This is a genomic window from Pseudomonas sp. MPB23, assembly GCF_046605395.1.
Lineage (GTDB): Bacteria > Pseudomonadota > Gammaproteobacteria > Pseudomonadales > Pseudomonadaceae > Aquipseudomonas.
Genome location: NZ_CP176771.1, coordinates 5,199,878 through 5,313,250, shown reverse-complemented (window position 1 = coordinate 5,313,250; position 113,373 = coordinate 5,199,878). Strand labels below are relative to the sequence as shown.

At 59.7% G+C, this 113,373-nt stretch carries 104 protein-coding genes, 1 tRNA gene and 5 pseudogenes (2 of these 110 only partly in view); 65 read left to right on the top strand and 45 right to left on the bottom strand.

The annotated features are described in order from the left end of the window. The 10 genes from ACLH0J_RS23905 to ACLH0J_RS23860 all read left to right on the top strand — a co-directional run. Positions 1-640, top strand: the 3' portion of a protein-coding gene (locus ACLH0J_RS23905; protein WP_411389325.1) for a class I SAM-dependent methyltransferase. Its footprint begins 131 nt before the window's first position; only the last 640 of its 771 coding nucleotides appear in the window; its start codon lies beyond the left edge, outside the window; it ends in the stop codon at positions 638-640. Positions 641-650: 10 nt separating this feature from the next. Further along, positions 651-1,874: an MFS transporter gene (locus tag ACLH0J_RS23900; protein ID WP_411389324.1), complete on the top strand. Its 1,224-nt coding sequence runs from the start codon at positions 651-653 to the stop codon at positions 1,872-1,874. Next, positions 1,871-2,485 carry an adenylyl-sulfate kinase gene (gene cysC, locus ACLH0J_RS23895; RefSeq protein ID WP_411389323.1) on the top strand — a complete coding sequence of 205 codons (615 nt, stop codon included), beginning with the start codon at positions 1,871-1,873 and terminating at the stop codon, positions 2,483-2,485. The genes ACLH0J_RS23900 and cysC overlap by 4 nt, the downstream gene beginning before the upstream one ends. Before the next feature lie 96 nt (positions 2,486-2,581). Beyond that, entirely contained in the window at positions 2,582-3,232 is a 651-nt protein-coding gene (locus ACLH0J_RS23890) for a CGNR zinc finger domain-containing protein (RefSeq protein ID WP_411389322.1), read from the top strand. Positions 3,233-3,320: 88 nt separating this feature from the next. Continuing rightward, positions 3,321-3,809: a sigma-70 family RNA polymerase sigma factor gene (locus ACLH0J_RS23885; RefSeq protein ID WP_411389321.1), complete on the top strand. Its 489-nt coding sequence runs from the start codon at positions 3,321-3,323 to the stop codon at positions 3,807-3,809. A 29-nt stretch (positions 3,810-3,838) separates the two neighbouring features. Then, positions 3,839-4,792, top strand: a complete 954-nt coding sequence (locus tag ACLH0J_RS23880; protein WP_411389320.1) for a FecR family protein — start codon at positions 3,839-3,841, stop codon at positions 4,790-4,792. 97 nt (positions 4,793-4,889) lie between these two features. Continuing rightward, entirely contained in the window at positions 4,890-7,295 is a 2,406-nt protein-coding gene (locus ACLH0J_RS23875; RefSeq protein WP_411389319.1) for a TonB-dependent siderophore receptor, read from the top strand. Between the two features lie 199 nt (positions 7,296-7,494). Continuing rightward, positions 7,495-8,481: an EF-hand domain-containing protein gene (locus tag ACLH0J_RS23870; protein ID WP_411389318.1), complete on the top strand. Its 987-nt coding sequence runs from the start codon at positions 7,495-7,497 to the stop codon at positions 8,479-8,481. A 198-nt stretch (positions 8,482-8,679) separates the two neighbouring features. Beyond that, positions 8,680-8,904: a type III secretion effector protein gene (locus ACLH0J_RS23865; RefSeq protein WP_411389317.1), complete on the top strand. Its 225-nt coding sequence runs from the start codon at positions 8,680-8,682 to the stop codon at positions 8,902-8,904. 421 nt (positions 8,905-9,325) lie between these two features. Continuing rightward, positions 9,326-10,000, top strand: a complete 675-nt coding sequence (locus ACLH0J_RS23860; protein WP_411389316.1) for a type III secretion effector protein — start codon at positions 9,326-9,328, stop codon at positions 9,998-10,000. Positions 10,001-10,009: 9 nt separating this feature from the next. Here the strand turns inward: ACLH0J_RS23860 and ACLH0J_RS23855 are convergent, their stop codons facing one another. Then, positions 10,010-11,161, bottom strand: a complete 1,152-nt coding sequence (locus ACLH0J_RS23855) for an MFS transporter (protein ID WP_411389315.1) — start codon at positions 11,159-11,161, stop codon at positions 10,010-10,012. 349 nt (positions 11,162-11,510) lie between these two features. Here ACLH0J_RS23855 and ACLH0J_RS23850 point away from each other — a divergent pair, with 349 nt between their 5' ends. Continuing rightward, the gene (locus ACLH0J_RS23850) at positions 11,511-12,500 is read left to right on the top strand and encodes a diaminopimelate epimerase (RefSeq protein ID WP_411389314.1); all 990 of its coding nucleotides are present in this window, start codon (positions 11,511-11,513) and stop codon (positions 12,498-12,500) included. Between the two features lie 6 nt (positions 12,501-12,506). Here ACLH0J_RS23850 and codA read toward each other — a convergent pair whose 3' ends face one another. The 6 genes from codA to ACLH0J_RS23820 all read right to left on the bottom strand — a co-directional run bounded on the left by codA (position 12,507) and on the right by ACLH0J_RS23820 (position 18,706). Continuing rightward, on the bottom strand, positions 12,507-13,742 hold the full coding sequence (codA, locus tag ACLH0J_RS23845; RefSeq protein WP_411389313.1) for a cytosine deaminase: 1,236 nt from the start codon (positions 13,740-13,742) through the stop codon (positions 12,507-12,509). A gap of 27 nt (positions 13,743-13,769) precedes the next feature. After that, a complete protein-coding gene (locus ACLH0J_RS23840; protein WP_411389312.1) occupies positions 13,770-14,975 on the bottom strand; it encodes a PucR family transcriptional regulator in 1,206 nt (401 codons plus the stop codon). Further along, positions 14,972-16,240, bottom strand: a complete 1,269-nt coding sequence (gene codB / locus ACLH0J_RS23835) for a cytosine permease (RefSeq protein WP_411389311.1) — start codon at positions 16,238-16,240, stop codon at positions 14,972-14,974. The genes ACLH0J_RS23840 and codB overlap by 4 nt, the downstream gene beginning before the upstream one ends. A gap of 191 nt (positions 16,241-16,431) precedes the next feature. After that, entirely contained in the window at positions 16,432-17,055 is a 624-nt protein-coding gene (locus ACLH0J_RS23830) for an NUDIX hydrolase (RefSeq protein ID WP_411389310.1), read from the bottom strand. Positions 17,056-17,151: 96 nt separating this feature from the next. Continuing rightward, positions 17,152-17,508: a 6-carboxytetrahydropterin synthase QueD gene (gene queD, locus ACLH0J_RS23825; RefSeq protein WP_003237990.1), complete on the bottom strand. Its 357-nt coding sequence runs from the start codon at positions 17,506-17,508 to the stop codon at positions 17,152-17,154. 118 nt (positions 17,509-17,626) lie between these two features. Next, the gene (locus tag ACLH0J_RS23820; RefSeq protein ID WP_411389309.1) at positions 17,627-18,706 is read right to left on the bottom strand and encodes a patatin-like phospholipase family protein; all 1,080 of its coding nucleotides are present in this window, start codon (positions 18,704-18,706) and stop codon (positions 17,627-17,629) included. A gap of 159 nt (positions 18,707-18,865) precedes the next feature. Here ACLH0J_RS23820 and ACLH0J_RS23815 point away from each other — a divergent pair, with 159 nt between their 5' ends. From ACLH0J_RS23815 to ACLH0J_RS23785, 7 genes and pseudogenes are all read left to right on the top strand, one after another. Next, the gene (locus ACLH0J_RS23815; protein WP_411389308.1) at positions 18,866-19,168 is read left to right on the top strand and encodes a PepSY domain-containing protein; all 303 of its coding nucleotides are present in this window, start codon (positions 18,866-18,868) and stop codon (positions 19,166-19,168) included. Next, positions 19,168-19,479 (top strand): PepSY domain-containing protein, encoded by a 312-nt coding sequence (locus tag ACLH0J_RS23810; RefSeq protein ID WP_411389307.1) that lies wholly within the window; start codon positions 19,168-19,170, stop codon positions 19,477-19,479. Before ACLH0J_RS23815 ends, ACLH0J_RS23810 begins: the two co-directional genes overlap by 1 nt. After that, positions 19,479-20,147, top strand: coding sequence for a response regulator transcription factor (locus tag ACLH0J_RS23805; RefSeq protein WP_411389306.1), 669 nt, complete (start codon positions 19,479-19,481; stop codon positions 20,145-20,147). The genes ACLH0J_RS23810 and ACLH0J_RS23805 overlap by 1 nt, the downstream gene beginning before the upstream one ends. Then, positions 20,144-21,463 carry a sensor histidine kinase gene (locus tag ACLH0J_RS23800; protein WP_411389305.1) on the top strand — a complete coding sequence of 440 codons (1,320 nt, stop codon included), beginning with the start codon at positions 20,144-20,146 and terminating at the stop codon, positions 21,461-21,463. Before ACLH0J_RS23805 ends, ACLH0J_RS23800 begins: the two co-directional genes overlap by 4 nt. 205 nt (positions 21,464-21,668) lie before the next feature. Then, the gene (locus ACLH0J_RS23795) at positions 21,669-22,988 is read left to right on the top strand and encodes a Na+/H+ antiporter family protein (protein ID WP_411392884.1); all 1,320 of its coding nucleotides are present in this window, start codon (positions 21,669-21,671) and stop codon (positions 22,986-22,988) included. Positions 22,989-23,131: 143 nt separating this feature from the next. After that, positions 23,132-23,953, top strand: a pseudogene (locus ACLH0J_RS23790) (cache domain-containing protein); the annotation flags it as partial. 36 nt (positions 23,954-23,989) lie between these two features. Then, positions 23,990-24,811: a methyl-accepting chemotaxis protein gene (locus ACLH0J_RS23785; RefSeq protein ID WP_411392883.1), complete on the top strand. Its 822-nt coding sequence runs from the start codon at positions 23,990-23,992 to the stop codon at positions 24,809-24,811. A 5-nt stretch (positions 24,812-24,816) separates the two neighbouring features. Here the strand turns inward: ACLH0J_RS23785 and yegQ are convergent, their stop codons facing one another. Beyond that, positions 24,817-26,136: a tRNA 5-hydroxyuridine modification protein YegQ gene (gene yegQ, locus ACLH0J_RS23780; RefSeq protein WP_411389304.1), complete on the bottom strand. Its 1,320-nt coding sequence runs from the start codon at positions 26,134-26,136 to the stop codon at positions 24,817-24,819. A gap of 162 nt (positions 26,137-26,298) precedes the next feature. Here yegQ and ACLH0J_RS23775 point away from each other — a divergent pair, with 162 nt between their 5' ends. Continuing rightward, positions 26,299-27,366: an AI-2E family transporter gene (locus ACLH0J_RS23775; protein WP_411389303.1), complete on the top strand. Its 1,068-nt coding sequence runs from the start codon at positions 26,299-26,301 to the stop codon at positions 27,364-27,366. Positions 27,367-27,369: 3 nt separating this feature from the next. Here ACLH0J_RS23775 and ACLH0J_RS23770 read toward each other — a convergent pair whose 3' ends face one another. From ACLH0J_RS23770 to ACLH0J_RS23760, 3 genes are all read right to left on the bottom strand, one after another. Next, positions 27,370-27,552, bottom strand: coding sequence for a hypothetical protein (locus tag ACLH0J_RS23770; protein ID WP_411389302.1), 183 nt, complete (start codon positions 27,550-27,552; stop codon positions 27,370-27,372). 91 nt (positions 27,553-27,643) lie between these two features. Further along, complete coding sequence (locus tag ACLH0J_RS23765; RefSeq protein ID WP_411389301.1) at positions 27,644-27,838, bottom strand: hypothetical protein; 195 nt, start codon at positions 27,836-27,838, stop codon at positions 27,644-27,646. Between the two features lie 231 nt (positions 27,839-28,069). Continuing rightward, a complete protein-coding gene (locus ACLH0J_RS23760) occupies positions 28,070-28,426 on the bottom strand; it encodes a hypothetical protein (RefSeq protein ID WP_078835611.1) in 357 nt (118 codons plus the stop codon). A 156-nt stretch (positions 28,427-28,582) separates the two neighbouring features. On the opposite strand from ACLH0J_RS23760, the gene ACLH0J_RS23755 reads away from it, so the two are divergent. Further along, entirely contained in the window at positions 28,583-29,401 is an 819-nt protein-coding gene (locus ACLH0J_RS23755) for a shikimate 5-dehydrogenase (RefSeq protein WP_411389300.1), read from the top strand. 121 nt (positions 29,402-29,522) lie between these two features. On the opposite strand, the gene ACLH0J_RS23750 is transcribed toward ACLH0J_RS23755, so the two are convergent. Then, positions 29,523-30,167, bottom strand: a complete 645-nt coding sequence (locus tag ACLH0J_RS23750; protein ID WP_411389299.1) for a YceH family protein — start codon at positions 30,165-30,167, stop codon at positions 29,523-29,525. A gap of 117 nt (positions 30,168-30,284) precedes the next feature. On the opposite strand from ACLH0J_RS23750, the gene ACLH0J_RS23745 reads away from it, so the two are divergent. After that, positions 30,285-30,794, top strand: a complete 510-nt coding sequence (locus ACLH0J_RS23745; RefSeq protein ID WP_411389298.1) for a DUF1993 family protein — start codon at positions 30,285-30,287, stop codon at positions 30,792-30,794. A gap of 69 nt (positions 30,795-30,863) precedes the next feature. Here ACLH0J_RS23745 and sstT read toward each other — a convergent pair whose 3' ends face one another. Further along, positions 30,864-32,084, bottom strand: a complete 1,221-nt coding sequence (gene sstT, locus ACLH0J_RS23740; RefSeq protein WP_411389297.1) for a serine/threonine transporter SstT — start codon at positions 32,082-32,084, stop codon at positions 30,864-30,866. A gap of 242 nt (positions 32,085-32,326) precedes the next feature. Between sstT and ACLH0J_RS23735 the strand changes: the two genes are divergently transcribed. Then, positions 32,327-33,484 (top strand): MFS transporter, encoded by a 1,158-nt coding sequence (locus tag ACLH0J_RS23735; protein ID WP_411389296.1) that lies wholly within the window; start codon positions 32,327-32,329, stop codon positions 33,482-33,484. A gap of 4 nt (positions 33,485-33,488) precedes the next feature. Here the strand turns inward: ACLH0J_RS23735 and nhaR are convergent, their stop codons facing one another. After that, complete coding sequence (gene nhaR / locus ACLH0J_RS23730; RefSeq protein ID WP_411389295.1) at positions 33,489-34,391, bottom strand: transcriptional activator NhaR; 903 nt, start codon at positions 34,389-34,391, stop codon at positions 33,489-33,491. A 134-nt stretch (positions 34,392-34,525) separates the two neighbouring features. On the opposite strand from nhaR, the gene ACLH0J_RS23725 reads away from it, so the two are divergent. The 4 genes from ACLH0J_RS23725 to mnmH all read left to right on the top strand — a co-directional run bounded on the left by ACLH0J_RS23725 (position 34,526) and on the right by mnmH (position 37,787). Continuing rightward, the gene (locus ACLH0J_RS23725; RefSeq protein WP_411389294.1) at positions 34,526-34,777 is read left to right on the top strand and encodes a hypothetical protein; all 252 of its coding nucleotides are present in this window, start codon (positions 34,526-34,528) and stop codon (positions 34,775-34,777) included. 28 nt (positions 34,778-34,805) lie between these two features. Then, a complete protein-coding gene (locus ACLH0J_RS23720) occupies positions 34,806-35,555 on the top strand; it encodes a TerC family protein (RefSeq protein WP_411389293.1) in 750 nt (249 codons plus the stop codon). A gap of 94 nt (positions 35,556-35,649) precedes the next feature. Then, complete coding sequence (gene selD, locus ACLH0J_RS23715; protein WP_411389292.1) at positions 35,650-36,684, top strand: selenide, water dikinase SelD; 1,035 nt, start codon at positions 35,650-35,652, stop codon at positions 36,682-36,684. Further along, the gene (mnmH, locus tag ACLH0J_RS23710; RefSeq protein WP_411389291.1) at positions 36,684-37,787 is read left to right on the top strand and encodes a tRNA 2-selenouridine(34) synthase MnmH; all 1,104 of its coding nucleotides are present in this window, start codon (positions 36,684-36,686) and stop codon (positions 37,785-37,787) included. The genes selD and mnmH overlap by 1 nt, the downstream gene beginning before the upstream one ends. On the opposite strand, the gene ACLH0J_RS23705 is transcribed toward mnmH, so the two are convergent. Both ACLH0J_RS23705 and ACLH0J_RS23700 read right to left on the bottom strand, forming a co-directional pair. Further along, positions 37,777-38,832 carry a permease gene (locus ACLH0J_RS23705; RefSeq protein WP_411389290.1) on the bottom strand — a complete coding sequence of 352 codons (1,056 nt, stop codon included), beginning with the start codon at positions 38,830-38,832 and terminating at the stop codon, positions 37,777-37,779. The two genes, mnmH and ACLH0J_RS23705, sit on opposite strands and share 11 nt — an antisense overlap. 44 nt (positions 38,833-38,876) lie before the next feature. After that, positions 38,877-39,578, bottom strand: coding sequence for a histidine phosphatase family protein (locus tag ACLH0J_RS23700; protein ID WP_411389289.1), 702 nt, complete (start codon positions 39,576-39,578; stop codon positions 38,877-38,879). Positions 39,579-39,828: 250 nt separating this feature from the next. Between ACLH0J_RS23700 and ACLH0J_RS23695 the strand changes: the two genes are divergently transcribed. From ACLH0J_RS23695 to hemB, 3 genes are all read left to right on the top strand, one after another. Next, on the top strand, positions 39,829-40,527 hold the full coding sequence (locus tag ACLH0J_RS23695; RefSeq protein ID WP_411389288.1) for a glutathione S-transferase N-terminal domain-containing protein: 699 nt from the start codon (positions 39,829-39,831) through the stop codon (positions 40,525-40,527). Positions 40,528-40,530: 3 nt separating this feature from the next. Then, the gene (locus ACLH0J_RS23690; RefSeq protein ID WP_411389287.1) at positions 40,531-41,373 is read left to right on the top strand and encodes a PhzF family phenazine biosynthesis protein; all 843 of its coding nucleotides are present in this window, start codon (positions 40,531-40,533) and stop codon (positions 41,371-41,373) included. A 116-nt stretch (positions 41,374-41,489) separates the two neighbouring features. Next, positions 41,490-42,464 (top strand): porphobilinogen synthase, encoded by a 975-nt coding sequence (hemB, locus tag ACLH0J_RS23685; RefSeq protein ID WP_411389286.1) that lies wholly within the window; start codon positions 41,490-41,492, stop codon positions 42,462-42,464. A gap of 55 nt (positions 42,465-42,519) precedes the next feature. Here the strand turns inward: hemB and ACLH0J_RS23680 are convergent. Next, a pseudogene (locus ACLH0J_RS23680) lies at positions 42,520-42,864 on the bottom strand (LysE family translocator); the annotation flags it as partial. 68 nt (positions 42,865-42,932) lie between these two features. Here ACLH0J_RS23680 and ACLH0J_RS23675 point away from each other — a divergent pair. Further along, on the top strand, positions 42,933-44,018 hold the full coding sequence (locus tag ACLH0J_RS23675; protein WP_411389285.1) for a DUF1615 domain-containing protein: 1,086 nt from the start codon (positions 42,933-42,935) through the stop codon (positions 44,016-44,018). Between the two features lie 229 nt (positions 44,019-44,247). On the opposite strand, the gene ACLH0J_RS23670 is transcribed toward ACLH0J_RS23675, so the two are convergent. Genes ACLH0J_RS23670 through ACLH0J_RS23660 form a run of 3 tightly spaced genes read right to left on the bottom strand, consistent with a single transcriptional unit; the run spans position 44,248 to position 46,835 of the window. Next, positions 44,248-45,429, bottom strand: coding sequence for an acetyl-CoA C-acetyltransferase (locus tag ACLH0J_RS23670; RefSeq protein ID WP_411389284.1), 1,182 nt, complete (start codon positions 45,427-45,429; stop codon positions 44,248-44,250). Between the two features lie 11 nt (positions 45,430-45,440). Further along, the gene (locus ACLH0J_RS23665) at positions 45,441-46,100 is read right to left on the bottom strand and encodes a CoA transferase subunit B (RefSeq protein ID WP_411389283.1); all 660 of its coding nucleotides are present in this window, start codon (positions 46,098-46,100) and stop codon (positions 45,441-45,443) included. 36 nt (positions 46,101-46,136) lie between these two features. Further along, positions 46,137-46,835, bottom strand: coding sequence for a CoA transferase subunit A (locus ACLH0J_RS23660; protein ID WP_010566044.1), 699 nt, complete (start codon positions 46,833-46,835; stop codon positions 46,137-46,139). Positions 46,836-46,968: 133 nt separating this feature from the next. On the opposite strand from ACLH0J_RS23660, the gene ACLH0J_RS23655 reads away from it, so the two are divergent. Next, a complete protein-coding gene (locus ACLH0J_RS23655) occupies positions 46,969-47,871 on the top strand; it encodes a LysR substrate-binding domain-containing protein (RefSeq protein ID WP_411389282.1) in 903 nt (300 codons plus the stop codon). A 61-nt stretch (positions 47,872-47,932) separates the two neighbouring features. On the opposite strand, the gene ACLH0J_RS23650 is transcribed toward ACLH0J_RS23655, so the two are convergent. From ACLH0J_RS23650 to ACLH0J_RS23625, 6 genes are all read right to left on the bottom strand, one after another. Then, the gene (locus ACLH0J_RS23650; protein WP_010566042.1) at positions 47,933-48,262 is read right to left on the bottom strand and encodes a hypothetical protein; all 330 of its coding nucleotides are present in this window, start codon (positions 48,260-48,262) and stop codon (positions 47,933-47,935) included. Between the two features lie 469 nt (positions 48,263-48,731). Continuing rightward, complete coding sequence (locus ACLH0J_RS23645; RefSeq protein WP_411389281.1) at positions 48,732-49,577, bottom strand: NAD-dependent protein deacetylase; 846 nt, start codon at positions 49,575-49,577, stop codon at positions 48,732-48,734. Between the two features lie 8 nt (positions 49,578-49,585). After that, complete coding sequence (locus ACLH0J_RS23640) at positions 49,586-50,026, bottom strand: CBS domain-containing protein (RefSeq protein WP_411389280.1); 441 nt, start codon at positions 50,024-50,026, stop codon at positions 49,586-49,588. A gap of 130 nt (positions 50,027-50,156) precedes the next feature. Then, positions 50,157-52,106, bottom strand: a complete 1,950-nt coding sequence (locus ACLH0J_RS23635; protein WP_411389279.1) for a DNA topoisomerase III — start codon at positions 52,104-52,106, stop codon at positions 50,157-50,159. A gap of 222 nt (positions 52,107-52,328) precedes the next feature. Continuing rightward, positions 52,329-53,951: an MFS transporter gene (locus ACLH0J_RS23630; protein WP_411389278.1), complete on the bottom strand. Its 1,623-nt coding sequence runs from the start codon at positions 53,949-53,951 to the stop codon at positions 52,329-52,331. A 75-nt stretch (positions 53,952-54,026) separates the two neighbouring features. Next, on the bottom strand, positions 54,027-55,661 hold the full coding sequence (locus ACLH0J_RS23625; protein WP_411389277.1) for a GMC family oxidoreductase: 1,635 nt from the start codon (positions 55,659-55,661) through the stop codon (positions 54,027-54,029). 129 nt (positions 55,662-55,790) lie between these two features. On the opposite strand from ACLH0J_RS23625, the gene ACLH0J_RS23620 reads away from it, so the two are divergent. Beyond that, on the top strand, positions 55,791-56,684 hold the full coding sequence (locus tag ACLH0J_RS23620; protein WP_078835422.1) for a LysR family transcriptional regulator: 894 nt from the start codon (positions 55,791-55,793) through the stop codon (positions 56,682-56,684). Positions 56,685-56,722: 38 nt separating this feature from the next. On the opposite strand, the gene ACLH0J_RS23615 is transcribed toward ACLH0J_RS23620, so the two are convergent. Genes ACLH0J_RS23615 through ACLH0J_RS23605 form a run of 3 tightly spaced genes read right to left on the bottom strand, consistent with a single transcriptional unit; the run spans position 56,723 to position 59,753 of the window. Beyond that, the gene (locus tag ACLH0J_RS23615; protein ID WP_411389276.1) at positions 56,723-57,820 is read right to left on the bottom strand and encodes a DNA alkylation repair protein; all 1,098 of its coding nucleotides are present in this window, start codon (positions 57,818-57,820) and stop codon (positions 56,723-56,725) included. A 16-nt stretch (positions 57,821-57,836) separates the two neighbouring features. Next, positions 57,837-59,183 (bottom strand): glutamine synthetase family protein, encoded by a 1,347-nt coding sequence (locus ACLH0J_RS23610; protein ID WP_411389275.1) that lies wholly within the window; start codon positions 59,181-59,183, stop codon positions 57,837-57,839. 12 nt (positions 59,184-59,195) lie between these two features. Beyond that, positions 59,196-59,753 (bottom strand): helix-turn-helix domain-containing protein, encoded by a 558-nt coding sequence (locus tag ACLH0J_RS23605; protein ID WP_411389274.1) that lies wholly within the window; start codon positions 59,751-59,753, stop codon positions 59,196-59,198. A 165-nt stretch (positions 59,754-59,918) separates the two neighbouring features. On the opposite strand from ACLH0J_RS23605, the gene ACLH0J_RS23600 reads away from it, so the two are divergent. Together ACLH0J_RS23600 and ACLH0J_RS23595 are read left to right on the top strand one after the other, a co-directional pair. Further along, positions 59,919-60,227 (top strand): RcnB family protein, encoded by a 309-nt coding sequence (locus ACLH0J_RS23600; protein WP_411389273.1) that lies wholly within the window; start codon positions 59,919-59,921, stop codon positions 60,225-60,227. A gap of 75 nt (positions 60,228-60,302) precedes the next feature. Then, the gene (locus ACLH0J_RS23595) at positions 60,303-61,496 is read left to right on the top strand and encodes an MFS transporter (RefSeq protein WP_411389272.1); all 1,194 of its coding nucleotides are present in this window, start codon (positions 60,303-60,305) and stop codon (positions 61,494-61,496) included. Here ACLH0J_RS23595 and ACLH0J_RS23590 read toward each other — a convergent pair. Both ACLH0J_RS23590 and ACLH0J_RS23585 read right to left on the bottom strand, forming a co-directional pair. Then, the gene (locus ACLH0J_RS23590) at positions 61,459-61,731 is read right to left on the bottom strand and encodes a DUF1652 domain-containing protein (RefSeq protein ID WP_411389271.1); all 273 of its coding nucleotides are present in this window, start codon (positions 61,729-61,731) and stop codon (positions 61,459-61,461) included. The genes ACLH0J_RS23595 and ACLH0J_RS23590 overlap by 38 nt on opposite strands. A 131-nt stretch (positions 61,732-61,862) precedes the next feature. Beyond that, a complete protein-coding gene (locus ACLH0J_RS23585; protein WP_411389270.1) occupies positions 61,863-63,359 on the bottom strand; it encodes a PAS domain S-box protein in 1,497 nt (498 codons plus the stop codon). Positions 63,360-63,559: 200 nt separating this feature from the next. On the opposite strand from ACLH0J_RS23585, the gene ACLH0J_RS23580 reads away from it, so the two are divergent. After that, positions 63,560-63,811: a hypothetical protein gene (locus tag ACLH0J_RS23580; RefSeq protein ID WP_411389269.1), complete on the top strand. Its 252-nt coding sequence runs from the start codon at positions 63,560-63,562 to the stop codon at positions 63,809-63,811. 113 nt (positions 63,812-63,924) lie between these two features. On the opposite strand, the gene ACLH0J_RS23575 is transcribed toward ACLH0J_RS23580, so the two are convergent. From ACLH0J_RS23575 to ACLH0J_RS23565, 3 genes are all read right to left on the bottom strand, one after another. After that, a complete protein-coding gene (locus ACLH0J_RS23575) occupies positions 63,925-65,091 on the bottom strand; it encodes a hypothetical protein (protein WP_411389268.1) in 1,167 nt (388 codons plus the stop codon). Between the two features lie 13 nt (positions 65,092-65,104). Further along, on the bottom strand, positions 65,105-65,992 hold the full coding sequence (locus ACLH0J_RS23570) for a nitrilase family protein (protein WP_078835416.1): 888 nt from the start codon (positions 65,990-65,992) through the stop codon (positions 65,105-65,107). Between the two features lie 120 nt (positions 65,993-66,112). Further along, a complete protein-coding gene (locus ACLH0J_RS23565; RefSeq protein ID WP_411389267.1) occupies positions 66,113-68,062 on the bottom strand; it encodes a flavin monoamine oxidase family protein in 1,950 nt (649 codons plus the stop codon). A 215-nt stretch (positions 68,063-68,277) separates the two neighbouring features. Here ACLH0J_RS23565 and ACLH0J_RS23560 point away from each other — a divergent pair. The 6 genes and pseudogenes from ACLH0J_RS23560 to ACLH0J_RS23535 all read left to right on the top strand — a co-directional run. Next, positions 68,278-68,469 (top strand): annotated as a pseudogene (locus ACLH0J_RS23560) (FKBP-type peptidyl-prolyl cis-trans isomerase); the annotation flags it as partial. A 718-nt stretch (positions 68,470-69,187) separates the two neighbouring features. Further along, positions 69,188-69,730 (top strand): hypothetical protein, encoded by a 543-nt coding sequence (locus ACLH0J_RS23555; RefSeq protein ID WP_411389266.1) that lies wholly within the window; start codon positions 69,188-69,190, stop codon positions 69,728-69,730. 330 nt (positions 69,731-70,060) lie between these two features. Beyond that, a complete protein-coding gene (locus tag ACLH0J_RS23550; RefSeq protein WP_411389265.1) occupies positions 70,061-70,471 on the top strand; it encodes a hypothetical protein in 411 nt (136 codons plus the stop codon). Then, positions 70,468-72,711, top strand: coding sequence for a tape measure protein (locus ACLH0J_RS23545; RefSeq protein WP_411389264.1), 2,244 nt, complete (start codon positions 70,468-70,470; stop codon positions 72,709-72,711). Before ACLH0J_RS23550 ends, ACLH0J_RS23545 begins: the two co-directional genes overlap by 4 nt. A gap of 57 nt (positions 72,712-72,768) precedes the next feature. After that, positions 72,769-73,092, top strand: coding sequence for a hypothetical protein (locus ACLH0J_RS23540; RefSeq protein WP_411389263.1), 324 nt, complete (start codon positions 72,769-72,771; stop codon positions 73,090-73,092). Between the two features lie 380 nt (positions 73,093-73,472). Next, complete coding sequence (locus ACLH0J_RS23535; RefSeq protein WP_411389262.1) at positions 73,473-74,027, top strand: hypothetical protein; 555 nt, start codon at positions 73,473-73,475, stop codon at positions 74,025-74,027. Positions 74,028-74,508: 481 nt separating this feature from the next. Here the strand turns inward: ACLH0J_RS23535 and ACLH0J_RS23530 are convergent, their stop codons facing one another. Continuing rightward, positions 74,509-75,381, bottom strand: coding sequence for an AbiJ-NTD4 domain-containing protein (locus ACLH0J_RS23530; RefSeq protein ID WP_411389261.1), 873 nt, complete (start codon positions 75,379-75,381; stop codon positions 74,509-74,511). An 813-nt stretch (positions 75,382-76,194) separates the two neighbouring features. On the opposite strand from ACLH0J_RS23530, the gene ACLH0J_RS23525 reads away from it, so the two are divergent. Next, positions 76,195-76,764: a recombinase family protein gene (locus ACLH0J_RS23525; protein ID WP_411389260.1), complete on the top strand. Its 570-nt coding sequence runs from the start codon at positions 76,195-76,197 to the stop codon at positions 76,762-76,764. Positions 76,765-77,148: 384 nt separating this feature from the next. Continuing rightward, a complete protein-coding gene (locus ACLH0J_RS23520) occupies positions 77,149-78,162 on the top strand; it encodes a RelA/SpoT domain-containing protein (RefSeq protein ID WP_411392882.1) in 1,014 nt (337 codons plus the stop codon). Positions 78,163-78,373: 211 nt separating this feature from the next. Here the strand turns inward: ACLH0J_RS23520 and ACLH0J_RS23515 are convergent, their stop codons facing one another. Then, positions 78,374-79,972 (bottom strand): recombinase family protein, encoded by a 1,599-nt coding sequence (locus tag ACLH0J_RS23515; protein WP_411389259.1) that lies wholly within the window; start codon positions 79,970-79,972, stop codon positions 78,374-78,376. 54 nt (positions 79,973-80,026) lie between these two features. On the opposite strand from ACLH0J_RS23515, the pseudogene ACLH0J_RS23510 reads away from it, so the two are divergent. From ACLH0J_RS23510 to ACLH0J_RS23485, 6 genes and pseudogenes are all read left to right on the top strand, one after another. Continuing rightward, positions 80,027-80,194: pseudogene (locus ACLH0J_RS23510) on the top strand (FKBP-type peptidyl-prolyl cis-trans isomerase); the annotation flags it as partial. Positions 80,195-80,660: 466 nt separating this feature from the next. Then, on the top strand, positions 80,661-83,366 hold the full coding sequence (gene mgtA, locus ACLH0J_RS23505) for a magnesium-translocating P-type ATPase (RefSeq protein ID WP_411389258.1): 2,706 nt from the start codon (positions 80,661-80,663) through the stop codon (positions 83,364-83,366). Between the two features lie 43 nt (positions 83,367-83,409). Then, on the top strand, positions 83,410-84,126 hold the full coding sequence (locus ACLH0J_RS23500) for an MgtC/SapB family protein (protein ID WP_411389257.1): 717 nt from the start codon (positions 83,410-83,412) through the stop codon (positions 84,124-84,126). Between the two features lie 305 nt (positions 84,127-84,431). Next, complete coding sequence (locus ACLH0J_RS23495; RefSeq protein WP_010566023.1) at positions 84,432-85,058, top strand: response regulator transcription factor; 627 nt, start codon at positions 84,432-84,434, stop codon at positions 85,056-85,058. A gap of 1 nt (position 85,059) precedes the next feature. Beyond that, a complete protein-coding gene (locus ACLH0J_RS23490; RefSeq protein WP_411389256.1) occupies positions 85,060-88,671 on the top strand; it encodes a transporter substrate-binding domain-containing protein in 3,612 nt (1,203 codons plus the stop codon). Between the two features lie 134 nt (positions 88,672-88,805). Further along, the gene (locus ACLH0J_RS23485) at positions 88,806-89,249 is read left to right on the top strand and encodes a chemotaxis protein CheY (protein ID WP_411389255.1); all 444 of its coding nucleotides are present in this window, start codon (positions 88,806-88,808) and stop codon (positions 89,247-89,249) included. Between the two features lie 4 nt (positions 89,250-89,253). Here ACLH0J_RS23485 and ACLH0J_RS23480 read toward each other — a convergent pair whose 3' ends face one another. Then, positions 89,254-90,324, bottom strand: a complete 1,071-nt coding sequence (locus ACLH0J_RS23480) for a 3-deoxy-7-phosphoheptulonate synthase (protein ID WP_411389254.1) — start codon at positions 90,322-90,324, stop codon at positions 89,254-89,256. Positions 90,325-90,941: 617 nt separating this feature from the next. On the opposite strand from ACLH0J_RS23480, the pseudogene ACLH0J_RS23475 reads away from it, so the two are divergent. Next, positions 90,942-91,052 (top strand): annotated as a pseudogene (locus ACLH0J_RS23475) (carbon-nitrogen hydrolase family protein); the annotation flags it as partial. Positions 91,053-91,082: 30 nt separating this feature from the next. Further along, positions 91,083-91,529 (top strand): GNAT family N-acetyltransferase, encoded by a 447-nt coding sequence (locus ACLH0J_RS23470; RefSeq protein WP_411389253.1) that lies wholly within the window; start codon positions 91,083-91,085, stop codon positions 91,527-91,529. Positions 91,530-91,577: 48 nt separating this feature from the next. Here the strand turns inward: ACLH0J_RS23470 and ACLH0J_RS23465 are convergent, their stop codons facing one another. Beyond that, positions 91,578-91,805, bottom strand: a complete 228-nt coding sequence (locus tag ACLH0J_RS23465) for a DNA-binding protein (RefSeq protein WP_411389252.1) — start codon at positions 91,803-91,805, stop codon at positions 91,578-91,580. Between the two features lie 84 nt (positions 91,806-91,889). Between ACLH0J_RS23465 and ACLH0J_RS23460 the strand changes: the two genes are divergently transcribed. From ACLH0J_RS23460 to ACLH0J_RS23440, 5 genes are all read left to right on the top strand, one after another. Next, the gene (locus tag ACLH0J_RS23460; RefSeq protein WP_411389251.1) at positions 91,890-92,255 is read left to right on the top strand and encodes a helix-turn-helix domain-containing protein; all 366 of its coding nucleotides are present in this window, start codon (positions 91,890-91,892) and stop codon (positions 92,253-92,255) included. A gap of 151 nt (positions 92,256-92,406) precedes the next feature. Next, on the top strand, positions 92,407-93,048 hold the full coding sequence (uvrY, locus tag ACLH0J_RS23455) for a UvrY/SirA/GacA family response regulator transcription factor (protein WP_010566015.1): 642 nt from the start codon (positions 92,407-92,409) through the stop codon (positions 93,046-93,048). Position 93,049: 1 nt separating this feature from the next. Then, positions 93,050-94,873 (top strand): excinuclease ABC subunit UvrC, encoded by a 1,824-nt coding sequence (gene uvrC, locus ACLH0J_RS23450; RefSeq protein ID WP_411389250.1) that lies wholly within the window; start codon positions 93,050-93,052, stop codon positions 94,871-94,873. A 32-nt stretch (positions 94,874-94,905) separates the two neighbouring features. Continuing rightward, on the top strand, positions 94,906-95,466 hold the full coding sequence (gene pgsA / locus ACLH0J_RS23445) for a CDP-diacylglycerol--glycerol-3-phosphate 3-phosphatidyltransferase (protein ID WP_010566013.1): 561 nt from the start codon (positions 94,906-94,908) through the stop codon (positions 95,464-95,466). A 63-nt stretch (positions 95,467-95,529) separates the two neighbouring features. Continuing rightward, positions 95,530-95,605: transfer RNA gene (locus tag ACLH0J_RS23440), tRNA-Gly, on the top strand. 379 nt (positions 95,606-95,984) lie between these two features. On the opposite strand, the gene ACLH0J_RS23435 is transcribed toward ACLH0J_RS23440, so the two are convergent. Genes ACLH0J_RS23435 through vasI form a run of 7 tightly spaced genes read right to left on the bottom strand, consistent with a single transcriptional unit; the run spans position 95,985 to position 103,908 of the window. Then, complete coding sequence (locus ACLH0J_RS23435; RefSeq protein ID WP_411389249.1) at positions 95,985-96,965, bottom strand: hypothetical protein; 981 nt, start codon at positions 96,963-96,965, stop codon at positions 95,985-95,987. 12 nt (positions 96,966-96,977) lie between these two features. Then, entirely contained in the window at positions 96,978-98,147 is a 1,170-nt protein-coding gene (locus ACLH0J_RS23430) for a hypothetical protein (RefSeq protein ID WP_411389248.1), read from the bottom strand. A 3-nt stretch (positions 98,148-98,150) separates the two neighbouring features. Further along, positions 98,151-98,507: a DUF4150 domain-containing protein gene (locus tag ACLH0J_RS23425; RefSeq protein WP_411389247.1), complete on the bottom strand. Its 357-nt coding sequence runs from the start codon at positions 98,505-98,507 to the stop codon at positions 98,151-98,153. A 1-nt stretch (position 98,508) separates the two neighbouring features. Beyond that, positions 98,509-99,855, bottom strand: coding sequence for a DUF2169 domain-containing protein (locus tag ACLH0J_RS23420; RefSeq protein ID WP_411389246.1), 1,347 nt, complete (start codon positions 99,853-99,855; stop codon positions 98,509-98,511). Positions 99,856-99,863: 8 nt separating this feature from the next. Next, positions 99,864-101,876 (bottom strand): type VI secretion system Vgr family protein, encoded by a 2,013-nt coding sequence (locus ACLH0J_RS23415; RefSeq protein WP_411389245.1) that lies wholly within the window; start codon positions 101,874-101,876, stop codon positions 99,864-99,866. Positions 101,877-101,881: 5 nt separating this feature from the next. Continuing rightward, complete coding sequence (gene tssA / locus ACLH0J_RS23410) at positions 101,882-103,300, bottom strand: type VI secretion system protein TssA (RefSeq protein ID WP_411389244.1); 1,419 nt, start codon at positions 103,298-103,300, stop codon at positions 101,882-101,884. Further along, positions 103,288-103,908: a type VI secretion system-associated protein VasI gene (vasI, locus tag ACLH0J_RS23405; RefSeq protein ID WP_411389243.1), complete on the bottom strand. Its 621-nt coding sequence runs from the start codon at positions 103,906-103,908 to the stop codon at positions 103,288-103,290. The genes tssA and vasI overlap by 13 nt, the downstream gene beginning before the upstream one ends. Positions 103,909-104,285: 377 nt before the next feature. Here vasI and tssB point away from each other — a divergent pair, with 377 nt between their 5' ends. The 9 genes from tssB to ACLH0J_RS23360 form a co-directional block, all read left to right on the top strand. Next, on the top strand, positions 104,286-104,789 hold the full coding sequence (tssB, locus tag ACLH0J_RS23400; RefSeq protein WP_411389242.1) for a type VI secretion system contractile sheath small subunit: 504 nt from the start codon (positions 104,286-104,288) through the stop codon (positions 104,787-104,789). 37 nt (positions 104,790-104,826) lie between these two features. Next, positions 104,827-106,299 carry a type VI secretion system contractile sheath large subunit gene (gene tssC / locus ACLH0J_RS23395; RefSeq protein WP_411392881.1) on the top strand — a complete coding sequence of 491 codons (1,473 nt, stop codon included), beginning with the start codon at positions 104,827-104,829 and terminating at the stop codon, positions 106,297-106,299. Beyond that, positions 106,300-106,713 (top strand): type VI secretion system baseplate subunit TssE, encoded by a 414-nt coding sequence (gene tssE, locus ACLH0J_RS23390; RefSeq protein WP_411389241.1) that lies wholly within the window; start codon positions 106,300-106,302, stop codon positions 106,711-106,713. It begins immediately after the preceding gene. Between the two features lie 7 nt (positions 106,714-106,720). Then, entirely contained in the window at positions 106,721-108,487 is a 1,767-nt protein-coding gene (tssF, locus tag ACLH0J_RS23385) for a type VI secretion system baseplate subunit TssF (protein WP_411389240.1), read from the top strand. Next, the gene (gene tssG, locus ACLH0J_RS23380; RefSeq protein ID WP_411389239.1) at positions 108,451-109,473 is read left to right on the top strand and encodes a type VI secretion system baseplate subunit TssG; all 1,023 of its coding nucleotides are present in this window, start codon (positions 108,451-108,453) and stop codon (positions 109,471-109,473) included. Before tssF ends, tssG begins: the two co-directional genes overlap by 37 nt. After that, complete coding sequence (gene tssJ / locus ACLH0J_RS23375; protein ID WP_411389238.1) at positions 109,470-110,819, top strand: type VI secretion system lipoprotein TssJ; 1,350 nt, start codon at positions 109,470-109,472, stop codon at positions 110,817-110,819. The genes tssG and tssJ overlap by 4 nt, the downstream gene beginning before the upstream one ends. 37 nt (positions 110,820-110,856) lie before the next feature. Beyond that, positions 110,857-112,203, top strand: a complete 1,347-nt coding sequence (tssK, locus tag ACLH0J_RS23370; protein ID WP_411389237.1) for a type VI secretion system baseplate subunit TssK — start codon at positions 110,857-110,859, stop codon at positions 112,201-112,203. Next, positions 112,196-113,005 carry a type IVB secretion system protein IcmH/DotU gene (icmH, locus tag ACLH0J_RS23365; protein ID WP_411389236.1) on the top strand — a complete coding sequence of 270 codons (810 nt, stop codon included), beginning with the start codon at positions 112,196-112,198 and terminating at the stop codon, positions 113,003-113,005. Before tssK ends, icmH begins: the two co-directional genes overlap by 8 nt. A gap of 105 nt (positions 113,006-113,110) precedes the next feature. Then, on the top strand, positions 113,111-113,373 hold the 5' portion of the coding sequence (locus tag ACLH0J_RS23360) for an Hcp family type VI secretion system effector (protein ID WP_411389235.1). It continues 259 nt past the right edge of the window; the window shows 263 of its 522 coding nt (coding positions 1-263); it begins with the start codon at positions 113,111-113,113; the stop codon falls past the right edge of the window.

Genomic DNA, 113,373 nt, shown 5'->3' with positions numbered 1-113,373 from the left:
TGAACAGCTGTTGCGCGCCCATGGCGTGCAATCGGTCATCGATGTGTCGACGGGCAGTGGCTTCCATGCGGTCCAGTTCAAGGAGGCCGGGTTCGATGTTGTCGCCTCGGACGGCAGCAGCACGATGCTGACCAAGGCGCGGGCGAACTTTCGGCAACGTGGCTTGGAGATCGAGTCGCACTATATGGATTGGCTGGAACTCGATCCGACCGTGCTCGGAACATTCGACGCGGTGGTGTGCCTGGGCAGTTCGCTGTGCCATGTATTCGAAGCCCATGAGCGATTGACGGTGCTGGACAAGTTCAGGGCATTGCTCAAACCGGGCGGGTTGCTGATCGTCGATCAACGTAATTTTTTTGCCATTCGCGCCGGTAAATTCAAGTCCAGCGGCAATTATTACTATTGCGGGACGAACGCCTCCGTCAGTCTGGGGCAGGTCGATGAAGACCTGTGCGAGTTCATTTACTCCTTTGATAACGCGGAGCAATACCGGTTGAAGGTGTACCCGCTACTGCCTGGAGAATTGACCGAAGAGATACTCGCGTCCGGGTTTTCACGGCATGAGAGCTATGGTGATTTCCAGTGTGACTACGACAGGCTGAATTGCGATTTCATCATCCACACCGCACGCGCTGTGTGAGGAGCAGACGATGAGCACACTCGTACAGAGCAATACCCGCACGTTGGACAGTGTGGTCCTGGCGGTGGTGTTGACCGGCTTCGTGGCCAGCACCTACGGCTTCGGCGTTTACCTGTTCGCCAACCTGGTGGTGGACATGCGCCGCGACATCGGTTTTGGCTACACCACGGTGGGTGTGATCACCGGCGGCGCGCAGATCGGCTTCCTGTTGTTTTCATCGGTGACCAGCTATATCAGTCGCTTTTTCGAGGGCTGGAAAATCAGCCTGGTGTCCACCGTGATGACGTCCCTGGCGCTGTTGGGGTTGAGCATCAGTGACAGCATCTGGTTGTCCGGGGCGCTCCTGATTTTGCTCGGCGGGTGTTCTGCGTCGGTGTATATCCCATTGGCGGAGATCGTCACCAAAGGCTTCAGCCCCGGCAATCGTTCGCGGGTCATGGGCCTGATTTCCAGCGGCACCAGCTATGGCGTGTTTATCAACGGCCTGCTGGTCTCGTTTCTCACCTTGCACGGCGGCTGGCGCTCGATCTGGCTTTCTGCCGGTCTGATATCCGTGGTGTTGTGTGTGGCGGCCTGGTTTTTGTTGCGCAACCTGGACGCGGGCCGGGACACCGGTTTTGCCGGCGAACGTTCGACGTCATTCGACAGCCACGTCCCGTGGCGCAGCCGTGCGCTGTACCTGACCTGGGCGATCGCCTTTCTGAACGGGATGGCGTTGCTGCCGTTCCAGACTTACCTCGCGCCCTTCCTTCGGGATGAGTTGGGGGTGTCGGTGCAGGACACCGGGTTTATCTGGACCACGATCGGCGCCGTGGGCATGGCCTCGGGCTTCCTGGTGGGGTGGATCGCCGACAAGATCGGGGTCAGGGCGTCGCTGGCGATGTGCTTTCTCAGTGCCGGGCTGGCCGCCGGGTTGGTGTTCAGTTTCAACAGCGTGCCGCTGTTCTACCTGGCGGCGTTTTTGTTTGCGTTGGCGTTTTACCCCATCTTTGGCCTCGTCCCCAGTTACATCGGGCAAATCGTGCCGGTCAGCCGACTGACCCAGGCATTTGGTATCGCCAATGTATTGATCGGCCTGGGTGGGGTGTGCGGCAACTTCCTGGGCGGCTTTTCCAAGGACCTGACCGGGTCGTTCTCGACGGTTTATTGGGTGGTCGCGCTGTTGCTGTTCGCGCAATGCGTGATGGTGCTCATGTTGGGTAAACCGGCGGTCACGGAGGGTCAGCGACCATGAGTTATTTTCCAGACCGTCCAGAACAGCCTCTGCATGCGTTTGCGTTCAGCCATTTACGCGGCGGTCACGCGCGCCTGCAGCAAACGCCCCTGGTCATCTGGTTGACGGGCATTTCCGCTGCCGGCAAGTCGACCATCGCCGATGCGCTGGACAGAGCTCTGCAGGCACAGGGACGGTTTACCAGCATCATTGACGGCGACTCGGTGCGTGGCGGGCTGTGTCGGGACCTGGGTTTTACCGACAGCGACCGCGATGAGAATATCCGGCGGGTTGCGGAAGTGGCGCGCCTGATGGTGGAGGCGGGGTTGATTGTGATCGTGGCGCTGATCTCGCCTTCGTCGGCCAGCCGGCACTGTGCGCGTTCCATTATCGGCAACGAGTATTTTGTCGAAGTGCATGTGGATGCCCCGTTGGAAACCGCCGAACAACGCGATCCCAAAGGCTTGTATAAAAAAGCCCGCGCCGGGCTTATCCCGCACTTCACCGGGATTGACTCGAATTATGACGTGCCGGTTTTTCCGGAAGTGCATGTCAATACTCAGGCGTTGACAGTCGAACAGTCCGTGGACGCTATCCTGGATTGGGTGACCCGCCACGACGATCACACTTAGCCGTTGGTCTTTGCACCGGGATGAGCCTGTTTGCACCTTCAGAAAACGCGGTAATCTGCGCCATCGTCGCATTACCGAGTTCTCTGAGGAGCAGGCATGACGCACTTTACGGGTACTGCAAAATCGATCCGGCTGATTGGCGGGGCCCCAGTATTGGACTTTATCAATACCACCAATGGCCGGCGCCCCGGTACCGCACTCAAGGCGGTAGAAGAACGGCTCACCAGTTTTCAGTTCTTCTTTGAATGGGCGTTACATGCCTCGCTGATCTCGGCCCAAGAGTTCGATGCCTACAAGCCCATGGTGTTTGAGTCGCCTATTTCCTATCGACCCGACCTGGACGCCATTCTTGCGTTCAGGGAGTGCCTGTACGCGGTGTTTTACCCGCTGTCATTGCACCAGGCTGCGCCGGATGAGGCATTGCAGCAGATCAACCACAGGTTCCAGCAGGGCGTTACCTGGCGGGTGTTGCGTTCGATTGACGGCAAGCCGACCTGGGCGTGGAAACCCTGCACCAGTGCGCAGGAACTGACCGCCATGTTGATGGGGCGTCTGGCCATCGAGGCCACGCAATTGTTGGTATCCGATGCCCTTTCGGGCTTGCGATGCTGCAGTTCCACCGATTGCGATTGGGTGTTTCTGGATATCTCCAAGAACAAACTGCGCAAATGGTGCCAGATGAGCGTGTGCGGCAGCCGCGAGAAGCTCAGTCGTCTCAAGCAGGTGGCCGGCCAGCCTCGGGTTTGAACCATGGGCCAGGCGCGACGGGTAGCAATTGCTCTGCTTAATAGGAAGCATTACTATTCACGCCCCCCGTCTGCGCAGTGCACCCGCGATGTCCCCTCAGCCGCCCCGCAGAACAGGCTTTTTCCAGCACTACGAAGAGTTGATCGGGACCTGGACGCGCCGCCTGAGAAACCGTCAGCAGGCCGAAGACCTGGCCCATGACACCTTTGTGCGGGTGCTTGAGTCCAAAGCCGACGCTGTCTCGCAACCGCGCGCCTATCTGCATCAGACCGCGCGCAATATTGCGGTGGACGCCTACCGGCGCGAAGCCCTCGCGTTGCAAGCTTTCGATCAGCGTTCGCCCCACAGCGGCGACCCGGAGCATTTCATGCACGCGGTCCAGTTGGCGGATTCCATCGAACGGGCCTTGGCCGAGTTGCCGCTCAACTGCCGCAGGATTTTCATCTGGCAGAAAATCGAGGGCCTGACCCAGCAGGAAATCGCCGAGCGCCTGGGCTTGTCTAAAAACATGGTGGAAAAGTATATGATCCGCACCCTGCGGCATCTGCGTGACCGCCTGGACGCAATGGCGCCATGACCCATGCCCGCTTTGAAACAGGACCTTCCATGATGGATAGCCGTATTCGCGACGAAGCCGCGCAATGGTTTGTACGCCTGCAAGCGGCTGACGTGAGCCATGAAGAGCGTCAGCGTTTCGACGCATGGCGTACTGAACGTCCCGAGCACCAATACGAGTTCGACGTGCTGCAAGGCCTGTGGAGCGCCACGGAATGGCTGCCCAAGGCCCGGCTGCAGGCATTGTGTGAGGCGCCCGCCGAGCAGCCCGGGCGGCGTGGGGTGTTGCGTTACGCGGTGGCGGCCAGTGTGGTTGCGGTTGCCCTGGGGTTGGGCCTCTTCAGCGGGCTGGATCATCCCAAGCCCTACAACGCCGAGTTCAGCACCCGCCTGGGGGAACATCGCCAGGTCGCGTTGCCCGATGGTTCGGTGATGGACCTCAACAGCCGCAGCGTCGTCGCGGTGCATTATGAAAACGGCCGGCGCGCTGTCGAGCTCAAGCAGGGCGAGGCGATGTTCAGCGTCGAGCATGACACCCGCCGGCCCTTTGTGGTCGCCGCCGGGGCAGGGCAGGTGACGGTGACCGGTACACGTTTTGACGTGCGCCGCGATGACGACCAGACCCTTGTGGTGGTCGAGGCTGGAACGGTCAAGGTGCAAGGGCGCTTGCCGGACAAGAGCGTGACGCTCACCGCGGGCCTGGGCACACACATTGATACACAGGGCCACGTGGTGGCCGCCTATGCGGTCAAGCCCGAAGAACTGACCGCCTGGCGCACCGGCAAGCTGGTGTTCAACAACGCCACCCTGGGTGAAGTAGCGCGGGAAGTCTCACGCTATCGCGAGCAACCGTTGCGGGTCAGCGCGGCGGCCGTGAGCAATCTGCGCTTGACCAGTGTGTTCAAATCCAACGACACCGAGGCCTTGCTCAAGGCCCTGCCACACATCCTGCCGGTCGCCGTACGCACCTTGCCGGACGGCAGCCAGGAAATTATTTCGCGCTGACATTCAGGTTTTTTTCGCGTTCTTCGTCTTCTTCTGCAACTGCAACTGGTTTGCATTAACAGCCGCGTACTCTTGCGATGACAGGACTAGGTTCGACGTGAAAAAACTCGCCGTGAACAACAAAAAAAATTCTCGCTGGGTGCCGCTGGCCCTGGCGCTCGCCGTCAGTGCCGCGCTGCCTTTGGCTGACGCTGCCGAGGGCATTCATATCCAGGCCCAGCCTTTGGGCGCAGCGTTGAGCCAACTGGGCCAGCAGACGTCCCTGCAAGTGTTCTTCAACTCCGATATGGTCGCGGGCAAGCTGGCACCGGCGGTAGACGGCAACCTTTCCCCCGAGCAGGCCCTGCATCAACTGCTACAGGGCAGCGGCCTGGACTACCAGCTCGATGCCGGTTCCGTGACGCTGCGCCCGCTGAACAACGGCAGCGCAGAGGTCGGCTCGCCGCTGGAACTGGACGCCACCCATATCAAGGTGGTGGGTGACTGGCTCGGCGAGGCCAACGCCGAAGTGGTACAGAACCACCCGGGCGCGCGTACGGTGATTCGGCGCGAAGCCATGGTGGAGCAGGGCGCGATGAATGTGGGGGACGTGCTGCGCCGCGTGCCCGGCGTGCAGGTGCAGGAAGCCAACGGCACCGGCGGCAGCGATATTTCCCTTAATGTCGGCGTGCGTGGCCTGACGTCGCGCCTGTCGCCACGTTCCACCGTGCTGATCGACGGCGTGCCGGCGGCATTCGCGCCGTATGGCCAGCCACAATTGTCGATGGCGCCGATTTCCGCGGGCAACCTGGACAGCATCGACGTGGTGCGCGGCGCCGGTTCCGTGCGTTATGGGCCGCAGAACGTTGGTGGCGTAATCAACTTCGTGACCCGTGCAATCCCCGAGACGTTCTCCGGCGAAGTCGGCAGCACCCTGCAAACCTCTGCCCATGGCGGCTGGAAGCACATCGACACTGCCTTTATCGGCGGCACCGCCGACAACGGCATCGGCGCCGCTTTGCTGTACTCCGGGGTCAATGGCAATGGCTATCGCAGCAGCAACAATTCCAACGATATAGACGATGTGATCTTCAAGACCCACTGGGCGCCGACCGACGAGGACGACTTCTCGTTGAACATCCACTACTACGATGCCAGCGCCGACATGCCCGGCGGCCTGACCCAGAAGCAGTTCGACGCCAACCCATACCAGTCGGTGCGCGATTGGGACAACTTCAGTGGCCGCCGCAAGGACGTGTCCTTCAAGTACATCCGCCAGATTGATGAGCGGACCCAGGCCGAAGTGCTGACCTACTATTCCGACAGTTTCCGCGGCAGCAACATCGCCAACCGCGACCTGAAGACCCTCGGCTCCTATCCGCGCACCTACTACACCTTCGGCATCGAGCCACGGGTCTCCCATGTGTTCGACGTGGGCCCCAGCACCCAGGAGGTCAGCGTCGGTTATCGCTACCTCAAGGAAGGCATGCATGAGCAAGCCACCAGCCTGAGCCTGGTCAATAACGTACCGACACCGGTTGGCCAGAGTGACGGCCATGTCTATCAGGATCGTACCGGTGGCACTGAAGCCAATGCCTTCTATATCGACAACAAAATCGATATCGGTAAGTGGACCGTTACCCCGGGCATCCGTTTTGAAGATATCCGCACCGAATGGCACGACCGTCCGGTGATTGCGTTGAACGGCACCCTTACCCAGGAAAAACGCCGCGAGATCCACAACAACGAACCGCTGCCGGCCCTGAGCGTGATGTACCACGTGTCCGACGCCTGGAAACTGTTCGCCAACTACGAGACCTCGTTCGGCAGCCTGCAGTATTTCCAACTGGGCCAGGGCGGCAATGGCGACCAGACTGCCAACGGCCTGAACCCGGAAAAGGCCAAGACCTACGAGATCGGTACCCGCTACAACGACCGCGTGTGGGGTGGCGAGCTAACGTTCTTCTACATCGACTTCTCCGATGAACTGCAATACGTCAGTAACGATGTGGGCTGGACCAACCTCGGCGCCACTCGGCACACCGGTATTGAAGCCTCGGCACACTACGACCTGTCGAACCTGGACCCACGCCTTGATGGCCTGACCGCCAATGCCGGTTTCACCTACACCAAGGCCACCTCCGAGGGTGACGTCCCCTTCAAGGGCCGCGACCTGCCGCTGTACTCCCGTGAAGTGGCGACCCTGGGCCTGCGTTACGCCATCAACCACTGGACCCACAACCTGGATGTGTACGCCCAGTCCGGCCAGCGCGCACCGGGCACCACCAGCACCTATGTCACCCAAGGCACGGCGGACGGTCAGTTCGGCGATATCCCCGGGTATGTCTCGGTCAACGTGCGCAGCGGCTATGACTTCGGCGAACAGTTGTCGAACCTGAAGCTGGGGGTGGGCGTTAAAAACGTCTTCGACCAGCAGCACTACACCCGCTCCAGCGATAACAATGCCGGGTTGTACCTGGGCGAGCCGCGTACGTTCTTCGTGCAGGCCAGCGTCGGGTTTTAAGCCCCACACGCTCGGAAAAAATCGCAGCTTTACCAGGGCTGCGATTTTTTTTGCCTGTTTCCTACACCTTAGTAGCGTGGATTGCTGAAGGATCAGGAACCGCTTCCGACAAATACGCCACACAGGGGATAGCGGCTGGGCTTCGACGCTACGTTGGAGCGACACGCTGAACATCGCGTCTACTGTAATGGAGAAACTTATGTCGGTATCGACGCTCGATACACCTGTAAATACCTCATCGAATCCCAATCTGTCGCGGGCCAGCACCGGGCCTGAAGCCAAAGCCAAGGGGCCGGCGCCTGCCGCACCTTCGTTCAAGGGGCACAACGCGACCCATGTGAATTTCCAGGCGCGGGATAACCACCGTGGGCCGGTATTCGGCAATCATCAACCGGCACCGGCCCATCAGCGTCACGCCAATCACTCTGGTCATCACTACGGCACGCCTGCGATGCCGGCCTTCCTGGATCAATTCAAACAGTGGCTGGGCCACTGTTTTGGCGGGCACCGGCCAAGCCTGCGTCCAGGCTGCAGCAACCCACCGCCAAGGCCGATGCCCGGCGTAAGCAACCCACCGCCACGGCCTTTTCCGACCATTGGCAGACCGTATCCGAGCCCGCCAGGCCGGCCTGATCCGCAGTATTCTCTGAAAAACAACGAAGATTTGGCCAAGCAGTTGCGTGACAATTTCAACGCCTTCATCGATCCCCGAAACCCGGGGGCTGTGACCATCGACAGCATCCATGCCATGGCAGGAAAAAGCTGGTCCTGGAACCCGGCCATGAATGAAAACATCCGCTTGGCCAACGAACTGCTACGGCGTCCTGATCTCCTGAATGCCCTGGATCGGCACAGCACCACCGGCGCACTGGACGGCCTGATCGACCGGCAAAACGTGAACCTGGTCATCAGCGGAGAAAACTACTTCAAATACAAGACGGACAAGGAGTTGGCCGCGGAGATGTACGAGCACTTCAATGACTTGAAGGGCGCGCCCTGGAAGCGAGAGCTGAACATCAGCGACCTGAAAAAGTTGGCCCGCCAACCCCTGACCGGTGATTCTCCCAAGGATCACCTGATCCAGTTGGCCCAGGAAGTCCTCAAGCGCAGTGATGCGTTGAAACGCATGGACCAAAACAACGACGGCCGTATCGGCCGGGATACGCTGTACTGGCTTTCCCGCTGACTGCCGCCCGGACGCCGAGATTGGCTCGCGGCGTCCGGGTCACGCAGGTCGACCTCGCCGGCTTTGATCAAACCGCTCGTTTTTCAGACTCCGAGTCAGGGCTTATCAATGACTTCAACCTCTTTCCAATCCCCTCACTCTGCCTGTCACGGTGCCTTTCGCAAGGTACATGAGGGCGACTCGCCAGCCGGGAGCGGCATGGCGTTGCAGGCCCCTCTGGTCCCGTCGGATGTGCACCAGGCCGAAGCTCGTCGAATGAAGGCCTTCGCTGATCAGCGTCAATTCCAGGCACCGGTCGCGGATGATTTTTCGCGGGGCATGCTCGCCGACGGGCATGCCCCGGGTGACGGCGGCAATTCGCTGAAACATAACGGGCTGCTCGACAGCCTGATGGCCTGGTGGCATCGCAAAGGGTGGGGTTGACCCTGGTGGGTGGTGGTGTTTTTACATGCTGTCATGGGTATTCGTCGATCACCCGGAACTGGCGGTTTTATCCAACCACATAGGGGTGCTTGCCCGAGTGAAGTCGATTCAATGAGTTCGGCCATCGTGCCGGCGATGACTCGCTGGGCTTGTACCTGAAAAGCCTTGGAGAAAAACCATGACAATCGAGGGTCTACTACCTCACCGTCGGCCCCAGGTCCTGGACGGACCGCCCGAACGATCAACGGCGCCATCCCCGGCGGCCCATCCTGACCTACGGGATGAGCAGCGCACGGGTCCCCCGGACGATTCACCCCGCCGGCCCTTGCTGTTGCGCGGAACATTATCCGTGCTGCATCACCGGACGTTGCAGAACCCAAACGTCGCGCGCACGAACCCTTCCGTGCCCGGTGCAACGTCGATGGACAGCCACCTGGCGACGGCCCTGGAGAAGTCCTTCGGCCTGCTGCACCCCTTCCTGCACGAAGGACGCCTGACCTGGTCGTCATTGCAACGGGTGGCCGCAGAGCCCATGGGGCAAAGCGAGGAGTTGGACCGCGCGATCCTGGTGGTCAGGGAAATGCTCAAGCGCCCGCGCTTGAGTGACGCGATCCTGAGCCGCGATGGCGATATCACCCGCGACAGCCTCAACGCGGCGGCCTCGGCATTGCCGGGCAACAGCTCGCCGAGCGTGTTCAGCCAGGACCCGTTCCATGCCCAGGGCAACGCCCAGGTGGTTCAGGCGCTGCAAGGTCAGTTCGAGCACTTGCGGGACAAGGCCCAGGATCGGACGTTTCTCTTCGAGCAGCACCAATATCTGGAGATCGCCAAGCTCAAGAGCGTCATGCAGGACCCGTACGACGTCGATCGCCAGGGCGCCCCCGTACTTGATCCCGCGACCGGCATGCCCCGGCCCAAATACAGTGAACTGTGTGTCTATACGGCGAAGAACATCCTGGAACGCCCGGGGTTGCTGCCGTCATTGGAGCGCGCGAACGGCACGCGACTGTTCGGTCCACCCCACAAGCAAGGCTGGCTCAGCAACAAAAGCCTCGACCGCTGGCTGGAACAGGACGAGGCACGCAAGGCGCGCTGAACGCCTTGCCTAGACCTTCAGCACTTTGCCGCTGACGGCCACCGCCGCCAGCAATACCGCGATCAGCACAAAGGCGGTGCTCAGGCTGCTGCCGTGGGCGATAAAACCGATCACGGCAGGGCCGGCAAGAATGCCGGCGTACCCCAAGGTGGTGATGGCCGGCACGGCAATATGTTCCGGCATGACCTGTTGCTTGCCGACGGCGGAATACAGCACCGGCACGATATTCGAACAACCGGCGCCCACCAGCGCATACCCCAGCAGCGCGGTTTCCCAGGCCGGGAGCAGGGTCGCCAGCAACATGCCGGCGGTGGCCAGCGCGCCGCCGATCACAATCACGCGGGTCGCGCCCAGGCGCCGGACGATGGCATCACCGGTCAGGCGCCCGGCGGTCATGGTCAGGGCGAACGCGGCATAGCCGAGGCCGGCATAGGCTTCGTTCAGGCCGCGTTCGGCGCTGAGGAACACCGCGCTCCAGTCGAGCACCGCGCCTTCGGCCAGGAACACGACAAAACACAGGCAACCGATAAACAGCACCACGCCATGGGGGATCGCAAAGGCCGGCCCTGAACTTTCACTGCCGTACGGCAGCAGATGGGGGCCAGCCTTGAGCAGCGCCGCCAGGGTCACGGCGATCACCACCAGGATCGCCAGCAGCGGCGACAGGCCCAGCCCCAGCAGCGCGGAAACGCCCGCCGCGCCGACGATCCCTCCCAGGCTGAACAACCCATGAAAGCCGGACATCAGGGTCTTGCCGCTGGCCCGCTCGACGATCACCGCCTGCAAGTTGACCGTGGAATCCACCGTGCCCAGGCCGGCCCCGAAGAGGAACAATCCTGCTATCAGCCAGGGCACCGAACTGACCGTGGCCAGCATCGGCAGGGCCAGGCAGATCAGGATCGTCCCGACGCTCAGCACACGCCGGCAGCCATAGCGCGAGGCCAACGCCCCGGCCACCGGCATGGCAATGATCGACCCCACCCCCAAGCACAACAGCAGCAGTCCCAGGGTGCCTTCGCTCAGTTGCGCACGGGCCTTGGCGTAGGGCACCAGAGGCGCCCACGCGGCAATGCTGAAACCGGCGATGAAAAACGCGACACGGGTCGACATTTGCTCCAGTCGCCCGGGAACCACGGGCGCAGAAGTGGGGATGGCAGTCATGAAAAATCCTTGGTCTGGCGTTCAACGAACGATGTCCGGCGCGACATCCTTGCACATCAGGCCGGGGTGAGCGAGCAGGGTTCCCCTGGGGATCGCCGGGTCTGAAGTTTATTTTTACAAACGCGGAACGCCAGCGACGTTGCCAGCCACACAGGGGTTATCGTTTCCGTAGGAGACGGTCTGGAAGGTGCGTAATCCCTGTGGGAACTGATGAACCCCAGGCTTCTTGCGGTGGATTACCACCTTCCAGGCCGCCTCCCACCGCCGGTGTGTTCTGTAATACATTGCTGAGCTTGTAGGCAGGCAACCAGACGGACGAACCGATGAATATGTACAGGCAGGTGGCGGCATGACCCTGTTCTACGACGCGCGGGGCAATATCTACGGGGTGGTCAGCCCGGCGTTTTTACGCACGCGCGGCATCGACGTGCCCGACCGTGCTGCCGACGCGGCGCGTGCACGCACGGCGTGGGCCGCGTCGGCCATCGCCAGCGAATGCGAATGGGGCTCGGCACCGCGCCCGGCGCAGGCCAAGGCTCACCGCTGCGATGGCCTGCTGGTCGGACCGTTCCAGGCTGAACAACCACCGTTTGACCTGTTGATCGTCAACACCGACGGCTCCCTGGCCGAGCGCAGTGGCAACGGCCTGACGATTTTTGCCCAGGCGCTCACCGACCAGGGCTTGATGCACGAGGCCTGTGAGTTGCGGGTGCATCACGACAAAGCGGATGCGCTGTCGCCGGTGGCGACGCGGGTCGAGCCTGCCGTCCATGAACACGTCGCGGGATTCTGGCTGGCGCTGGGGCTGCCCGCGTTCGGGCCGTCGGCGGTGGGCGCGCAGGACGTTGGTCGAACTTCGCTGGATGGCACTGAATTCAGCCACGTGCGCGAACTGGCGGCGATCGACCCGCAATGGGCACGCAGTCAGTTCGTGCGAATAGGCAATCCCCATTGTGTGACCCTGGTCGAGCAGGTGTCGGCGTTGCCGGACAACCTGCCGATGCAGCAGCCGACGCTGTTCGAGGCACTCAAGGCGATTGCCTTTGCGCCCCCGGCGGGAGACGGTCGCCCCTGCACGGCCGGGGTCAATCTGCAATGGGCGGCGCGGCAGGCTGGCAATCGCGTGATCGCACGGGTATTCGAGCGGGGCGAGGGGCCCACCGCGTCCTCTGGCACCAGCGCCAGCGCCGTGGCTTGTGCGGCGTGGCGTGCGGGCTGGGTCCAGGGCGGCGATGTCGCGGTGGTGATGCCCGGTGGCACCGCGCCGGTACGTTTGCAGGTTCAGGCCGAGACGCTGCTGAGTGTCAGCCTGTTCGGCACGGCCCGGCGGCAAACGTAGGGTGTTTCACACAAACTCCACCCGCGCCGGCTGACGTTTCATCAGCACCTTGCCGTGGCGAATCGAGTACAGCGGCAGGCCCTGGCTGCGAATCACCTCGTAGTCGCTGTCCGCCGAGAGGATCAACAGGTTCGCCGGCCGTCCGGGCTCCAGACCGTAGCGGTCGCCCAGGGCCATGGCCTTGGCGCTGTTGTCGGTGACCAGGTCGAGGGCGCTTTGCAGGTTGCGGTAGCCGAGCATATGGCAGATGTGCAGACCGGCTTCCAGTACCCGCAGGATGTTGCCATTGCCCAGGGGATACCAGGGGTCGACGATGGAGTCCTGGCCGAAGCACACGTTCATGCCGGCTTCCAGCAGTTCGTTGACACGGGTGACGCCACGGCGTTTCGGGAACGAGTCGAAGCGGCCTTGCAGGTGAATGCTTTCGGTCGGGCAAGAGACGAAACTGATCCCGGAGTGCCCGAGCAGGCGAAAGAGTTTGGCGCAGTAGGCGTTGTCGTAGGACCCCATGGCCGTGGTGTGGCTGGCGGTGACGCGGGCGCCCATGTCGCGGCTGCGGGCTTCTTCGGCCAGCACTTCGAGAAAGCGCGAGTGCGGGTCGTCGGTTTCGTCGCAATGCACATCCACCAGGCAGCCGGTGCGCTCGGCCAGGTCCATCAGGAATTTCACCGAACTCACGCCCTGGTCGCGGGTGTATTCGAAGTGGGGGATGCCGCCGACCACATCGGCGCCCAGGCGAATGGCTTCTTCCATCAACTGGCGGCCATTGCGATAGGACTCGATGCCTTCCTGGGGAAACGCGACGATTTGCAGGTCAATCAGGTGCGTGCTTTCTGCGCGCACTTCGAGCATGGCCTTGAGCGCGGTGAGGTCCGGATCGGTCACGTCCACGTGGGTGCGCACATGCTGGATGCCGTGGGCGGCGAGGGCCTGGATGGTCTGTTTGGCGCGGGTCTTGGTGTCTTCCTGGGTGATGGTGGCTTTGCGTTCGCCCCAGCACTCGATGCCTTCGAACAGCGTACCGCTCATGTTCCAGCGCGGCTCGCCGGCGGTGAGGGTGGCGTCGAGGTGGATGTGCGGTTCGACAAACGGGGGGATGACCAGGTTGCCGGCGGCGTCGAGGTCGTCGGCCCCCAGTACCGGCGTTACGGCGTGGGGCGTGATGCTGGCGATCCGGCCGTGTTCCAGGTGCAGATCATGCAGGCCTTCACGGTTGCGCAGGCGGGCGTTGATGATGTGCATGGGCAAGTTCCTCTTGGCTAAAGACAGTCAGGCAGACAGCCGCCAGATCATCAGGGCGATGCCGATGTCCAGGCGGTCATAAGCGTTATCCAGCGTCAGGCCGCACAGGGCTTCGATGCGCTGGACGCGGTGGGTCAGGGTATTGCGGTGTACGGCCAGGCGTTGGGCGGCGGCCACAAGGTTACCATTCTCGTGAAACCAGGCTTCCAGCGTCGGCATCAGGCTTGGGCCATGGTGCAGGTCGTGGCGCAGCAGCGGGCCCAGGCGTTCATGGAGAAACTGGTCGAGCAGGGCGCGATCGCGTACGCCGCTGAGCAGCTTGAGCACGCCCAGTTCGTCATACACGCACAGCCCGGCGCGTTCGCTGAAGCGTCGCGCCGCGGTCAACGCCTGGCGGGCCTCATCCTGCGCCTGGGCCAAGCGCCCGGGCGGATGCGCGGCGGCACTCAAGCCGATAAACAATTTAAGCGGCGCCAGGCGCAGGTTGAGCGGGTTCAACCAACTGGCCAGTTGCTGACGGTTGGCCAGGGCCGTGACGGCATCCGGGGCCGGCAGCAGCAGGGTCCATTGCCCAGCCCGCCCGAGCACCGGCAACACACTCGACAGCTGGCGCAGGCGCCGACTGATGTTGTCGTGTTGTCGGGCCAACTGGGCTTCCACCTGCGCCGCGTCGTCTTGGGCAAACAGCAACTCACTGCCTTCCAATTGCAGTTGGGCGACCTGCCAATGCCCGGTCAGCGCCAGGCCCAATTGCGCGGCGCGGTGCAGCAGCACGTCCAGGGACTGGTAGTCGCCGGTGAGCAACCGCTCCAGCACATCGTGCCGCGAGCGTCCCAGTTGCTCGGACTGGATCAAGGCCGAACCGATCGCCTGGGTCACCAGCACCATTTTCAGCGAGTAGGGCTGTTCGATCAGCGGCATGCCGGCGGCTTCGGCGGCATCCAGCAGGCGTGGGGGAATCGCCTGGATATACGCCGGCCCCGTCAGAATCACCAGGCCGGCGACCTGACGCTGGCAGGCTTCGTCCAGCAGTTGCAGGAGGTTGGCCTCATCCCGCGGGTGGTTGATGCCGGTGACGAACACCAGTTCACCCCCCAGCACCCATTCGGCGATGCCGCTGTTTTCCGCCACGTACGGCCAGCGCACTGGGTTATCCAGGCCCGCCGCGCCAGCGCGCAGGCGCATGGATTCGAGGCCCGGCAAGGCCAGTACGTCGGCGAGGGTCAGGCTCATGCCTGGGCGTCAGCCAGTGGCGCGCGGATGCGCAGGGCTGCGGTCAGCGCGATGTAGGTCAACGATGCGGCAGCGATCCCCACCAACGGCGCGACCCACGGCGAATTGAACGCCAGCACGGTGCCCACCCCATACGCCACCAGCCCCGGCCAGTTGAACGCCGGCAGGCGCGCATCGGCCAGGCGCGGGTACTGGCCGCGATAGCGGTAGAAGAAGTCCGCCATGATCACCCCGCCAATCGGCGGAATCACCGTGCCCAGCAGGATCAGGTACGGCACCAGCATGTCGTACATGCCCAGCAAGGCCAACAGGGTGCCGATCACCGCGCCGCCCAGGGTCACGGTCTTGCGGCGTTTGGTGCGCAGCAGGTTGCAGCCGGCCACGGCGAAGTTGTAGATGGTGTTGTCCTGGGTGCTCCAGATGTTGAGCAGCAACATGGCCATGGCCGCCATGGCGAAGCCTTGCAGCAGCAACACTTCCACCACGTCGGGCTGCTGATAGACGATGGCGCCATAGGCCCCGATCAGCACCATCAGGCCATTGCCGACAAAGAAGCCGATCAGGCTGGCCAGCACCGCAACCTTGGCCGAGCGGGAAAACCGCGTCCAGTTGGTCGCCTGCGTCGCGCCGCTTACAAAGGTGCCGAACACCAGGGTAATCGCCGTGGACAAGTCCAGCGCACCGCTCGGCACCACCGCCAGCAGCCCTTGCAGCCCACCGATCTTGACCGTGGCCACCCACATCGACAGAACCAACAGCAAGCCCATGGCCGGCACCGCGATGTAGGACAGAATCTCCAGCCCGCGATAACCCACGTAGGCCGTGGCGCAAAACAACAGGCCGAACAGCACCATCAACGCCAGCACGCTGCCCTGGCTCAGCTCGAAATATTTGCCCAGCACCACGGCGGCGGTGGCGGTGCCCCAGGCGTACCAGCCGATCTGGGTGAAGCCGAGGATCAAATCACTGAGCTTGCTGCCCACTTCGCCAAAACAGAAGCGCCCCATCAGCACCGAATTCAAGCCGCTCTTGAACGCGATGTAGCCCAGGCCCGCCGCGTAGATACCCAGCAACAGGTTGCCCAACGCCACCACGCCAAGCATGTCGATGAAACTGAACGCGACCCCCAGCTTGCCGCCGGCAAACATGGTGGCGGTAAAAAAGGTAAAGCCCAGCAGCACCATGGCGGTGGACGCCAGGCCTTTGCGCGCGTGCATGGGGACTTCGCTTAAGGGGTAGTCGTTGCCCGGATCTTGCTGCGTCATGTGCCTTGCTCCCTGAATGAGTGACGCAGGCCTATTGCACCGCGCGTGCCAAATCGGCGGCTGTGACGTGCGCACGGTCGGCGTTGTGCACGGTGCACAGTATTTATAGCCAAACAGGGGGAAAATGCCGGCGCAGGTGGTCGGGGTGCCCAATCGGGCACGAAAGCGGTGCAGTGGTGATACAAATTGGATCAGTCGAACAGCGTGCGGGTGATTTCGCCGCGATGAAAGGCAAAGGCCGCTTCCAGATCACTTTCGATGGTGCGCCCACGGGACAATGGCGGCAGGTCATTCAGCGTGAAAAAACCGACCTCGGTGGTCTCGGACCCGGCCATGGGCGCCGCGTGGTCCGTTCGCTCACAGAGGAAATACAACTTGTAGAAGTCCCGCACATCCGGCCGGTACAAGCCTTTGGCTTTGTGGGTCACGCTGTAGAGCGCACGCGCGGTCACGGTCAGCCCGGCTTCCTCACGAATCTCCTTGACGATGTTTTCCGCCGCCGACAGACCGATATCGGCATAACCTCCCGGCAACGCCCAACAGCCATCAGTGGCTTCGCGCACCAGCAGAATCCGCTCGCCTTCGATAACCGCGCCGCGCACATCGAGCATAGGCGTCGAATAGCGCGTCGCGAAATCCGACACCAGCCCGGTGATGCGTTCCAGCGGCACGTTGCCCAATTGCGCCAGCATGCTGTGGGCAATCTCGGCAATTTCTTCCAGGCGCTCACGCTCGAAATCATCGGTGCAAAAGTGCAGCCCCGTGGAGGCCAGCGCTTGCAAGCGCTTGGCCTGGGCCAGCCAGGTGTTTTCCATGGGAACCTCTTGGATGGGCGAGTGGTGTGCTGAGCGAAGGGTGCAATGGCGCCCACAAAAAAACCACCGCGCGGGTGGTTTTTTCAGATTGCTGGCTTACTCGCCGCGATAGATGCAACCGCTGGTGCAGGTCTCATGGATGCGGATCGCACTGAGTTCCGGCAGCAGGGGTTTGAGTTCAGTCCAGATCCACTTGGCCAGCACTTCGCTGGTGGGGTTTTCCAGGCCTGGGATGTCATTGAGGTAGTTGTGGTCGAGGCGTTCATAGAGCGGCTTGAAAATCGCCTTGATCTCCGAGAAGTCGCGAATCCAGCCGGTATGGGGGTCCAGGTCGCCGCTCAAGTGGATCGCCACTTTGAACGAATGCCCATGCAGGCGCCCGCATTTGTGGCCTTCCGGTACGTGGGGCAGGCGGTGGGCGGACTCGAAGGTAAACTCTTTGAAGATTTCCACAGTATTTTTCAGCTCGGTCAGGTATCTGGCAGGCGGCGAGTTTAACAGCTTGATCCTTTGCCGCGCATACCGTCCCTCGCAGGAGCGAGTTCGCTCCTACAAGTAAAGCGGCGTTGGGTTAGAGGGCCTGTAGGCGTTCGCCCAGTCCGCCGTTATCGGCCAGTTGCAGAAACTCATCGCCCAATCGCCGGCTTTCGCTCATCGCGGTCTGCCAGTACTTGTTGCGGCTCGGGTCATCGCCCATGAAGCGCTTGAAGTCGCTGCGGTCCGGCAGTTTGCCGTGGGGCAGGCGGGCCAGGTAGTCCCTGGACGGCGCCAGCAGCAACACATCCTGCAAGCCTTGGGGATGGCTGCGCCGCCATGGCAGGCCCTTGTCGAACCAGCCGGGGATGACCCGGTCGGTGAAGTGCGGGTACAGCACGATGTCGTCGCCGTGGTAGGGCAGGTCGAGGTGATAGTCCAGCAGGCCGCCGTCGCGGTAGGTGCCCGCACCCGCGCCAGGCAGGTCACGCACGCCCTGCATCACCATGGGGATCGAGCCCGAGGCCAGCAGCGCCTGGCGCAGGTTGTCCAGTTCCAGATTGACGAAGCGCGACGGAAAGTCCCGCAGCGCATGCACCGGTGGCGCCTGGCGCGGGTCGTGGATGATCAACCGCTCGAAGTGCCGCGCCAGTCGAGCGCGGCCACGCAGGTTGTCGGCGATCACCGACGACAGGCCCAGCCCCAGGCGCCCGCGATGGTCATCGGCGAGCAGGCCGTGACTCTTGACCACCATGATGTTGAGCCGATAGTCGGGGTTGTCCAGCACCCGCGCATCGCGGCCGGCCAGCAGGTCGTCGAGCATGCGCTGGCAACTGCGGCTGACCTCGGCCATGGTCACGCCTTTGGCAAAGCGCTGTTCGTTGTACAGGCGACCGAGGTCCAGCAGGCCTTGCACCGGGTCGGGCAGGCACGCGCTGGCAAACCGCCAGGAGCCGATGGACGCGCCGATCAGTGCGCGCTCGCGGGGCGCGCGCGGCAGCCAGTCGCCGAACAGCGCCAGGTCCAGGCCCTGGATTCCCAGCGCCTTGGGGCCGCCGGCCGCCCCTGGAAGGATGCCCACATCCGCAGGCGCAAGGCCCTGCTCACGAATGCGCGCAAACGCGCGTCTGCCGGCCTTGAGGGTCAGGGCGGGGAATTTGATGTGGATGGCTGTCATACCGGTCTCTGTGAGCGCGAGCGGGGCATTATAGAAAATCTCGTACGATGTGGGAAAAGGGGCGGGCCTTGCATTGTCAGGGTGGCAATTCAGTTTCAGTTAAGTTGCCGCCGCTACCGTGCCAGACGTAGGAAAAACATTGTGTAACGGAGACTTGTCATGAAACGCCTCACAGCTCTGGTTACCGCCGTTATCATCGCCTCCACCGCGATCCAGGCCCGGGCTGTGGGCCCCGATAAGCCACTGACCGTGCCGGCCACTGTTACTATTGTCGCCTTCGATCGCCTGGAAGCGGCGGCCATGGCCCTGCATCCGGGCTCGACATTGCTCGATACCGACCTGGACGAGGCTTACGGCAAATATGTCTATGAAGTCGAGTTGGAAGATGCCGACGGCATTGAATGGGAGATTGAATTGGACGCGCTCACCGGGCAGGTTCTCAAGAATCATCAGGATACGTAATGAAGGTAAATCTATGCGCCGGCGCTCGGGTAGCGTTGCTGCTCATGGCGTTCAGCTCAAGCCTGGCGGCCCGTGATCTCAATCAGGATGAAGCCTTGGCGTTGCGCCAGCAGGGCGTGATCCTGCCGCTGGAGCAACTGTTGCAACAAGCCATGGCGCGCCATCCCGGTTCCCGCCTGCTGGAAGCCGAGCTTGAGAAAAAACATGGCCAATATGCCTATGAAGTCGAGCTGGTGACCATTGACGGCGTGGTGCGCGAGATCAAACTGGATGCGAGCACCGGTGTGCTGATCAAAGACGAGGAAGACTGATGCGCCTGCTTCTGGTGGAAGACAACGTACCCCTGGCCGATGAGCTGTTGGCCGGCCTGCAGCGCCAGGGGTATGCCATCGATTGGCTGGCCGATGGGCGCGACGCCGCGTACCAGGGCCGCAGCGAGCCCTATGACCTGATCATCCTCGACCTCGGCCTGCCTGGCTTGCCCGGGCTCGAGGTGCTGGCGCAATGGCGTGCCGCCGCGTTGACCACCCCGGTGCTGGTGCTCACCGCCCGCGATTCCTGGGCCGAGCGCATCGAAGGGCTCAAGGCCGGAGCCGACGACTACCTGAGCAAGCCGTTCCACCCGGAAGAGCTGCACCTGCGCATCCAGGCGCTGTTGCGGCGTTCCCATGGGCATGCCAACCAGCCCACCCTGCAAGCCGCCGGCCTGCACCTGGATGAAGGTCGCCAGTGCGTGCTGCGCGAGGGCGAGGAGATCCAACTGACCGCTGCCGAATTCCGCCTGTTGCGCTATTTCATGCTGAACCCCGAACAAATCCTCTCCAAAAGCCATCTGGCCGAGCACCTGTACGACGGTGAGACCGAGCGCGATTCCAACGTGCTGGAAGTCCACGTCAACCACCTGCGCCGCAAATTGGGCCGCAGCGTGATCGAGACCCGTCGCGGCCAGGGTTACCGGTTTGGCGCCAGCCCTGCATGAAGTCGATTCAGCGCCGCCTGAGCCTGGGCCTGATCAGTGTGATGGTGATCGTCGGCGTGGTGCTGGCGCAGACCAGCCTGTGGTTGTTCGAGGCCGGTTTGCAGCGCTACCTGGAGGCCGGTCTGCGCAACGATGCCGAGAACCTGCTGGTGGCGCTGGTGCGTGGGCCCAACGGTGTGCAGTTGGATGAGCAACGCTTGTCGCCGGCCTACCAGCGACCGTTTTCCGGGCATTATTTCCGTATTGATTTCGCCGACACCCATTGGCGCTCCCGTTCGCTGTGGGACCAGGAACTGCCCCGGCTGGCCGAAGCCGGGCTCAAGGGCAACCTGCAACTGGGCCCAGAAGGCCAGCAATTGCTGGTACTGCGCGCCGACTACAAGCGCTTCGGCCAGTCTATTTCCATCAGTGTGGCCCAGGACTACACCCCTGTGCGGGACAGCTTTCACCTGATGCGTCAGATCGGTCTGGTGCTGGGGCTGGCGGCGCTGTTGCTGGTGTTGATCCTGCAACGGGTCACCGTGCGCCGCGCCTTGCGCCCGCTGGAGACCGCACGCAACCAGATCGCCCAACTGCAACAGGGGCGGCGCTCGCAACTCGACACCCAGGTGCCGCTGGAACTGGAACCGCTGGTGGCCCAGATCAATCACCTGCTGGCCCACACCGAAGACAGCCTCAAGCGTTCGCGCAACGCATTGGGCAACCTTGGCCACGCCCTGAAGACGCCGCTGGCAGTGCTGTTGAGTGCGGCCTCCAGCGTGGCACTCAAGGATCACCCCGAACTGAGCAAGCTGCTGCGCGTCCAGTTGGAACAGGTGCAGCAACGCCTCAACCGCGAACTCAACCGCGCGCGCCTGGCCGGCGAAACCCTGCCCGGTGCCTTGTTCGACTGCGAAAAAGAACTGCCCGGACTGCTGGCCACTTTGAGCATGATTCACGGCGATCACCTGGACCTGAGCGACCACGTCACCCCAGGACTGCAACTGCCCTGGGATCGCGAAGACCTGCTGGAGCTGCTCGGCAACCTGCTGGACAACGCCTGCAAATGGGCGGATGCCGAAGTGCGCCTGACGGTCAGTGAAACCGAAAAAAGCTATCTGCTGACTGTGGAAGACGACGGCCCCGGCATCCCGGAAACCCAGCGCGACCAGGTGTTCAGCCGTGGCGCGCGCCTGGATGAGCAGATCGACGGCCATGGCCTGGGGCTGGGGATTGTGCGGGATATCGTCGAGGTGTGGGGCGGGGTGCTGCAGTTGCAGGAAAGCGCGTTGGGCGGGCTGAAAGCCGTGGTCGAATTGCCCAAACGCCACGGCTGACCCGCGCCGATTCATTAGCCTGTTCCGACAGTGGCTCGGTCATGTCGCGCGTGGTCACCACAGCTTTTTTGACAGGCGGCCGCGCCTGCTGCAAAGTGCGCGCCCTCTAACAAGACCTCCTTCACGCCTGCACGCTGGCGGCCGTTTCCCATGGCTGCACGTGCGGGCATGCCTGTTTTTTATGTTTCTGCTTGAGGTAACCATGATTAACGCAGTTATCGCCGCGGTCGGCACCATGCTGGTGCTCAGCCTGTCCCGCGTGCATGTGGTCATCGCCATCATTGTCGGCGCCGTGGTGGGCGGGCTGACGGGTGGCCTGGGCATCGAGGCGACGCTCAATGCCTTCAACGGTGGCCTGGGTGGCGGTGCCACGGTGGCGTTGTCCTACGCGTTGCTCGGCGCGTTCGCGGTGGCAATCGCCAAATCCGGCCTGGCCCACGCCCTGGCGGACAAGGCGCTGCTGCTGGTGGACCGCCAGGACGCCAGCGGTGGCAGCCACGTCAAATGGCTGCTGATCGGCCTGTTATGGACGGTGGCGATTGCCTCGCAGAACATCCTGCCGATCCACATCGCGTTTATCCCGTTGCTGGTGCCGCCACTGCTGTATGTGCTGACCAAGTTGCAACTGGACCGCCGCTTGATCGCCTGCGTGATGACCTTCGGCCTGATCACGCCGTATATGTTCCTGCCGGTGGGCTTCGGCAATATCTTCCTCAACCAGATCCTGCTGGCGAACGTGGCCAAGAGCGGCGTGGACGTCAGCCAGGTCAACGTCACCCACGCCATGGGCCTGCCCGCGCTGGGCATGGTGGTCGGCCTGCTGGTGGCGGTGTTTGTCAGCTATCGCAAGAAGCGCGTGTACGACCTGGAAAAAATCGAGCGGGTCGAGCAAGTGGCGGTGCAGTACAACCCGCTGACGCTGTTGGTGGCCGGCGTGGCGATCGCCGCGGCGTTCGTCATTCAGCTGTGGCTGGACTCGATGATCATCGGCGCCCTGGCCGGGTTCCTGATCTTCTCGGTCTCGGGCATCGTGCGCTGGCGCGACACCGACGACCTATTCACCGAAGGCATGAAGATGATGGCGATGATCGGTTTCATCATGATTGCCGCCTCGGGCTTCGCCGAAGTGCTCAAGGCCACCGGCGATGTGCGTTCGCTGGTGCAAGCCTCGGCGGCGTTCATCGGCCATAGCCGTGGCATGGGTGCGTTATTGATGTTGCTGGTGGGGCTGCTGGTGACCATGGGCATCGGCTCGTCGTTTTCCACGGTGCCGATCCTGGCGGCGATCTTCGTGCCATTGTGCGTGCAACTGGGGTTCAGCCCGCTGGCCATCGTGTGCATCGTCGGTACAGCCGGGGCGTTGGGCGATGCGGGGTCGCCGGCGTCGGATTCCACCCTGGGCCCGACCTCCGGCCTGAACATCGACGGCCAGCACCACCATATCTGGGACACGGTGGTGCCGACGTTCCTGCACTACAACATTCCGTTGCTGGCATTCGGCTGGCTGGCTGCTATGACCCTCTGATGACTCCACTCGCGTCAACGATAACGTGGGGCGCCAGATACCCAGCGGCGCTCTCGGGTTTTTCGCGAGCAAGCTCGCGCCTACAGGTTTGATGTGATTGGCCGATAACCTCTTAAAGTCGCTATCAATAAGAGAGAAAAGCCATGCGTCTGAGTCTGAAGGCTAAAGTGCTGTCCCTCGCGGTCGTGCCGGTGTTGCTGTTTGCACTGGTGATCAGCCTGACGACCGTGTGGATTCTCCAGGGGCAAGCGCGCAACGAGGTGGATGAAACCCGCCAGCGCCTGCTCAGCGATGCCAAGGCCACCCTGCAAAGTTATGTGGAAGTGGCCATGAGCACCATCAAGCCGCTCTACGACGCCGCTGCGCCGGGTGATACCGCCGCGCGGGCCGAGGTGGTCAAGCTGTTGTCCAACACGGGCTACGGCAAGGACGGTTACTTCTTCGGCTACGACTCCGAAACCATCCGGCTGTTCAAGGGCAACAGCCCCGACGGCGTAGGCAAGAGCTTCAAGGACAACCGTGACCCCAACGGGGTCTACGTCAACCGCGACCTGGTCAAGGTCGGCAAGGACGGCACCCATTACCTGCAATACAGTTCGACCCAGCCGGGGCAGACCGAACTGGTGCCGAAGATGGGCTACACCGAATACCTGCCGAAGTGGGACATGGTCATCGGCACGTCCGTGAACCTGGACGGTATCGAAGCCCAGGTGGCGGTGGTCGAGGCCAAGGTCGAGAAGCGTATGGAAGGCGTGCTGTTGAGCATTTTCGGCGTGGCCGTGGTGGTGGTGCTGGTGCTTGCCGCCGTGGGCATGCTGCTGGCCAACACCTTCCTGCGTCCGTTGCACCTGATGAAAGCCAACCTTGACGATATCGCCGCCGGCGAAGGCGATTTGACCCGCCGCCTGGCCATCACCAGCCAGGACGAGCTGGGCGACCTGGCGGGCGCGTTCAACCGTTTCGTCGACAAGATCCACGGCCTGGTGCGGCAGATCACCGAAATGACCGGCCAACTCACCGGTCTGGTTGGCCAGGTATCCGACCAGGCGCAGCGTTCGGAACACGCCATGGAGCGCCAGCGCCACGAGACCGACCAGGTGGCCACCGCGATCAACCAGATGTCGTCCGCTGCCCAGGAAGTGGCACGCAGCGCCCAGGGCGCTTCAGTGGCCGCCCAGCAGACCGATGTGGAAGGCCAGGCGGCCAAGCGCGTGGTGGACGCCAGCATCGCGCAGATCCATGCGCTGGTGAACGACATCCGCAGCAGCGGCGTGTCCCTCGACAGCCTGCAACAGGACGTGTCGTCGATTGTCAGCGTGCTCGGTGTGATCCGTTCGATCGCCGAACAGACCAACCTGCTGGCGCTCAACGCCGCGATCGAAGCCGCGCGGGCCGGGGAGGCCGGACGTGGGTTTGCGGTGGTCGCCGACGAGGTGCGCGCCCTGGCCAGCCGCACCCAGACCAGCACCCAGGAAATCCAGGGCATGATCGACCGCCTGCAAAAAGGTACCGTAGCCGCCGTGGAGGCCATGCGCCGTTCCAGCGATGCCGGCGACGGCACCTCGGCCCAGGCCAACGAAGCCGGTGCTTCGCTCGACACCATGGCGCAACTGATCGGCACCATCAATTCGATGAATGCGCAGATCGCCAGCGCCGCCGAAGAGCAGACGGCCGTGGCCGAAGAGATCAACCGCAGCGTGCATCAGATTGCCGTGGCGGTGGACAGCGTTGCCGATGAAACCCAGTTGGGCGCCCAGACGTCCCGCAGCCTGGCAGACCTGGGCCAGCGCCTGGGCCAACTGGTGGGTCAGTTCAGGATCTAGGCCGTTCAGACATCGCGCATCAACAGACCGAAGCGCAGATCCATCTCCGCCGGCAAAGGCACATACACCGTGTGCCCGTCTCCCGGCGCTACCTCGATGGCTTCACCCTTGGCGTTGTGCAGGGTGGCCAGGTCGAAGTGGAAGTTGCCGGCGGGGGTCATCAATTCCAGGTGATTGCCCACCGCAAAGCGGTTCTTCACCTTGACCTCGGCGAGCTCGCCGCGACGCTCACCGGTCAATTCGCCGACAAACTGCTGACGCTCCGAGACTGAACTGCCGTTCTGGTAGTTCTGGTATTCGTCATGCACATGCCGGCGCAGGAAGCCTTCGGTGTAGCCACGCTGGGCCAGGGATTCCAGGTCGGTCATCAGATTGCGGTCAAATTCGCGACCGGCCACCGCGTCGTCGATTGCCTGGCGGTACACCTGAGTGGTGCGCGCGCAGTAGAAGTGGGATTTGGTGCGGCCTTCGATCTTCAGCGAATGCACGCCCATGTGGGTCAGGCGCTCCACGTGCTGCACGGCGCGCAGGTCCTTGGCATTCATGATGTAGGTGCCGTGCTCGTCTTCGAACGCGGGCATTTGTTCGTCGGGGCGGTTGGCTTCTTGCAGCAGGAACACTTGGTCGGTGGGCGCGCCGATGCCCAGGGTCGGCTCCGGCTGGCATTGCTGGACGATATCGCCGGTGGCGTTTTCCACCGCGGGGGTGGCCTGGTACTTCCAGCGGCAGGCATTGGTGCAGGTGCCCTGGTTGGCGTCGCGTTTGTTCATGTAGCCCGAGAGCAGACAGCGCCCGGAATAAGCCATGCACAAGGCGCCGTGCACAAACACTTCCAGCTCCATGGCCGGTACTTGCTGGCGGATTTCGCCGATCTCTTCCAGGGACAATTCCCGCGACAGAATCACTCGGCAGATCCCTTGCTGCTGCCAGAACTCTACGCTGGCCCAGTTCACCGTGTTGGCCTGCACCGACAGGTGGATCGGCATCAAGGGGAAGTGCCGGCGCACCAGCATGATCAGGCCAGGGTCGGACATGATCAGCGCATCCGGGCCCATGGCGATGACAGGCGCGAGGTCCTTGAGGAAGGTCTTGAGCTTGGCGTTGTGCGGGGCAATGTTCACCACCACGTAGAAGCGCTTGCCCTGGGCGTGGGCTTCCTGGATGCCGAGCGCCAGGTTGGCGTGGTCGAACTCGTTGTTGCGCACGCGCAGGCTGTAGCGCGGCTGGCCAGCGTAGACCGCATCGGCGCCGTAGGCGAAGGCGTAGCGCATGTTTTTCAGGGTGCCGGCGGGGGCGAGCAGTTCGGGAGCGAGAATAGGAGGCATGGTCGGCACTTGGGGCAAAAGTGCGGCAGCGTAGGGCAAGTCGACGCGGGCTTTATTGATCTGGGTCTACCCTTGTCACAAAAGATGGCACTTCACAGGGTTCGCGGCGGACTAAGCACCAGGGTGCGCACATGCACCTTGCTCTTCTGACATGGACCGGACATGAATCAAACCAACCTGCAATTCAAAACCCTGCTGTTACTGCTGGTGCTGGTGACCATCGCCTTTATCTGGATATTGCTGCCGTTCTATGGCGCGGTGTTTTGGGCGGTGATCCTCGGCATCATCTTTGCCCCGATGCAACGCCGCCTGCAGACGAAATTCGGCTGGAACCGCAACCTCACCTCCCTGACCACCTTGATGGTGTGCCTGGTCATCGCGATTCTGCCGGTGATCATTACCAGCGCCTTGCTGGTGCAAGAGGGGGCCACGCTCTACAAGAACGTCGAAAGCGGCAAGCTTGACGTCGCCGGTTATATCGAGCAGTTCAAGAACTTCCTGCCGCCGTACTTCCAGCACCTGCTGGACCGCTTCGGCATGGGCAACCTGGAAGGGCTGCGGGAAAAGATCGTCAAGAGCGCCATGCAGGGCAGTCAGTTCTTTGCCACGCAGGCGTTCAGCTTCGGCCAGGGCACGTTTGATTTTTTGGTGAGCTTTTTCATCATGCTGTATCTGCTGTTCTTCCTGTTGCGCGATGGCCCGGAACTGGTGCGCAAGGTGCGTACGGCGGTGCCGCTGGCCGAGCCGCAGAAGCGCCGGTTGCAGCTCAAGTTCAATCGGGTGGTGCGCGCGACGGTCAAGGGCAACGTGCTGGTGGCCGTGACCCAGGGCGCGCTGGGCGGTTTGATCTTCTGGTTCCTGGACATTCCCAGTGCGTTGCTCTGGGCGGTACTGATGGCGTTTCTGTCGCTGCTGCCGGCGGTGGGCGCAGGCATTGTCTGGGGCCCGGTGGCCGCCTATTTCCTGTTGAGTGGTTCAACCTGGCAGGGCGTGGTGCTGGCCTTGTTCGGTGTCTTCGTGATCGGCCTGGTGGACAACGTGCTGCGCCCGGTGCTGGTGGGCAAGGACACGAAGATGCCGGACTACCTGATCCTGATCTCGACCTTGGGCGGGCTGTCGGTGTTCGGCCTCAATGGGTTCGTGATCGGGCCGCTGGTGGCGGCGTTATTCATCTCGAGCTGGGCGCTGTTTGTCGAAAGCAAGCCGCGGGTCAAACTGCCATTACCATGAGCTTCAAGCGTGGAGCCTGAACCTCGAGGCGTGTTGCAGCTGTTTTTCGGCGGCGCAAAGGGATGTGAGCGGGCCGCTGATGGTCTCGCCATCGCTCACCAGGTACCAGCAGGCGAGCAACCCCAGCGCCCGTAGAGGGGCGGGGACGGCGCTGCCGATGACAGACATGATCTGGACAGTGGGCATAAGGACCTCCAATTGCGATGGAGGTCACCTTACGGGGGGCCGGCGCGTAGGAAAAATCACCTGCCTTGATAGTCGACATCGACGCCAGGCGTCATTCCACCACATGATCGAGCATGTTCACGACTTCGTGCTCGCTGAGCAGGCCTTTGAGCACCAGGTTTTCCGTCAGCAGCGCAAGGAATTTGGCACTGCGATGGCCTTCCAGGTGCTTGAGTTCGGTGAGGGCACTGTAGACCTTGCTGGACGTACAGAGTCCAGCGGTGCGGTGCGGGTTTTGTGTGGGCATGGTCAGTCGTCCTTATTGTTTGGGGCGGACAGGCTCGAGAATGGGCGTGTGTCGTGACGCAAACATGACAGCGCGAGTCCCGATCAGGCAAGTAGACATTGGTGTCAATAATGTGGGATTGAACCCGGAGCATTGTCCTCATAGCGACCTTGGCGCGATAAATCCGGACTTTGCGCGCAAAAAAAGGCCTCGCGCGAAGGCGAGGCCTGTTTCATGCAGGACGATGGCCGGTTACCAGCCACGACCGTAGTAGCCGTGGGGAGGGCCGTAGTAACCACGCGGTGGGCCGTAATAGACCGGCGCCGGGCGGTAATACACCTGCTGTTGCACATACACCGGTGGTGGTGGGGCGTAATACACCGGCGGCGGCGCGGCATAGACTGGCTGCGGCTGCACATACACCGGCTGCTGCACATAGACTTCCCGGGGCTGGCTGGCCACCACGGAGCCTACAACGGCGGCACCGACCAACGCACCCAGAACGGCCGGGCCACCCCATCCGCCACCACCGTGGGCGGAAGCTTGGCCTGCCATAGCGAGTGCACCGATAAGCAAGGCGATCTTGGGGATTTTACGAATCATGGTCATTCCTCGGTTAGCCCCTGCGCTTGTGGTCTGCAATCAATAGACTCAAGTAATGTCGCGGGGATACTTTTAAGACAACGTATTTCTGAAAAACAGCACGGGCGATAGGTAAAGGTTGTGTAAGGTCTGTACCGATTTGCTTACTCAAAGGAGTTATCCATGCAGATGCATCCCAACAAGGACACTCAACTGTGCATGTCACTGTCGGCGCGCCCCGGAAATTTCGGCCTGCGTTTTCATAATCATCTGTACGAACAACTAGGGCTGAATTTTTACTATAAAGCCTTCAGCAGCCAGGACTTGCCTGGTGCGATAGGTGGTATCCGCGCGCTGGGCGTGCGGGGTTGCGGGGTTTCCATGCCTTTCAAGGAAGCTGCCATTGCCTTAGTGGACGAACTCGACGATTCAGTTCAAGCCATCGACTCGCTGAACACCATCGTCAATACCGACGGCCATCTCAAGGCCTACAACACGGACTACATCGCTGTTGAACAATTGCTCAAAAGGCACGCTGTGCCCAAGGCATCGACGTTCGCCTTGCGTGGCAGCGGCGGCATGGCCAAAGCCGTGGCCAGTGCGTTGCGCGATGGCGGTTATGCCAACGGCGTGATCGTCGCGCGCAACGAAGCGGCGGGCCGCGCACTGGCGCAGAACCTGGGGTACGAGTGGCAGGCGGACCTGGCTGACTTGCGCCCGCAGATGCTGATCAACGTGACGCCCATCGGCATGACCGGCGGGGCTGAGGCGGATGCCCTGGCGTTCGAGGCGGATGCTGTGGACGCAGCGGAGACTCTCTTCGATGTGGTGGCGATTCCCGCCGAAACGCCGCTGATCGTGCGGGGAAGGGCACAAGGCAAGCGGGTGATTACCGGGCTGGAAGTCATCGCGATTCAGGCATTGGAGCAATTTGTGCTCTATACCGGCGTGCGCCCGACCCAGGAACAGTTCGAAAAAGCCGTGGTCTTCGCCCGTGCGTAAACGCGCTTTTCTGTAATAGGAGCGAGCTTGCTCGCGAAAATCGTCAACCTTACCCCGTTAAACCTGGCCCCTCCACGGCACTCTCAGGTCCAACGCGAACAGGTTCGCTCCTGCAGAGCCTCTATTCCAGGCGTGCCAGCCGCTCTTCCAGGGCGGCAATCCGGGCTTCCAGCTCTTCAATGCGTTCAACTGAAACCCCGCCAGCCCCACGCTCCACCGGACTGCCCCGCGCCGCCATAATCGCCTCGATCTCCGCCGGGTCCCCCAGCGCATGGGTATAACGATCTTCCCGTTGCCCCGCCTGGCGTGGCACCAACAGCGCCAGCCCTCGTGCAATCAGGCGCTCCAACTGATGCACCACCTGCTCGGCATCTTCAAAGTCATGCATGCGCCCGCTGCGGGTCAGCAATTCATTGACCGTCTGCGGTCCGCGCAAGAACAGCAGGCCGGTCAGGATCACTTGGGCCGGCACCAGTTCCAGCGCCTTGTCCACGCGATGTTCCCAACGGTCGGCGCGGCTGCCCATCACCAGGCGGGTGAAGCCTTGGCCTTCCAGCACACGCAGGCTTTGGCCGACCTGGCCCTGGCTCAAGTTCATCACCGGCTCGCGACTGGTTTTCTGGTTGCAGGCCAGCACCAGGGCATTGAGGGTCAGGGGGTAGGTTTCCGGGTTGGTCGCCTGTTTTTCGATCAGGCAGCCCAGGATGCGGATTTCCGTGCTGTTCAGGCGCGGCTCAGGGGTCTCGGTGTCGTGCTCGGCGGTCATCGCGCTTTCCCTATGCAGTGAAGGCCACTAGCCTAATCCTGAAAAAATAAAAGACAAGCAGCGGGCATGGCTATAATCGCCGTTGCTTCCAACCCTGCCACTACCCACGAGACTGCCATGACTATTTCCCTGTATGCCGCCTCCATTCCAGTCTTCAAGCAGATGCTCACCGCCCTGAGCGGTGTGTTGAGCAAGGCCGAGGCCCACGCCACCGCCAAGAACATCGAACCCAACGCCCTGCTGCAAGCGCGCCTGTTCCCGGACATGTTCCAACTGGTACGCCAGGTGCAGATCGCCGTCGACTTCGCCAAGGGCGTTTCCGCGCGCCTGGCCGAGATTGAAGCGCCGAAATACGACGATACCGAAGTGACCTTCGCCGACCTGCAAGCGCTGATCGCCAAGGTCCTGGCATTCATCGACACCATCAAGCCCGAGCAAGTCGACGGCAAGGAAGGCATCGAGATCATCACCCGCCCAGGCACCCCGAAAGAGAAGCGCTTCAGCGGCCAGTCCTACCTGCTGACCTACGGCCTGCCGCAATTCTTCTTCCACGTCACCACCGCGTACGCTTTGCTGCGCCATAACGGTGTGGAAGTGGGCAAGCGTGACTACATGGGCGCGTTCTAAGCACCCAGTTACAAAAAAGCCCGCGGCCGTTCTGCAACGAACGCCCCCGGGCTTTTTTTCGCCTGGTGTTTAAGCCAACTGCTCTTCCTTGCCCAAGCACGCGGCCGCGGTAAACAACACGTCGGTGGACGAGTTGAGCGCCGTCTCCGCCGAATCCTGCAGCACACCGATGATGAAACCGACGGCCACCACTTGCATGGCGATTTCGCTGGGAATGCCGAACAGGCTGCACGCCAGGGGGATCAGCAGCAGCGAGCCGCCGGCCACACCCGACGCGCCGCACGCACAGATGGCCGCGACCACGCTGAGCAGCACGGCAGTGGGCAGGTCGATGACGATGCCCAGGGTGTGTACCGCTGCCAGGGTCAGCACGGTGATGGTGATCGCAGCACCGGCCATATTGATAGTGGCGCCCAGCGGGATCGACACCGAATAGGTGTCTTCATGTAGGCCCAGGCGTTTGCTCAATGCCAGGTTCACCGGGATGTTCGCCGCCGAGCTGCGGGTAAAGAAGGCAGTGATGCCACTTTCGCGCAGGCACATCAGCACCAGCGGGTAAGGGTTGCGTCGCAGTTTCCAGAACACGATGGCCGGGTTGATCACCAGCGCCACGAACAGCATGCAACCGATCAGCACCACCAGCAGGTGCGCATAGCCGAGCAGGGCGCCGAACCCGGAGGTGGCCAGGGTCGAGGCCACCAGGCCGAAAATGCCCAGGGGCGCGAAGCGGATTACCACGCGCACAATCAGGGTCACGCCGTTGGACAGGTCGTCGAGCACGGTGCGAGTGGTTTCGCCAGCGTGGCGAATGGCTATGCCCATGCCGATGGCCCAGGCCAGGATGCCGATGAAATTGGCATTCATCAGGGCGCTTACCGGGTTGTCCACCACGCTGAGCAGCAGGCTTTGCAACACTTCGCCGATGCCGCCAGGGGCGCTGACAGTCGCGTCATGGGTGGCGAGTACCAGTGCTGAGGGAAACAGCGTGCTGGCGATCACTGCGACCACCGCTGCGGCGAAGGTGCCGAGCACATACAGGAACAGGATCGGGCGGATATGGGTTTCCTGGCCGTGCTTATGGTTGGCGATCGACGCCATGACCAGCACAAACACGAGGATCGGCGCCACGGCCTTGAGCGCCGTGACGAACACCTTGCCGATAAATCCGGTGGCCCTGGCCGCCTCGGGCAGCAGCAGGGCCAGCAGGATACCGGCGACCAGGCCGATGACGATTTGCGTGACCAGGCTGACGCGCGCCAGTCGTTGCAGGAGGGAAGGGGCAGCAGTCATAAACGTTGTCTCGAATTTTTTTAATAGGGCGAAGCGGTGCATGAAGAGCAGGGGGGTAGCGTGCAGGGCGCGGAGTCTAACATGCTGTAGGACGGGTCCCGATTGCTGCGGCATTCCGTCACCCGCGTGCGTGGGCTTTCGCCAAGGGCGGACATGTTCTGTTAAGATTCTCGCCTCTCATCTTTCCTATCCGTCAGCGGGCCCTTCGGGCTGTCGCTGATGTCTTTGTTTCTGGAGTTTTCATGTTGTTTCCGATCCTGCTGCTGTCGGCCGCCGGCTTTACCGTGCTGACCACGGAATTCATCATCGTCGGTCTGCTGCCGTCCATTGCTCGGGACTTGAACGTCAGCGTGTCCCAGGCCGGGCTGCTGGTGACCCTGTTCGCGTTTACCGTGGCAGCCTTCGGGCCGTTTCTGACGGCGTACTTCGCCCGTTTCCCACGCAAACGCCTGTTTATCAGCATCCTGATCCTGTTTGGCGTGGCCAATACCGTGGCGGCGCTGGCGCTGAATATCTGGGTGATGGCCCTGGCGCGGTTGATCCCGGCCTTGGGCTTGCCGGTGTTCTGGGCCCTGGCCAGTGAGACGGCGGTGGATATCGTCGGCCCCGAATACGCCGGGCGCGCCATTGAGAAGATCGGCTTCGGCATCGTTTGTGCGACGGTGTTCGGTATTCCGGTGGGCACGCTGATTTCCGATATGTTCGGCTGGCGCACCGCGTTTGCCCTCCTCGCGGCGGTGGCGCTGGTCAAGGCCTTGCTGCTGTTCATCTACCTGCCGGTGACCACGCCGAAGAATGATCAGGTGACGTTGCGCTCGCAGTTCAAGATCCTGCGCAACCCGCTGATGCAGGGGCATATCCTGCTGTCGATCCTGGTGTTCAGCGGCATGTTCACCGCCTACACCTACCTGGCGGACATCCTTGAGCGCCTGGCCGGCTTCGACGGCACCCTGGTTGGCTGGTGCCTGATGGGCTTCGGAGCGGTAGGGCTGATCGGCAACTCTTTGGGGGGGCGCGCGGTGGATCGTCACCCGCTGATCGCCTCCATGGTGTTCTGCGGTTTCATGATCGCGGGCATGGTCGCGCTGGTGCCGGCGATTCACTCCACTGTCGGCCTGGCGGCGGCGATGGCCGTGTGGGGCGTGACCCAGGCGGCGATGTTCCTGGTCAGCCATGTGCGCTTGATGAAGGCCGCGCCGCATGCGCCGGCATTTGCCGCGTCGCTGAATATTGCCGGGGGGAACCTCGGTATTGGTCTGGGGGCTTTGGTCGGTGGGCATGTGATCGACACCCTGGGCCTGGAAAGCCTGGGGTTTGCGGCCTCGGGGTTCATCCTGGTGTCGATCCTGCTGGCGCTATGGCTGATGACCGCCAAGCAAGCGGTCGCCTCCAATGCCTGAGCCGTCAGGGCAGGTCTGTAAACAACTCGCGACGCGCCCCTTCGGTGATCGCCACGATGCCGGGGTGCTTGACCTTGCGCTCCACCGAGATCGCATAGAACGACTCGGTTACGGCAAGGGTCTGGCCAATCAGCACCACGCCATACTGGCGCACCACCTCGTCGGCGATCACGCTGGGGGCGATGAAAATGCCGCTGCCGGATTGGCCAAATGCCTGCATCAAGGCGCTGTCGTCGAACTCGCCGATGATCTTCGGTCGGATCTGCTGCTCGGCGAACCAGCGCTGCAAGCGGCTGCGCACCACGGTTTCCGCGCCAGGGATCAACAGTGGTGCGCTATGCAGGCATTGTGGGAAATCACCGGCATACCTGTCAGCCAATGCCGGGGTGGCGAAAAAGCTGATGCCGCATTCCCCCAGCTTCTGGCTGTAGCCTTTGATGTCCAGATGGCTGGGCATCGGGCTGTCGGAAATCACCAGGTCCAGGCGCTGGATCGCCAGGTCGGCCAATAAGCGTTCGAGTTTGTCTTCACGGCAGGTGATGCGGATCGGCTCGCTCAGTTCCATGGTCGGCGCGATCAGCCGGTAGACGATGGACTTGGGCACCACATCCGCCACCCCGACCCGGAACAGGATCTGCTGCTCGTTGGGCTGCGCGCGTAGCATCGCCTCCAGTTCGTTGCCGGTCTGGAACATTTGTTCGGCATAGGGCAGGGCCTGGCGCCCGGCCTCGGTGAGTTCAAGCTGCCGGCCGACCCGTTGAAACAGCGCAATACCGTAGGTCTGCTCCAGCAGGCTGATCTGCCCGCTGATGGTCTGGGGCGTGAGGTTCAATTGCTCACAGGCGCGCACGATGCTGCCGGTCTTGGCCACCACCCAGAAGTAATGCAGTTGCCGGTAATTGAGCATGAGGGTCAACACTTCGTAAAAATCGAAGTATACGCGAGAAAAATACGAATTTTTCTGAACTGTTCGCCTGCATAGAATGCCTCGCTATCGCGGGGCCACTATTTGGACCCAATGGTTCTAACGAGGAAAACATCATGAAACTCAATTCCCTGGGCGCGGCATCGCTGCTTGCGCTTTCATTAGTGGTGATCAGTGGTTGCGACCAGGTCGAAAAAAGCGCGCAGCAGGTGTTGGGCAAGGCCACCGAGTCGGCCAGGCAAGTGATCGATGACACCCACAAAGCCGCCGAGCAGGCGTTGAGTGAAGCGACACAAGGCCTGATCAGTCCACAGAAAAAGGATGATCAGGAACAAAACGAGTCTGAATCGAACAGCAAAGAAGCCTAATTCCCCAGCACAACGTCAGGACTGACCTATGGACTACCTCTTACAACTGGCCGCCAGCCCCACCGCCTGGGTTGCACTGGCCACCTTGATCGTCATGGAAATCGTGCTGGGCATCGATAACCTGATCTTTATCTCGATCCTCACCAACAAATTGCCCGAGCAGCATCGGGCCAAGGCACGGCGCATCGGTATCAGCATGGCGTTGGTGTTGCGCCTGGGTCTGTTGAGCACCATCGCGTTCATCGTGCAATTGACCACGCCGGTGTTCGAAATCTTCGGCCAGGCGTTTTCATGGAAGGACATGATCCTGATCGCCGGCGGCCTGTTCCTGGTGTGGAAGGCCACCACCGAGATCCATCACAGCATGGACCCGGAGCCAGAAGAGAAGGCCAGCACCAGCAATGTCGTGACGATCGGCTTTGCCGCGGCCATCGGGCAGATCCTGATGCTCGACCTGGTGTTCTCCATCGACAGCATCATTACCGCCGTGGGCATGACCGAGCATTTGCCGATCATGATCATCGCCGTGGTGACCTCGGTCATCGTGATGCTGGTGGCGGCTGAACCGCTGGCCAAGTTCATCAACGATAACCCGACCGTAGTGATGCTGGCCCTGGGCTTCCTGATCATGATCGGTATGACCCTGATCGCCGAAGGCTTCGGCGCCCATGTGCCAAAAGGCTACGTGTATGCGGCCATGGCGTTCTCGGCGGCGATCGAGTGCCTGAACATCGCCCGGCGTAACCGGCATAAGCGTTTGCTGGCCGCTCGTCAGTAATCGCTGAACCCCAAAAGCCGGCTGTGCTCGCGAGAGTCCAGCCGGCTTTTTGCTGTCTGTTAGAATCCCTGCACTTGATAGCTTGAGGTCCACCATGAACGAGCCGATTCGCCTTACCCAGTACAGCCACGGCGCGGGGTGCGGCTGCAAGATTTCGCCCCAGGTCCTGGAAGTGATCCTCGCCGGCAGCGGCGCGCAAAACCTCGACCCCAACCTGTGGGTGGGCAACGCCTCCCGGGACGACGCGGCGGTCTACGCCATCGATGACGAGCGCGGCGTGGTCTCCACCACTGACTTTTTCATGCCGATTGTCGATGACCCCTTCGACTTCGGCCGCATCGCCGCCACCAACGCGATCAGCGACATCTACGCCATGGGTGGCGACCCGCTGATGGCCATCGCCATTCTTGGCTGGCCGGTAAATGTACTGGCGCCGGAGGTTGCCCGCGAAGTGATCCGTGGTGGCCGCTCGGTGTGTGACGAAGCCGGGATTCCCCTGGCGGGCGGTCATTCCATCGACGCCCCCGAACCTATCTTCGGCCTCGCCGTGACCGGCATCGTGCAAAAGCGCCATATGAAGCGCAACGACACCGCCACCGTCGGCTGCCGCCTCTACCTGACCAAGCCCCTGGGTATCGGCATCCTCACCACCGCCGAAAAGAAGGGCAAGCTGCGCGAGGCGGATATCGGCCTGGCCCGTGACTGGATGTGCACCCTCAACAAGCCAGGCAGCCGTTTCGGCAAATTGACCGGTGTGACGGCAATGACCGACGTCACCGGTTTCGGCCTGTTGGGCCATCTGGTGGAAATGGCTGACGGCAGCGGCGTGACAGCACGCATCGAGTACACCAAAGTCCCACGTCTGCCTGGGATCGAGGACTACTTGGACCAGGGCTGCATGCCCGGCGGCACCCTGCGCAACTTCGACAGCTATTCGAGCAAAATCGGGCGCCTGCAGGAATTGCACAAGCGCGTACTGTGCGACCCGCAGACCAGCGGCGGCCTGCTGATCGCCGTAACCCCCGAAGGCGACGCCGAATTTCACGCTGTGGCCCGTGAACTGGGCCTGAACCTCGAGCCCATCGGCGCGCTGGTTGAGCGACAGACCCACGCGGTAGAGGTGTTTTGATGGCAACTGACATCACCGATTACCGCGACATCTTTCTCAACGACCGACCAATGATGGATACCCGCGCGCCGGTCGAGTTCACCAAGGGCGCCTTTCCGGGCGTGATCAACCTGCCGCTGATGACCGATGACGAGCGTCAGCGGGTCGGCACCTGCTACAAGCAGCAGGGCCAGCAAGCCGCCATCGTGCTGGGCCATGAACTGGTGTCCGGGACGATCAAGGCCGAGCGCATCGAGCAATGGGCGCGGTTTGCCCTGGCCCATCCCGACGGTTACCTGTATTGCTTTCGCGGCGGGCTGCGCTCGCAGATCGTGCAGCAATGGCTGAAAACCGAAGCTGGCATCGAATACCCCCGGGTGGGCGGCGGCTACAAAGCCATGCGCACCTTTTTGTTGGACACCGTGGAGCACGCCACTGCGCAATGCGACTTCGTGCTGCTGGGCGGCATGACCGGCACCGGCAAGACCGAAGTGCTCGGCCAACTGCGCAACGCCCTCGACCTGGAAGGTCATGCCAACCACCGGGGTTCCAGCTTCGGCAAGCGGGCCACGGCGCAACCGTCCACCATCGACTTTGAAAACCGTCTGGCCGTGGACCTGCTGAAAAAGCGCGCGGCGGGCATCGAGCAGTTTGTGGTCGAGGATGAAAGCCGCATGATCGGCAGCTGTGCACTGCCATTGCCCTTGCACAAGGGCATGCAGACCTTTCCCATGGTGTGGTTGGAAGACAGTCTCGAAGGTCGCGTCGAGCGCATCCTGCGCGATTATGTCGTCGACCTGTGCGCGGAGTTCATCGCCGTGTTTGGCGAGCAGGGCCAGGCGTTGTTTGCCGAGCGCTTGACCCAGAGCCTGGCCAATATCCACAAGCGCCTGGGCGGTGAACGCTTTCAGCGCTTGCAGGCGATTCTGCAGCAGGCCCTGGCGGAACAGGCGCGCAGCGGCGCGGTGGACGTGCATCGCGGCTGGATTGAAGGGCTTTTGCGCGAATACTACGACCCGATGTACGCCTTCCAACGGGAAAGCAAAGGCGCACGGATCGAGTTTGCGGGAGAGCAGGGCGCCGTGATGGCGTATCTGCGCGAGCGCGCCCTGATCAGAGGATAAACGCCCCGATCAACCCGCAAACCACGCCCATCAGCATGGTCAACCCGGCCACCGTCACCAGCACCCGCGCGTCGAAATCCTTACGCAGCATCAGCAGCGACGGCAGGCTGACGCTGGGCAGGGTCATCAGCAGGGCCACGGCCGGGCCGGTGCCCATGCCCAGCGTCATCATGGTTTGTACGATGGGAATCTCTGCCGCTGTCGGAATCACAAACAGCGTGCCGACAATCGCCAGCGGCACCAGCCATATCAGGTTGTCGGCCATCGCCCCATCCACATGGGGAAACAGCCAGACCCGTGCCGCGCCGAGGATCAGCACCGCCAGGATGTAGATCGGGATGGTGCTCCAGAACAGTTGCCACAGGGTGCGCAACCAGCGGCTGAAAAACGGTTGCGATTCGACGGTACTGGCCTCGGCCACCGCGTCCAATGCTGCTTCCGGTACTTGTTCAGGCCGGGCAATGCGTTGTGCCACCAGGGACACGCCCACCACCAGCACAATCCCCGCCACCAGCCGCAGCGCGGTAAAGCCCCAGCCCAGCACGAACCCCATGAACACCAGGGTCGCCGGGTTCAATACCGGGTTGGCGATCCAGAACGCCAGCGCCGCGCCCACCGACACGTGCTGGCGACGCATGCCCGCCGCCACCGGCGCCGCACAGCAACTGCACATCATCCCCGGCAAGGCGAACAGCCCGCCGCGCAGGGTCGAGCCCAGTCCGGCGCGGCCGAACAGGCGCAGCAACCAGTCGCGGGGGATCAGCACTTGCAGCAGCGAGCCGAGGATCACCGCCAGCACCGCAGCTTTCCAGATCGCCAGGAAATACACTTGGGCATAGGCCAGCGCCGCGGCCAGTGGCGAGCTTTGTTGATCGTTGAGGATCGACGCGCCGATGCTGTGGTTATCGGCCGCCACAAACGCCTTGAAGTAGTACGGCGACCATTTCACGTAGTAGAGGCCGACGCAGGCGACTATCAGGAACAACGCTGGTTTCCACCAGAACGACCAGCCCCGGACGGGCTGGGTGGAAGTGAGGTTGGGCATGATGTGGGTCCGCAGATGAGTCAGTAGCGGCGCATCATACGCTGTCAGCCCTCGGCACTCACCTGAGTTGGTTCAGGGCAGGTTTCGTCGCCATCGTTCAAGCCCTGCTTGTAGTTGCGGCTCAGCAACGAGGCCTTGCCGTTGTGCCAGGTCAGCGTCAGCACATACAGGGTGTCGTAGTCGCTGCCGGACCAGTCGTCGGTGATGGTGTGCTTTTCGCCCGACGCCTCGCTGGCGACCTTGTTGATCAGCTCCGGCAGATAGCCGTGGGACCAGGCGGTGTAGATGGTGGCGTTGTGGTACTTGTCCTCGACCAGTTCGTCGGCGAGGGCACTGGTGTCATTCGCGGAGAACTTGATGTTCACCGGCAGGCCCAACTTGATGGCGCTGGGGCTGATCGTCATCAGGGGACGAATGTAGCTGTAGGAATTGTCCAGCTCGCCTTCCTCGACATTGCGCGTCGGGTTGGCGGCGAACACGAAGTTGGCCTTGCCGAATTTTTCCGGCAATACCGTGGCCAGGTTCATCGCCCGGTTGAGGCCCTGGCAATTGAGCTGGCCCAGGCCGCCGGCGGGTTTTTCACCGTGGCGCAGGAACACCAGGGTTTGCACGCCGTCCGCCGGTTCGGCGCTGCTGGAGCGTGACTCCAGGGTCAGGCCGATGGCGCCACCAACCAGCAATAGCGGCAGAATGATGTAGGAATAGCGTTTGAGGCACAGCGCAAGGCACAGAGGCTTGATTGTCATTAGTGTGGCGTCTTCAGTGCTTCGAGTGAGGGGGGACAAGCCCGGCCCCAGTCACGCCAAGGGCGTTCTGCGGGGTTCCCTGTCGATAGAGCAAGGTGCCTCCATTCACCGTCAGTGCGCACTTAAGAGTGCACACGGGCTGGTTGGTTCGCCCATGCGGGATATTAGCCGGCCGATGTTGCGCATTGATGACCCATGCAGGGCTCAGGACAGATGGCTATCATGGGGCTTTACGCCAAGGGACATCCCGATGAACCCAATCGCCGCCTTCCCGATCAACAGCAAATGGCCCGCCCAGCATCCGGAGCGCCTGCAACTGTACTCGCTGCCTACGCCCAACGGGGTAAAAGTCTCGATCATGCTCGAAGAGTTGGGCCTGCCTTACGAGGCACACAAGGTCAGTTTCGAGACCCAGGACCAGTTGTCTCCCGAGTTTCTGTCCCTGAACCCCAACAATAAAATTCCCGCGATCATCGACCCCGATGGCCCCGGCGGCCAGCCGTTGGCGCTGTTCGAGTCCGGCGCGATCCTGATCTACCTGGCGGAAAAAACCAGCCAGTTGCTCTCCGAAGATCCGGCGACACGTTATGAAACGATTCAATGGCTGATGTTCCAGATGGCGGGCATTGGCCCGATGTTCGGCCAGTTGGGCTTCTTCAATAAATTCGCCGGCAAGGCCTACGAAGACAAGCGCCCCCGCGACCGCTATGCCGCCGAATCCCGGCGCTTGCTCGGGGTGCTGGAAAAACGCCTGCTGGGCCGTACCTGGATCATGGGCGACGAGTACAGCATCGCCGACATCGCCACCTTCCCCTGGATTCGCAACCTGATCGGCTTCTACGAGTCGGGCGACCTGGTGGGCATCGCTGACTTCCCCAATGTACTGCGCGCGCTGGATGGCTTTGTCGCCCGGCCGGCAGTGATCCGTGGTCTGAATATTCCGAGCTGACGCATGCCGACTTTCAATTTCAAACAACTGGATGTATTCAGCAACGTACCGCTCAAGGGCAACCCGCTGGCGGTGGTACTGGGGGCAGACAGCCTCAGTGATCAGCAGATGGCTGACTTTGCCAAGTGGACCAACCTCAGCGAAACCACGTTCTTGCTGACGCCCCGCGACCCGCGGGCGGACTACCGGGTAAGAATTTTCACCACCTTGAAGGAGCTGCCTTTCGCCGGGCACCCGACGCTGGGCAGTTGTCATGCATGGCTGCAGGCCGGGGGCGTGGCGAAGGGCGCGCAGATCATCCAGGAATGCGAAATCGGCCTGGTGCGTGTCCGTCGCCAAGGCGATGAGCTGGCGTTTATTGCGCCGCCGTTGTTGCGTTCAGGCGCGGTGGAAGCGCCGTTGCTGGAGCGTGTGCGCTTGGGGCTGGGCCTGGCGCCTGGGGCGATTGTGCGCAGCCAGTGGGTCGATAACGGTGCCGATTGGTTGGCGGTGATGTTGGCTGATCGCAATCAAGTGCTGGCCTTACAGCCGGACTATTCGCAGTTGATGGGGCTGGCCGTCGGCGTGATCGCCCCCTGTGACCCCGCCCGCGACGATGTCGACGCGCAATTCGAGGTGCGTGCCTTTGTCGCAGGCGATGGCGCCCAGGAAGACCCGGCCACCGGCAGCTTGAACGCGGGCGTTGCACAATGGTTACTGAGCCAGGGGCTGGCGCCCGAGCGCTATGTGGTCAGCCAGGGCACGGCCATGGGCCGCGCGGGGCGTATCCGTATCGAGCGCCAGGGCGATGAAATCTGGGTCGGCGGGGCGGTCGCGGCGTGCATCGAAGGGCGTCTACAGCTTTAGATCAATGAATTATTCCGGGCCTCGCAATACACTGTTGGTCTCCCGGCATTTGTGCTGCCGGGGCCAAGGGGCATAAGCTTTTGCCCCACAGTTTTCAGTCTTTAGCCAGGAAATCCATGACCAGCCAGTTCCCCCAAGCCCGCCCACGCCGCCTGCGCCGCTCCCCGGAGTTGCGTGGCTTGTTCCAGGAAACCGAGTTCACCCTCAATGATCTGGTGCTGCCGATTTTCGTCGAAGAAGAAATCGACGACTTTTTACCAATCACCAGCATGCCCGGTGTGAAGCGTATCCCTGAGAAAAAGCTGGCCGGCGAGATCGAGCGCTATGCCCGCGCCGGGATCAAGTCGGTGATGACGTTTGGCGTGTCCCACCACCTGGACGCCAGCGGCAGCGATACCTGGAAGGAGCGTGGCCTGGTGTCGCGCATGTCCTCGATCATCAAGGACGCCGTGCCGGAAATGGTCGTGATGTCCGACACTTGCTTCTGTGAATACACCGATCACGGCCACTGCGGCGTGATGCACGGTGCCCATGTCGACAACGATGCGACCCTGGTCAACCTCGGCAAGCAAGCCGTGGCCGCCGCCCGCGCCGGTGCCGACGTGATCGCGCCGTCGGCGGCGATGGACGGTCAGGTCCAGGCGATTCGCCGCGCCCTGGATGACGCCGGTTTCACCCATATCCCGATCATGGCCTACTCCACCAAATTCGCCTCGGCCCTTTACGGCCCGTTCCGCGAAGCTGGTGGCAGTGCGCTCAAGGGCGACCGCAAAAGCTACCAGATGAACCCGATGAACCGCCGCGAAGCCGTGCGTGAGTCGCTGCTGGACGAACAGGAAGGCGCGGATGCGCTGATGGTCAAGCCGGCCGGTGCCTACCTCGACATCATCCGCGACATCCGCGAAGCCTCGCGCCTGCCGGTGGCGGCGTATCAGGTCAGCGGCGAATACGCGATGATCAAGTTCGGCGCCCAGGCTGGAGCGATCGACGAGGACCGCGTGGTGCGTGAAACCCTGGGTTCGATCAAGCGAGCCGGTGCGGACCTGATCTTCACTTACTTCGCCATGGACCTGGCGCTGGCAGGGATCTGAAGCGCCCAACCTGTGGGGCGGGCAAGCCCGTCCCCGCAGTGGATTGCAGCATTTGTCAGCGCTGTGCGAGCGCCAGGTTCAACCCCAACCCCGCAAAGGCCGCCGCAAAACTGCGCCGCAGCCAGTTCTGTACCCGCGGTGACTCGATCACCGCGCGGCGAAACACATTGGCCAGCAGGCCATACACCACAAACACCGCGAACGTCATCGCCATGAACACGCCGCTCAGCACCAGCATCTGCAGGGCCGGCGCCGTACCGCCGGGCATGACGAACTGAGGCAGGAAGGCCAGGAAGAAAATGGTCAGCTTGGGGTTGAGAATATTCAGCAGAAAACCGCGGATCATCAGGCTATGCGCGGTGGCTAGCGTCGGCGCGTCGTTCATGGCGAAGGCCGCCCGGCGAACCCTGGTTAGACTTACCTGTCAATATCGGCAATGCCTGGCCCGTCGTTATCCAAGGAAGCCTCATGTACCCAAGCCGCCTGATCCTATGCCTCACGACTTTGCTGGTGTTGGCCGGCTGTTCCACTACCCGCAACCCGCAGCAACCGGAGCGCAGCGAAGCCGAGGTGAAAGCGCAGATCGTGCGGCTGCTGCCGACGACGGTGGCGGACCGCAATGGTTGGGCTCAGGACATCTACACCGCCTTCGACACCCAGAAGATCTACCCCAGCACCGAGAATATCTGCGCCGTGCTGGCGGTCACCGAGCAAGAATCCACCTATCAAGTCGACCCCCCCGTACCCAACATGGGCAAGATCGCCCAGGACGAAATCCTGCGCCGTGCCGGCAAGGTCCATGTGCCGGCCTTTGTGGTGCGCAGCGCCTTGCAGCTACGCTCGCCCACCGGCAAGTCCTACGCTGATCGCTTGAGTGCTGCACGCACGGAGAAGGACCTCAGCGGAATTTTCGATGACTTCATCAGCATGGTGCCTTTGGGGAACACGCTGTTTGGCGGCTTCAACCCGGTGCACACCGCCGGTCCCATGCAGGTGAGCATCGACTTTGCGCAGAAACAGGCGCGGGGGTATCCCTACACGGTCGATGGCACGATTCGTCGTGAAGTCTTCACTCGGCGCGGCGGCCTGTACTTCGGCATCGCCCATCTGCTCGGTTACCCGGTGAACTACGACCAGCCGCTGTACCGCTTTGCCGACTTCAATGCCGGTTGGTACGCCAGCCGAAACGCGGCATTCCAGGCGGCCGTCAGCCGCGTCTCGGGCACCGACCTGGCGCTGGATGGGGATTTGATTCGCTATGGTTCACTGCTGCCCGGCACCACCGAATTGGCGGTGCGCTCATTGGGCGCGAAGCTGGATATGCGCAACCCCAGCATCCGCAGCCAGTTGGAGCAGGGTGAACAGTTGGATTTTGAGGACACCCCTCTCTACACGCGCGTGTTCGCCCTGGCCGACAAAGCCGCCGGCAAGCCAATGCCCCGGGCGATCCTGCCGGGCATTGTGCTCAAGAGCCCGAAGATCACCCGCAACCTCACCACGGCGTGGTTCGCCAAACGCGTGGATGAGCGCTATCAACGCTGTATGAAACGCTAGCTGGGGATTGGTGCTGCAGAGACCGGTGGTAGCGCGGGCAAGTGCGGTGTTTGCAGTGCCGCAGGGGCGGGAGTGAGGGGAGAGAAAAGGCCAGGCTTTTCGTGGAGCCGGGCCTTTTCTGTATGACGCGCTACCGCTTTTTTGTAGGCGCGAGCTTGCTCGCGAAGAACCGACAGACGCCGCGCACTACCAGGCAAGCGGCGTTATCAGCAAGCGCGCGCCTGCATAATCAGTTGCGCTCGAGGGCGAGGGCGACGCCTTGGCCGCCACCGATGCACAACGTCGCCAGGCCTTTCTTGGCGTCGCGCTTGATCATTTCATGCAGCAAGGTCACCAGTATGCGGCAGCCTGACGCGCCGATCGGGTGGCCAATGGCAATTGCGCCGCCGTTGACGTTGACCTTGTCGGTGTCCCATTCCAGCTCCTTGGCCACCGCGAGGGATTGCGCGGCAAAGGCTTCGTTGGCTTCGACCAGGTCCAGGTCGCCCACGCTCCAACCGGCTTTGTCCAGGCAGCGACGGGTGGCCGAGACCGGGCCGATGCCCATGATGGCCGGGTCGACGCCAGCATTGGCGTAGCTGGCGATACGCGCCAGCACGGGCAGGCCGAGGGCCTTGGCCTTGTCGGCACTCATCAGCAGCACAGCGGCGGCGCCGTCGTTGAGGCTGGACGCGTTGCCGGCGGTGACGCTGCCGTCTTTCTTGAACGCGGGTTTGAGTTTGGCCAACGACTCGGCGGTGGTGCCGGCACGTGGCTGTTCATCCACGGCGAAGGCCACCGGGTCACCTTTGCGCTGCGGGATCAGGATCGGTGTGATTTCATCCGCAAAGCGCCCGGCTTCGATGGCAGCGATGGCTTTTTGCTGGGACGCGGCGGCGAAGGCGTCCTGGGCTTCACGGCTGATGCCGTACTTGTCCACCAGGTTTTCGGCAGTGATGCCCATGTGGTAGTCGTTGAAGGCATCCCACAGACCGTCGGTGATCATGCTGTCGATCATCTTGGCGTGGCCCATGCGCAAGCCGGTACGCGCGCCAGGCAATACGTAGGGAGCCAGGCTCATGTTCTCCATCCCGCCGGCGATGACCACGTCGGCATCGCCACAGCGGATGGCCTGGGCGCCCAGATGCAGGGCCTTGAGGCCCGAGCCGCAGACCTTGTTCAACGTCATCGCGGGTACGGCATGGGGCAGGCCGGCGAGGATCGTTGCCTGGCGCGCCGGGTTCTGGCCCGAGCCTGCGGTGAGTACCTGGCCGAGGATCACTTCATCTACCTGGGCCGGGTCGAGGCCGGTCTGCTCCAGTAGGCGACGGATCACGGCAGCGCCCAACTCCGGTGCCGGGATGCTGGCCAGCGATCCTTGAAAGCTGCCTACGGCGGTACGGGTGGCAGCAACAATCACAACGTCTTGCATGGAATGTGTCCTCACTGGAAGTGCATTTCTGGAACATGGTCGGGGACGATCAGTTTACCGGCTGTCTTGCTGACAATCTCTTCAATACTGACCCCAGGGGCACGCTCCTTTAGGATAAAGGCGCCGTTGTCGATTTCCAGGTAGGCCAGGTCCGTCAGTACCCGTTTGATGCAGTGGGCACCGGTCAGCGGCAGGGTGCATTGGCTGAGCAACTTGGACTCACCGTCCTTGGACGCGTGGGTCATGATCACGATGATATTTTCCGCACCGGCCACCAGGTCCATGGCGCCGCCCATGCCTTTGACCAATTTGCCGGGGATCATCCAAGACGCGATGTTGCCCTGTACGTCCACTTCAAACGCGCCGAGCACGGTGAGGTCGACATGGCCGCCGCGAATCATTGCGAAGGACTCGGCGGAGGAGAAGATCGAGGCACCGATGCGCGCGGTCACCGTTTGTTTGCCGGCGTTGATCATGTCGGCATCGATGGTGTCTTCGGTAGGAAACGGCCCCATGCCCAGCAGGCCGTTTTCCGATTGCAGCATCACTTCCATGCCTTCGGGGATGTAATTGGCCACCAGGGTCGGAATGCCGATGCCGAGGTTGACGTAGAAACCGTCCTGCATTTCGCGGGCGACGCGTTGAGCCATTTGTTCGCGGGTGAGAGCCATTGTGCTGTTCCTCTTATTCTCTTCGGGCTGGAGGGATTATTTGCGGACGGTGCGCTGTTCGATGCGCTTCTCGAAGGTGCCGCAGATGATCCGGTCGACGTAGATGCCAGGGGTGTGGATCTGCGACGGTTCCAGCTCGCCCGGTTCGACGATTTCCTCGACTTCGACCACGGTGATCTTGCCGGCGGTGGCGGCCAGCGGGTTGAAGTTCTGGGCGGTGTGGCGGTAGATGACATTGCCGAAGTGGTCGGCTTTCCAGCCTTTGACGATGGCGAAGTCGCCGGTGATGGATTCTTCCATCAGGTACGGACGACCGTTGAACTCGCGGGTTTCCTTGCCTTCGGCGACCGGGGTGCCGACGCCGGTGGCGGTGAAGAAGGCCGGGATACCGGCGCCGCCGGCGCGCATTTTTTCCGCCAGGGTGCCTTGGGGGGTGAGCACCACTTCGATTTCGCCGCTGAGCAGTTGCTTCTCGAACAGGGCGTTTTCGCCCACATAGGACGCGATCACTTTGCGGATCTGCTTTTCTTCCAGCAGCACGCCCAGGCCAAAACCGTCGACGCCGCAGTTATTGGAAACCACTGTCAGGTCGCGGGTGCCTTTGCGCTTGATCTCGGCGATGAGGTTTTCCGGGATGCCGCACAGGCCAAAGCCGCCAGCGAGTACGGTCATGCCATCTTCCAGGCCTGCAAGGGCTTCTTCATAGGACGCCACGCGTTTATCGAAACCTGCCATATGCACCTCTTTTATTGTATGTGGGTCAGCCAATGCCCGGAGTGTTGCGCCGACGGATTGATTTGTTAAGTTGTTTTTTAAGGTCGATTGATTTAAAAAACAGCATAGTCAACCGCGCTTCTGGAGCAGCCTCATGACAGTCAAACAGATGCGTGCCTTTCTGGCCGTGGCCCAGAGCCTGAGTTTTGCTGCCGCCTGCGAGCGTCTGCACCTCTCCCAATCGGCACTGAGCCTGACCATCAAGGGCCTGGAAGAAGGGTTGGGCGGGCGTTTGTTCAGCCGCAATACACGCAATGTCGCCTTGACCCCTGAAGGTGAGTCCCTGTTGCCGCTGGCGCGTCGGTTGATTGCCGACTGGGACAACGCCGAGGATGAACTGCGCCAGCGCTTCACCTTGCAGCGCGGGCGGGTAACGGTCGCCGCGATGCCGTCGTTCGCGGGTAACCTGTTGCCGCCGATCCTGAAGATATTCCGCGCGCGTTACCCCCAGGTGAATGTGACCGTGCATGACCTGATCAATGAGCAGGTGTTGGAGATGGTGCGCGACCGTCAGGTGGAGTTGGGGGTGGCGTTCGAGCCGGCCGAAGGATCATCGCTGGCGTTTACCCCGTTGTACCTGGACCGTTTCATTGCCGTGGTGCCGGGCGACTCGCCGTTGGCCACATGTGCCGAGATCGACTGGAAAACCTTGCTGGAGCACCCGTTCATCACGTTGCAGCGGCCCTCTACGGTGCGGGTGATGCTGGAAGAACACTTGGGCGCCTTGCAGATGAAGTTGCCCGTAGCGTTGGAAAGCCATCAGTTGGCTACAGTGGGCAAGATGGTCGCCAGCGGGTTGGGCGTCAGCGCCGTACCTGCATTGTGTGCGCGGCAGATGGAAGAGGCGGGAGCTCATTGCATCACCTTGACTCGTCCGGTGATCGAGCGACCGATTGGCGTCTTGACCAAACCAGGCCATGAACTGTCGGCGGCGGCGCAGGTGTTGTTTGATATTTTTCGGGAGGAGGCGGGGAAGGGCAGGTTTCCAACTTTCTGAACAGGCTACAAACAAGTAGGGGAGTTGGCGATATGCCAACTCCCCTAGGTGTTGTACTTACTTAGTAGTAGCGGTCGATGACTTTAACTTGCGAGTTATCTTTGAAAGATTCCCAAGCATGGTTAAGTGTATCGAACACTTGCTGGATAAAGTTGCGATCGGCCGCAGCCTTCTTCCCGACATAACCCTGACCACGGCGGTACACCTTCAGGCGTGCGGCCAGTTCACGGTTGTTGCGGTCGAACTCGGCTTCTTCGGTGTGGGGCGCCAGGCAGTCAATTTGGACTTTGCCCGATTTGCCAATCCACAGGATATGGTCGTCGAGTGTGTCTTTCTGCGCTGCGAACATCTCAGCCAATTGTTCGATAGTTGGTTGGTTGTTCAGATTCATGTGTAAGCCCCTTGACCAGTTGGCGATCTATCAGTTGATTCCGTTAAAACTGCTTAGTTGTCTCCGGTTACGAAAACCGGGCGTCAGTGACGGTCTGCCGAATACGGGCAGGGTCTTGAACCTGATGCATGTAGTTTTGCTGATGAACTGCTACGCAATGGTTTCATAACGAAGACAAGCAGCATTTGAGCTTCTTGTACCGGGCCTTTCGGCTCGGTCAGCTTCATCAATCTGCCTTGTGGGCAGTGCACATCCGGAAAAAACAGCTCGGCGGTCAGACGAGCTCTTTCAAAACGCTTGTTACCAACGCTCCCGATCCGGGAGACGTCTAGATCATGCAAGGACAAAAGGGTTACGTCAACGCTTATGTAGTGATTTTTTTAGATCACTACATAATTTGTTGTGGGGGCGGGAGAATGGGCGTGAACGTGACTCGGGCGTCACCTTTGGCGTTGATGGTGCGCACGGTCTATTGCAGCCGTTCGACCAGCAAGGGTAACAACCGCTCGCACGAGGCTTCGATCTTGGTCTGCAGCAGCTCATCTCCCCGGGTCTTGCCCAGGTTGATGGCAATGACCGGCTTGCCCTGTTCCACCATCGCTTTGCACAGGCGAAACGCCGAATAAGCCATCAGCGACGACCCCACCACCAGCAATCCTTGGGCATGCTCCACGGCAGCCATCGCCCTGGCCGCGGTTGCCGGCGCCACGTTCTCGCCAAAAAACACCACGTCGGGTTTCAGCCGCTCGCCGTTGCAGTGGGGGCAGCAGGGGACCTGGAAGTGCTCTTCAAACGCGGTGTCGAGCAAGGTGTCGCCATCAGGCGCCTGCACCGCATGGACGTGCGCCATGTGCGGGTTGTCGATTTCCATCTGCCGCTGGATTACGTCCCGCGCGCTGTGCAGGTGGCAATCCAGGCACAGCACCCGGTGCAGGCTGCCGTGCAATTCGATCACTCCATGGCTGCCGGCCTGATCATGCAGTGTGTCGACGTTTTGGGTAATCAGGCCGGTGATGCGCTGGCGTTGTTGCAAGGTCGCCAGCGCCCGGTGTGCGTTGTTGGGTTGGGCGATATGTACACGCGGCCACCCCAGCATTGCCCTAGCCCAATAACGGCGCCGTGCCTGCGCGGTGGCGAGGAACTCCTGGTACATCATCGGCGCCTTGCCCCGGCGGACGCCTTCGCTGTCGCGATAGTCGGGAATGCCCGAGGACGTGCTGATACCTGCACCGGTCAACACCAGAAAGCGCCGTTCGGCCATGGCGTGGTGCAGAGTATCGAGGTGATCCTGTTGATGTTCCTGGGTGTCGAGCATGGAGGCCCCTATTCGCCGCGGATGTATTGCTCCAGTTGCTTGATCAAGTTCGCCTGTTCGGCAATGGCTTCCTTGACCAGGTCACCGATGGAGAGCAGGCCCAGCAGTTTTCCGTCGACGACCACCGGCAAGTGGCGCAGGTGGCTGTCGGTCATGATGTTCATGCAGGCTTCGACCGTCTTGTGGGCATCGACCGTTATGACTGGAGAGCTCATGACCTCGTGGACTTTGGTGGTAACGGAAGAAAGGCCTTTGAGTATCAGCTTGCGTGCGTAATCACGCTCGCTGATGATGCCAACCACCTCACCCTGCTTGACGACCGGCAGGGCCCCGACGTTTTTCGATGACATCACCACCAGTGCTTCGAATACGGTGTGATCCCATTCAATGGTATGGACTTCCTGGTTTTTCAGGTCCTTGGCTTTGAGAACTTCTGCAACGGTTTTCATGTCGGCCACTCCGGTGTTGTTGTTAGGAAGTCAGCAAGCCCCTACAGAATCCTAGACAGCCGACGCCGTAGCAAGGTCCAAAGCGGCGTTAACCCCGTCAAAAAACGTCATTCACCGTTTTTTTTGCCTTTCACCCGGCTTTTGGCGACTTTTTTGCCTGTTTGGGAATCGCTGCTGTCTTGCGGGGTGCGGCCTTGCGTTTCTTTTTCCACGGTGCGGCACCAACACCCGTCGGGCTGGCCGGACCGGTGATGGTCATGCGCATGCCGTTGCAGCGCGCCACCTGCTTGCTCATCCAGGCTGCTTGTTTGGCGACAAATTCTTCCAGGCTCATCTCACCGCTTTGCACCATGTCCAGCGCCTGTTCCCAGATCGCGGTGGTGCCGGGGTCGGCGATGGCCCGGGGCACCGCGTCGATCAGGCTGAATGCCGCCGGTGTGGCCGCCAGTGCCTTGCCGTGTTTGACCAGGTAACCGCGGTCCAGCAGCCCCTGGATAATCCCGGCGCGGGTGGCTTCGGTACCGATGCCGGTGGTGTCCTTGAGCTTCTGCTTGAGCAGCGGGTCTTCCACCAGCTTGGCGACGTTTTTCATCGCTTTGATCAGGTCGCCTTCGGTAAAGGGCTTGGGCGGCTGGGTCCACAGGTCCTTGAGGTGGACCTTGGCCACCGCATAATCCTGGCCCTGCGCCAGTGCCGGCAAGGCTTGTGGTGCCGGTGCTTCACGGCCTTTGGCCGGCGCCAGGGCTTCGGGCAAGGCGCGTTTCCAGCCCGGTTCGATCACCACTTTGCCCACCGCGCGCAATGCAAAGCCCGCGCAGTCTAAATCCGCCTGGGTGCGATCGTATTCATGATTGGGCAGAAATTGCGCCAGGTAACGCGCGCGAATCAGCGTGTACACCGCTCGGTGCTTGCCGGTGAGTTGCGCCAGGTCCTTGCCGGCTCCGGTGGGAATGATGCCGTGGTGAGCGCTGACTTTGGCGTCGTTCCAGGCCCGCGAGCGGCGCTGGGGGTCGATATGCGGCATCAGCTCGTTCACCGCCGCGTCCGCACGGGCCAGGGCGGCGAGGATTTTTGGCGCCTCGCTGTGCTGGCTCAGTGGCAAGTAGCCGCAGTCGCTGCGTGGGTAGGTGATGACCTTGTGGGTTTCATAGAGGGATTGGGCGATATCCAGGGTTTCCTGGGCGCCCAGGCCGAGCTTCTTGGAGCAGATTTCCTGCAGGGTACCGAGGTCGAACGGCAGCGGCGCCACCTCGCGCATGCGTTCGGTGCGCAGCTTGACCAGCCTCGCGCTGGCGGCGTTGCCCATGGCCTCGGCCGCCTCCCGTGCCAGTTGCGGGTTGAGGCAGCGGCCTTGATCGTCACAGGCGTCTTCGGCCGCGCGCCATTGGGCGGTGAAGGTCATGCGTTCGTGGCGCAGGTCGACATCGATGGCCCAGTACGCCACCGGCACGAAGTCGGCGATGCTGCGGTCGCGGTCCACCACCAGGCGCAAGGTCGGCGTTTGCACCCGGCCCACGGGCAAGACGCCCTGGTAGCCGGATTGACGCCCCAGCAGGGTAAACAGGCGGCTCATGTTCATGCCGATCAGCCAGTCGGCGCGGGAGCGGCCCAGGGCCGAGTGGTACAGGCTGAAGGTGTCGGCACCCGGCTTGAGCGCCGCCAGGGCCTTGCGAATGGAGGCATCGTCCAGCGCCGACAGCCATAAACGCTGGATCGGCCCGCGATAGCGGCAATGCTCCACCAACTCGCGGGCAATCATCTCGCCCTCACGGTCGGCGTCGGTGGCGATCACCAGCTCCTGGGCTTCCCCCAGCAGACGCTTGACCGCCTTGAATTGGCTGGCGGTCTTGGGTTTGACGCGCATCTTCCAGGTGTCCGGGACGATCGGCAGGTCGGCCAGCACCCAGCGTTTGTACTTGGCATCGTAGGCATCGGGCGGGGCGGTTTCCAGCAGGTGGCCGATGCACCAGGTGACGGTGACCCCATTGCCGAGCCAGCACCCGTCGCCGCGGCGATTGGCGCCGAGTACGGCCGCGATATCCTTGGCTTGGGAGGGTTTTTCACAGAGGTACAGCCGCATGCTCAGCCCATTCGTTACACCATTGAATGGGAAGCAGCATGGGCAAAAGAGGGGAATTGATCAACCTTTATATGGATGGATATACAGCAATTTGTGTGAGTAACGCAGGATGGCTGATGCGAGCTTGCTGGCGAAAAACCTGAGAACAACGCGTTTGACCTGGAAGTGCGCGTTATCGTTGACGTTTTTCGCGAGCGAGCTCGCTTTTACAGGGTGCAGGCCTCAGTTATTGTCGATATCCACGTGTCGCGTTTCCTTGAGGCAGAACAACCCGACGATCAAGCTCACGCCGGTCACCACCACCGGGTACCACAAGCCATAGAAGATATCGCCGGTGTACACCACCAGGGCAAACGACACGGTCGGCAGGAACCCGCCGAACCAGCCGTTGCCGATGTGGTAGGGCAGGGACATCGAGGTGTAGCGGATACGCGTCGGGAACAGTTCTACCATCAACGCCGCCAGCGGCCCGTAGCACATCGCTGCAATCAGGATCAGCACGACGATCAGCACCACCACCATCACCTTGTTGACCTGCGCCACATCCGCCGAAGACGGGTAGCCGGCCAGGGTCACGGCGGCGCGCAGGGCCGACTCATCGAAGCCATCGATGCGCACATCACCCACGCTCACCTGCACCGGGCTGCCGGCAGGGGCGGCGGCGCTGCTGTAGGGCAGGCCTTGCTTGACCAGGAAGGTCTTGACCTTGTCGCAGGGGCTGTCAAACCGCGCCTTGCCCACCGGGTCGAACTGGAAGGTGCAGGTGGCCGGGTCGGCCAGCACGGTGATTGGCGCCTGGTGACTGGCCTGGTCCATTGCCGGGTTGGTGTAGTGCGCCAGGCCCTTGAAGATCGGGAAGTACAGCACGGTGGCCAGCAACAGGCCGAGCATCAGCACCGGTTTACGCCCGACCTTGTCCGACAGCCAGCCAAAGAAAACAAAGAACGGTGCGCCGATCACCACGCTGATGATCAGCAGCATATTGGCCAGGGCCGGGTCCATTTTCAGGAACTGCGTGAGGAAGAACAGCACATAGAACTGCGCCGCGTAGAAGGTCACTGCTTGCCCGCCGTTGATGCTGAACAGCGCGATCAGCACCACCTTGAGGTTTTCCCATTTGCCGAACGACTCACGGATCGGCGCCTTGCTGGCCTTGCCTTCCTCTTTCATTTTGAGGAACGCCGGCGACTCATGCAGGCTCATGCGAATCCAGGTGGAAATCCCCAACAGCACGATGGAAAACAGGAACGGAATGCGCCAGCCCCAGACTTCGAACTGATCGCCGGTGAAGTAACGGCAGGCCAGCACCACCAGCAGCGACAGCAGCAGGCCGAGGGTGGCGGTGGATTGAATCCAGCTGGTGTTCAAGCCGCGTTTGCCCGGTGGCGCATGCTCGGCCACATAGGTGGCTGCGCCGCCGTACTCACCGCCCAGCGCCAGGCCTTGCAGCATGCGCAGCACGATCAGGATGATCGGCGCGGCGATGCCGATGCTGGCGTAGGTGGGCAGCAGGCCGACGCAGAAGGTCGCCACGCCCATCAGGATGATGGTCACCAGAAAGGTGTACTTACGCCCGATCATGTCGCCCAGGCGGCCGAACACCAGCGCACCGAACGGGCGCACCACAAAGCCGGCGGCAAAGGCCATCAAGGCAAAGATGAACGCCGTGGTGTCGTTGACCCCGGCAAAGAACTGCTTGCTGATCACCGCCGCCAGGGCGCCGTAGAGGAAGAAGTCATACCACTCGAAGACCGTCCCCAGGGACGAGGCGAAGATGACTTTTCTCGATTCGCTAGCGGTGCTCGCGCTGACCGGCGAGCCCAGGGTTTGAGCATGTTCTGACATCGGGTATCCCTCACAGTGATTATTTATTGTTGTTCCACTGTCGGCGCCAACCTCGGCGCCGCTATTTCTCAATTCCTATGTAGGCGCGAGCTTGCTCGCTCCTACGGTGTTCGGTGAAAGGATCAGTCGCGCGGCTTTCTCCGCGATCATCAGCGTCGGTGAGCAGGTATTGCCGGAGGTGATGCGCGGCATGATCGACGCGTCGGCAACGCGCAGGCCCGGTACGCCGTGGACCCGCAGTTGGGCATCGACCACCGCGTCCTTATCGCTGCCCATGCGGCAGGTGCCGACCGGATGGAAGATCGTCGTGCCGATGCGCGCAGCGGCTTCGTGCAATTGCTCCTCGGTTTGCAGCGCGTCGCCGGGCAGGTATTCCACTGGTTTGAACGGGCTCAGGGCCGGTGCGGCGACGATGCGGCGGGTCAGGCGAATCGCGTCGGCGGCGACCCGCAAGTCTTGCGGATGGCTGAGGTAGTTGGGGCGGATCAGCGGCGCGTCCGTCGGGTTGGCCGAGCGAATATCCACACGCCCGCGGCTTTGCGGGCGCAGGTCGCAGACCGACGCGGTAAACGCCGGGAACGCGTGCAACGGCTCGCCAAAGCGCTCCAGAGACAGCGGCTGCACGTGGTATTCAAGATTGGCCGAGGTCTGTTCCGGGCCGGAGCGGGCAAATGCGCCGAGCTGGCTGGGTGCCATCGACAGTGGGCCGCTGCGGTCATACAGGTAGCGCAGGCCCATGCCCATCTTGCCCCACATGCTGCCTGCGATCTGGTTCAGGGTGCGCGCGTTTTCCAGCTTGTAGATCAGCCGCAGTTGCAGGTGGTCCTGCAGGTTACCGCCGACGCCCGGCAGTTCGTGCCGCACCTCGATACCGAGCGGCTTGAGCACGCTGGACGGGCCGATCCCCGAGCGTTGCAGAATACCCGGCGACCCCACGGAGCCGGCGCACAATACGATTTCCTTGCGTGCTTTCCAGCTCACCGCCTGGCCGTGTTGACGTGCGAGCACCTGGGAGGCGCGGCTATTTTCCAGCAGTACACGGTCGACCTCGACGTCGGTCAGCACGGTGAGGTTGGGCCGCTGGCGGATCGGCTTGAGAAACGCCTTGGCCGCATTCCAGCGCACCCCGGCCTTCTGGTTGACCTGGAAGTAGCCGCAGCCCTCGTTATCGCCCTGGTTGAAGTCGCTGATATTGGCGATGCCGCTTTGCGCTGCGGCCTCGCGGAACGCATCCAGAATCGGCCACGACAAGCGCTGTTGTTCAACCCGCCATTCGCCGCCATCACTGTGGAATTCCGAGCCGCCGGCAAAATGGTTTTCGCTCTGCTTGAACAGCGGCAGCACGTCGTTCCAGGCCCAACCCGCGTTGCCTGCCGCCGCCCAGCCGTCGTAATCCTGGGCCTGGCCGCGCATGTAGATCATGCCGTTGATGGACGAGCAACCGCCGAGCACCTTGCCCCGCGGATAACTCAGCGCACGGCCTTGCAGGCCTTCCTGGGCTTCGGTCTTGAAGCACCAGTCGGTGCGCGGGTTGCCGATGCAGAACAGGTAACCGACGGGGATATGAATCCAGGGGTAATTATCGCGGCCACCGGCTTCGAGCAGCAGCACGCGGTGGGCCGGGTTGGCGGAGAGTCGATTGGCCAGCAGGCAGCCTGCGGGGCCGGCGCCTACTACCACGTAATCGTATTCAGCAGCTGCAATGGGCATCTGAGGTCTCGCTTGTTTTTCTTATTGGCCCCATCCTAGTTGTTAGTTTTCGTCTTAAAAATGTTAGTTTTTGCCCAGCTGCTGTGCGTTTTTAAACAGCGCGGTTCGAGCTCAAGCAATGGAGGCGCAATGTTCGACTGGAATGACCTGCGGTATTTTCTCGAGTTGCAGCGCAGCGGCCGTCTGCTCACCGCCGCGCAGCGCCTGAAAACCACCCACGCCACCGTGGCGCGGCATATTGATGCGATCGAGAAAAGCCTCGGCACCGCGCTGTTCGTGCAGCATGCCCAAGGCTATGAATTGACCCCCGCCGGCGAAGCCCTGCTCAAGCATGCCGAGGCCATGGAAAACGTCGCACTGCTGGCCGAAGACGAGCTCACCCATAGCGCCGCGCCCCTGGGCAAGATCCGCCTCGGCGTGGCTGAAGGGCTGGGGGTGATGTTCCTTGCCAGCCGCATGGGCGGGCTGTTCGAGCGCTATCCCGGATTGGAAGTGGAGTTGGTCGCCGTGCCGCGCTTCGTCAGCATCCTCAACCGCGAGGCGGAAATCAGCATCCACCTCGAACGTCCCAGCGTCGATCAACTGGTCACGCGTAAACTCACCGATTACCGCCTGGCCCTCTATGCCAGCCGCGCCTATCTGGACCGCCATCCGCCGATCGAAAAGCGCGAAGACCTTGCCGCTCACGCCTGGATTGATTACGTCGATGACCTGCTGTTCAGCCAGGAACTGAAGTTCCTCAGCAGTTTCTGCCGCAACCCCAAGGTGGTGTTCCACAGCACCAGCGTCATCGCCCAGCACCAGGCGGCGCGTTCCGGGCTGGGGGTCGCGGTGTTGCCGTGCTTCATGGCCGCCGGCGACCCGCAACTGGTGCCGTTGCTGCCGGCGGAGAACATCCAGCGCAGCTACTGGATCAGTTCGCGCAGGGAGCTGCACAAGTCAGTGCGGTTACGGGTGTTGTGGGATTACGTGGTGGAGTTGTGCGCGCGCGAGCAGCCACTGTTGCTTGGCGAGTCCATTTGAAGGAACTGGATCAAAAATGTGGTGTTGCTTGAACTGAGTCAATCGCGCAAGACGAATTCAGCGCTGCCCAGTCGTTCCCCATTCACCAGCACATGCACCGTGTGTGTGCCGGGGTAGTGCTTGCGCGTGGTCAGTTGGCGGATGTGCTGCTCGCGGCTGATGCGGTGGTGTTCCCCTGCATTCAGGGTAAACGCCTTGAGCTTGAACACCTTGGCCGCGCTATGGCCGGCGCTTTTGACGTAGTCGATGGCATAGTCCACCACCAGTTTTTGCGCGGTGGCGGCGGTCGATTCCAGGCTGAACGACAGGTTGATGCGTTCGCCCAGCCTGATTACCGCCGGCGTAACGCTCAGGTGATGCAGGTTCACCTCGGCCTTGGCGCCGGCACCCATGATCGTCAGTGCGCGGGTGTTGCCCTGCTTGATCAGGCTGCGCAGGGCATGGCGGGCGATCCAGGCGGTGTGGGGGGGGGCCAGGTTCCAGCCTTCGATGAGGTCGAGTACCCAGTCCGGGTGATCCTTGGTGATGTCGTTGAGATGGTTGGCCACGGACTTGCGCACATACAGGCTGCTGTCGGCCTTGAGGTTGTCGAGGATCGACGCGCACAACTCAGGATTGGCCTGCACGTCGGCCAGGCGAAACGACCACGGCAGTCGCGGTCGCGAGCCTTCGCTGGCCAGGCGGCGCACGTGTTCGTTGGCGTCCAGCGACCACGCCTGCATCACTGCCAGGGTGCGTTGCAAGTCGTGCAGCAGGAAGTGGCGGATGGCGAACTCGGCCGAGCCAAAGGTGGTGAAGTATTTGAGCGCGGCCATGGAACGCGTGAAGTCGTCGCGCCCGTAACTGGCCACATAGTGCGGCAGGAACAGGCTGACAAACCCGCTGTTGAGGCGCGGGGCGAGGGCGTAAAGCCGCGTGAGCGTCTGCGGATAATCCAGCGGGATCACCGCATGCAGGCTCTCGCTGACCCGCGCCATGCGCTGCATCACCGACAACTCGGCCAGCCCCGCCTTGGCATGCTTGAGAAAACCCTTGGCGTCGAACGCCGGGTACACCGCCGTCATCTCGGTGGCGATGTGTTGCAGGCGTTCGACGTTGAAGATTTCCTTGAGGGCCGGGGCGCTTTGATCGGTCATCGGTGCTTCCATCGGGTTAGAGAAACCAGCGGTATTCCCGCGCGTTGATTTCCTGTTGAAACGCCAAGTGATCCTGGCGCTTGTTTTCGCAGTACACGTCGACAAATTCCGCGCCCAGCTTATCGCGCACGACCGCCTGATGTTGCATGGCGCGCACTGCATCGAGCATATCCAGGGGGAAGTCGGCGCCGCTGGTACGGTCGTCGTTGAGCGGGGCGATGGGCTCGCGCTTGGCGTCAAGGCCATGTTCCAGCCCTGCCAGAATCGCGGCCAGTACCAGGTAGGGGTTGGCGTCGGCGCTGGCCAGGCGATGCTCGATACGCAGGTTGCGCGGGTCGGATTCAGGGATGCGCACGCAGGCGTCGCGGTCCTCGAAGCCCCAACTGGCGCGGGTGGCCGCGTTGACCGTGCCGCCCAGGCGGCGGAAGGCGTTGTGGTTGGGCGAGAAGATCGGCATGCAGTGCGGCAGCAACTCCAGGCAGCCGGCCACGGCGTGGCGCAGCGGTTGCTGCTGATGGGCCGCCAGCAGGTTATTGCCCGCGCCGTCATACAGACTCACGTGCACATGCATGCCGCTGCCGGGAAATTGCAGGTAGGGCTTGGCCATGAAGCTGGCGCGGTAGCCATGCTTGAGCGCCACGCCGCGGGTGCTGCGGCAGAACAGGGCAGCCCAGTCGGCGGCGCGCAGGCCGTCGTCGAGATGGCCGAAATTGATTTCAAACTGGCCGGGGCCGAGTTCGGCGGTGATCACCGTGATGTCGATGCCCTGGTCCTTGGCGGTCTGTGCCATATCGTCGAGCACGTCACTGAAACGCGACAGCCGTTCGATATGCAGGTTGGGCTGGTCGTCGGTGTCATCGCTCAATGGGTCGCGGGCGAATTGCGGCAGGCCGTTGTCGAGTTTCTTGTCGAACAGGTAGAACTCCAGCTCGAACGCCACCACCGGGTGGATGCCCTTGTGGTGCAGGCGTTCGAGCACCTTGGCCAGCACTTCCCGTGGTTCGAATTCGATCGGCGCGTCGGTGCCGTCCGAGGTGATCAGCATCTGGCCCAGGGGCTGGGACTCCCAGTTCACCGGCTTGAGCGTGCCCGGCACCAGGCGGCGGTTGGCATCCGGGTCGCCGTCGTGGAAGCAATAATCGCCGATCTTGAACAACCCGCCCTGAACCCCCAGCAGCACGGCGTTCTGGGGCAATTTCAAGGGGCTGCCGGCGGCGACTTTTTCCAGCATCTCGATCGGGTAGCGCTTGCCGTAGAAATGCCCCGGAATGTCCAGGGCGATCAGGTCGACGTAACGCACGTCGGGATGGTTCTGGCGAAAGGTCCGTACTTCGGCCAGCAACGTGGACGGTTGGCTATTCACGGGGGGGTGCTCCTAGTTGTAAACCCACAATACGCGGGCGGGCAGGTCGGTCAGGTTGGCGTAGCGGCAGTGGGCGAAACTGGCCAGGTGGAAGCTGTCGCCGGGGCCGAGGGTCACCGAATCGGCCTCGCCCTCCACCCACAGCGTCAGTTCGCCTTCAAGGACAAAACCGGCCTGTTCGGCGCGGTCGCTCATGGTTTGCTCGCCACTGTTGGCGCCGGGGGCCAGCAGGCTGTCGAGCATCGAGAAGGCGCCGTTCATGCTCGGGGAGACGAGGATGTCGGTGATGCCATTGGCGTAATACACCGTGCGCCGCTCATTGGGACGGGTCACCCAGTCGACCGCCTTGGGTTTGGGCAGGCTGTAGAAGTAAGTGGTGGGCACGTCGAGGGCATGGCTGATGGCGGTCAGGTCCGCCACGGTCGGGCGCGACAGACCGCGCTCCACCTGGGACAGAAACCCCACCGAGCGTTCGATCTTGTGCGCCAGTTGGGCGAGGGTGAGCTTCTTGTGCTTGCGCAGGTCGTGGATCAGGGCTGCGAGGGTGGCGAGTTCTTCTTGTTGGGTCATGAAATTTATATCGAATAATTTCATGAAAAATTACAGGATTAATTTCATGGTGGCAATGGGGAAGATCGGCGGCGGTGAATTTCCTGTGCCAGGGGATCTCGGATGAATGATTGCCTGCGCCTGCGGTCGGAGCCTGGGTACGCGCCATTCATTCAAGGAGCACCCATGAAGTCCAAAACCCTAGCCGCCTGCGTTCTGGTCGCCGCCAGCCTGTCCACTGCCAGCCTTGTCGTGCAGGCCGGTGATACCCCCCAGGAAACCGTGAAGCCTTCGAGCATCAATACCCGTGATCTGAAAGAGGGCGACCGCGCGCCGGATATCCTGATGCGCAAGGAGTCAGCCGTCAGCGACTGGAAAAAGCGCGGCCTCAAGCAGCCTGAAGCAGACAGCCAATGGTCCCGTGTCGGGGACAGGTTCGTATTGCTCAAGACCACCAACGGCACCATTCTTGAAATTACTCCGGTCAAGAAGTAACCCGGTTTTTTGCCTGGCTCTTGCGTTAAGGTAACCGGCCTACAGACCGCGTTACCTAGGAAGAATGAGAGCTGGATGCTTGCCACAATAAGAAACTACCCCCGCACCGTGAACCTGTTGCTGTGCGCCACGTTGCTGCTGACGTTGGCCAAGGCCATCACGTTTCCGTACCTGGTGATCTACCTCACCGACCACTTTGCCCTGGACATTGCCCAGGTTGGCCTGGTGATCGGCAGCTCGTTGATCGTCGGCTCGCTGCTCAGTGTCTACGGTGGTTTTCTCGTCGACCGCATCAACAGTTATCGGCTGTTGCTCGGCTTGAGTGCGCTGTTTGTGCTGGGCTTTATCGGTACGCTGCTCGCGCAGGATATCTGGACGTTCTACAGTTGCCTGATCCTGATCAACCTGGCCTACGCGGTCATCGATATTGCCGTGAAAGCCGGCTTCGCCAGCCTGTTGCCCGAGCAGGCGCGCAGCGAAGTGTTTTCCATCAAGTACACCCTGACCAACATCGGTTACGCCGTGGGTCCGTTCCTGGGGGCGATGGTGGCCAAGCTGGACATCAGCGTGCCGTTTTTCCTTTCGGCGCTACTGGGGCTGGGGTTTTTCCTGCTGTACTGGCGCTGGGGCGATCGTACCCTGGCCAGCGTCGACGTCGCGCAAAAGCCGGTGTCGTTCCTGGCCGTCGGCCGCGTGCTGCTGCGTGACCGGCGCCTGGTGTGCTTCACCGTTGGCGGCCTGCTCAGTGCCGTGGTGTTCGGCCAGTTCACGGCCTACCTGTCGCAGTACCTGGTGACCACCACCACCGCCGAATACACCTATACCGTCATCAGCGCCGTGCTCACCACCAACGCGGTGCTGGTGATTGCCTTGCAGTACGTGATTGGCCGACGCATCTCCCACCGTTACCTCAGCCAGTGGCTGATCTTCGGCCTGAGCATGTTCATGTTGGGTGTGATCGGCTTCGCGCTGTCCACCAGCGTGCTGGCGTGGGTGTTGGCGATGGCGGTGTTCACCGTGGGCGAGATCGTCGTATTTCCGGCCGAGTACATGTTCATCGACCGGATTGCCCCGGACCATTTGCGCGGCATGTACTACGGGGCGCAGAACCTGTCCAATCTCGGCGCGGCTCTGGGGCCGGTGTTGTGCGGGCTGGTGTTGGCCAGCCTGCCGGCCCATTACATGTTCTACATGCTGGGGGCGTTTATCGTGGGGGGCGGGGTGTTCTATTTCATGGGGTCGTCGTTGAAGGCCAGTCATCCAGCGTGAGTTTGCCCATGTTGTTGCTCCGCAGCTCGTAGCGCAGCTCTTCGACCATTTTTTCCACTTCTTGCGGGGTCTGCAGGCGGTTGGTGCTGATCCCGGTGACCACCAGGTCCACGCGGCCGGTGTCGGCGTCGAAGACCTTGAGGGTCAACGACGCATCCCGACACAGGGTGAATTCACACGTCAGCGGCGCCAGGCCTTCTTCGATGCAATTTCGCAGTTGAGAGAGGGTAAACATGAGGGTTCCTTCAGGGTGTCGTTTCGCGATGGCACAGGCGCAAAAGCCCTGTACTCACGCCCTGAAGGTTAAGGATTACCCCGTTGCGCCATAAGGCGAATTCGCACTAGCCCTACTAGTGCAATTGCACTTTATTTTTTACCTTTGACCCGTAATTCGCCGGCAAACAGCCCACGTTCACGGGCCCAGACGATCGCCGCACTGCGGCTATGCACCCCCAGCTTGGAATACACCGTGGCCACATGGTTGCGCACGGTGTTGGGCGCCAGTTTCAGGCGCGAGGCGATCTCTTTGTCGGCCAGGCCTTCACAGATCAAGCCCAGCACATCGCGCTCGCGGGCGGTCAGGTCGGTGAAGCTCACATTCGGCCGGTGGGGGCTGTTGACGCTCTTGGCGTTGGCCAGTTTCTCGATCAGGGTCTGGCTGAACCAGGACGCGTCCTGCATCACTTCCTCGATGGCCGCCACCAGTTCCAGCTCCGAGCGTTTGCGTTCGGTGATGTTCATCATCACCAGCAAGTAGCACGGTACGTCCTGGAGGGTCACCGTGTCGGCGGAGACCACGCAGTCGATCACCTCGTTGCCTTTCTTGCGCACCTTGAGGTCCTGGCCGTCGAGGTTGCCGGCTTTCTCCAGGGTGACGAACAACTGGGCGGCGGCCTGCTGGCTGTCGATGAAGTCGATGTCTTCGACGGATTTACCGATCAGTTCCTCGCTGGTGTAACCGGTAATCGTCATGAAGGCTTCGTTGATGTCCAGCACCTGCCGGTTCGCGGCGTTGCACACCAGGGTCGGCACCGGCGTCAGGCGGAACGACTTGGCGAAGCGCTCTTCACTCTGGCGCAGGGCGATTTCGGCCTTGCGGCGCGGCTCCAGGTCGGTGAAGGAAAACAGCATGCAGTCTTCCTCGTTCATGTCCAGCGGCTGGCCGGCGACGATCACCAGTTTGCTGCCGCCTTCGGGCAGGCGCAGTTCGGCCTGCATCTGCGGGATGGTCGCGCCGTCGGCCAGGCGCTGGATGGCCAGGTCTCTGCGCTCGGCGTGTTCCAGCACATCCAGCTCATATACCGAGCGGCCGATGACCTGGTCGCGGTTGTAGCCGGTCATCTCCAGGAAACCCTGGTTGACCTTGATGTAGCGCAGGTCGCTGAGGCGACAGATCACCGCCGGTGCCGGGTTGGCGCTGAAGGTCTTTTCAAAGCGTTGTTCGGCGCTGGCCCATTCGGTGGCGTCGGCGAGGATCAGCACCAGCCATTCCGGTTCACCGCGGGCGTCTCTGATCACCAGGCTGCGCAAGCGATGCACCCAGGTTTTCTCCGGGGCGGCGGTGGGCGTGACGTCCACCACCACATCGCTGAATTCCTCACCCGCCGCTGCGCGCGCGAGGGGGTAATTCTCCGCCGGCAAGGGATGGTTATTGCGATAGCGCAGGGCGAAACGCTCAGCGTATTCCAGGGTATTGGCGCCCAGTGCCGCGACGTCATCCACTCCGTGCATCGTCAGTGCGGCGTCGTTGGCCCAGAGGATTGTCTGGTCGACTTCGGCGAGGATGATCCCATCGGACAGCCCGGAGATGATCTGCTGTAACTGGCGGCGGTTGGTTTCTTTGGCAAGAACATCCTGGGACATGGTTTCTCCTGGGGTTGGGCACATGGGACTACGACCTCCAGGCTTCAGGATAGTGCTGCGCCATTAGCCCGATGAAGGCGGGTCACCCGTTGGCGGACGCCGCTTGGCTTGAGTACCTGTTAACTTTGACAGTAGGCACGACCGGTCAATATTCGTAGGCTGGGCTTAATCACCGTGGAATATCGTAGAAGGAGCCAGCCATGACTAAGTCCGAATTTCTCGTTTACCTGGACACGGAAATTTCAGCGTCCCAGGCACGCATCTCAACGAAAAACACCAAGTCCGACAGGGTTGATACGGGCAGGGTGGAGTTCTTGACTGTGATTAAAAACATGCTCACCAAGAACGCCACGCCCGAGGACGTGGGGCGACTGGGGGCGTTCAACGATGTTGCGCAGAAACTGGGTGTGCTGACGAGTTCGGAAACCTTGTTGTCCGGGCTTGAAGGTTGAGTTTGGGGGCATGGGGGGCGGGGAGCGCTCACCCCAACATGCGCCGCGTGCTCAGCGCGGCTGCATGCGTCCCCGCCCTGCATGATGCGTGCAGTGGCAGGGCGGGTTTACGTTCAGGCTAACCAGCCCACCAATGGGACAATCAACAGCGTACTCAACGCCATTGAAATCACATTGCCAATGTATGGATGAATGTGAGCAGGCAGTCTCGCCGCGATTGCACAAGCCAACGGCGGTGCGATCAATGCGCCAAGCGTCGTACTCAAGGTAATCACGATCCAACTGTCGCCATGGGCCAATATGGCCGCGGGTACCACCGATACCAGAGGAACATAAGTCGGATACCAACCGCGTTTTATCCATTGCGATCGCCAGATCACGACACCCAATGCCGATGTCAGTGCTTGTGCCCCAACAATGGACAAAAGCAGACCAGAGCCATACGCCGGGCCAGTGGGATTGAGGGCGTAAGCGAGCAGCACGCCTGCCAATAACCCAAGGCTGGCGAGCTCATTTCCAAAAAACGGTGCTTCTGAAAAGTCCGCCAACACTCGACGCAGACTCCAGATCAGTCCGTAGCTGGGTGGTTTGGTAGGCATTGGCCTGGCTGGGGCAATGTGGTCCGAGCGCACCAGAGAAGGAACCCAGCGACACAGTGCAAATGCGACAACGCTGCCGGCCGCCATCCCGAGTACATTGCCGATCACCGCTGGCAAACCCAAGGGGGTGCACACCAGATTGACGATTAACAAGCACATCGGGGTAACCAGCAATGCCCCCAGTACTGCACCGTTGAGGGTGATCTTCCAACCGCCGCCAAACATGAGCACCATCGCGGCCGGCAATGAAACAAAGGCCGCAAAGGTCGGCTGCCAGGTTTCGGCGGTTACGCTCCAACCCCACATCAGGTTGCTCAGCAGAAGCCCGGTCAATGAACTGGTCACCAGCCAAGGCCATAATCCGGTGCCATAGCAAATAGAAAAGCCTTGCCAGACCTTACCGTGCTTGCTCGCCCACCAGGCTACATAAGCTCCGCTTAACAGGCCCAGTGAGGCGAGTTCGTGCTTATAGAAGGCAACCTCGCTGATATCGCCCAGTATCCATCGTAACCAGGCGACCGGTTGGGGCAGGCCGATAACCATCTCACTGTATCCCGGCCAGGATCCCTGGTGACTGAAGATAACCCAGAGCACCAGCAAGGCCGCGATTAGCCCCAGGGCAGTGATGGTGATATCAGCCCGTGAATAAGGTAGAGATTTCTTTATAAATAAGTTTTCCATGGCAGCCCTCTGCTCAGCGAGCCAGGGCGGGGTGTTGGGTGTACCCGAGCATCTGATCGTAGAGATCATTGCGCCGGTCACGCTGCAGATCATTGAGGTTGTTCCAGATCGGTGCGCTGCGGGCACTGGTGATGTCGATGTCTGCGAATAGAATCTCCTGACGATTAGCTGACGCCACTGCCCCAATCGGCCAGCCGTTGGTGCCGGCAATCAAGGAGCATCCGAGGTAGCGGGCATCCCGTTCCTCACCGATGCGGCTGGCAGCCGCAATAAACACGTTATTCACATGCGCCGCAGTCATGGTCAGGTACGACGCCATGCACTTTCCCGCTTCATCGAACAACGGTGGTGGCGTCCAGACCCAGTTGTTCAGGCTGCAAATGATATCGGCGCCTTGCTGGCTGAGAATTCGCGGTACCTCAGGGAACCAGATGTCCCAGCAGATCAGTAGGCCAATGCGACCGATCGGCGTTTCAAACACTGGAAAACCAGTATCGCCAGGGGTGAACCAAAGCTTTTCCAGATTCCATAGATGGGCCTTTCGGTACTTGCCTATAAAACCGTCGGGGCCCAGCAAGACCGCAGTGTTGAAAAGCTGCATGCCGTCTATTTCGCTCAGGCCGGCTACCAGGTACACCCGGTGCTTGCAGGCAAAATCAATCCACTCCCGCATACTTGGACCGTTTGGTACTTCCTCTGCATGCTCAAACGCGTCTTGGCGATTGCTGAAGAAATACCCGCAATTGGAGAGCTCCGGCAGCACGATCAGATTGGCGCCACCGTTTGCCGCTTCAGTCGCCAGCAAAAGGCTTTGACGCAGGTTATCTCTTCTATTGGCGGTGCCGACCTGGGGATTGAACTGAATGACAGCGACGCGGGCGGGACTTGTTGGCTCACTCATGGGTTGACCTCTTATTGTTATGCAACCGGGGTTGGTTGGATGTTTATAAGAGGCGATGATGCGTTTAAAGAAAAGTCAGATGATTCCTCTTGCGCTGTAGCCTATTTCTCGTATTTTGATTTAACTCTCCGTTTTATACTCTGGGTAGTCACGCATGTTAAATCCACCATTGAAGCGTGCTTGAGTGTTGCTGCAAATATTGATCACTGTGTCGATCGCGCCCCTGAAGCATGGTTCTGTCCAGCCGGCATCTACAGAAAACAATTCGTCGCACAGGTAGAGTCCGGACTTATGGGAGAAGTCTCTATTATATTTCATCAGGCCGACAGCAGCGTAGTAAGTGCCCGGACGATAGAGTTTTGCGCAGCCAAGAGAGTGCTTGTCATTCATCCAGCGTTGAACGATTGCCTGATCACGCGCTATGTAGGGAGAAATGCGCTCTTTGATGTTTGTTGAGTTTAAAAGAATTCTATCCAGTTCTTCAATGCATTTATCGACGAGTTCTCTGTCGCTAAAAAGTGAGAGTTTTGTTGCATCGTCTTCCCGTGTGTAACTTAAAAGTATGCAGTCGTAGGCGCCATTGTCGTTGTAGCGGTAGGTATAGACATCATGTATGAAACTGTCAGTTACGATGGCTTGAGGGATACGTCTGTTTCGTGAAAGAAAAGTTTTCTTGAGCGGTGCATAGACTTTGCAGCTAGTTTCCCAATGGGCTGTTTTATAGGCGGTGATGGTTTCAAAAGGGAGCATTTCTTGAGTGAAGTTCTCAAGTGCGATTTGAGTTTCTATCAGCCATGAGGGAAGTGTCATTATGACCCAGTCAGCGTCAATGAACTTTTTTTCTGTTTTCTCCGGTTGTGCAGTGTTCCAGTCGTAGTGGACTCTTGTTTTTCCACTTTTTAGTTTTTTCAGTTTTGTCACGGCGGTACTGGTAAGTATGCCGGTGGGGCTTTTAATTAAATGTTCATAAAGTGATTCGCGGGTCTCGCGAGGCTTTATGAAAAGTAATGACTCCGCCAGCGCTCCGAGACCAATATAATTTGGCTTGTTGAAGTAAAGACCTGCCGAATCGATGACTCCGGTAGCGTTCAGATAGGGCGATGGCACTGGCGTGCCCTCTAAGTCTACCCGGCCGTGGATCAACTGTAGATGGCTACTGAATCCAAATATAGCCGTCCGTATTGGGTAAATGCAGCAGACATCATAAAATGCTCCCCAACTACCGTCACCAATGCCAATAGAGTAAAAAATAGCGGACTCCTGCGCGGTCATGCCCATACCGCCAAAATCGCCGGGGTCACGTTCACTCCATTGATCTATGATTGGCATTTTTACCAAGTCACGGAACGAAATGCTTTCGTATTTTTTTACTATGGAATCCCACATGGCCTCCCAGTGTTCGGAGCCATAGTGTTCGGATACGTGTCGCGTCATGCGTTCGGAAAAGGCTTTCCACTTTGCGAATACTGCACCCAACGCTTCACCTGGGGGGGCTGTCTTTCCGTCGGCATTTTTCCATATAAGCATGGTTGGATTACTGTCGCTCTCTAAACTGCCTTCTCTCAGATAGATTCCAGTCGAACGAACTGCGGGGCTGCCTGGGTTTGGAAAGTCAGAATGGACTAACTCAAATTCGTTGGCGTAATAGGCCATGAGTGAGCGACCGTCTTTGGGGGATTCGTGGGACTTGTTGAAGAATGGCATTCTCATTGCGCCCATCTCGAAAGGGGGGCGTCCGAGAGTACGAATGTTGTTACTCCCCAGCGCTGTCAGGTGCCGACCTCCGATTCGCTTGGCTTTTTCAATCAGTGTGATGTTTGTGAAGCCGCACCTGTGTAATTCTCGCGCCGTTGTCAAACCTGTAATGCCCGCACCGATAATGCAAATTTTTTGACCGGTATTATTTGCTTTGGCGATGCCGTTTTCTTGCTCCACCCACGTACGATAGTCAAAACACAGGTCGGGTGGATTAGGAAATGTCGCTCTCCATTTGTTATTAATGGCGCGCTTTTTTTTGCTGCATCGCTGAGCGATGTCTGCCGGATAATTGAAATTGGAACCAATGGTCATTCTGATATTCCTTCTTGGGGTAAATTCTCCATTCATAGGTTGAGCATCGGTTCCGAGAGTGAAAATAAGCACGGGGTGATTTTTGGCTAAGGTATGTCGTGGTTTCTCGTAGGGGAAAGGAAAGGGAGAGGTCATAAGTCCGGGTGTATGTGAACTTGCAAATCCCCCCCGATTCTGGGAAAACCCCACCCTTTGCGCCTCCAACGAGACTTCCCATGAGCAACGACACACTCCAGATCACTGACGTGCGCATTGGCACCGGAAAAACCGTGGTCAAAGGCGCGCTGATCACCACCCAATACACCGGCACCCTGGAAGACGGCACGGTGTTCGATTCGTCCTGGACACGGGGGAAGCCGTTCCAGTGCGTGATCGGCACCGGGCGGGTGATCAAGGGCTGGGAGCAAGTATTTCGTATGTGAGTACAAACAATCTTACCGTCCGTCGCAACCAATAGAAAATATTTGCTTTTATCATGCAGATATGCTTGACATATGGCATATGTCATGATAGTCTATTAGTGAGATAGGGGATTTTTCTCAGTCCTTCTTCATCCCCCTCCTGCAACACTCCGATTTCTCCTGAGGCTTTCACGAGCTTCAACCCGGCCCGGTATCCATGCCGTCCGAACGCCAGCAGTCGTCGAGCCACAACTGTTAGACAGGCTGGTTACTTGTCGCATCGCAGCCCCTCGATCTAGTGGAATGGGGCAACAACTTCGTAACACCACAACGAGCATCGGCTACATCTTAAAGGCGAGAACCTTAAACCTCTCGCCTTTTTCTTTGCTTTCGATTCAACAACGAAACTTCCGAAACAACTTCACCATTCAACAGGAGGGCCACCCATTGGCCGTAATCCAAAGACCCTGCCGCCATTGCGGCAAGTTATTCCCAGCAAGAACAAGTCGAGCAATGTTCTGCTCTGACAGTTGCCGAACATTACACGGGCGAGCAAAGCGCGCCAGCACGAAGACAGTACGTATTGGGATTCTATCTGTAGAGTTTCAAAACGTCGCTGATAAATCACTCGAAGAGCTTCAAGCTCTTGTAGAAAACGAACTAACCCCGGAAATGTTAGCCATCGTTCGCCCAGAACATCCAGCCCAAACAGGAGAAATACAACATGCTTAAACAGCCAGATTCAGTAGAGCTTCAAGCTCGCATCGAAAGTGCCCAGACGGGCTACAGAGACCGCAAGGCAGGTCTTGATATGAACGCTGGAACCGACCCAGTAAGTGGACGGGCAGTACCCAAACAAGTTGACGGCGGTACAGTGGTATTCTTCTGTCCTCATCCTTTAGACATCCTGCCAACTTATCTTGAGCAGGTGCAGAAGGGTTACCAGCCTCACCCGCTCTCAGTTGTGCAGATTGATCATGCGCGATTCGACGTGTACTTCTTCAAGCCAGAACCAGTTATCAAAGCAGCGCTTGAGCAAATCGCTCAAGCTGTGACAGCTCAGTATCACGAAGAAATCGCAGTTCATAACGAACAGTTCATCCAACAGCAAGTTGACGCCCAGTTGCGAGTTGATCTCGCCAGAGAAGAGCGCGAGCGTGCAGTAAAAGAGGCTGAGCGTAGAGCGGCAGTTGAAAAACAGATTCGTGAAACATTCCAGCCAGCCGAAACTGCCGAAGCTCCAGCACCAATTAAAGGCCGTAAATGATGGATGGATTAACCAAGTTGCTCCTTCGCAGGTACGCTCCTAATGACCCGCGTCTAACAGAGCCCTCAGGGGCTCTTGCAGCAGTTGCAAAGTCTACAGCCTCGCTACCTAATGCCTCTGGCATTAAAGTGTCTCCAGAGGCGTTAGAGAAGGCTACAGGCATGACAGTTATCCTAAGCTCGGAGAAGTATAGTGAGAGTGTCATTTTTGAAGCCGTCACTAAGTTCAATCGTGAGCATCCAGAGTACATGTCTAATTCATTCGTATTGCCTACGGCTACTAACGGTATTCCTGCTGGTAGCTGGGTACTAACCAGCATCGAGGATCTTGATGGAAAGATTTGAAACACCCGCTCCACTGGTGACACGTATTGCCAGACTTGCAGAACCCGCTCCACGTCGCGTTATCTTCAAACTAAGCTCCGATACAGTCCTTGATATCAAACGTATCCTTGGAAACTTCAAGGATGTGGTTCAGCGCGTTTACGGCAGACAGAATTACAGTGTTCTGTGGTTTCGATGCAAAGACGGAAGTATCATCGTTGCAATCTCTGGCACTCGTCCTGTAGTTGCACATGTCGAGCTGTTTCTAGCCCATGGTCGCATGTCTGGATTGTTTGAATCTGGAAAAATACTATATGAGGGTATGGGCGCCGGATCTTTCGAGGTGCATATAGAGCGACAGTTACGTCACTACACCGCCACTTCCGTAGCACACAGCTTCGGAGGTAGCCACCCATGAGCCTGAATGAAGAAATTGCACGCCTAACGGGCTTGTTGGTTTTCAAAACCGACTCTACGGGCCTACAGCGTTTTATGGGCTTGCTCAAGTCTGCTGAAGTTGCAATGGAAAAGGTTGGCAAGCAAGCTGACGCTCTCTCTGCAAGGATGAACAAGTCTCTTGGGCTTAGAGTTGATACTGCCGCTCAGGCCAAGCTGGACAAACAACTGCGCTCTTCTTTGGATCGTGAACTCCGTGGGGAAGTTCTTCTCCAGAAGGCAAAGCGAGCCACTTTCCAGGCTGAGTTGCAAGGTCAGAAATTGCAGTTTGCCGGGCAGAAAGAACTGGCTTTCCTGAGTACAGCGGCCATCCGAGACAAGCAAGCCTTGGCAGTCCTTGAAGCGAAGACACAAGCAGCCCAGGCAGCAAAGCTCAAGGTACAGGGACTGGCTATCAAGAATGAGGACGCCCTGGCTCAAGCCAAGGCCCGCCAAGTGCGAGCCGAATCCATTCTTGCCACCCAGCAGGCCCGCACCGTCGCTCTCCAGGCTCAGCAGCAACGCACCATGAGCGCCACTCAGCGTATTGAACAAGCAATGCTCGAGGGTAGAGCCCGTGGGCAGCGTGCCGCGATTAGATTTGCTGAGACGCAGGCAGCGCAAAAGGTGAGGGCACAGCGTCAGGACGTAGCCTTTCAGCAGCGAGCCGAACGGCATGCAGCGTTTCAACAAAGACAGGTCCAATGGGAGGCCAATCGCAACAAGCCAGTACCCTCTACGGGCTTTCTGGGGCTTGGTACAGGCGCTTTAGCCGTAGGTGGTGCAGCCGCTGGAGTAGCTGCAATCGTGGGCGCTATCAGTGCCTTGGGCGCCCGTATGGAGGCTGTGCAAGGCCGCGTCAGCGAGAGTCAGCAACTTGAAAACGTGCTCACCCAAGCCGGGGGCAAGAACCCTGCAAATGCTGAATTTGCTAAGACTGAATGGCTACGGATCAATGCAAAATACGGCACCGAAGCCAGCCTTGAGTCTGCGAAGGCATACCGTACGTTCCTGATGGCCGAGGTGGCACGTGGTCGTAGCTTGAGTCAGGCCACTGGCACCTACGAGACCCGCCAAGCGGCATTCCGTGGTGCTGGGATGACTGCCGAGGAACAGCGCCGGGCCAACTTGCAGCTCCAGCAAATTGCCAGCAAATCACAGAGCGACCGTGAAGACCTGAACACATTTTCAGAGGCAGCACCTTTGCTGGTAGAGCCAATTCGCAGGGCGTGGGCAGCACGTAACAAGCACGCCTTGGACGGCAACTTGGAAAAAGACTTTCGTGCAAGCACCACAGCTGGGAATCTCAAGGCCGAGGACTTCACGAAGGGTATCGAGCTGTTTGTAAAAGAGAACGCCGACGCTATCGCCCGACAGAGCGCTAGCATCGACGCCAACGCCACAAGGCTGTCCAACGCCCAGTTCTTGCAGCAACAAGGCTTGGACCAGAACCCGGAATTGATTGGGGCCATCAACGAGCGTTTGAAGTCTGAAATGGACCTCAACGAGGCAATGAAGCCTCTCAAAGAGACCGCCGTTCAACTGGATATCGCGCTGAACAAGTTGGTCACTTCTGCATTGCGTATGGCAGTTGGTAAAACTGCCGACGGTGAGGCAATGACACCCGAAGAACGAGCCCGTCAGATTGGCAATGCTGGTGTAGACGGAGTTCTAACTTTGCCCGGTGGCAGCAGCGACACCCTTACAACTCAGCAAAGGCTTGACGCAGACACCCGAGACCCTATTTCCAAGCTTTGGAGGTTGCTGGGTGTAGGTAAAGACTTACAGAAAGTTGCTGACGATAACCGTGAACGATGGGGTGGTGTCGGTTTTAGTGACCACGCTCCTTGGGATATTCGCCCAGAGCCACTTGATCTAAGCAGCCTGAATACAGGCGGGCTTCCAAACTACGGCAAACGCTTAGAAGACTTACTCAGTCAGAGTGATCCAAATGCCGCTGTAGCTAAGTTTGCCACAGCAGCCGCTGCTAATGCATCGCGTGCAACCTCAGGTAGTCGTGGTGAGTGGGTTTCTGATGAGCGAGCTGTTAAGTCGGAACCTGTGACTAACAATGTTACAAACAATACACCTATTACTGTTGAAGTTAATATCACGACCAAGACAGATGCAAGCGCTGCTGAAATCGGCGCTACCGTATCTGGACAAGTTCGAGAAGAAATTCAGAAGGTGTTCCAGTCTTATCAACCTAAAGAAGTTCATTAAGCCTATCGCGAGATAGGCTTCACCCTTTCATATAACTAGCAAGATCAAGGAGGCTCCGTGCCTGAACTAAAGATTATAAAGCGATTGCTTGCAACAACGATAGCTATAATTCTGCTGAATATCGGTGTTACCTCATACGGAATCATTCGTAACGAAAGGACATACGCCCAGACAGCGGAACAACTAACAGATTACGCAATTCGGCGAGAAAGCGAACTATCCAGCCAGCTACGAGACTACGTTGAGCATCAGGCAACTAGCCTAAGAAACAACTGGTACGACTGGCAACAGGAAGACCTTGCCCGCTCAAGAAGGTTTGCAGAGCTTGAAGTGGCGCGACAGTTACATGGATATACACGTCAATCTTTTGGAGAACAATAATGAACCAGATTTACCATGATGCAAATGCGGCAATGCATGCCGCGTATGCACTTTCAAAGATGCTCCGCAGGCCAGTATGGCGCCATACAGGCGTTGATAGTCGTGGGGCTATTGTGTGGGTGGTTAGTCTTGAGAGTGACGCTGCAATCGCTCTACAAGAGCTTTCGACCTAACCCATTACAGTAACTTGTATAACCTCAAGCATCTTGACAAAATAGGGTCGTCTGGCGTATAGTCGCCAACTTTCCAGCAAGCCAACACCGAGCGTTCTCGACTTGCCCTAGTGCAACGTCAGGCGGCGGTTTCGTGCTGCCTGGAATTTGACCTATCTAACTACCAGAGGCAAATGCCTATGAAATGAAAATTACAGGAGCACAACTATGGCGGCACCATTTGTTTTAAATCTTATTGACTACACAGAGTCAATCCAACCGGCACCGACGAAGCGTGGGCGAAAGCCACGCAGCACGGCCAATCCCATTGCTCACATCATTGCCGAGCTATCATTCCCTGAGGCTCGCCCTCAGTGGTTTGACGACATTGTTTTTGGTAGTTGCCTCAACAGCGCAGGTCAGTCTGGGAACGTTTGCAACGTATCCATGGACGAGGTTACCGGGGCGCTTCACTTGCGTACATTCGTAGTTCAGCCCCTTCTCGATGCTGGAATGGCAAGGCGGAAAGCCCAGCGAGTGGTAGCAGCTGCACGCCACGCTGCCCACGGGTTATTCACCTATCTGATTCGACGACCAGAGCTGCTTGAACGTTACGAGGAGGACGCGCGTATTGAGGCCAAGCTGGCCTACTCCCATGTTGCGCTTGTGCCGTATACACCGCTAAGACAGGTTCCGCGCCACATCGAAGAGTTACGAGAAGCTGGAGATTACTTAGCATACGGCGAGGCACTCCGAGAGTTCCGCCTTCAAGGAACTCATTAACGTCGGAAAGAAGAAAGACCGTAGGTCTGAGCAGATTAAAGCAATTAACGTCGGAAAGAAAAGAAGCCAGTGCGAAGCACTAAAGTTGAATCGCCCATAGAGTGACGTTAGTCGTATCGTCCCGATTTTGGATCAGCCCACCAGTAAATACATCCAGCATCACCACAACCCAAAATGCTCTTGCTCTTGATCTGTTGCACCGAAGGTGATGGCAATAGCTGTCAGCGAACGCTGACGATGAACTGCTGAATGCGAACGCATTCGTTTATGCACGAAAATCTAAGATCAAGATCAAAGGCAGAAGCGGTTCTGTGGTGATTTCTTTATGTATGGCTTCGGTTGGACTGGAAGTCCTGTGGCGATACGTCCACCGGGAGGTGGAGACATTGGAGTGAATCAACTTACAGCTCACGCTGTTACCACCTTTTGACTAGATGGGACCATACGGCGACGTATGATGCTGACTCACTCCATTGGCGGACTAACTCTTCGTGCTATCGATGGCAAAGTTAATGAACGCCGAGCAAGTGATCAACATAAAGCGAGCGTCTGCTTGAGTAAGATCTGATTCGTTATCCATTAGGGAATGACGAATGCCGCTAGCATCGTTGGTATACCCGTAGAGTGCGGAGAAGGCAGTCTTGAGACTTGAGTGAAGGCTGTGATGCTTTTCTAACACTTTCAGAGCTTGGCCTAGAGTAGCTTTGTCATCGCCAACAAGTTTCTTTGCTAGAGACTCAACAGCGCTAATGCTCTCTTTGATGGAGTTTCGATAGTCTGGGTTGAGCTTGTCCGTCAGAAACCCAAGTGCCGTTTGTATATGAGTTCTGACACCCGTATATTGATCGGATATTGTAATCGCTCGCTCGACTTCTTCTATTTCATCTTGCGATGTAATTGGTGTGATCTTGCCTGCGACGAAGCGATAGGCTGAGTTTTCCCTCTCTAGTATCTGGTTACAGGTTTTTATAAAGAAATCAGCCCTTGCTGTTTGTCCCTGTTTGTACTCGGGAGCATGCTGTGGTGTAAATTCTATAAATGCGTAAACTCTATCCCAAGTGCAACTGAAAAAGCTTTCACGAACCTTGGCAAGGAATTTATTCCAATGGGTGTCAATAGTGTCGATGGATTTTTTATAATGAAGAGAGTATAGCTTTCTTGAGTAGCTACCGAAGTTTGATCCCTTTACGTAGTCGTACATTCGGTTTGCTGAGGTATATTGGCTCCAGTACGTTTCGATTAGGGCGTTCCATAACGAAATGCGTAAATCCATATCCATATCATCTACTTGAATTACTTTGGATTCTGGTATCAACCCCATTCGCTGTGAGAAATCCATTACCACCTCGCTCATGCCCTATTCAAGAATGCTCCGTTGAACGCATCCTTTCTCACGCCATTATCCATGGTGGCGATGTGGCGGCATACCCCCACCGGAAACCCCTCCTGAAACCTCAAATAACCCCCTGAAAACCTCCCCAAGGTTGTCAATATAGTCCTTGGCTATTGGTTATTACTTATTGATAGTTGCGGTTGGTATCCTCTACAGCCCAGTGTTTCCGTAGGACATGTCACAAGCGGACAAGCTCGCCTCTGTGAGAAACATCGCCAAACTGGTTTCGAACATTCAGAACGAACAAAACGCGTCCAAATGGCGAAATTCAGCAAGACGACAACACCCAGCCCAGGCAGTGGAGCTACCAAGCCCGCATTGCTGCAACGAACTCAGCAGTCCCACTACCAACAGCGGATGAGCTTACGGTTTAGCAGGCTTATGCACTGGGAGCGTCTTATGTTTGTCTTTGTTTTCCGGGTTTACGTGGTGCCTTCTGTCGTCCTTGCCATCGTCTCGTGCTGGTTTGGGGCCGGGCTTGATGTTGGTAAACATGTGCTGTCCTTTTCGTTGGCGGTGCTCACTGTTCAATGGGCAGCTGTTAACCATCCCCTTGACCACGCGGATGAGAAATCCCACCCGCCTGACATAAGTAGCGGCAATCTGCCATATGTCAAGAAGGGTGACGGCGGGGTATGTGGACAGGATCATCAAACGACCGTTAAACGATACCTTCCAGGCAGACGGTATCCGGCATCATCAAAATAGGCTTTCATATTTAATGATACCTTGGTAGTGTGATCCTACGTTAAATGATCCCAAGGAGCTACCACCATGTCCCGCACCTTCCTGTATTGCCGTGTCAGCACCTCGACTCAGTTCACTGAGAACCAAGTGCAGGAAATTAAAGCCGCTGGCTTTGAGGTGCAGGCGAGTCGGGTAGTCGAGGAAACTATCTCAGGCAGCATCGCTGCCAATGAGCGTCCCGGCTTTGCCAAGCTGCTGGAACGCATGGAAGGTGGAGACGTGCTGATCGTAACCAAGCTGGACCGCCTGGGGCGTAACGCGATGGACGTACGTCAGACCGTTGAGAATCTAGCTACTGCGGGTATCCGTGTTCACTGCCTCGCCCTGGGTGGGGTGGACCTAACATCACCAGCGGGCAAGATGACCATGCAGGTGCTGGGGGCTGTGGCAGAGTTTGAGCGTGATTTGCTGATCGAGCGGACCCAACAAGGGCTTATGCGTGCAAAGGCTGAGGGCAAGAAGTTGGGCAGGCCTGAGGCCACCAGCACTACAGCAGCAGTGCAACGTCTCAAGGCGAAGGACATGACACAGGCTCAGGTAGCAGCCGAACTGGGTATGGGGATTGCCACCATCAAGAGACACTGGAATAAGGATTGAATCCACCTGTAACGTCCCACAGAGCCCGCTATGAGTGGGCTTCGTTGTATCTGCTGAACCCACAGCACCACGCTCTACGCCCTCCAGAAGCAGGCTCAGCGGCACCCAGGCCAAGGTTATTTTTGATTTGGTCAGGGTTACCTGACTTGTCGGGATGGCGCGTTAAGCAGCTCAGATAGGTATCCATCCCTCCAGCTTATTTTCAGCCAGGAGAACCCAACCGACTGTCGAATCGCACTAGAAATTTTGGCGGGCAGGGGCTTGCTTGGAAAAGGCTCCCGTTTCGGTAGTGCCAAGGGGTGGCTTTTTCCTTTCACCTCTCATACCCTCCAACAAGAATCCATCGCGCAGTGCTGGTAGCAAGGACGAAATCAAGTGAATGATATGGTCGTAGGTTTTCCGGGAGGCTCGAAGTCGCGCGTCAATGCTGCTGGTTATAGCATCCGTGACCAGCGTGCGAGCGTTGAAGATATGCACGTAATTGATGAGTGGCGAGCAGCCCACCGTATCGTCTTGAATACTTTCCAAGCGAGCTTGCGAAGTCGCACTCGAGGTAAGCAAATCGTTGTTGCTCAAAGGCACAAACGCAAGAACACGATCTTCCATAAGCTGATGCGACTTCCAAAGATGGAATTGTCCCGCATGGATGATGTAGCGGGATGTCGCCTCATATTTCGCTCACTTGAAGAGCTTTATGAATTTCGAGAGAACTTTCATAAAGCACGATTCAATCACAAGCGCAAAAATGAAACCGATAAATACGACTATATCAAGCGCCCGAAACAAACAGGCTACAGAGGCATTCACGATGTCTACTCATATGATGTGCGGTCTAAAAACGGCGATCAGTACCGTGGGCTGCTACTCGAAATCCAGTATAGAACCCTAGTTCAACATGCGTGGGCAACGGCAGTTGAGGTTATTGGCTTCATCACTGAAAGCCAGCCAAAGTTCCAGCAGGGCGACAAAAGATATGAAAACTGCATGGCTCTCGCCAGCGAAATTCTCAGTAGAGCCCACGAAGGAAAAACTGGCCCATTTCCTGAGTATAGCGATGGGGAACTACTACAGAGATTTGAAGCTGTTGATAAAGAGATCCATATCATCAGAACTCTTACAGGGTTGAATTCTTCGGAGACGGTGTATACAGACAGTCGAAACTCCATTCTAATTTTCAAAGAAGATGGCAGTCTCGAGGTAAGGAGTTTTAAAGAAGCTCCAGACGCATTAAGGGAGCTATTTCGATTGGAGAGGGATTATCCCACCCTTGATGTTGTTCTCGTAAAGGCGGACACGAATGAAGAGATTCGCATGGCGTTTAAGAACTACTTCTCTGATGCAAAGGATTTCATAAAGCTACTGACGGATGGACAGCAACTCCTCGAGTTGACTCTCTGAGTTGACGAAAGTTTAGAGCCCGCCTTTGAGCGGGCTTTTCTTTTTACTCACTTCTTAAAGACCGGTAGACCATTCGCACAGCAATAGTCGCTCATATTCGGCCCCACGCTGGGCATAAATATCGACAGGCTCAACAGAAGTGGGCATTTGGTGTAATCGGCCTGATCCTTGGTTACTGGTTTGAGAAGTAACGCTCGTGTGTGGCAGGGCGCTATCTGTGTTGGCGTTGTAGGTCGGCGTAGTCTTCTTCCAGCCACACCGATCCAGCCATGTCCTCTGCATCGAAGGGCTCCCAATAAGGGTGCTCCGTCGCTTTCTTTTCGATCAGGATCAACTTGTCTCCGTTCAAGAGTTTGTACATGTCAGCCTTACGGTCCACGCCCGTGTAGCGAAATGTCTCATTGGCATGGGTGGAGGTGATTCGTCCGTCAGCGTGGACAGTGATCGAGTACCCAACTGTTCGTAGCATGGCGGCAAGCCGCTGGGGGTCTTCCTTCTCCAAGGTCCAAATTTCCCCCTGTGTTCTCCATCCCTGGGTAGCCGGTACTACCACAGTCGCACGCAATAGGGTCACGGCTCTTTCGGCTGCATCGCGGTCTGATTGTGCCTGACGGAGAGCTGCGATCAGTTCGGGCATTGGCCCTACCTGGGTAACCGTCTTGGCAAGGTTTTCCACCGTCTTGGAAACTGCACTCAGCTCAGCTTCATGGCTGAGAATTTCTTTCTCGTTAATACCAAGCTCTTGCTGCGCTATCGCCTCCTGAGCCGCCCTAGGGGATGTGTAGGCGTAAACCCGATCCATCACTGGCTTGGGTACGGTGTGTGAATTCTCGCAGCCCTTGAGGTTCTGCCTCGTACGGCAGCGCATGGAGTGGGGCACACCGTCCTTGTTCTGCATGATGTAGTTCTTGCCGCATGATCCACATCGCACCAATCCCACAAGGAAGTTGCTGGCTGTTTTAACCGGACGTTGAGTCCGTACTCTATCGGCGTGAATTTGTGCCCGATAGAACAGGCTTGCTTCAATGACCGCCGGGTATACGTCATCGATAATTTGATGTTCCGGCGTACCCTCAAGTGTTTCCCATTTGCCAATCACTGCCTTGTTTCGTAGCCAGCCTTCAACGGTAGGGCCACTGCATTTGGCGAGAAGCTCTACACCCGAATCACGCATACGCTTTGCAATGGTGGCCTTGCCCAGTCCAGATATATACAGCTCGAAAGCTGTCTTGATCCAGGGGGCGACATCTTCACGAATGGAGCCGTCACTGTTGAGCCAAACGGGTGTCATACGCTTGGGCGTAACTCCCTTTTTCGCTTCTTTACGGCGAGTCGCATATGACGCGGCTACTCGCCGGGACAGAGTTTTCGAGTATTCGTGTGCGGCTTGGATTTTCGCCAGGAGCAGAAATACTTGAGTACCGCCTACAGAGGCTTCCGTGTATTCCTGCTGATCGTCCAATGTGACGATGGACACGCCTGCCTTGAGGATTGGACCAATGACCAGTGTGAGCATATCTAATGGGGCGAGGCGTCCAGCGCGGTCCATGGCTTCCACAAGTACAACGTCACCTGATCGGATGGCACCTTCTGTGATGGCGACAAGGAGTTCTCCGAAGCCGCCCCCAGCTTCAATGTGTTCACCGTGGAATCCGCTTTTGCCAAGGTCTTTAAACTTCAAGTCACAGAGGTCGTAATCCGGATGATTGCGCAGCCAGTCGGCAATCATGGATTCTTGACGTTCTACACTTGACCCGGACTTTTGTCGGCTATCCGAAAACCGGACGTACGAAATGGCCTTTCTCTTCATTGCTGAGCCCCTGGCTGATGCTGGTAAAATAGCAGGTATCAGGGTTACATGTGAAAGGGCTGGGACCAGGGCTTGATGGGCATGCAGGTAGGCGGCGTGCGCACGTTGTTCGTGCCGGCGCACCTGGCCTATGGCGAGCGGTCGATGGGCGCGCATATCACGCCCAACAGCAATCTGCGTTTTGAGATCGAGTTGTTGGAAGTGCTGACACGGGACGATTGACGCCGACCTGGCATCGGTTGCGCGGTACCGTCCGAAAACGCCTTCCTGAACTCTCCCTGAAGAATCTTCTTATTCGTCCTGCGAAGACTTTCCTACGGTTTACTCTCCTGAAATCGGGGCGTAAGCTTCGCGCGTTTTCATCAATAGCGGAGACCCTCAGTGGGTACTTGTTCGAGTGACAGTCGTCGGCCGGTTTCGGTAACCGGCACAGACTTGGCAAGGTAACGCGCATTCTTTCGATGCCGTTGTCTCGCCACAAAAGCGAGAAGCGGCATCCCGGCAGCGGCCAGTCCCGGCACCTGCCCGATCCTCTCTCATCGACGCTGACCAGCACCTGACTTACCTCGGGATGCTACGGACGCGCCTGCCTTTCACGGCCGGCGAGCCAATCTGACTGTGCCCATGAACCGGGCGCGGTGCAGACGGCCGTACCTGCACGACGGTTTCCCCGCGCAGGAGTAACACCATGAACCTCACTCTGTTGAAAGAGTTCTTCGCCGGTTTCCTGCGGACCCGGCATATCGCCCGGCACTTCCGCCGTCTGGCGATGCTCGAAACTATGACCGACGCCAGCGTCAGCCGCGAAGTCCCACCCACCCTGGCGCAAACCCTGGTGGTCGCGGCCAACAGCAGTGCTGTGCAATTGCTCGGCACCCTGGGCAGTCACTGCGAGGGCTTGAACACCCAGGAAGCCGACGCGCTGCGCGTGCAATACGGCCTCAATGAAGTCGAGCACGAACAGCCGCTGCCGTGGTGGGTGCACGTATGGCACTGCTACAAGAACCCGTTCAATCTGCTGCTGACCTTGCTGGCCGTGATCTCCTGGCTGACCGAAGACATGAAGGCCGCCACGGTGATTTTCTCCATGGTGGTGCTCTCGACGCTGCTGCGTTTCTGGCAGGAGGCCAAGTCGAACAAGGCCGCCGATGCGTTGAAAGCCATGGTCAGCAACACCGCCACGGTACTGCGCCGTGACGGAGGCAAGCGCATCGAATTGCCGATCAAGCAACTGGTGCCGGGCGACCTGATCGTGCTGTCGGCCGGCGACATGATCCCCGCCGACTGCCGCGTGCTCAGCGCCAAGGACTTGTTTGTCAGCCAGGCGGCGATGACCGGCGAATCGATGCCGGTGGAGAAGTTCGCCCATCAACGGGACGCCAAGACGCGCAACCCGCTGGACCTGGAAAACATCCTGTTCATGGGCACCAATGTGGTCTCCGGCGCGGCGACGGCGGTGATCTTGACCACCGGCAACAGCACCTATTTCGGGGCGCTGGCGCAACGCGTGACCGCTACCGACCGCGCGACCACCGCGTTCCAGCATGGCGTCAACAAAGTCAGCTGGTTGTTGATCCGTTTCATGTTCGTGATGGCGCCGCTGGTGTTGTTCATCAACGGGTTCACCAAGGGTGACTGGACCGAAGCGCTGCTGTTCGCGCTGTCGATTGCCGTGGGCCTGACCCCGGAAATGCTGCCGATGATCGTCACCTCGACGTTGGCCAAGGGCGCGGTGTTCCTGTCGCGCAAGAAGGTCATCGTCAAGCGCCTTGACGCGATCCAGAACTTCGGCGCCATGGACGTACTGTGCACGGACAAGACCGGCACGCTGACTCAGGACAAGATCTTCCTGGCCCGCCATGTGGACGTATGGGGCGAAGAGTCCGACGACGTGCTGGAAATGGCCTACCTCAACAGTTACTACCAGACCGGCCTGAAAAACCTGCTGGATGTGGCGGTGCTGGAGCATGTGGAGGTCCATCGCGAACTGAAGGTTGGCACCGCCTTCCAGAAGGTCGATGAGATCCCGTTCGACTTCAACCGTCGGCGTATGTCGGTGGTGGTGGCCGAGGAGGGGCGGCCGCACCTGTTGATCTGCAAGGGCGCGGTGGAAGAGATTCTGTCGGTGTGCAATCGGGTGCGTCACGGCGACACCAATGAAGCGCTGACCGATGAGTTGCTGGCGCGCATCCGCCAAGTGACCGCAGCATTCAACGAAGAAGGCTTGCGGGTGGTCGCGGTCGCCGCGCAGCCGATGCCAGCGGGGCGCGATACCTACAGCCTGACGGACGAAAACGAGCTGACGCTGATCGGTTACGTGGCCTTCCTTGATCCGCCCAAGGAGAGCACCGCGCCGGCCCTCAAGGCCCTCAAAGCCCACGGTGTGGCGGTCAAAGTGCTGACCGGCGACAACGAACTGGTCACCGCCAAGATCTGCCGCGAAGTGGGCCTGGAACAACAGGGCCTGCTGATGGGCAACGACATCGAAGACATGACCGACGCCGAACTGGCCAAGGCCGTGGAAACCACCAACGTGTTCGCCCGGCTGACGCCGAGCCACAAGGAACGCATCGTGCGGCTGCTCAAGGCCAACGGGCATGTGGTGGGTTTCATGGGCGACGGCATCAATGACGCACCGGCGCTGCGCACGGCCGATATCGGTATTTCAGTGGACAGCGCGGTGGATATCGCCAAGGAGGCGGCGGACATCATCCTGTTGGAAAAGAGCCTGATGATCCTCGAGGAAGGCGTGCTCGAAGGCCGGCGCACCTTCGCCAATATGCTCAAGTACATCAAGATGACCGCCAGCTCCAACTTCGGCAACGTGTTCTCGGTGCTGGTGGCCAGTGCGTTCATTCCGTTCCTGCCGATGCTGCCCATGCATCTGCTGGTGCAAAACCTGCTGTACGACATTTCGCAGATCGCGATTCCATTCGATCACGTCGATGAGGAGATGCTCGCCAGGCCGCAACGCTGGCAGCCGGGAGATGTCGGCCGGTTCATGCTGTTTTTCGGGCCGATCAGTTCGATCTTTGACATCACCACGTTCGCACTCATGTGGTACGTGTTCGATGCCAACACCCCGGATCACCAGACCCTGTTCCAGTCCGGCTGGTTCGTGGTGGGGCTGCTGACCCAGACGCTGATCGTGCACATGATCCGCACCCCGAAAATCCCGTTCCTGCAAAGCCGTGCGGCGATGCCATTGATGGTGATGACGGGGGTGATCATGGCCGTGGGGATTTTCCTGCCGATGGGGCCGCTGGCGCACTACTTCAAACTGCAGGCGTTGCCGTCGCTGTACTTTGTGTTCCTGCCGGTGATCCTGTTGGGGTACATGGCGTTGACCCAGGCGGTGAAGGGCTACTACATCCGTAAATTCGGCTGGCAATAAACCGAGCCTCCACCTACGCGCCTACCTGTCATGGAGACTGTTTATGCAAGCACTCAACAACATCAACCTCAACTCCCTGATCGATACCTTGGTCAGCCTCACGGCGGCGTTTATGCTCGGCGGGCTGATCGGCTTCGAACGTCAATATCGCCAACGCACGGCGGGCTTGCGAACCAACGTGCTGGTGGCGGTGGGCGCGGCGATTTTCGTCGACATGGCCAACCGCCTGGGCGGCGCGGAAGGTGCGGTGCGGGTGGTGGCCTACGTGGTTTCGGGCATCGGCTTTCTCGGTGCCGGTGTGATCATGCGCGAAGAAGGCAATGTGCGCGGGCTCAACACCGCCGCCACGCTGTGGGCGTCGGCGGCGGTGGGGGCCTGTGCCGGCGCCGACCTGATCCTCGAAGCGCTGCTGGGCACCCTGTTCGTGCTGGCGGCCAATACCCTGCTGCGACCGATCGTCAACAACATCAACCGCCAGCCGTTGGATGTGGTCTCGGCAGAGGTGACCAACATCCTCTATGTCATTGCCCGACGTCATCAGCAACAGGCCGTGATGGTGTTGCTGGAAGCCGAGCTGGCGCGCTGCAACTACCCGGCCAGCGATGTCGACGTGCGGCCATTCGGCAGTGAAGAAGTGGAAATCGAAGCCACCCTGGTCGCGACCTCGGTAGACGGCGATGAACTCGATGCTCTGGTCGCACGGCTCTCGTCCTCGACCCTGGTGGTACAGGCTTTTTGGAGTCCGAGTACCACCGACTGATGCCCTTGCTCTACGCCTGGCCAATCCCAGGATTGGCTATGCTTTGGTGAGGAAAAGTCCTACATGCAGTCAGGACTATCCCTTCAGTTGCCACATCACTCCATTGCTAAGGTTGCGCCTTTGCGGCTGGCCTGCGGCAAAAGTTACAGCTTTATGTGTTGGTGGTGTTTTCAATCGAAGGGACCAGGCAACGCCTGGCCAGCGCCCTGGAGGTGTGCAGCGCCGCTCGTCGGAACTGTCATTTCTCACAGGTACCTGGGTCCCGTTTGATGTGTCAGGGTACTTTGTCCTCCCAGGGGTCTTTTATGAGCAAAGCGTTAATAGTGGATGATCATCCGTTTATCCGCGCCACAGTGCGGTATCTGTTGAGGAAAGAAGGTTTCAAGCACATCGAAGAAGCCGGAAACGGTGCCGACGCGGTGCAGAAGGCCAGAGAGGGGCGCCCGGATCTGGTGATCCTTGACTTGGCGATGCCCAAGCTGGGAGGGCTGGAGGTGATCGCCCGGATCAAGGCGCTCGGCTTGCCGTGCAAGATCCTCGTACTGACGTCCTACCTGGCGGTGTTTTTTTCCACCCGCTGCATGCGTGCCGGTGCCATGGGGTTTGTGGCCAAGACCGGCGAGCTGGACGAACTGCAAAAGGCGATCAAGGCGGTGATGTCCAACTACAGTTGCTTTCCCAGCCTGCCGACCAGTTCAGTGCGCCGCGACGATTTGCAATCCAGCGAGATTGAACTGGTCGAAGCACTGTCGGACCGCGAGTTGACGGTATTGCAGAAACTGGCCCTGGGCCTGGGTAACAAGGAGATTGCCGAGGACATGTTGCTGAGCCACAAGACCATCAGCACCTACAAGACACGACTCAAGGAGAAGCTGCACATGTCGTCGGTGGTGCACCTGTCCAAGTTTGCTCAGCGCAATCATCTGATCTGAAATGAACACCCGCCGGCTGATCACCTTCACGGCCATTGTGCTGATCGGGCTGTTGCCCTCGGCAGTGATGGCCCTGGACGAGCCACACAGCCTGCGGCTGCTGGGCCACTCCACCCTTGAAGACGTTACCGTGAGCCTGGATGAGGCCGATTGGCGCTGGCTGCGGGAGCGTCGTACGTTGTCGATGGGGGTGTCGGCGCCCGATTACGCGCCCTTCGACCTGAGCAACAACCAGAACGAACTCGAAGGCATCACCGCCGATTACGCGGCGCTGATTGCCCAGTTGCTGAATGTGGTGATTGAGGTGCGGCGCTACGACACCCGCGACGAGGTGATCGAAGCCCTCAAGACCGGCGCGGTGGATTTTGTCGGTTCGGCCAACGGTTATGAGGCCGTCGACCCGCAGTTGGTGTTGTCGCGTTCCTACGCCAACGATCAACCTGCGCTGGTGACGCGCGCGGGTGACAGCCACGCGCTGAGTGCCGACCTGGCGGGCAAGCGCGTGGCGATGCTTTACCACTATATGCAGCCCGACGCTGTCCAGGCTTTTTACCCCGACGCGCAGTTGCTGTTGTTCGCCTCGACCTTCGAAGCAATCGGTGCCGTGGCGTTCGGCCAGGCGGATGTGTACCTGGGCGACGCCATCAGCGCCCGCTACCTGATCAACAAAAACCACCTCAATAACGTGCGCATGGCGGACTTTTCCGCCCTGGAGGTCAACCCGTTCGGGTTTGCTTTCGTCAAGGGTAACGTGCGCCTGCTGAACATCATCAATGCCGCGCTGGCGGCCATTCCGGTCAACCAGCAGATGGACATCCTGCGACGCTGGAGTGCCGGCGGCAGTGGCTTCCTGGAGGCCGATCGGTTACGCCTGAGTGACAGCGAGCAGCGCTGGCTGGAGAAGCATCCGCGGGTGAAAGTGGCGGCGGTCGACAAATTCGTACCGTTGTCGTTTTCCAACGAAAAGGGCCAGTTCGAAGGGTTGAGCGCCGAGGTGCTGTCACGGATCAGCCTGCGCACGGGCCTGAAATTCGATGTGCAGCAGGGCAGCTCACTGCCGCGTCAAATCGACGAAGTCAGTAGCGGGCGAGTGGACATGCTCGCGTCAGTGATCCCGAGCATCGAGCGTTCCGAGAAGATCCGCTTTACCCGGCCTTACCTGTCCAACCCCTATGTGTTGGTGGTTGCCGCCGACAACGATCGGCTGATCACCCTGGAAGATATGCCCGGTAAGCGCCTGGCGCTCATCAACGGCAACAACCTCATCATGGAAATAGCCCGGGATTACCCCGGCATCGGGTTCGTCGATGTCGAGAACCCCGAGCAGGCCATGGACCTGGTGGCCAAGGGCAGCGTCGATGCGACCGTGGTGCCATTGATCAGCGCGCGCTACATGATCGCGCGCCATTACCGTGAACGCCTGCACATCACCAGCACCGTCGGCAGGGAGCCTGCGCGCATTACCTTTGGCGTCAACCGTAGCCAACTGGAGTTGTATTCGATCCTCGAAAAGGCGCTGTTGAGCATCACCCCCGAAGAGATGGACGAGCTGACCAACCATTGGCGCAGCGAGATCATCATCGAAGACAGTTACTGGGCGCGTCACCGCAATGTGATTATCCAAGGGTTCGGCTTGGCCGCGTTGTTGTTGCTGGTCACCCTGGGCTGGGTGTTTTACCTGCGCAACCTGATTCGCAAGCGGGCCCAGGCCGAGCGGGCGTTGAGCGACCAGATGCGGTTCATGAGCGTGCTGATTGATGGCACGCCGCATCCTATCTATGTGCGTGATCGCCAAGGCCGCTTGATGGCGTGCAATAACGCCTACCTGGATGTATTCGGTTTCAAGCTGGAGGATGTGATCGGCAAGACCGTGGTGGAGACGGACACCGGCAACCCGCCCCAGGCCCAATCGTTCCATGCCGATTACTTGCGCTTGATGGAGGAGGGCGAACCGCAGATCCACGACCGCGTGCTCAAGGTGCCCGGCGGCGGTGTAATGACCATCTACCAGTGGATGCTGCCGTACCGCGATAGCAACGGCAAGGTGGTGGGCATGATTGCCGGTTGGGTGGATGTCAGCGAGCGCCAGCGCCTGCTGGGCCAGTTGCAGGAGGCCAAGGAGGACGCCGACGCCGCCAACCGCGCCAAGACCACGTTCCTGGCGACCATGAGCCACGAGATACGCACGCCCATGAACGCCGTGATCGGCATGATCGAGCTGGCGTTGAAAAACGCCGAGCAGGGCCAGGTCGACCGCGATGCACTGGAGGTGGCGTCGGTGGCCTCGCGAAGCATGCTGGAGTTGATCGGCGATATTCTCGACATTGCGCGGATCGAATCCGGGCACCTGTCCCTCAGTCTGGAGCCGGCCAACCCGCACGAATTGCTGGCTTCGGTGGGACGGGTATTCGAGGGGTTGGCGCGGGACAAGGGCCTGGCGCTGCAAGTGGAACTCGACCCGCAGATCGATCGGGTGGTGTTGATCGACCCGCTGCGCTTCAAGCAGGTGGTGTCCAATCTGCTGGGCAACGCGATCAAATTCACCGCCACCGGCCAGGTTCGCCTGGGAGCCGAAGGGGCGCTGGCCGGCGACCAGTTGAGCCTGCGCCTGTGGGTGGAGGACACGGGCATTGGCATCAGCGCCGACGATCAACAGCGCTTGTTCAACCCCTTCATCCAGGGCAGCAATAACGAGCAACCGGCGCGCAGTGGTTCGGGCCTGGGGCTGGTGATCAGCCGCAGCCTGTGCGAAATGATGGACGGGCGTTTGCACTTGAGCAGTGTGCTGGGCAAAGGCACGCGGGTGGATGTGACGTTGACCCTGGCGACCAGCACCGCGACGCCGGTGACCTCGGCGGTCCCGCACATTCCGCCGGCCAGGGCGTTAAACATTCTGGTGGTGGATGATTACCCGGCCAACCGCCTCCTATTGGCGCGACAACTGGGTTTTCTGGGGCACCGCATCACCACGGCCGAGGACGGCGCCCAAGGGTTTGCACTGTGGCAGGCCGGGCATTTCGACGGTGTGATCACCGACTGCAATATGCCCCTCAAGGACGGTTACACGCTGGCCCGTGATATTCGTGCACAAGAGCGCCTGCACGGACTCGTGCCTTGCCTGTTGCTTGGCTTCACCGCCAACGCCCAGCCCCAGGAGACCGAACGCTGCCGACAAGCCGGCATGGACGGTTGCCTGTTCAAGCCGACCGGGCTTGATGATCTGCGCGCGGCCTTGGCGCCGCGCACGGCTAACAGCACAACGGATGACGCCGAACCGCTGTTTGATGTGAGCTCGCTGATCATGCTGACGGACGGCGACAAGGCCGCACTCAACGAGTTGTTGCTGCCCTTGCTCAATAGCCTGAAAGAAGACCGCGCGCAGTTGAGGGTTCAGCAGGCCCAAGTGGATTTCGCCAGGCTGCATGACCTGGCCCATCGCGTCAAAGGGGGCGCGCGCATGGTCAAGGCCGTGACGGTGATCATCGGCAGCGAAACCTTGGAGGGCGTATGCGAACGACACGACAGCACTGCAGTGGGCGCGACGGTGGAAGCGTTGGGGGTGGCTATTGAGCGTCTGTATGAATGTCTGGAGCGCTATTGCCATCAGGATTGATTGCGATAGGTAGCCGTTCAGTGGATTTGGGAGAACTCCTACACGAAGGGGGAACTTGCCTGATTTTGTCGTCGGAATATGTCTGGAGAATGGGCGCCGCTCACTGACGAGCGCTGCCTGCCCAGGGGTTCGCCATGCCAAACAAAGCACTGACCATCCTGATTGCCGATGAACAACACCTGCAACGGTTGTACATCGAAAAAATGCTCAATCGGTTGGGGTACCACCGGATCGTGCCGGTGCAAACTTTTGACGAAGTCCAGATACTCACGGCCATCCCGACCGAACCCTTCGATGTGCTGATCATCAATGCGGGGCTGACGGCCCATAGCGACGGACCGCCACTTCAGGTGCGTCATGTACTGGTCTACGATCACCTGGCCCTGGGCACACCGACCGGCGCAACGCCGACGGTGCTGGTACGGCTGCCCGGTGTGCCGGACAACGTCAACCTCGAACACTTCATGGACATCATCGACCCACCCGAGGCCGCCACCGGCCTGCGGGTATTGCCGTGGCTGCGCGAGTTATCACGCACACCCGCGGCCAGGGTTCAGTCCCACATCAGCACGTCCTGATTGGTCAGGCCTGAGCGCGCAGACGTTCGGCGGCACTGCGCAGCAGCCGCTCGGTGCCATCCCAGCCCAGGCAGCCGTCGGTCACCGACACACCGTATTTCATCGATGCGCTCAACGGCTGGCAACCGTCAAACAGCTGGCTTTCAAGCATCATGCCGATCAGCGATATGTCGCCCTGCAAGCGCTGCTCCAGCACATCATTGAACACCGCCGGTTGACGCAATGGGTCCTTGCCGCTGTTGGCATGGCTGCAATCGACCATGATGCACGCCGCCACCTTGGACTTGGCCAGGTCGTGCTTCACCTGCGCCACGCTCTGTGCATCGTAGTTCGGCCCGCGATGACCGCCGCGCAGCACCAGGTGCGTGTCCGGGTTACCCGGGGTCTGGATGATCGCCGGGTGGCCCTGGCTGTCGACGCCGAAGTGGCGGTGCGGGTGGGAGGCCGAGCGCATTGCGTCACTGGCAATCGCGACGCCGCCGTCGGTACCGTTCTTGAAGCCTACGGGCATGCCCAGGCCGCTGGCCATTTCGCGGTGGATCTGCGATTCGGTGGTGCGCGCGCCAATCGCCACCCAACTGAGCAGGTCATCGAAGTAGCCGGCGGCCATGGGTTGCAGCAGCTCGGTGGCGACCGGTAGGCCCAGGCGCAGCATTTCGCGCATCAGTTCGCGCGAGAGCGTCAGGCCGGCAGCCATGTCATCGCTGCCGTCCAGGTGCGGGTCGTAGGCCAGGCCTTTCCAGCCGACGGTGGTGCGCGGTTTTTCGACGTAGGCGCGGATTACCAGCAGCATCTGGTCGCTGACGTCCAGGGCCAGCTTCTTCAGGTTGCGCGCGTATTCCATGGCCGATTCGGGGTCGTGGATCGAGCACGGGCCGACAATCACCAGCAAACGTGAATCCTGGCCATTGAGGATGGCGCGCACGGCTTGGCGATGGGCGTGGACTTGTTCGTTGAGGAACGGGCTGAGGGGTAACTGTTGCTTGAGCTCCAGGGCGCTGGGCAGGCGCTGGGTCAAGGCTTCATTGGCGCAGGTCAGGGTGGAAACGGGCAGAGCGGCAACGGAGGAGTTCATATTCAAGGCTTCCTGGGCAGCGGCGGGTTATTCCCGCGCACTCGGCCCTACTGGGGTGTTCGACAATTGGCCGTAGTGGCGACGTGTGTTGGCTTGCCACCGATGGGTGACCGATCGGAGGCGGCAGGCTGTCCCGAGCGGAGCTTGCTAAATCGCCATGCAGTGCACGTGTCGTAGCGGTAATAGGTGGCGTAGTTCATGTCGTGATTCCTTTAAATGTGCTTGATCAAACAAAGTGTTCAGGGCTGAAAAAACAAAACCCCCGATCGGGGAGCCGACCGGGGGTTAGATTTCTCTGGTAGGCGACCCCTTGAGCAGTGGGCGCCGATTTCAGGTATCAGGCGCGCCAGTGGCTAAACCAATACCCAAAATAAAAGCTTACAGGTGCGCTCGAACCATGCACACAGGTAGCCGATACCGGGCGCGAGGCGCTGGCAGCAGGACAAGCCTGAATGTGGGTGAGTTGCAACATGGCGTGTCTCCAGATGATGGACGGAGCTTACTAGAGGCGCCCGGGAGGATTCAATCAGTAATTTCTATTGTGTGGAGGTACTCACCGCTATGGGGCGAGTACCGATATGCTTACCGGACATTATTAACGATTGCTCGGACGCAACATGACTGCCTTGACCCTTGCTGCTGCTCAATCCATCTCCATCGCCGGCGATGTGCCGGCCAACATCGAACGGCACCTGGCATTCATGCGGGCGGCTGCCAGGTATGGTGTGCATTGGGCTGGCCAAGGGGTGGGGGTCTAAATGGCGTTTTACCTGCGCGCCGCAACAGACCAGGACCTGCCATTCGCGCGGACGCTGACCCACGACGCCATGAGCCGCTATTACGTGCAGTACGGCTTGTTGTGGTCCAACGATGGTTTCGATATCGCCTGGGCTGGTCGCGAGAACTGGTTGATTTGCAACGACGATGCCGTGATGGGCTTTATCAGCCTGAGTCGCGACAGCAAGGCCTTGTATATCCGCGAGTTGCACATGCTCGAAAACTTCCGCAGGCAGGGCGCGGGTAGTTGGGGACTGGAGCAGATGGCACTCAAGGCGCGCCTGCAGGGTCTGGGGCTTTTACGGTTGACCGTGTTCAAGACCAATCCGGCGCGAAGGCTGTACCAGCGCCAGGGGCTGACTATCGTCGGGGAAGAAGATTGCTTTTGGCGTATGGAGCGTGAGTGTCGGGCGGCGCCCACGGAGTAAAACAGGCACGCCCCATGAATAAGCGCATACTGCTTAGAGAAAGCAACTTCATTTGTCGCTGTGCTGGACTTCAGGCTCGTCCAGAATAATCCCTTCCTTCATGCCCAACAGGACCGCCACCTTGTGGGCCTCTCCACGACGTCCCTTTTTACGCCCAGCGAGCACTTGATACGTGGTTGCCGGGTCCACGCCGTGTTCCCGGGCGAACGCTTGAACCGACTTTCCTTGGTGTTCGAGCCAAGCCTTGGCTTGTGCAGCAGTGCGGATTCCGGGCATGGTTCAAAACCGTTCAAGTTTGTTTAATTGAAGAGATGAGTGTGTCACCTCTTGGGGTGTGCAAATTTAGGATCATACATCCAAATGAGTGGAATCGGTTCGCGTTTACGGCAGGAAAGAGAGCGACTCGGCCTGTCGCAAAAGATTTTTGGCGAAATAGGAGGTGTTGAAGCCAACGCACAAGGCAAATATGAAAATGGAGGGCGCGCGCCAAAGGCTGACTATCTGTCCCGCGTCGCCGAAAGAGGCGTGGATGTCCTGTATGTATTGACCGGCACCCCTACGCCGATGCAAATGGATAATCTGAGTCACCTTGAAGAGAAGGTACTGGGTAATTATCGAGCGATGTTCAAGGAAGATCAGGAGGCAATCCGCCGCTTGACCACCACCTTGGCCGAGCATTCGTTAACGTTGAACGGAAAAGCCAAGCCGCAGCTTGAGGATTCTTGACCTTTAACCCAGGAAATAGCGCCGTTGGTCATTCGACGAACAGGTGCAGCGCGCTGAAACTCTATATATATGACACTTGCAACTAGGTCTGCGCCTTGGTTTTTTGCTAAGGTGTTCAGCAACCTATAAGACCATATCGCGAGGTGTCTGCTTGATTAGGGTGCTAGTAGTCGATGACCATGATCTCGTTCGTACAGGCATTACACGAATGCTGGCTGACATCGATGGCCTGCAAGTGGTCGGCCAGGCTGAATCAGGGGAGGAGTCCCTGATCAAAGCTCGGGAGTTGAAACCCGATGTGGTACTGATGGACGTCAAGATGCCGGGTATCGGCGGCCTTGGCGCCACCACCAAGCTGTTGCGCAGCCATCCCGACATCAAGGTCGTGGTGGTGACGGTTTGCGAGGAAGACCCTTTTCCCACTCGTCTGTTGCAGGCGGGTGCGGCAGGCTACCTGACCAAGGGCGCGGGCCTGGCGGAGATGGTGCAAGCCATTCGCCTGGTGTTTGCCGGCCAGCGTTATATCAGCCCACAGATTGCCCAGCAGTTAGCAATCAAATCCTTCCAGCCCACCAGCGATTCGCCATTCGACGCGCTGTCGGAGCGGGAAATCCAGATCGCCTTGATGATCGTCGGGTGCCAGAAGGTACAAGCGATCTCCGATAAGCTTTGCCTGTCACCCAAGACCGTCAACACCTACCGCTATCGCATTTTCGAGAAGCTCGCCATCAGCAGTGATGTTGAATTGACCCTGCTCGCAGTGCGCCACGGCATGGTGGACGCCAGCGCCTGACATGACCACACCGTTTGATCCAAGTGCCTTTCTCTCGACCTGCAGTGGCCGCCCCGGTGTGTACCGCATGTTCGACAGCGAGGCGCGCCTGCTTTATGTCGGCAAAGCCAAGAACCTGAAAAGCCGCCTGGCAAGCTACTTCCGCAAGACCGGCCTGACAACTAAGACCGCCGCGTTGGTGACGCGTATCGCTCAGGTTGAAACCACCATCACCGCCAATGAAACCGAGGCGCTGCTGTTGGAACAGACGCTGATCAAGGAATGGCGGCCGCCCTACAACATCCTGCTGCGTGACGATAAATCCTACCCTTACGTGTTTTTATCCGACGGCAATTTCCCACGCCTGAGCATTCACCGGGGTGCGAAAAAGCAGAAGGGCAAGTATTTCGGTCCGTATCCCAGCGCCGGTGCGATTCGTGAAAGCTTGAGCCTGCTGCAAAAGACCTTTTTTGTGCGCCAGTGCGAAGATAGCTTCTTCAAGAACCGCACCCGGCCCTGCCTGCAATACCAGATCAAACGCTGCAAGGCGCCTTGTGTGGGTTTGGTCGAGCCGGCGGAGTACGCCGAGGATGTGCGCCATTCGGTGATGTTCCTCGAAGGACGCAGCAATGCGCTCACCGATGAGCTGTCCGGTGCGATGGAGCAGGCGGCGAGCACCCTGGATTTTGAGCGAGCCGCCGAGCTCCGTGACCAGATCTCCCTGCTGCGTCGCGTCCAGGACCAGCAAAGCATGGAGGGCGGCACCGGTGACGTCGATGTGATCGCGGCATTCGTCAACCCGGGCGGCGCCTGTGTGCACCTGATCAGCGTGCGTGGCGGGCGAGTGCTGGGCAGCAAGAACTTCTTCCCCCAGACCGGTATCGACGAGGAAGTGGCCGAAGTCATGGCCGCTTTTCTTGGCCAGTATTACGTCAGCAGTCCCGAGCGCGATTTGCCGTCCGAGTTGATCGTCAATGTGGTGCACGAGGACTTCCCGACGTTGATCGAGGCAATCCACGAACTGCGCGGCCGCGAGCTGGACATCAGTCACCGTGTACGCGGCACCCGTGCCCGCTGGCAGCAACTGGCGGTGACCAATGCCGAACAGGCCCTGGGCGCACGTCTGGCTAACCGACAACACGTCGCCGCGCGCTTCGAGGCCCTGGCCGAAGTCCTCAACCTCGACGAGCCACCCCAGCGCCTGGAGTGCTACGACATCAGCCACTCCAGCGGCGAGGCCACGGTGGCGTCCTGCGTGGTGTTCGGGCCGGAAGGGCCGATCAAGTCCGATTATCGGCGCTACAACATCGAGGGCGTCACCGCAGGCGACGACTATGCCGCCATGCATCAGGCCCTCACACGGCGCTTCAGCAAGTTGAAGGACGGGGAGGGCAAGCTGCCGGATATCCTGCTGGTGGACGGCGGCAAGGGCCAGCTGTCCATGGCCCGTGACGTGCTCAACGAGCTGGCGGTACCCGACTTGATCCTGCTTGGCGTGGCCAAGGGCGCCACGCGCAAGGCCGGCTTCGAGACCTTGTACTTGAATGATGCCGCCCATGAGTTCACCTTGAAGGGCGACTCGCCGGCGTTGCACCTGATCCAACAGATTCGTGACGAAGCCCACCGTTTTGCTATTACCGGCCACCGTGCCCGTCGCGGCAAAACCCGGCGAACCTCAACCCTGGAAGGGGTGGCGGGTGTCGGACCGACACGCCGTCGTGACCTGCTTAAACATTTTGGTGGCTTGCAGGAGCTATCCCGTGCCAGCATTGACGAAATAGCCAAAGCACCCGGTATCAGTAAAAAGCTCGCTGAGCTGATTTATGCCAATCTGCACAGCGAATAGAATGCCTTTCCACCTCGTAGCCAGTTGTGCCGATGAATATCCCTAATCTGATCACCGTTCTACGCGTCCTGCTTATCCCGATTTTCATTCTGTTGTTCTATTTGCCGTATGAATGGAGCTATTTGGCCTCCAGCTCAGTGTTCGCTTTTGCAGCTGCGACCGACTGGCTCGACGGCTACCTGGCTCGTCGCCTGGAACAGAGCACGCCGTTCGGCGCGTTCCTCGACCCTGTGGCCGACAAACTGATGGTCGCCGTCGCCCTGGTCCTGCTGGTGCAGGAACACGGCAATCTGTGGCTGACCCTGCCAGCAGCCGTGATCATCGGTCGCGAAATCGTCGTCTCGGCCCTGCGCGAATGGATGGCCGAAATCGGTGCTCGCGCTCACGTCGCCGTTTCCAACATGGGCAAATGGAAAACCGCCGCGCAAATGCTTGCGCTGGTGATCCTGCTGGCCAACCCGTCGGACTTCACCTTCTGGGTCCTGCTGGGCTACGCCTTGCTGCTCATCGCCGCAGGCCTGACCCTGTGGTCGATGCTCCAGTATTTACGCGCTGCCTGGCCTCATCTGCGCACCACCGTTGAAAAGAAATAAAACTTTTTTGAATCAAGGGGTTGACGGGTGATCAGGATTCTATAGAATGCGCATCACCAAGACGCGGGAATAGCTCAGTTGGTAGAGCACGACCTTGCCAAGGTCGGGGTCGCGAGTTCGAGTCTCGTTTCCCGCTCCAAGCATTAAAAAATGGATCTCTGAAAAGAGGTCCATTTTTTTTCGTCCAGAGAAAAGTCTTTCTTTGACTTTTGCCCTTCTCCTTTGAAAACACTTATATCCAGCCCGAATGCCCGCACTTTCCAGTGCGTCTGTCCGGCGCTTGATAGTCCGGACGGCCGCAGCAGCCCCCGCTTCAATCGGCCGCTGAGTCGGCTGGCAGTGAGGGTACTCAGGTTGAGATGAGGCGCGGCCGCACAAAGGGCAATCATGTCCGACCAGAACAACGACGGGCATAGAGTCTCTTTAGCCAGACTGAGTCAATGAAGGCTCTGTCGCTGCTACGTGTGTTTTGTTGGAGTGAACTCGCGTGAGACTTGCTATAAGAATTATGGGTACCATTAATTGTCTATATGAGTGAATTCTTCCCAGCAACCCCCATCAAAGCGCAGTAATTTTTCAGATGAAAGTGCCCACATGACACCGTCTTTTGATTCGATGCAACTGACTTCTTTAGCCATGATATGGAGTTTTTTGATTTTGTTATCGGTGATTTTATAAATGCCATCACTGGCACCTATATAGACAATGCCTTGGAATTCAGTTGCTGAATAAAAGTCAGCATCTATTTTCTTGCGCGCGAGCACTTTAAAGCCCAGTTGTGCGTTCCCGCTAATAACTGTCCCTTGTGAACCTGCTATCCAGACAATACCAGAGGACGAAATATATACACAATGAAGATCGGCGGCTGTAATTCGCGGCAATTTATGCCATTGGGTGCCATCGTGATTTGCTAGAAAACCATCGGTTCCCACGACGTAGAGGTCGCCTCTTGAACCATCTATATCAAATAAATCGAGTGTTTCGTCTATGGAAAGTTTGACCCTTTCCATAAAGCTCATGTCAGGGTCTTCTGTGATTAATTTGTTTTTTTGAAGTATGTGGTCGTCAAAATGCTCCCAGGCAGATTCATTTCTTCTATAGATCTGTCCTCTGCGGCCACAGCTATACATCTGGCCATCTATATATTTCAGTCTGTTGACATATCCATACATTTTGCTGGATGGGTCGAGGCCAGCATCTTGTATCTTCTCAGTGCTAATTGCATCTCTGCTAAAACATTCAATATAGCCTTCCTCGCTTAGTGCATAAATTTTGCGTATTGTTCCTAAGGTCGGTGGAGGGAAACAGGTTGAGACCACATGCCAGTCTGGCTGGTCATGATAGAACCACTTGTCCTTGTTTTTGTCTTGGTAGAAAAAAAGTCGAGAATAAGGTTCGTCTAAAGCGCGATCTGTGAATGAACATGACATGTAGTACATATCCCTGTCGATTGCTGATCCCGTATTCATAATCAGGGTTTTGGCATGTTTCGAGGTCATCTCTATCTTCCTTTAGAAGTCACCAGCGCCGACTTTACCAAGGGAGCCTGGTGGGGTGGATTTTATGATTTTTCCTGACTTGTCAGCCCTGACTCTGAGTTGTGAGGGTAATCCTTTCGTTTCGTGATAGGTGCGAAGTTGAGCGGCTAAAAGTCCAGAGTTGCACCCAGTAACTCGTGCAACTGCCAATGCACCCATTACTTCAAGCTTTAGTAAGGTAGTGGTTCCGGGTGGTGTTTCAGATAATCCAAGCGCCGTTTCAAGAGGGTCATAAATTCTGTGTATTTTTCCGTGTTGGTCCGTAAGTCCTTTTCCTTTTACACAAATAACTAACCCCTCTGACTCGGAAAGGCCTCCAGGGATTTGTTTTCTGTCGGGTCCCTGGCGCGGGCCTTGTCTGAATGCACGATCTGGTACTACATGATGGCCTGTTAAGCCTTTTGCTTTGCATGTGTCTGGTTTGTAAGGGCGTAATAAACACTTCTCACTGCCTAAAAATTTCCCGCCATTTTTCCCTTTGGGGGAAGGTGGATCTATTGCTTTTGTTTCAATGGTACGTGCAGCTCTCTCGGATACCTCCCGGCCACTCTGAGCTCCAGCTTTGTTGATGCTTTTTCCAATTAATACACTGCCTTTTAGCGCATCGCCTGCAAAGGGTATCGCCGCAACTGCTGAGAGGCTAGCATTGACCGCATCACCCTCAGCAGCGTAGATCCCGGCATTAATCAGGTCCGGAATCGCACCCAGCCCCGGCACGAAGCCCAGTACATCCAAGCCGCCGTGAACCCATGGGCTTGCACTGGCCCACCATCCCTTTTCTGCCTCTGTTTCCGTTTCTATTGGTGGATTTGCCTGTGTGGCGGGAACGGTGGCGGGGGCTGTTTCACCGACGACGCGCCCAATGGTATTGCCGTTCTTGAACGAACTGAATGGCGGCATGTTCGCCAGCTCGCGCTCCAAGTGATACCTGCGCAACTGCTCGTATTCCTGCTCGTTTACAGTGCGGGACTCATGGTAAGGCTTGCCCTGCGGATCCGTTCCGAAGATGTCAACGTGCACGGTATCGTCGCCATTGGCCTGCAACATCATTTCGTCGAACGTGTGTAGCTGTGTCGGATCTGGACGCATCGGTAGGCTGATCGCATGCACCCGCACCGGGGCTAGGTTGATCGGTTCTGCCATGCGTTAAGCCCCATTCATCCAGAACTTGTCGCCATGGCGCACCACCAACTTGCCTTCGGCGCGCACCGTGCTGCTCTTCTCCAAGGGGTAGCACTTGCCGCCGACGGTATTGCTCTTGATGCCTTTGGCCGCGCCAGCTCCATCGCCCTCGGTGGTCGGCACCAGGCTCTTGTCGAACACCACCACGGGCTTGCCGTTGGCGCGTACGGATTTGGCCACGCCTGTGGCGGTTTTCAGTTCGGCAGTGACAGGGTAGGGCACTGGCGGTATGGCACTGCCCATCGGGGTTTTGCACACGTCGGGGACTATGCTGACCACCTTCCATTTGCCTTGCTTGCGGGCGATGACGTTATCGGCCATGTCAGAGCAGCTCCTTTGCGGTGCGCTTGATCAGTGCTGCATTCGGATCAGTTTCCAAGCGCGCTTCCAGGACGCGGATGTCCAGGTGGTTGGGCAGGCTGATACGGTGGGTCAAGGCCAGGGTCATGGCTTCGGTGTCGATGCGCAGGGTGTCGGTGGGCATTGGCAGCGGCAGCATGGCGCCGTTGTGCAAGCGCAGGAGGGCAAAAGGGCGATGGCCAGGGAGTTCGACGCATAACGAGCCGTCGGGAGTGAACTCGGGAGCGGTCAGGTTGAACAGTTCAAGACGAAACGCCGGTGGTGGAAACTCGATCTGCTGGTCGGCCGGCGCGCCGTTCCAGTAACCAAAATCAAAATCTGTCGGCAGCCCCGGCCAGCGTTCCTGTTGCCATGGGGTGTCATAGGTTCCTGCGAGTGGCAGGCGTGGCGCCCAGGCCCGGCCCACAATGCTAAAACCGGCCGGTTGGTTCTTGTAGTTGGCCGCGATCCGCGCCATGCCGTTAGCGTCGGGCTCACCCTCGGGATGTTTGGCCCGGACGAGGCGCCATACCGGTTTGTCGATAGGCTCGATCTGCGGTGCGGGAAGTTCGCGCAGCGGGTTGTCCAGTTGATAGCCCAGATCTTCCTGGCGCTTTTCGATCCAGCCTCGGCCCAGCGGGTTGCTGTAGCAGACTTCGTTGAGCAAATAGGGCGCAGTGTTTGTATCAACTGCATATTCGGGATTGGGCACCACACTGCTGCCTCCGAAGGCATATTCCCAACGCAAAGGCACCAAGGTGGCCGGTAGTGGTGCGGACAATTGCCAACCGCCGAACAGGCTGTGTGTGAACTGCCGTGAGCCGGTGAATTTCAGGTGTTTTTCCAACAAGTAGCGGCGTGTCGGCGCTTCGGAGCGCTGCTTCAACGCCTCTTGCCGGGCGGCTTGCCAGGCAAATAATTGGTCCTGGTTCAGCCGTTCACCGGGGCTCAACGGTGTTGGCAGCGGCACGTCGATACTGGGTGGTGCCACTGGCACACTGATTCGCAGGCCGGCGTTCCAGTGCACGGCAGGTTGACCCTGTGGTGCATAAGCATTGCCCACCACAATCACGTCACAGCGTGGTTTGAACGGCGCCAGATCGCTTTCCTCACAGACGCTGCTCGCTCCTTCCTCCCCGTAGTAGCTATCGGCGGTGCACAGCAGCAACGGATCCTCCTCCAGCACCTCGACTCGAAATTGCCCCGTTTGCCCGTCAATCGGCAGCAGCCGATAACCCACTTTCATGACCAGCACCGGATACTCTTGATCGTCCATGCCCAGCGCACTGAAACACAGCGCATCGAAGGGCGTCAGATTGCGAAATTCCATGACGCCCCCTAGTTGATATCCACGTCTTTACCGTTGATTTGCACCGCGCCGGTGGCGTTGAAATCGAAGGTGCGGCCATTGATCAGTACGGTGCCGTCGGACTTCATGACCAGGGTGGATTGGCCCACCGTGACCTTGAATTCATCACCGGCATCGATGCTGAAACGCTTGCCGACCACCACCGACTTGTGGATGCCGATCTGCTCGCTCTGGCTCAGGCCCACGGTGGTGTTCATCGCCGCGCCGACGCTGGTCTGATAAGCCGCACCAATAGTCAACGCCTTGGCCAAACCAATGGTTTCGGCTTTGGCCAACTTGATGGTTTCGACCTTGTTGCCGCCGATGGTCACGCTGCGGTTGGCGCCGATGCTGATGGTTTCGTTCTGGCCGACGTCTTCGGTGCGGTGGTCGCCGATGGACACGGTTTCGTTGTGTTCGACCCGCTCCTTGCGGTCATTGCCGACGAAGATGCCGTTGTTGTGTTTGATATGGACGTTCTTGTCTTTTTCAGCGTGGATGAACACTTCCTGGTGGCCCAACTCATCTTCAAAGCGCAGCTCATTGAAGCCTTCGCCCTTGTGGGTGCGGCTCTTGATGGTCATCCGCGTCTTGTGTTTGGGCAGCTCATACGGCGGCAGGTTGGTCGCGCGGTAAGTACGACCTGTGGCGATGGGCTGGTCCGGATCGCCGTCGAGATAGCTGATGATCAGTTCCTGGCCGACACGGGGAATCGCCATGGCGCCCCACGTGGCACCCGCCCAACCCTGCGCCACCCGAATCCAGCACGAGCTCTGGTCGTTGTTTTGGTCCGAGCGGTCCCAGGGAAACTGCACCTTGATCCGGCCCCATTCATCGCAATAGATCTCCTCACCGGGCGGGCCGACCACCGTGGCGATCTGCGGGCCGTCGATGCAGGGTTTGTCGCGCAGCGGGGCTTTCCAGTCGCAGGTCCAGCGGATGGCGCTGGCCTGCATTTCATAGGACGTGCCAAGACCGCTGCCGAACGATTCTTCCTGCAAGCTGGTGTGCTGTTTGCCTTCGTGCTTGATGGCAATGGTGCGCCAACGGTCGTTGAAGTCCTCACGTGGATGATCGTTGAGGTCAAAGGCCAATCCCGGTTGCAGGCGCGCATCGTCGCCTTCCAGATGGGCCAGCTTGGCGTCGTTGCGCAGGGCGGCCAGGCGCGTCTTGGTGAAGGGCTTGCCGGCGATATCGCGCTTGTAGCGGCCAGGGTAGTCGTAGCGTTCGTAATCCTTGTGCTGGTTGTTCAGGTCCTGGTCGCCGGTGGCGGTGTGTTGCTGGTTGTAGCGCGGGTGGGTGAAGGTGTAGTCACGCTGCACCTGCACGGCGGTGCGCACTTGCTCGGTGTAGTGGAAGCGGTTCAGTGCCGGCTCATTGGAATCGCCGCCACTCATGGGTTGGTAGATCACCGGGCAATCGGTGTGGGTGCCGATGGTACCCAGGCCGCCGATGCGGTCGGTGAGGACCAGGGTGTGGCCGTCGACGCGGTGTTCAAAGGTGTAGAGCAGGCCTTCTTCGGCGGCCAGGCGGGCGATGAAATCGAGGTCGGTTTCGCCGGCCTGTACGCAGTATTCGCGGGGTTGGTGGTCGAAGCAGATGTCCGTGCGGATGTCGCTCAGCTTTTGCTCGGCCAGCAGGCCCGTGATGATGTCGGGCACGGTCTGGCCCTGGAAGATGCGCCAGTTGGAGCGTAGATCAAAACGCGCCAGGGTCGGTTCGACCACGGCGGTGTAGCGGGTGCGACGAAAGCCGGTGTCGCCCTGCTGGAACAGGCTGACCAGGCCGTGGACGTAGCGCACCGGAGTCTCACCACGCCATAAGGTGAATAGCCCCGCCAGATCCAGCACCCGATTGAAGTCGATGGCGGCATCGAAGCTCACCAGCGCCAGTACGAGCTTGAACGGCTGGGACAGGCCTTCTTCGAGGGTGAACGAGACCACCTCGAAGGGATCGCCCCGCAGCGGTTCGAAGGTGTAACGCAGGTCGCTTTGGCGCGGCATGGTGGCTAATCCTTACGGTCACGATTAAAAATGGCAACCCGCTGATAAAGCTCCGGCTCCCAGCCCTGCGCCGTGGTGTCATGCATCAGCCGCGCAACGCTGGCGTACAGATCGTCCGCCAGCCACGACAGGCCACGCGACGCCAACAGATCGGCGGCAATCACCGTGGCGTAGCTGCGCTGGCGCGGGGCGTCATGGCTCGCGTGCAGCGCTTGCAGGCGCAGCAGCACCACTTCCACGCCTTCGGTGTTGAGCTGGCTGGCCAGTTCGTCGTGCAGGCTGGCGTATTCCTGTACCGGGCTACCGGTGGTCTGCGACTGATCGGCACCGGTGATCCAGGCCTGGGTTTGCGCATCCACGAATGGCGTACCGTCGCTGAAACACAACTCCAGCAAAGCCGGCAAACGGCAGACAAAACGCTCGCAGGTCTGGCGGATGGCGGCGGCCACTTCTTCCATCGCCAGGCGCGCGGCGACATTGGCGGCCAGGTAGCTGCCACGCAGCCAATACGGCGAGGCGCAGACGCTTTTTTCGAGGCGCAGCAGCAGGTTCGGGTCCAAGGCGTTGTGGTTCAGTGCGTCCTGATAGCCATCGACGATGTCTTTGGGCACGGCGGTCAATTCAGTGCGGCGATCACGGGTGATGAGCGGCGCGGTGCGCAGGTGCGACCACAGGCCGAAGCGCCGCAGTTGGTAGCCGGTGGGGTCGTAAGGGTCTTGCTGGTTGATCTGCTCGGCCATGTTCAATACGGCGCGGCGTTGTTCGCGCTCATTGCTCGGCGCTTGCGGTTTGGGACTGTTAAAAAACGCTGAATCCAGCACGCTGCCGGGGGTGGCCGCACGAGTGGGCTCAATGGCGACGAGCGGCTCGCTGTATTTGTCCAACTGGCGTTGCAACGCCTCCAGCGGCATGGGGTCGAGCTTGGCGCTTTCGGCACAGCGTTGCAGATTGGCCAGGGCCAGTTTCGCCGCGCCTTGGTAGGCCGGTTCAAAACTGCTGCGCTCCAGGGTCGGCAACACCTGTCCCAGATCGCCCAGCAGACGCTGCACTTGCTTGCGTTTGTTCAGGTAACCGGTGGGGCCAGGCTTGGGGTGGGCACTGTCCCAATACAATTCGACCATGCCGGCCAACAAACCCAGGGCATCGGCCCAGCGCGCCCATTGTCGGGTGCGCAGCCACACCCCTTGTAGATGGGCGAGGATGCGCCAGTGCTTACACTGGGTGGCCAGGTATTGGCGGGACGCTTCGTCGATATACGGCCAGTCGATGTCACCTTCACGCAGACCACCGAGCTTGACCATTTCCTGGTCGATGGCCTGGTAGGTTTCGTCCTCCACATCGAAATGCCCGGCGGGTTGCTCAGGGTCGATCGGGGTCAGCAGCAGCTTGACCGTGTCCGCCGGCACGTCGATCACCAGCGACATACTTGGCGCTCCTGCTCGATCAGCTCGCCCAGCCCTTCAGCGTCGAAGACCAGGCCGTGCAGCCGGGGGTAGTCACTCTCCAGCCGCAGACGCTCGCCGCCGCCCATGTTGCGCAACAAGGCAATGGCCTGCAGCCCGCGCCCGGCATCCACCACCAAACCGGCGTCGTCCAGCACCTGCCACTGGTAAGCCTCAGACACCGGGCGCTCATCTTTGAACAGTTGGATGCGAATCTTGTTGGGCTTGGCCGGCTCATCCAACACCAGTTGCAGGCGCGAGATTTTCGATTCGCAACTGATGGCCAGGTAAGGCCGAGGCGGCAACGCGCCCAAAGCCGGGGCCGAGATCACCAGCCGGTGTTGCTGGTCGTTGTCCGGCTCCGGGAATGACGACAACAGAAAACGCTGATCCTCGGGTGGACGCTTGGCCTCATTGCGTTGGACCAGATCGACAATCGGCAGCACCCGGCCGAGGGGGCGTGGCGGCGCAGGTGGCTGATGAATGGGCGTGCCGGCCGCCAGATCAAAACATTCCAGGCGCTTCAAGGGCGAGACGATGGCAGGGCAATCCTGGGTCGCTGCCTGCGCATCCACTATGGCCACAGCCATCAAGCAGAGCCCCCATTTCCATCCTCGCCATCCGTCGCGCATCAACGCCTCCTAATCTGCCTCGTCGAAATCCAAACCGGACACTTTTCAACGTTCGAACTAATGCTGTTCAGCTTAAAAGTGCGACTTCACAACTTCGCGAGCGTCACCCGAGCTCAATGAATAGGCAAGTAAAAGACGAATATCGGAGCGTTAAAACTCAAATAAAAAGAGCCCCCTTTCAGACCTATCCACAACAATCGTAGGAAAAATAACCAAAACACCATCAAATCTTTTTCCTACATCTAAAGCCCACGAATCGCGCCCATAGCGTCCTACAAGACAAACCTTGCAACAGCTGTTTCTAATACGCCGACCTTACGAAAAGGATTCTTCTCATGTCGAAAACTCAGGGTTCTGTCGCGCCCAAAGAACGCGTCAACATCAAGTACGTCCCGGCCACGGGCGATCAACAAGCAGAAGTCGAGCTGCCCCTGAAGCTGTTGATTACCGGCGACTTCAAAGGCCACGGCGAATTAACCGCGCTTGAAGATCGGCAATCGGTTCGAATAGACAAAGACACGTTCAATGAAGTCCTGATCAAAGCCGAAGTTGCGCTGGACATGGCAGTTCCGTCTCTCTTGAATAACGACCACGACACCGACTTGAACGTGCAACTTCAATTCAAAAACATCAATGACTTCGGACCCGATGCGGTCGCCCGCCAAGTACCGGAATTAAACAAGTTGCTGGAACTGCGCGAAGCCTTAGTTGCGCTCAAAGGCCCGATGGGCAATGTCCCGGCCTTTCGCAAACACCTGCAAAACCTGCTGACCGATGAAGCCGCCCGTCAACGCTTGGCCAGTGAACTGAATCTGGTGCTCGACGCGCCCAATAACTGACTTGAACGCACTTCTCAACGGAGTAATCCCCATGCCTATGGAAAGCGCCGTCGCCCATGTGTTGGTGGCCGACGAACCATCATCGTTGCTCGACCAATTGCTGGCCAACACCACCATCACTCCCTCCCAGGAAGGCTACGCAGTCGCTCGCCAAGGCGTGGCCGCGTTCATCAGCGAAATCCTGCAAAGCGGCGATCACCAGCAGCCGGTCAACAAGCACCGGGTCGACCAGATGATTGCCGAAATCGACCGGGCGCTGAGCAAGCAGATGGACGTGATCCTGCATCAGCCCCAATTCCAGCAACTGGAGTCGGCGTGGCGCGGCTTGAAGCTGCTGGTGGATCGCACGGATTTTCGCGAGAACATCAAGCTGGAAATGCTGCATGTCACCAAAGAAGAGCTGCTGGACGACTTCGACAACGCCGGCGACATCACCCGCAGCGGCCTGTACAAGCACGCCTACACCGCCGGGTACGGCCAGTTCGGTGGCGAGCCTATCGCGGCGATGATTGGCAATTACACCTTCGGCCCTTCATCCCCGGACATGAAGCTGTTGAGCTATGTCGCCTCCGTGGGCGCCATGGCCCATGCACCGTTCGTGATGGCTGCCGGCCCTGAATTCTTCAACCTCAAGAGCTATCAGGATCTGCCGTCGGTCAAGGAAGTCAGCGACATCTTTGAAGGCCCCGGCCACACCAAATGGCGCAGCCTGCGTGAGATGGAAGACGCCAAATACATCGCCGCGACGCTGCCGCGCTTTCTGCTGCGCTCACCTTACGACGGGCTGGAGAATCCGATTCGCAGCTTCGGCTACAACGAAACCGTCGACGGCAACCACGACAATTACCTGTGGGGCAACACCGCATTCCTGATGGCCTCGCGCATCACCGACAGCTTCGCCCGCTACCGCTGGTGCCCGAACATCATCGGCCCGCAGTCCGGCGGCGCGGTGGACGATCTGCCGGTGCACCTGTACGAATCCCTCGGCCAATTGCAGGCCAAGATCCCTACCGAAGTGCTGATCTCCGACCGCAAGGAATTCGAGCTGGCCGAAGCGGGCTTCATCCCACTGACCATGCGCAAGGACAGCGACAACGCCGCATTTTTCTCGGCCAATTCAATACAGAAACCGAAAAACTTCCCCAAGACCCGCGAAGGCCAGGAAGCCCAAACCAACTACAAGCTCGGCACCCAGTTGCCGTACCTGTTTATCGTTAATCGCCTGGCCCACTACATCAAGGTGCTGCAACGCGAACAGATCGGTAGCTGGAAGGAGCGTCAGGACCTGGAGCGCGAACTCAACACCTGGCTCAAGCAGTACATCGCCGACCAGGAAAACCCCTCCTCCGATGTACGCAGCCGTCGCCCTTTGCGCGCCGCGCAAATTGTCGTGCAGGACGTGGCGGGCGATCCGGGCTGGTACCAGGTGTCGTTGGCGGTGCGTCCGCACTTCAAGTACATGGGCGCCAACTTCGAGATCTCCCTGGTCGGTCGGCTGGACACTCAATAAGTGGGCGGCAGCCTGTTTGAACGCCTGGAACCCGACGCACCGCGCTACCACCCCGGCGGCGCGGATGAACAGGCGCACCCGCGTGTCGAAGCGATCAAACGCCACTTGGAACAGGTGCTCAACTCACGTCAGGGCTGCTCGCAAAGCAGCCCTGAACTGGGCTTGCGCGATTTCAACGGCGTCACCCAGGCCAGCAGTGATCTGGTGGTGGTCATCAGTGCCGATATCCGGCGCGCGGTGGAAGCGTTTGAACCGCGCATCAAGGTCACGGGCGTGCGTTATCAGCCTGACCCGGACCTGCCGCTGGAGCTGAACTTTCGCCTGGATTGCCAGGTGCGGGTCAATCACAAGGAAGAACAGGTGCAGATCGAGGTGGCCATGCACGGCCGCGACGGCTACACCCGCGTGAGATGAGGATGCGATGGACTTGAAACAACGCTTTGCCGAGGAGCTGCGCTACCTGCGCGAACTCGGCCGCGAGTTCGCCGAGGACAACCCGCAACTGGCGCAATTTCTCGGCGATCAGGCCGGCGACCCGGACGTGGAGCGACTGCTGGAAGGCTTTGCCTTCCTCACCGCCAAGCTGGGGCTGAAGATCGATGACGACTTGCCCGAACTGACCCATCCGCTGTTGCAGATGCTCTGGCCCAACTACCTGCGGCCGTTGCCCAGTGCGACCATCATCCGCTTTACACCATTGCCCAATGCGATCAGCCAGCGCCAGGTGATCCCCAAAGGCACGCTGTTGTTTGCCAAACCGGTGGATGGCATCTCCTGCCAGTTTCGGACCTGCACTGACGTCAACCTGTACCCATTGGCGTTGCAGGAAGTCAGCGATGCCCACAGCCGCGAAGCCTCGGTGATGCGCATCGACCTTAAGGTGTTGACCGAGCAACCGCTGACCAGCATGGCCTGCGACCAGCTGGATTTTCATCTGAGCGGGGATAACGCCACCGCCATGACGTTGTACCTGTGGCTCGCCCACTACTTGGACAGCGTCACGCTGCACGTTGATAAACAAAGCTATCGCCTATCGGCCAACGCTATCGGCTTTCCCGGTTTCACCGCCGACGAGGCGCTGCTGCCCTACCCACGCAATGTGTTCGATGGCTACCGGATCCTGCAGGAATATTTTGTGTTCCCGCAGCGTTTTCACTTTTTCAGCCTGACCCAACTGGCGCGTGTCTGGCCGCAGGTCAGCGCCACCAGCCTGCGCTTTGAATTTCAGTTCAGCCGGCCTATGCCGCCCGATATCCGCCTGCGCAGCAGCGATCTGCACCTGTACTGCGCGCCGGCGGTCAACCTGTTCCACCACGATGCCAACCCGATTGCGCTGGACGGGCGCAGCCTGGAGCGGCGTATCAGCCCCAGCGGAAATCGGCCCGAAGCCTACGAAATTTTCAGTGTCGACAAGGTGGCCGGTTGGGATGCCGCCGACAAGGAGCGCAAGGGCGATCCATTGCGGCGCTTCACCCCGTTCGAGTCGTTCCAGCATGAGATCGAACACGCACGGGGTCGCACCGCACTGTATTTCCGCACGCATATCGAAGAGTCCCACAGGCGAGAGGGCTTGCGTCATCGCATCGCTTTCGTGCGCGGCGATGAGAGCCTGTACATCGGTGAGCATGAAACGGCGTCCATCGAGTTGACCTGCAGCAATCGCGACCTGCCCCGACTGTTGGGCGCAGGGGATGTATCGCTGTCTACCGAGGTCACGCCGTCATTTGCCACCTACACCAACCTGATCGCACCGACTCGAAGCTATCGGCCAGTGTTGGACAGCAGCCTGCATTGGAGACTGATTTCCAACCTGTCACTGAACTACCTGTCGTTGCTGTCGGCCGAGCCGCTCAAGGCGGTAATCCGCGCCTATGACTTCGCTGCCTTGCACGACCTGCAACAGGCCCGCGCCACGCGCAAACGCCTCAATGGCATCCACGAGGCCGTGACCACTCCCATTGACTGGCTGATGAAAGGCCAGCCGGTACGTGGCGTGCAGACCCGTTTGCAACTGGACCAGAACGCCTTTCTCTGCGAGGGCGAGTTGTACCTGTTCGCCAGCGTGCTTTCGCACTTCTTCGCGCTGTACGCGAGCATCAACTCCTTCCATCGCCTGGAAGTGATCAATACCACTAACAACGAGCGCTACGAATGGCCACTGTTGACCGGCAGACACCCCGTGATCTAGCCGATGTGCTGCTGGCCGACGCGCGGAACTACTCGTTTCACCGTCTGCTGGAGCACTTGCACGCGTTGCACGGCGATGATCTGGAGGCGCAGCCCTTGAGTGCGGCGACGCTCCGCCGTGTGCGCCTGCAAAGCCATGCGGGGCTGGGCTTTCCGGCCTCCGACGTGGTCGAGGCGGCGCGCCTTGAGGACGATCGCGAAGAAGTGCGCTATCGCTTGCAGACCAGCTTCTTTGGTTTGCACGGTGCCGACTCGCCACTGCCCGGTTATTACCTGGATCGCCTGGCTTACGAGCAGGCCCAGGAGCGCGGGATTCGCCCGGCGTTCATGGATTTTTTCAACCATCGCTTGCTGACCCTGCTGCACCACAGTTGGCGTAAATACCGCTACTACATTCGCTTTCAGGCCGAGGGCCGCGACCGGTTTTCGCGTTACGTGTTTTCCCTGATCGGGTTGAACGACAACGACCTGCGCGGCGCCACGCCGCTGCCATGGGGTCGCCTGCTGAGCTTTGCCGGGTTGATTGCCAGCCGTAGCCGGTCGCCCTCGGTGGTGTCTGGCATTGTCGAGCACTGCTTTGATTTGCACGGCGTGTACATCCGTGAATTCGAGGTGCGCTCAGTGAGTTTGCCGCAGCGTCAGCGCATGGCGTTGGGTCAGGCCAACGGCACCCTGGGCAGCGATTTTGTGGTGGGTGATCGCAGCAAGACCCGCGCCAGCAAGTTCACACTGGTAATACCCAACCTGACTCAGGCGCGCTTCCGGCAGTTCTTGCCCAGCGGCGAACAGTTCGGGCGGTTGCGCCAGTTAATGGATTTTTTACTGCGCGACGTCACCGCTTACGACCTGGAGCTGGGGCTGCGCGAAGAAGATGTACCGCCCTTCAACCTGCTCCGTGACAGCGGCACCCACCTGGGCTGGACCAGCTTCATCGAACATCAAGAACACCGCCATCCCGCCGTGGTGCGGATTCGGGGGCGCGCATGAAACTGACTTTGGTTATTAACAATCCTGCGCAGTTGTTGCACGGGTATTTGCCCATTCACCGGTTTGGCCTCCAAGGCGGCAGCATCGGTAGTGCCGCGGCGGATTGGCGCCTGGAGGATCGCCACAACAGCGTACAGCCCAACCACTGTGACATCCGCGTTGTCGAAGGGCGCTTCTGCGTGATCGACCGCAGTGGCAGCACCTACGCCAATGGTCATGATTTGCCGTTGGGTCGCAATGTGGCGGTCAGCCTCAACGATGGCGACCTGTTACAGATTGGCGCGTATCGGGTTGCAGTGCAGTTGGGCGAGCACGCCCCAGGCCAGCGTTCACTGGACGAGCTGTTCACCGGCCAGCCGAAAGGCATGCAAGCCTGGCACCTAGAGGACCGGCCGAGACTGCTCCTGCTCGATCCGCGGCCGGCTACTTGCCCGGAGTTCGAACGCCTTTGCCAGCCGGTGGATTTGACTGAGCAAGGCGACCCGCTGCGAGCACTGCAAGCAGCACCGCACTCAAAGCAGCCGCCTGAAGTTCGCCCGATGGTGCCAAAACCTCCCGTCCCCCGGTTCAGCAACCTGCGCCTGGGCACCTTGCTATTGGCGTGTCTGACCCTGGGCGGCTGCACCATGCTCGGCAAAATCGGCCAGGTGATCTGGACTCCGTCGATCCCGGTTGGCGGCCCCGACGACCAGCCCAGCCGCTACTCCCTGAGCCTGCACGCCAGCGACGACGTCAACCCACGTCTGATCAGCACCGGTACTGCACTGGATGAAGACGCGAGCCGTTCGCCCTACACCCTCAACGTGCAGGCAACCAGCCCGCAGGCACTGACGGACAAGGTGCAAACCCTGCTCAACCACCTCTATGAAAACGTACCGGCCCAGTCGCCGCTGACCCTGGAGCCAGAACCCGTGGTGCCAATGTCACCCCTCGAAGACGCGCGATTGGGTGACTACGACGCCCAAGGCGTCAGCCTGACCACCCCGTGGGGCAACCCGACGCTACAGCACATCGCCACGCCAATCGCCTTCAAGGTCTTGCAGTTGACCGACGACTCGCGGCTGACCAACGCCAGCCCCCAGGCCATGGCCGAGGACCTGAAAAAGACCCTGGGCAGCACCTACATCCGCGCCGACGACTACCTGCTGCAGCCCGGCCAATTCAAGTTCGTCGATTTGCGCGCCCTGGATGAGGACACCCGCTTTATCGCGGTGATCGCCAACTACCACAGCACCGACGTCGGCCAGTGGAAACAGCGGCTGCGTGTCGAGCCCAAGGGCCGCCAGTACGCCGTGCTAGTGCAGTTGGATGCCGCCCGGGTCAGCCTCAAGGGAGAAATCCGATGACGCCTTTTCCAGCCGCTTTTGCCCCGAGTAACCACCAATGAGTTCACGCAACCCCGTCATCTGGCATGAAGGTTTGTTCGTCAAACCCCAACACTTCCAGCAACAGGCTCGCGCCGCCGAAGCCGCCGTGCATCAGCGCCTGCACAGCCTGAACGATGCTCTCTACGGTTTCAGCGAACTGGCGTTGAACACCGAGTATTTAAGCTTCGGCAAGATCGCCATTACCCAGGCACGCGGGATCATGCCCGATGGCAGTGTCTTCGATATCCCTCACGACCTGGCGCCACCCGCCCCGCTGGAGATCGCCGACAGTAGTGCGGTCAACCAGATCGTCTATCTGGTCCTGCCGCTGCGCTCCAACGGCGCCCTCGAAGTGCGCTGGCCCGACCAGTACGGCAACAGCCGCTATATCGCCCGCCGCGAGGAAATCCGCGACACCCACAGCGATGACGGCGATCAGGTGGGCATGGACCTGGCCGTGCCCAACCTGCAACTGATGCTCGAACGCAACGACCGCAGTGCCTTTACCGGCATCGCCCTGGGCAGGATCAAAGACAAACGCCCGGACGGCAGCCTGGTGATGGACGAACATTTCTACCCCACCAGCCTGTCCCTGCAAGCTGTGCCGGCGCTGCATCGCTATCTAGGCGAAGTGGCCGGGCTGATGCGCGAGCGGGCCAAGAACCTGGCCCGGCGCATCGGCTCGCCAGGGCAGTCGGGCGTCGCCGATGTCACCGACTTCAACCTGCTGCAAACCCTTAACCGCTTGTTCCCGCTGTTCCAGCACCTGGCTCGCCAACGCCAAGTTCACCCGGAACGGCTGTATATCGCACTGGCCCAGGCCTGCGGCGAACTGGTGACCTTTACCGATGAAGGTCACCTGCCCCAGGAATACCCAGCCTACCAGCACGACAACTTGCGCGAGTCCTTCCAGCTGTTGGAACACACCCTGCGTCGCGCCTTGGGCACCGTGCTGCAACCGCGTGCCGTGTCGCTGCCGATCATTGAGCAGAAGTACGGCGTACGCACCGCCACGTTGAACGACAAGCGCCTGCTGGACAACGCCGAATTCATCCTCGCCGTGCGCGCCGAACTGCCAGCGCAAACCCTGCGTCAGCAACTGCTCAAGCAGATCAAGATCAGTTCCACCGAAGGTTTGGAGCAATTGGTCAGCCTGCAATTGCCGGGTATCCCGCTGATACCGCTGCCTGTGGCGCCACGACACCTGCCGTTCCATGCCGGCTTCAGCTACTTCGAACTCGACCGTCACCATCCCACCTGGCAAAGCCTGAGCAGCGGCAGCGGGTTTGGTTTCCATATTGCCGGTGACTTCCCGGAACTGGAGCTGCAGTTCTGGGCGATCAGGAGTGAAAAAGATGAGTGAGGTGAAGAACGGCGCCAACCCCGAGCTAGACGCCACAAGCAAGCTGGAACCTGCCGAACCAGCGCAGCCGAAACCAAAACCCGAACGGCTGCTCGCAGATCCTGAATTCGATATGCGGGGCCTGGCCTGGAACCCGCTGTGCGATGCCGCCACGCCCCTGATCGGCCTGGTGATCCGTCTGCGTCGACTGGACCAACACGACGATGTGCCCGCGCTGTACCAAAGCGTCAGCAACCAGATCACCACGATCACGGAGGAAGTCAGCCAGCTCGACTATGACGCCGGCATGCTCAAGGCCTACTCCTATAGCCTGTGCCTGTTGATCGACGAGGTAGTCATGCGCACCACCTGGGGCAGGCTTTCCACTTGGAGCGCCCGCTCATTGCTCAGCCAATTCCATGGGGAAACCCAAGGTGGCGAAAAATTCTTCACTGTCATGAACAACATGATCCCCGAAGCGTCCCGGTACCAGCATGTGCTGGAGTTCATGTACCAGTGCCTGATCTCCGGCCTCAAAGGCAAATACGGCGCCCATATCAAGGGTGATGACGAAATACAGAAAGTCATCAACCAGTTGCATAGCGTGTTGCGCCCGCTGCGGGGGGAAACGCCCAAGCGCCTGACCGACCCGTTGGCCAACGTCGCGCCGCGTAATTATCGGATCAAACGCGCCTGGCCATTGTGGACGCCTTGGGCATTGGCAGCTGTCGTGCTGACAGTCGCCTACACGATCTACTCGATCCGCCTGAACGCTATCACTCAAGAAGTGCTGGTGTCCCTGGAGCGGATTCTCAACCTGTAACCGATTTTCAGCGTGCTCATCCCGAGCGCCTGCAAAGCCATGGCCGTTTCGGCCATAACCCGCGCCCCAAAGGGTCGCTCACTTAACCGCGACAAGGAGCATGTCATGCCAACACCCGCGTACATCAGCATCCACGGCAAAGAGCAGGGCCACATCACCAAAGGTGCCTTCACCGCAGATTCGGTGGGCAACGTCTTTGTGGAAGGCCACGAGGACGAAATCCTCGCCCAGGAAATCGACCATCAGATCGGCGCGCCCACCGACCCGCAAAGCGGTCAACCCACCGGACAGCGAGTGCACAAACCGCTGATTTTCACCAGTGCGCTGAACAAAGCCTCACCACTGCTTTATCAGGCCCTGGCCACCGG

Bases quoted from the DNA above. Each gene is read 5' to 3' on its own strand.
- ACLH0J_RS23900 (WP_411389324.1), top strand. From the start codon at position 651: ATGAGCACACTCGTACAGAGCAATACCCGCACGTTGGACAGTGTGGTC.
- cysC (WP_411389323.1), top strand. From the start codon at position 1,871: ATGAGTTATTTTCCAGACCGTCCAGAACAGCCTCTGCATGCGTTTGCG.
- ACLH0J_RS23890 (WP_411389322.1), top strand. From the start codon at position 2,582: ATGACGCACTTTACGGGTACTGCAAAATCGATCCGGCTGATTGGCGGG.
- ACLH0J_RS23885 (WP_411389321.1), top strand. From the start codon at position 3,321: ATGTCCCCTCAGCCGCCCCGCAGAACAGGCTTTTTCCAGCACTACGAA.
- ACLH0J_RS23880 (WP_411389320.1), top strand. From the start codon at position 3,839: ATGATGGATAGCCGTATTCGCGACGAAGCCGCGCAATGGTTTGTACGC.
- ACLH0J_RS23870 (WP_411389318.1), top strand. From the start codon at position 7,495: ATGTCGGTATCGACGCTCGATACACCTGTAAATACCTCATCGAATCCC.
- ACLH0J_RS23865 (WP_411389317.1), top strand. From the start codon at position 8,680: ATGGCGTTGCAGGCCCCTCTGGTCCCGTCGGATGTGCACCAGGCCGAA.
- ACLH0J_RS23860 (WP_411389316.1), top strand. From the start codon at position 9,326: ATGGACAGCCACCTGGCGACGGCCCTGGAGAAGTCCTTCGGCCTGCTG.
- ACLH0J_RS23855 (WP_411389315.1), bottom strand. From the start codon at position 11,161: ATGACTGCCATCCCCACTTCTGCGCCCGTGGTTCCCGGGCGACTGGAG.
- ACLH0J_RS23850 (WP_411389314.1), top strand. From the start codon at position 11,511: ATGACCCTGTTCTACGACGCGCGGGGCAATATCTACGGGGTGGTCAGC.
- codA (WP_411389313.1), bottom strand. From the start codon at position 13,742: ATGCACATCATCAACGCCCGCCTGCGCAACCGTGAAGGCCTGCATGAT.
- ACLH0J_RS23840 (WP_411389312.1), bottom strand. From the start codon at position 14,975: ATGAGCCTGACCCTCGCCGACGTACTGGCCTTGCCGGGCCTCGAATCC.
- codB (WP_411389311.1), bottom strand. From the start codon at position 16,240: ATGACGCAGCAAGATCCGGGCAACGACTACCCCTTAAGCGAAGTCCCC.
- ACLH0J_RS23830 (WP_411389310.1), bottom strand. From the start codon at position 17,055: ATGGAAAACACCTGGCTGGCCCAGGCCAAGCGCTTGCAAGCGCTGGCC.
- ACLH0J_RS23820 (WP_411389309.1), bottom strand. From the start codon at position 18,706: ATGACAGCCATCCACATCAAATTCCCCGCCCTGACCCTCAAGGCCGGC.
- ACLH0J_RS23815 (WP_411389308.1), top strand. From the start codon at position 18,866: ATGAAACGCCTCACAGCTCTGGTTACCGCCGTTATCATCGCCTCCACC.
- ACLH0J_RS23810 (WP_411389307.1), top strand. From the start codon at position 19,168: ATGAAGGTAAATCTATGCGCCGGCGCTCGGGTAGCGTTGCTGCTCATG.
- ACLH0J_RS23805 (WP_411389306.1), top strand. From the start codon at position 19,479: ATGCGCCTGCTTCTGGTGGAAGACAACGTACCCCTGGCCGATGAGCTG.
- ACLH0J_RS23800 (WP_411389305.1), top strand. From the start codon at position 20,144: ATGAAGTCGATTCAGCGCCGCCTGAGCCTGGGCCTGATCAGTGTGATG.
- ACLH0J_RS23785 (WP_411392883.1), top strand. From the start codon at position 23,990: ATGACCGGCCAACTCACCGGTCTGGTTGGCCAGGTATCCGACCAGGCG.
- yegQ (WP_411389304.1), bottom strand. From the start codon at position 26,136: ATGCCTCCTATTCTCGCTCCCGAACTGCTCGCCCCCGCCGGCACCCTG.
- ACLH0J_RS23775 (WP_411389303.1), top strand. From the start codon at position 26,299: ATGAATCAAACCAACCTGCAATTCAAAACCCTGCTGTTACTGCTGGTG.
- ACLH0J_RS23770 (WP_411389302.1), bottom strand. From the start codon at position 27,552: ATGCCCACTGTCCAGATCATGTCTGTCATCGGCAGCGCCGTCCCCGCC.
- ACLH0J_RS23765 (WP_411389301.1), bottom strand. From the start codon at position 27,838: ATGCCCACACAAAACCCGCACCGCACCGCTGGACTCTGTACGTCCAGC.
- ACLH0J_RS23760 (WP_078835611.1), bottom strand. From the start codon at position 28,426: ATGACCATGATTCGTAAAATCCCCAAGATCGCCTTGCTTATCGGTGCA.
- ACLH0J_RS23755 (WP_411389300.1), top strand. From the start codon at position 28,583: ATGCAGATGCATCCCAACAAGGACACTCAACTGTGCATGTCACTGTCG.
- ACLH0J_RS23750 (WP_411389299.1), bottom strand. From the start codon at position 30,167: ATGACCGCCGAGCACGACACCGAGACCCCTGAGCCGCGCCTGAACAGC.
- ACLH0J_RS23745 (WP_411389298.1), top strand. From the start codon at position 30,285: ATGACTATTTCCCTGTATGCCGCCTCCATTCCAGTCTTCAAGCAGATG.
- sstT (WP_411389297.1), bottom strand. From the start codon at position 32,084: ATGACTGCTGCCCCTTCCCTCCTGCAACGACTGGCGCGCGTCAGCCTG.
- ACLH0J_RS23735 (WP_411389296.1), top strand. From the start codon at position 32,327: ATGTTGTTTCCGATCCTGCTGCTGTCGGCCGCCGGCTTTACCGTGCTG.
- nhaR (WP_411389295.1), bottom strand. From the start codon at position 34,391: ATGCTCAATTACCGGCAACTGCATTACTTCTGGGTGGTGGCCAAGACC.
- ACLH0J_RS23725 (WP_411389294.1), top strand. From the start codon at position 34,526: ATGAAACTCAATTCCCTGGGCGCGGCATCGCTGCTTGCGCTTTCATTA.
- ACLH0J_RS23720 (WP_411389293.1), top strand. From the start codon at position 34,806: ATGGACTACCTCTTACAACTGGCCGCCAGCCCCACCGCCTGGGTTGCA.
- selD (WP_411389292.1), top strand. From the start codon at position 35,650: ATGAACGAGCCGATTCGCCTTACCCAGTACAGCCACGGCGCGGGGTGC.
- mnmH (WP_411389291.1), top strand. From the start codon at position 36,684: ATGGCAACTGACATCACCGATTACCGCGACATCTTTCTCAACGACCGA.
- ACLH0J_RS23705 (WP_411389290.1), bottom strand. From the start codon at position 38,832: ATGCCCAACCTCACTTCCACCCAGCCCGTCCGGGGCTGGTCGTTCTGG.
- ACLH0J_RS23700 (WP_411389289.1), bottom strand. From the start codon at position 39,578: ATGACAATCAAGCCTCTGTGCCTTGCGCTGTGCCTCAAACGCTATTCC.
- ACLH0J_RS23695 (WP_411389288.1), top strand. From the start codon at position 39,829: ATGAACCCAATCGCCGCCTTCCCGATCAACAGCAAATGGCCCGCCCAG.
- ACLH0J_RS23690 (WP_411389287.1), top strand. From the start codon at position 40,531: ATGCCGACTTTCAATTTCAAACAACTGGATGTATTCAGCAACGTACCG.
- hemB (WP_411389286.1), top strand. From the start codon at position 41,490: ATGACCAGCCAGTTCCCCCAAGCCCGCCCACGCCGCCTGCGCCGCTCC.
- ACLH0J_RS23675 (WP_411389285.1), top strand. From the start codon at position 42,933: ATGTACCCAAGCCGCCTGATCCTATGCCTCACGACTTTGCTGGTGTTG.
- ACLH0J_RS23670 (WP_411389284.1), bottom strand. From the start codon at position 45,429: ATGCAAGACGTTGTGATTGTTGCTGCCACCCGTACCGCCGTAGGCAGC.
- ACLH0J_RS23665 (WP_411389283.1), bottom strand. From the start codon at position 46,100: ATGGCTCTCACCCGCGAACAAATGGCTCAACGCGTCGCCCGCGAAATG.
- ACLH0J_RS23660 (WP_010566044.1), bottom strand. From the start codon at position 46,835: ATGGCAGGTTTCGATAAACGCGTGGCGTCCTATGAAGAAGCCCTTGCA.
- ACLH0J_RS23655 (WP_411389282.1), top strand. From the start codon at position 46,969: ATGACAGTCAAACAGATGCGTGCCTTTCTGGCCGTGGCCCAGAGCCTG.
- ACLH0J_RS23650 (WP_010566042.1), bottom strand. From the start codon at position 48,262: ATGAATCTGAACAACCAACCAACTATCGAACAATTGGCTGAGATGTTC.
- ACLH0J_RS23645 (WP_411389281.1), bottom strand. From the start codon at position 49,577: ATGCTCGACACCCAGGAACATCAACAGGATCACCTCGATACTCTGCAC.
- ACLH0J_RS23640 (WP_411389280.1), bottom strand. From the start codon at position 50,026: ATGAAAACCGTTGCAGAAGTTCTCAAAGCCAAGGACCTGAAAAACCAG.
- ACLH0J_RS23635 (WP_411389279.1), bottom strand. From the start codon at position 52,106: ATGCGGCTGTACCTCTGTGAAAAACCCTCCCAAGCCAAGGATATCGCG.
- ACLH0J_RS23630 (WP_411389278.1), bottom strand. From the start codon at position 53,951: ATGTCAGAACATGCTCAAACCCTGGGCTCGCCGGTCAGCGCGAGCACC.
- ACLH0J_RS23625 (WP_411389277.1), bottom strand. From the start codon at position 55,661: ATGCCCATTGCAGCTGCTGAATACGATTACGTGGTAGTAGGCGCCGGC.
- ACLH0J_RS23620 (WP_078835422.1), top strand. From the start codon at position 55,791: ATGTTCGACTGGAATGACCTGCGGTATTTTCTCGAGTTGCAGCGCAGC.
- ACLH0J_RS23615 (WP_411389276.1), bottom strand. From the start codon at position 57,820: ATGACCGATCAAAGCGCCCCGGCCCTCAAGGAAATCTTCAACGTCGAA.
- ACLH0J_RS23605 (WP_411389274.1), bottom strand. From the start codon at position 59,753: ATGACCCAACAAGAAGAACTCGCCACCCTCGCAGCCCTGATCCACGAC.
- ACLH0J_RS23600 (WP_411389273.1), top strand. From the start codon at position 59,919: ATGAAGTCCAAAACCCTAGCCGCCTGCGTTCTGGTCGCCGCCAGCCTG.
- ACLH0J_RS23595 (WP_411389272.1), top strand. From the start codon at position 60,303: ATGCTTGCCACAATAAGAAACTACCCCCGCACCGTGAACCTGTTGCTG.
- ACLH0J_RS23590 (WP_411389271.1), bottom strand. From the start codon at position 61,731: ATGTTTACCCTCTCTCAACTGCGAAATTGCATCGAAGAAGGCCTGGCG.
- ACLH0J_RS23585 (WP_411389270.1), bottom strand. From the start codon at position 63,359: ATGTCCCAGGATGTTCTTGCCAAAGAAACCAACCGCCGCCAGTTACAG.
- ACLH0J_RS23580 (WP_411389269.1), top strand. From the start codon at position 63,560: ATGACTAAGTCCGAATTTCTCGTTTACCTGGACACGGAAATTTCAGCG.
- ACLH0J_RS23575 (WP_411389268.1), bottom strand. From the start codon at position 65,091: ATGGAAAACTTATTTATAAAGAAATCTCTACCTTATTCACGGGCTGAT.
- ACLH0J_RS23570 (WP_078835416.1), bottom strand. From the start codon at position 65,992: ATGAGTGAGCCAACAAGTCCCGCCCGCGTCGCTGTCATTCAGTTCAAT.
- ACLH0J_RS23565 (WP_411389267.1), bottom strand. From the start codon at position 68,062: ATGACCATTGGTTCCAATTTCAATTATCCGGCAGACATCGCTCAGCGA.
- ACLH0J_RS23555 (WP_411389266.1), top strand. From the start codon at position 69,188: ATGCTTAAACAGCCAGATTCAGTAGAGCTTCAAGCTCGCATCGAAAGT.
- ACLH0J_RS23550 (WP_411389265.1), top strand. From the start codon at position 70,061: ATGGAAAGATTTGAAACACCCGCTCCACTGGTGACACGTATTGCCAGA.
- ACLH0J_RS23545 (WP_411389264.1), top strand. From the start codon at position 70,468: ATGAGCCTGAATGAAGAAATTGCACGCCTAACGGGCTTGTTGGTTTTC.
- ACLH0J_RS23535 (WP_411389262.1), top strand. From the start codon at position 73,473: ATGGCGGCACCATTTGTTTTAAATCTTATTGACTACACAGAGTCAATC.
- ACLH0J_RS23530 (WP_411389261.1), bottom strand. From the start codon at position 75,381: ATGAGCGAGGTGGTAATGGATTTCTCACAGCGAATGGGGTTGATACCA.
- ACLH0J_RS23525 (WP_411389260.1), top strand. From the start codon at position 76,195: ATGTCCCGCACCTTCCTGTATTGCCGTGTCAGCACCTCGACTCAGTTC.
- ACLH0J_RS23520 (WP_411392882.1), top strand. From the start codon at position 77,149: ATGGTCGTAGGTTTTCCGGGAGGCTCGAAGTCGCGCGTCAATGCTGCT.
- ACLH0J_RS23515 (WP_411389259.1), bottom strand. From the start codon at position 79,972: ATGAAGAGAAAGGCCATTTCGTACGTCCGGTTTTCGGATAGCCGACAA.
- mgtA (WP_411389258.1), top strand. From the start codon at position 80,661: ATGAACCTCACTCTGTTGAAAGAGTTCTTCGCCGGTTTCCTGCGGACC.
- ACLH0J_RS23500 (WP_411389257.1), top strand. From the start codon at position 83,410: ATGCAAGCACTCAACAACATCAACCTCAACTCCCTGATCGATACCTTG.
- ACLH0J_RS23495 (WP_010566023.1), top strand. From the start codon at position 84,432: ATGAGCAAAGCGTTAATAGTGGATGATCATCCGTTTATCCGCGCCACA.
- ACLH0J_RS23490 (WP_411389256.1), top strand. From the start codon at position 85,060: ATGAACACCCGCCGGCTGATCACCTTCACGGCCATTGTGCTGATCGGG.
- ACLH0J_RS23485 (WP_411389255.1), top strand. From the start codon at position 88,806: ATGCCAAACAAAGCACTGACCATCCTGATTGCCGATGAACAACACCTG.
- ACLH0J_RS23480 (WP_411389254.1), bottom strand. From the start codon at position 90,324: ATGAACTCCTCCGTTGCCGCTCTGCCCGTTTCCACCCTGACCTGCGCC.
- ACLH0J_RS23470 (WP_411389253.1), top strand. From the start codon at position 91,083: ATGGCGTTTTACCTGCGCGCCGCAACAGACCAGGACCTGCCATTCGCG.
- ACLH0J_RS23465 (WP_411389252.1), bottom strand. From the start codon at position 91,805: ATGCCCGGAATCCGCACTGCTGCACAAGCCAAGGCTTGGCTCGAACAC.
- ACLH0J_RS23460 (WP_411389251.1), top strand. From the start codon at position 91,890: ATGAGTGGAATCGGTTCGCGTTTACGGCAGGAAAGAGAGCGACTCGGC.
- uvrC (WP_411389250.1), top strand. From the start codon at position 93,050: ATGACCACACCGTTTGATCCAAGTGCCTTTCTCTCGACCTGCAGTGGC.
- pgsA (WP_010566013.1), top strand. From the start codon at position 94,906: ATGAATATCCCTAATCTGATCACCGTTCTACGCGTCCTGCTTATCCCG.
- ACLH0J_RS23435 (WP_411389249.1), bottom strand. From the start codon at position 96,965: ATGACCTCGAAACATGCCAAAACCCTGATTATGAATACGGGATCAGCA.
- ACLH0J_RS23430 (WP_411389248.1), bottom strand. From the start codon at position 98,147: ATGGCAGAACCGATCAACCTAGCCCCGGTGCGGGTGCATGCGATCAGC.
- ACLH0J_RS23425 (WP_411389247.1), bottom strand. From the start codon at position 98,507: ATGGCCGATAACGTCATCGCCCGCAAGCAAGGCAAATGGAAGGTGGTC.
- ACLH0J_RS23420 (WP_411389246.1), bottom strand. From the start codon at position 99,855: ATGGAATTTCGCAATCTGACGCCCTTCGATGCGCTGTGTTTCAGTGCG.
- ACLH0J_RS23415 (WP_411389245.1), bottom strand. From the start codon at position 101,876: ATGCCGCGCCAAAGCGACCTGCGTTACACCTTCGAACCGCTGCGGGGC.
- tssA (WP_411389244.1), bottom strand. From the start codon at position 103,300: ATGTCGCTGGTGATCGACGTGCCGGCGGACACGGTCAAGCTGCTGCTG.
- vasI (WP_411389243.1), bottom strand. From the start codon at position 103,908: ATGGCTGTGGCCATAGTGGATGCGCAGGCAGCGACCCAGGATTGCCCT.
- tssB (WP_411389242.1), top strand. From the start codon at position 104,286: ATGTCGAAAACTCAGGGTTCTGTCGCGCCCAAAGAACGCGTCAACATC.
- tssC (WP_411392881.1), top strand. From the start codon at position 104,827: ATGGAAAGCGCCGTCGCCCATGTGTTGGTGGCCGACGAACCATCATCG.
- tssF (WP_411389240.1), top strand. From the start codon at position 106,721: ATGGACTTGAAACAACGCTTTGCCGAGGAGCTGCGCTACCTGCGCGAA.
- tssG (WP_411389239.1), top strand. From the start codon at position 108,451: ATGGCCACTGTTGACCGGCAGACACCCCGTGATCTAGCCGATGTGCTG.
- tssJ (WP_411389238.1), top strand. From the start codon at position 109,470: ATGAAACTGACTTTGGTTATTAACAATCCTGCGCAGTTGTTGCACGGG.
- tssK (WP_411389237.1), top strand. From the start codon at position 110,857: ATGAGTTCACGCAACCCCGTCATCTGGCATGAAGGTTTGTTCGTCAAA.
- icmH (WP_411389236.1), top strand. From the start codon at position 112,196: ATGAGTGAGGTGAAGAACGGCGCCAACCCCGAGCTAGACGCCACAAGC.